Source organism: Sphingomonas cannabina, assembly GCF_021391395.1.
GTDB lineage: Bacteria > Pseudomonadota > Alphaproteobacteria > Sphingomonadales > Sphingomonadaceae > Sphingomonas > Sphingomonas cannabina.
This window is the reverse complement of record NZ_CP090059.1, coordinates 1,703,720-1,819,062: the sequence shown is the minus strand read 5'-3', so window position 1 is coordinate 1,819,062 and position 115,343 is coordinate 1,703,720. Positions and strand designations below refer to the sequence as shown.

The 115,343-nt window shown below is 67.7% G+C and carries 98 protein-coding genes and 1 pseudogene (1 of these 99 cut by a window edge); 25 read left to right on the top strand and 74 right to left on the bottom strand.

Features of this window, described 5'->3' with window-relative positions:
• Positions 1–492: 492 nt before the first annotated feature.
• The gene (locus LZK98_RS08725) at positions 493–1,224 is read right to left on the bottom strand and encodes an SPOR domain-containing protein (protein WP_233786089.1); all 732 of its coding nucleotides are present in this window, start codon (positions 1,222–1,224) and stop codon (positions 493–495) included.
• Positions 1,221–2,951: an arginine--tRNA ligase gene (gene argS, locus LZK98_RS08720; RefSeq protein WP_233786088.1), complete on the bottom strand. Its 1,731-nt coding sequence runs from the start codon at positions 2,949–2,951 to the stop codon at positions 1,221–1,223. The genes LZK98_RS08725 and argS overlap by 4 nt, the downstream gene beginning before the upstream one ends.
• A 271-nt stretch (positions 2,952–3,222) precedes the next feature.
• On the opposite strand from argS, the gene LZK98_RS08715 reads away from it, so the two are divergent.
• Entirely contained in the window at positions 3,223–3,549 is a 327-nt protein-coding gene (locus LZK98_RS08715) for a hypothetical protein (protein ID WP_233786087.1), read from the top strand.
• Between the two features lie 161 nt (positions 3,550–3,710).
• Here LZK98_RS08715 and LZK98_RS08710 read toward each other — a convergent pair whose 3' ends face one another.
• The 38 genes from LZK98_RS08710 to LZK98_RS08525 form a co-directional block, all read right to left on the bottom strand.
• Complete coding sequence (locus tag LZK98_RS08710; protein WP_233786086.1) at positions 3,711–4,865, bottom strand: DUF1501 domain-containing protein; 1,155 nt, start codon at positions 4,863–4,865, stop codon at positions 3,711–3,713.
• Between the two features lie 5 nt (positions 4,866–4,870).
• The gene (locus LZK98_RS08705; RefSeq protein ID WP_233786085.1) at positions 4,871–6,388 is read right to left on the bottom strand and encodes a DUF1800 domain-containing protein; all 1,518 of its coding nucleotides are present in this window, start codon (positions 6,386–6,388) and stop codon (positions 4,871–4,873) included.
• Positions 6,389–6,483: 95 nt separating this feature from the next.
• Positions 6,484–7,653, bottom strand: a complete 1,170-nt coding sequence (locus LZK98_RS08700; protein ID WP_233786084.1) for a deoxyguanosinetriphosphate triphosphohydrolase — start codon at positions 7,651–7,653, stop codon at positions 6,484–6,486.
• Complete coding sequence (locus LZK98_RS08695; protein WP_233786083.1) at positions 7,650–9,410, bottom strand: SPOR domain-containing protein; 1,761 nt, start codon at positions 9,408–9,410, stop codon at positions 7,650–7,652. The genes LZK98_RS08700 and LZK98_RS08695 overlap by 4 nt, the downstream gene beginning before the upstream one ends.
• A gap of 250 nt (positions 9,411–9,660) precedes the next feature.
• On the bottom strand, positions 9,661–11,142 hold the full coding sequence (ftsZ, locus tag LZK98_RS08690) for a cell division protein FtsZ (protein WP_233786082.1): 1,482 nt from the start codon (positions 11,140–11,142) through the stop codon (positions 9,661–9,663).
• A gap of 114 nt (positions 11,143–11,256) precedes the next feature.
• Complete coding sequence (gene ftsA, locus LZK98_RS08685) at positions 11,257–12,519, bottom strand: cell division protein FtsA (RefSeq protein WP_233786080.1); 1,263 nt, start codon at positions 12,517–12,519, stop codon at positions 11,257–11,259.
• 22 nt (positions 12,520–12,541) lie between these two features.
• Positions 12,542–13,429 (bottom strand): cell division protein FtsQ/DivIB, encoded by an 888-nt coding sequence (locus LZK98_RS08680; RefSeq protein ID WP_233786078.1) that lies wholly within the window; start codon positions 13,427–13,429, stop codon positions 12,542–12,544.
• Positions 13,426–14,319, bottom strand: coding sequence for a D-alanine--D-alanine ligase (locus LZK98_RS08675; protein WP_233786076.1), 894 nt, complete (start codon positions 14,317–14,319; stop codon positions 13,426–13,428). The genes LZK98_RS08680 and LZK98_RS08675 overlap by 4 nt, the downstream gene beginning before the upstream one ends.
• A 123-nt stretch (positions 14,320–14,442) precedes the next feature.
• The gene (murB, locus tag LZK98_RS08670) at positions 14,443–15,366 is read right to left on the bottom strand and encodes a UDP-N-acetylmuramate dehydrogenase (RefSeq protein WP_233786075.1); all 924 of its coding nucleotides are present in this window, start codon (positions 15,364–15,366) and stop codon (positions 14,443–14,445) included.
• Positions 15,363–15,557, bottom strand: a complete 195-nt coding sequence (locus LZK98_RS08665) for a hypothetical protein (protein WP_233786073.1) — start codon at positions 15,555–15,557, stop codon at positions 15,363–15,365. Before LZK98_RS08665 ends, murB begins: the two co-directional genes overlap by 4 nt.
• Positions 15,554–16,966, bottom strand: coding sequence for a UDP-N-acetylmuramate--L-alanine ligase (gene murC, locus LZK98_RS08660; protein WP_233786072.1), 1,413 nt, complete (start codon positions 16,964–16,966; stop codon positions 15,554–15,556). Before murC ends, LZK98_RS08665 begins: the two co-directional genes overlap by 4 nt.
• Positions 16,963–18,054: an undecaprenyldiphospho-muramoylpentapeptide beta-N-acetylglucosaminyltransferase gene (gene murG / locus LZK98_RS08655; protein WP_233786070.1), complete on the bottom strand. Its 1,092-nt coding sequence runs from the start codon at positions 18,052–18,054 to the stop codon at positions 16,963–16,965. Before murG ends, murC begins: the two co-directional genes overlap by 4 nt.
• A 10-nt stretch (positions 18,055–18,064) precedes the next feature.
• A complete protein-coding gene (locus tag LZK98_RS08650) occupies positions 18,065–19,282 on the bottom strand; it encodes an FtsW/RodA/SpoVE family cell cycle protein (RefSeq protein ID WP_233786068.1) in 1,218 nt (405 codons plus the stop codon).
• The gene (murD, locus tag LZK98_RS08645; protein ID WP_233786066.1) at positions 19,279–20,613 is read right to left on the bottom strand and encodes a UDP-N-acetylmuramoyl-L-alanine--D-glutamate ligase; all 1,335 of its coding nucleotides are present in this window, start codon (positions 20,611–20,613) and stop codon (positions 19,279–19,281) included. Before murD ends, LZK98_RS08650 begins: the two co-directional genes overlap by 4 nt.
• Positions 20,610–21,680 (bottom strand): phospho-N-acetylmuramoyl-pentapeptide-transferase, encoded by a 1,071-nt coding sequence (gene mraY / locus LZK98_RS08640; RefSeq protein ID WP_233786064.1) that lies wholly within the window; start codon positions 21,678–21,680, stop codon positions 20,610–20,612. Before mraY ends, murD begins: the two co-directional genes overlap by 4 nt.
• Entirely contained in the window at positions 21,680–23,071 is a 1,392-nt protein-coding gene (locus LZK98_RS08635) for a UDP-N-acetylmuramoyl-tripeptide--D-alanyl-D-alanine ligase (RefSeq protein WP_233786062.1), read from the bottom strand. The genes mraY and LZK98_RS08635 overlap by 1 nt, the downstream gene beginning before the upstream one ends.
• A complete protein-coding gene (locus tag LZK98_RS08630) occupies positions 23,068–24,483 on the bottom strand; it encodes a UDP-N-acetylmuramoyl-L-alanyl-D-glutamate--2,6-diaminopimelate ligase (protein ID WP_233786060.1) in 1,416 nt (471 codons plus the stop codon). Before LZK98_RS08630 ends, LZK98_RS08635 begins: the two co-directional genes overlap by 4 nt.
• A gap of 235 nt (positions 24,484–24,718) precedes the next feature.
• Positions 24,719–26,428 (bottom strand): peptidoglycan D,D-transpeptidase FtsI family protein, encoded by a 1,710-nt coding sequence (locus LZK98_RS08625; RefSeq protein ID WP_233786058.1) that lies wholly within the window; start codon positions 26,426–26,428, stop codon positions 24,719–24,721.
• On the bottom strand, positions 26,425–27,000 hold the full coding sequence (locus LZK98_RS08620) for a hypothetical protein (protein ID WP_233786057.1): 576 nt from the start codon (positions 26,998–27,000) through the stop codon (positions 26,425–26,427). The genes LZK98_RS08625 and LZK98_RS08620 overlap by 4 nt, the downstream gene beginning before the upstream one ends.
• An 8-nt stretch (positions 27,001–27,008) precedes the next feature.
• Positions 27,009–27,959, bottom strand: a complete 951-nt coding sequence (gene rsmH / locus LZK98_RS08615; protein WP_233786055.1) for a 16S rRNA (cytosine(1402)-N(4))-methyltransferase RsmH — start codon at positions 27,957–27,959, stop codon at positions 27,009–27,011.
• Positions 27,956–28,435 carry a division/cell wall cluster transcriptional repressor MraZ gene (locus LZK98_RS08610; RefSeq protein WP_233786053.1) on the bottom strand — a complete coding sequence of 160 codons (480 nt, stop codon included), beginning with the start codon at positions 28,433–28,435 and terminating at the stop codon, positions 27,956–27,958. Before LZK98_RS08610 ends, rsmH begins: the two co-directional genes overlap by 4 nt.
• Before the next feature lie 460 nt (positions 28,436–28,895).
• Complete coding sequence (locus LZK98_RS08605; RefSeq protein WP_233786051.1) at positions 28,896–31,913, bottom strand: TonB-dependent receptor plug domain-containing protein; 3,018 nt, start codon at positions 31,911–31,913, stop codon at positions 28,896–28,898.
• A gap of 536 nt (positions 31,914–32,449) precedes the next feature.
• Entirely contained in the window at positions 32,450–35,491 is a 3,042-nt protein-coding gene (locus tag LZK98_RS08600; RefSeq protein ID WP_233786050.1) for a TonB-dependent receptor, read from the bottom strand.
• A gap of 249 nt (positions 35,492–35,740) precedes the next feature.
• Positions 35,741–36,463: an inositol monophosphatase family protein gene (locus LZK98_RS08595; protein WP_233786049.1), complete on the bottom strand. Its 723-nt coding sequence runs from the start codon at positions 36,461–36,463 to the stop codon at positions 35,741–35,743.
• A 238-nt stretch (positions 36,464–36,701) separates the two neighbouring features.
• Positions 36,702–38,615: a sulfate adenylyltransferase subunit CysN gene (gene cysN, locus LZK98_RS08590; protein ID WP_233786048.1), complete on the bottom strand. Its 1,914-nt coding sequence runs from the start codon at positions 38,613–38,615 to the stop codon at positions 36,702–36,704.
• A gap of 154 nt (positions 38,616–38,769) precedes the next feature.
• The gene (gene cysD / locus LZK98_RS08585; RefSeq protein WP_233786047.1) at positions 38,770–39,669 is read right to left on the bottom strand and encodes a sulfate adenylyltransferase subunit CysD; all 900 of its coding nucleotides are present in this window, start codon (positions 39,667–39,669) and stop codon (positions 38,770–38,772) included.
• A gap of 59 nt (positions 39,670–39,728) precedes the next feature.
• The gene (locus LZK98_RS08580; protein WP_233786537.1) at positions 39,729–40,772 is read right to left on the bottom strand and encodes a potassium channel family protein; all 1,044 of its coding nucleotides are present in this window, start codon (positions 40,770–40,772) and stop codon (positions 39,729–39,731) included.
• A gap of 191 nt (positions 40,773–40,963) precedes the next feature.
• The gene (locus LZK98_RS08575; protein WP_233786046.1) at positions 40,964–44,116 is read right to left on the bottom strand and encodes a TonB-dependent receptor; all 3,153 of its coding nucleotides are present in this window, start codon (positions 44,114–44,116) and stop codon (positions 40,964–40,966) included.
• A gap of 162 nt (positions 44,117–44,278) precedes the next feature.
• Positions 44,279–45,910 carry an alkaline phosphatase D family protein gene (locus LZK98_RS08570; RefSeq protein ID WP_233786045.1) on the bottom strand — a complete coding sequence of 544 codons (1,632 nt, stop codon included), beginning with the start codon at positions 45,908–45,910 and terminating at the stop codon, positions 44,279–44,281.
• 11 nt (positions 45,911–45,921) lie between these two features.
• Positions 45,922–49,179 carry a TonB-dependent receptor domain-containing protein gene (locus tag LZK98_RS08565; RefSeq protein WP_233786044.1) on the bottom strand — a complete coding sequence of 1,086 codons (3,258 nt, stop codon included), beginning with the start codon at positions 49,177–49,179 and terminating at the stop codon, positions 45,922–45,924.
• Between the two features lie 204 nt (positions 49,180–49,383).
• Complete coding sequence (locus LZK98_RS08560) at positions 49,384–50,361, bottom strand: FecR family protein (protein ID WP_233786043.1); 978 nt, start codon at positions 50,359–50,361, stop codon at positions 49,384–49,386.
• Entirely contained in the window at positions 50,330–50,932 is a 603-nt protein-coding gene (locus LZK98_RS08555) for an RNA polymerase sigma factor (protein WP_233786041.1), read from the bottom strand. Before LZK98_RS08555 ends, LZK98_RS08560 begins: the two co-directional genes overlap by 32 nt.
• 85 nt (positions 50,933–51,017) lie before the next feature.
• Positions 51,018–52,190 carry a hypothetical protein gene (locus tag LZK98_RS08550; protein ID WP_233786040.1) on the bottom strand — a complete coding sequence of 391 codons (1,173 nt, stop codon included), beginning with the start codon at positions 52,188–52,190 and terminating at the stop codon, positions 51,018–51,020.
• Between the two features lie 61 nt (positions 52,191–52,251).
• On the bottom strand, positions 52,252–53,205 hold the full coding sequence (locus LZK98_RS08545) for an N-acetylglucosamine kinase (protein WP_233786038.1): 954 nt from the start codon (positions 53,203–53,205) through the stop codon (positions 52,252–52,254).
• Positions 53,202–54,344 carry an SIS domain-containing protein gene (locus tag LZK98_RS08540; RefSeq protein ID WP_233786037.1) on the bottom strand — a complete coding sequence of 381 codons (1,143 nt, stop codon included), beginning with the start codon at positions 54,342–54,344 and terminating at the stop codon, positions 53,202–53,204. The genes LZK98_RS08545 and LZK98_RS08540 overlap by 4 nt, the downstream gene beginning before the upstream one ends.
• The gene (locus LZK98_RS08535) at positions 54,337–55,620 is read right to left on the bottom strand and encodes a D-tagatose-bisphosphate aldolase, class II, non-catalytic subunit (RefSeq protein WP_233786035.1); all 1,284 of its coding nucleotides are present in this window, start codon (positions 55,618–55,620) and stop codon (positions 54,337–54,339) included. Before LZK98_RS08535 ends, LZK98_RS08540 begins: the two co-directional genes overlap by 8 nt.
• A 69-nt stretch (positions 55,621–55,689) precedes the next feature.
• Positions 55,690–56,610: a DMT family transporter gene (locus LZK98_RS08530; RefSeq protein ID WP_233786033.1), complete on the bottom strand. Its 921-nt coding sequence runs from the start codon at positions 56,608–56,610 to the stop codon at positions 55,690–55,692.
• Positions 56,607–58,700: a glycoside hydrolase family 36 protein gene (locus tag LZK98_RS08525; RefSeq protein ID WP_233786031.1), complete on the bottom strand. Its 2,094-nt coding sequence runs from the start codon at positions 58,698–58,700 to the stop codon at positions 56,607–56,609. The genes LZK98_RS08530 and LZK98_RS08525 overlap by 4 nt, the downstream gene beginning before the upstream one ends.
• Before the next feature lie 148 nt (positions 58,701–58,848).
• Here LZK98_RS08525 and LZK98_RS08520 point away from each other — a divergent pair, with 148 nt between their 5' ends.
• Positions 58,849–59,952: an amidohydrolase family protein gene (locus tag LZK98_RS08520; RefSeq protein WP_233786029.1), complete on the top strand. Its 1,104-nt coding sequence runs from the start codon at positions 58,849–58,851 to the stop codon at positions 59,950–59,952.
• Between the two features lie 187 nt (positions 59,953–60,139).
• On the opposite strand, the gene agaR is transcribed toward LZK98_RS08520, so the two are convergent.
• A complete protein-coding gene (agaR, locus tag LZK98_RS08515; protein WP_233786028.1) occupies positions 60,140–60,919 on the bottom strand; it encodes a transcriptional repressor AgaR in 780 nt (259 codons plus the stop codon).
• Between the two features lie 178 nt (positions 60,920–61,097).
• On the opposite strand from agaR, the gene LZK98_RS08510 reads away from it, so the two are divergent.
• Both LZK98_RS08510 and pabB read left to right on the top strand, forming a co-directional pair.
• Positions 61,098–64,001 (top strand): TonB-dependent receptor, encoded by a 2,904-nt coding sequence (locus LZK98_RS08510; RefSeq protein ID WP_233786026.1) that lies wholly within the window; start codon positions 61,098–61,100, stop codon positions 63,999–64,001.
• Positions 64,002–64,129: 128 nt separating this feature from the next.
• A complete protein-coding gene (gene pabB, locus LZK98_RS08505; protein ID WP_233786024.1) occupies positions 64,130–65,893 on the top strand; it encodes an aminodeoxychorismate synthase component I in 1,764 nt (587 codons plus the stop codon).
• A 774-nt stretch (positions 65,894–66,667) separates the two neighbouring features.
• On the opposite strand, the gene LZK98_RS08500 is transcribed toward pabB, so the two are convergent.
• The 3 genes from LZK98_RS08500 to LZK98_RS08490 all read right to left on the bottom strand — a co-directional run bounded on the left by LZK98_RS08500 (position 66,668) and on the right by LZK98_RS08490 (position 74,243).
• On the bottom strand, positions 66,668–68,686 hold the full coding sequence (locus LZK98_RS08500; protein WP_233786023.1) for a glycoside hydrolase family 97 protein: 2,019 nt from the start codon (positions 68,684–68,686) through the stop codon (positions 66,668–66,670).
• A 63-nt stretch (positions 68,687–68,749) separates the two neighbouring features.
• On the bottom strand, positions 68,750–72,214 hold the full coding sequence (locus tag LZK98_RS08495; protein ID WP_233786021.1) for a TonB-dependent receptor: 3,465 nt from the start codon (positions 72,212–72,214) through the stop codon (positions 68,750–68,752).
• A 493-nt stretch (positions 72,215–72,707) separates the two neighbouring features.
• Complete coding sequence (locus LZK98_RS08490) at positions 72,708–74,243, bottom strand: MFS transporter (RefSeq protein ID WP_319937548.1); 1,536 nt, start codon at positions 74,241–74,243, stop codon at positions 72,708–72,710.
• 58 nt (positions 74,244–74,301) lie between these two features.
• Here LZK98_RS08490 and LZK98_RS08485 point away from each other — a divergent pair, with 58 nt between their 5' ends.
• Entirely contained in the window at positions 74,302–75,315 is a 1,014-nt protein-coding gene (locus tag LZK98_RS08485; RefSeq protein ID WP_233786019.1) for a LacI family DNA-binding transcriptional regulator, read from the top strand.
• Between the two features lie 46 nt (positions 75,316–75,361).
• On the opposite strand, the gene LZK98_RS08480 is transcribed toward LZK98_RS08485, so the two are convergent.
• Positions 75,362–76,234 (bottom strand): LysR family transcriptional regulator, encoded by an 873-nt coding sequence (locus LZK98_RS08480; protein WP_233786017.1) that lies wholly within the window; start codon positions 76,232–76,234, stop codon positions 75,362–75,364.
• Positions 76,235–76,282: 48 nt separating this feature from the next.
• On the opposite strand from LZK98_RS08480, the gene LZK98_RS08475 reads away from it, so the two are divergent.
• The 3 genes and pseudogenes from LZK98_RS08475 to LZK98_RS08465 all read left to right on the top strand — a co-directional run bounded on the left by LZK98_RS08475 (position 76,283) and on the right by LZK98_RS08465 (position 79,160).
• Positions 76,283–77,041, top strand: a complete 759-nt coding sequence (locus tag LZK98_RS08475) for a hydrolase (RefSeq protein WP_233786016.1) — start codon at positions 76,283–76,285, stop codon at positions 77,039–77,041.
• Between the two features lie 217 nt (positions 77,042–77,258).
• Entirely contained in the window at positions 77,259–77,999 is a 741-nt protein-coding gene (locus tag LZK98_RS08470; RefSeq protein WP_233786014.1) for an SDR family NAD(P)-dependent oxidoreductase, read from the top strand.
• Positions 78,000–78,618: 619 nt separating this feature from the next.
• Positions 78,619–79,160: pseudogene (locus LZK98_RS08465) on the top strand (SDR family NAD(P)-dependent oxidoreductase).
• 183 nt (positions 79,161–79,343) lie between these two features.
• On the opposite strand, the gene LZK98_RS08460 reads toward LZK98_RS08465, so the two are convergent.
• Entirely contained in the window at positions 79,344–79,742 is a 399-nt protein-coding gene (locus tag LZK98_RS08460; RefSeq protein ID WP_233786012.1) for a hypothetical protein, read from the bottom strand.
• Positions 79,743–79,771: 29 nt separating this feature from the next.
• Here LZK98_RS08460 and LZK98_RS08455 point away from each other — a divergent pair.
• Together LZK98_RS08455 and LZK98_RS20525 are read left to right on the top strand one after the other, a co-directional pair.
• A protein-coding gene (locus tag LZK98_RS08455) for an IS5 family transposase (RefSeq protein ID WP_233786011.1) occupies positions 79,772–80,538 on the top strand; the annotation gives its coding sequence in 2 pieces (ribosomal slippage) (positions 79,772–80,084 and positions 80,084–80,538; 768 coding nt in all).
• Between the two features lie 316 nt (positions 80,539–80,854).
• Positions 80,855–80,989: a hypothetical protein gene (locus LZK98_RS20525; RefSeq protein ID WP_264757871.1), complete on the top strand. Its 135-nt coding sequence runs from the start codon at positions 80,855–80,857 to the stop codon at positions 80,987–80,989.
• Between the two features lie 172 nt (positions 80,990–81,161).
• On the opposite strand, the gene glmS is transcribed toward LZK98_RS20525, so the two are convergent.
• From glmS to glmU, 3 genes are read right to left on the bottom strand one after another with little or no spacing between them, the layout of a single operon-like run.
• Positions 81,162–82,985 carry a glutamine--fructose-6-phosphate transaminase (isomerizing) gene (gene glmS / locus LZK98_RS08450; RefSeq protein WP_233786010.1) on the bottom strand — a complete coding sequence of 608 codons (1,824 nt, stop codon included), beginning with the start codon at positions 82,983–82,985 and terminating at the stop codon, positions 81,162–81,164.
• A gap of 24 nt (positions 82,986–83,009) precedes the next feature.
• The gene (locus tag LZK98_RS08445) at positions 83,010–83,321 is read right to left on the bottom strand and encodes a hypothetical protein (protein WP_233786009.1); all 312 of its coding nucleotides are present in this window, start codon (positions 83,319–83,321) and stop codon (positions 83,010–83,012) included.
• Positions 83,318–84,622 (bottom strand): bifunctional UDP-N-acetylglucosamine diphosphorylase/glucosamine-1-phosphate N-acetyltransferase GlmU, encoded by a 1,305-nt coding sequence (gene glmU, locus LZK98_RS08440; RefSeq protein WP_233786535.1) that lies wholly within the window; start codon positions 84,620–84,622, stop codon positions 83,318–83,320. The genes LZK98_RS08445 and glmU overlap by 4 nt, the downstream gene beginning before the upstream one ends.
• A gap of 119 nt (positions 84,623–84,741) precedes the next feature.
• Between glmU and LZK98_RS08435 the strand changes: the two genes are divergently transcribed.
• The 11 genes from LZK98_RS08435 (at position 84,742) to LZK98_RS08385 (ending at position 95,636) form a co-directional block, all read left to right on the top strand.
• Positions 84,742–85,425, top strand: a complete 684-nt coding sequence (locus tag LZK98_RS08435; RefSeq protein WP_233786008.1) for an HAD-IA family hydrolase — start codon at positions 84,742–84,744, stop codon at positions 85,423–85,425.
• 202 nt (positions 85,426–85,627) lie between these two features.
• Positions 85,628–86,863, top strand: coding sequence for a sensor histidine kinase (locus tag LZK98_RS08430; RefSeq protein ID WP_233786007.1), 1,236 nt, complete (start codon positions 85,628–85,630; stop codon positions 86,861–86,863).
• Between the two features lie 42 nt (positions 86,864–86,905).
• On the top strand, positions 86,906–87,940 hold the full coding sequence (locus LZK98_RS08425; protein ID WP_233786005.1) for a PstS family phosphate ABC transporter substrate-binding protein: 1,035 nt from the start codon (positions 86,906–86,908) through the stop codon (positions 87,938–87,940).
• Between the two features lie 43 nt (positions 87,941–87,983).
• Positions 87,984–89,357: a phosphate ABC transporter permease subunit PstC gene (gene pstC / locus LZK98_RS08420; protein WP_233786003.1), complete on the top strand. Its 1,374-nt coding sequence runs from the start codon at positions 87,984–87,986 to the stop codon at positions 89,355–89,357.
• The gene (gene pstA / locus LZK98_RS08415; RefSeq protein ID WP_406694055.1) at positions 89,350–90,627 is read left to right on the top strand and encodes a phosphate ABC transporter permease PstA; all 1,278 of its coding nucleotides are present in this window, start codon (positions 89,350–89,352) and stop codon (positions 90,625–90,627) included. Before pstC ends, pstA begins: the two co-directional genes overlap by 8 nt.
• A gap of 26 nt (positions 90,628–90,653) precedes the next feature.
• Complete coding sequence (pstB, locus tag LZK98_RS08410) at positions 90,654–91,400, top strand: phosphate ABC transporter ATP-binding protein PstB (RefSeq protein WP_233786533.1); 747 nt, start codon at positions 90,654–90,656, stop codon at positions 91,398–91,400.
• A 14-nt stretch (positions 91,401–91,414) separates the two neighbouring features.
• Entirely contained in the window at positions 91,415–92,113 is a 699-nt protein-coding gene (gene phoU, locus LZK98_RS08405) for a phosphate signaling complex protein PhoU (RefSeq protein ID WP_233786001.1), read from the top strand.
• A gap of 25 nt (positions 92,114–92,138) precedes the next feature.
• Complete coding sequence (gene phoB / locus LZK98_RS08400; protein WP_233786000.1) at positions 92,139–92,831, top strand: phosphate regulon transcriptional regulator PhoB; 693 nt, start codon at positions 92,139–92,141, stop codon at positions 92,829–92,831.
• 260 nt (positions 92,832–93,091) lie between these two features.
• On the top strand, positions 93,092–93,409 hold the full coding sequence (locus tag LZK98_RS08395; protein WP_233785999.1) for a hypothetical protein: 318 nt from the start codon (positions 93,092–93,094) through the stop codon (positions 93,407–93,409).
• A 67-nt stretch (positions 93,410–93,476) separates the two neighbouring features.
• A complete protein-coding gene (locus LZK98_RS08390) occupies positions 93,477–94,373 on the top strand; it encodes an SDR family NAD(P)-dependent oxidoreductase (RefSeq protein ID WP_233785998.1) in 897 nt (298 codons plus the stop codon).
• Positions 94,374–94,601: 228 nt separating this feature from the next.
• The gene (locus LZK98_RS08385; protein WP_233785997.1) at positions 94,602–95,636 is read left to right on the top strand and encodes a hypothetical protein; all 1,035 of its coding nucleotides are present in this window, start codon (positions 94,602–94,604) and stop codon (positions 95,634–95,636) included.
• A 117-nt stretch (positions 95,637–95,753) separates the two neighbouring features.
• Here LZK98_RS08385 and LZK98_RS08380 read toward each other — a convergent pair whose 3' ends face one another.
• Positions 95,754–96,098: a DUF2794 domain-containing protein gene (locus LZK98_RS08380; RefSeq protein WP_233785996.1), complete on the bottom strand. Its 345-nt coding sequence runs from the start codon at positions 96,096–96,098 to the stop codon at positions 95,754–95,756.
• Entirely contained in the window at positions 96,098–96,778 is a 681-nt protein-coding gene (gene epsC, locus LZK98_RS08375; protein WP_233785995.1) for a serine O-acetyltransferase EpsC, read from the bottom strand. The genes LZK98_RS08380 and epsC overlap by 1 nt, the downstream gene beginning before the upstream one ends.
• 150 nt (positions 96,779–96,928) lie before the next feature.
• Here epsC and LZK98_RS08370 point away from each other — a divergent pair, with 150 nt between their 5' ends.
• From LZK98_RS08370 to ahpF, 3 genes are all read left to right on the top strand, one after another.
• Positions 96,929–97,687, top strand: coding sequence for a sulfite exporter TauE/SafE family protein (locus LZK98_RS08370; RefSeq protein ID WP_233785994.1), 759 nt, complete (start codon positions 96,929–96,931; stop codon positions 97,685–97,687).
• 291 nt (positions 97,688–97,978) lie between these two features.
• The gene (gene ahpC / locus LZK98_RS08365) at positions 97,979–98,542 is read left to right on the top strand and encodes an alkyl hydroperoxide reductase subunit C (RefSeq protein ID WP_233785992.1); all 564 of its coding nucleotides are present in this window, start codon (positions 97,979–97,981) and stop codon (positions 98,540–98,542) included.
• 90 nt (positions 98,543–98,632) lie between these two features.
• The gene (gene ahpF, locus LZK98_RS08360) at positions 98,633–100,210 is read left to right on the top strand and encodes an alkyl hydroperoxide reductase subunit F (RefSeq protein ID WP_233785991.1); all 1,578 of its coding nucleotides are present in this window, start codon (positions 98,633–98,635) and stop codon (positions 100,208–100,210) included.
• Positions 100,211–100,340: 130 nt separating this feature from the next.
• Here ahpF and LZK98_RS08355 read toward each other — a convergent pair whose 3' ends face one another.
• Together LZK98_RS08355 and LZK98_RS08350 are read right to left on the bottom strand one after the other, a co-directional pair.
• The gene (locus tag LZK98_RS08355; RefSeq protein ID WP_233785989.1) at positions 100,341–101,033 is read right to left on the bottom strand and encodes a S24 family peptidase; all 693 of its coding nucleotides are present in this window, start codon (positions 101,031–101,033) and stop codon (positions 100,341–100,343) included.
• Complete coding sequence (locus LZK98_RS08350) at positions 101,030–101,860, bottom strand: DNA adenine methylase (RefSeq protein ID WP_233785987.1); 831 nt, start codon at positions 101,858–101,860, stop codon at positions 101,030–101,032. Before LZK98_RS08350 ends, LZK98_RS08355 begins: the two co-directional genes overlap by 4 nt.
• A 145-nt stretch (positions 101,861–102,005) precedes the next feature.
• Here LZK98_RS08350 and LZK98_RS08345 point away from each other — a divergent pair, with 145 nt between their 5' ends.
• Entirely contained in the window at positions 102,006–102,290 is a 285-nt protein-coding gene (locus tag LZK98_RS08345; protein ID WP_233785985.1) for a hypothetical protein, read from the top strand.
• A gap of 85 nt (positions 102,291–102,375) precedes the next feature.
• Here LZK98_RS08345 and LZK98_RS08340 read toward each other — a convergent pair whose 3' ends face one another.
• From LZK98_RS08340 to LZK98_RS08240, 21 genes are all read right to left on the bottom strand, one after another.
• Positions 102,376–103,596, bottom strand: a complete 1,221-nt coding sequence (locus tag LZK98_RS08340) for a phage minor head protein (protein ID WP_233785983.1) — start codon at positions 103,594–103,596, stop codon at positions 102,376–102,378.
• Positions 103,589–103,903, bottom strand: a complete 315-nt coding sequence (locus tag LZK98_RS08335; protein WP_233785981.1) for a hypothetical protein — start codon at positions 103,901–103,903, stop codon at positions 103,589–103,591. Before LZK98_RS08335 ends, LZK98_RS08340 begins: the two co-directional genes overlap by 8 nt.
• 462 nt (positions 103,904–104,365) lie before the next feature.
• Positions 104,366–105,058: a hypothetical protein gene (locus LZK98_RS08330; RefSeq protein WP_233785980.1), complete on the bottom strand. Its 693-nt coding sequence runs from the start codon at positions 105,056–105,058 to the stop codon at positions 104,366–104,368.
• On the bottom strand, positions 105,055–107,118 hold the full coding sequence (locus LZK98_RS08325) for a phage portal protein family protein (RefSeq protein ID WP_233785979.1): 2,064 nt from the start codon (positions 107,116–107,118) through the stop codon (positions 105,055–105,057). Before LZK98_RS08325 ends, LZK98_RS08330 begins: the two co-directional genes overlap by 4 nt.
• Entirely contained in the window at positions 107,118–107,354 is a 237-nt protein-coding gene (locus LZK98_RS08320) for a hypothetical protein (RefSeq protein ID WP_233785978.1), read from the bottom strand. The genes LZK98_RS08325 and LZK98_RS08320 overlap by 1 nt, the downstream gene beginning before the upstream one ends.
• A complete protein-coding gene (locus LZK98_RS08315; RefSeq protein WP_233785977.1) occupies positions 107,354–108,907 on the bottom strand; it encodes a hypothetical protein in 1,554 nt (517 codons plus the stop codon). Before LZK98_RS08315 ends, LZK98_RS08320 begins: the two co-directional genes overlap by 1 nt.
• Entirely contained in the window at positions 108,904–109,317 is a 414-nt protein-coding gene (locus LZK98_RS08310) for a hypothetical protein (RefSeq protein WP_233785976.1), read from the bottom strand. Before LZK98_RS08310 ends, LZK98_RS08315 begins: the two co-directional genes overlap by 4 nt.
• Complete coding sequence (locus LZK98_RS08305; RefSeq protein ID WP_233785975.1) at positions 109,314–109,868, bottom strand: phage protein Gp27 family protein; 555 nt, start codon at positions 109,866–109,868, stop codon at positions 109,314–109,316. Before LZK98_RS08305 ends, LZK98_RS08310 begins: the two co-directional genes overlap by 4 nt.
• A 3-nt stretch (positions 109,869–109,871) precedes the next feature.
• A complete protein-coding gene (locus tag LZK98_RS08300) occupies positions 109,872–110,180 on the bottom strand; it encodes a hypothetical protein (protein ID WP_233785974.1) in 309 nt (102 codons plus the stop codon).
• A complete protein-coding gene (locus LZK98_RS08295) occupies positions 110,177–110,608 on the bottom strand; it encodes a DUF2730 domain-containing protein (RefSeq protein ID WP_233785972.1) in 432 nt (143 codons plus the stop codon). Before LZK98_RS08295 ends, LZK98_RS08300 begins: the two co-directional genes overlap by 4 nt.
• A 78-nt stretch (positions 110,609–110,686) precedes the next feature.
• Positions 110,687–111,250: a hypothetical protein gene (locus LZK98_RS08290; protein WP_233785970.1), complete on the bottom strand. Its 564-nt coding sequence runs from the start codon at positions 111,248–111,250 to the stop codon at positions 110,687–110,689.
• Positions 111,247–111,927 carry a regulatory protein GemA gene (locus tag LZK98_RS08285; RefSeq protein ID WP_233785968.1) on the bottom strand — a complete coding sequence of 227 codons (681 nt, stop codon included), beginning with the start codon at positions 111,925–111,927 and terminating at the stop codon, positions 111,247–111,249. The genes LZK98_RS08290 and LZK98_RS08285 overlap by 4 nt, the downstream gene beginning before the upstream one ends.
• Positions 111,920–112,096 (bottom strand): hypothetical protein, encoded by a 177-nt coding sequence (locus LZK98_RS08280; protein ID WP_233785966.1) that lies wholly within the window; start codon positions 112,094–112,096, stop codon positions 111,920–111,922. The genes LZK98_RS08285 and LZK98_RS08280 overlap by 8 nt, the downstream gene beginning before the upstream one ends.
• Complete coding sequence (locus LZK98_RS08275; RefSeq protein ID WP_233785964.1) at positions 112,093–112,512, bottom strand: helix-turn-helix domain-containing protein; 420 nt, start codon at positions 112,510–112,512, stop codon at positions 112,093–112,095. The genes LZK98_RS08280 and LZK98_RS08275 overlap by 4 nt, the downstream gene beginning before the upstream one ends.
• Entirely contained in the window at positions 112,512–112,817 is a 306-nt protein-coding gene (locus tag LZK98_RS08270) for a hypothetical protein (protein ID WP_233785962.1), read from the bottom strand. The genes LZK98_RS08275 and LZK98_RS08270 overlap by 1 nt, the downstream gene beginning before the upstream one ends.
• Positions 112,817–113,362, bottom strand: coding sequence for a hypothetical protein (locus LZK98_RS08265; RefSeq protein WP_233785961.1), 546 nt, complete (start codon positions 113,360–113,362; stop codon positions 112,817–112,819). The genes LZK98_RS08270 and LZK98_RS08265 overlap by 1 nt, the downstream gene beginning before the upstream one ends.
• Entirely contained in the window at positions 113,362–113,652 is a 291-nt protein-coding gene (locus LZK98_RS08260) for a hypothetical protein (RefSeq protein ID WP_233785959.1), read from the bottom strand. The genes LZK98_RS08265 and LZK98_RS08260 overlap by 1 nt, the downstream gene beginning before the upstream one ends.
• A gap of 12 nt (positions 113,653–113,664) precedes the next feature.
• A complete protein-coding gene (locus tag LZK98_RS08255) occupies positions 113,665–113,952 on the bottom strand; it encodes a hypothetical protein (protein WP_233785957.1) in 288 nt (95 codons plus the stop codon).
• 2 nt (positions 113,953–113,954) lie between these two features.
• The gene (locus LZK98_RS08250; RefSeq protein ID WP_233785955.1) at positions 113,955–114,347 is read right to left on the bottom strand and encodes a winged helix-turn-helix domain-containing protein; all 393 of its coding nucleotides are present in this window, start codon (positions 114,345–114,347) and stop codon (positions 113,955–113,957) included.
• Positions 114,348–114,349: 2 nt separating this feature from the next.
• Entirely contained in the window at positions 114,350–114,919 is a 570-nt protein-coding gene (locus tag LZK98_RS08245; protein WP_233785953.1) for a hypothetical protein, read from the bottom strand.
• Between the two features lie 41 nt (positions 114,920–114,960).
• Positions 114,961–115,343: the 3' portion of an AAA family ATPase gene (locus tag LZK98_RS08240; protein WP_233785951.1), read on the bottom strand. 370 nt of this gene lie beyond the right edge of the window; only the last 383 of its 753 coding nucleotides appear in the window; its start codon lies off the right edge, out of view; its stop codon occupies positions 114,961–114,963.

Here is a 115,343-nt window from a genome sequence, read left to right as displayed (position 1 = left end):
TTCCGGTGCCGGGAACTCCAACAAATGTTGACTAAGTTGACTCAGGTCACGTGTTTGCGAGCCGGTCCGTCTTGACGCTGCGCGGATGCGACGGGATCGCGGCGGCGACGCGCCAGGGACGCGACAGCAACGCGACACAGGCGCGACAGCGACGCGACAGCGACGCGACACCAACGCGACGCGGATGCGACACCGAGGCGACTGCGGCGCGACATGGGCAAAATCGACGAGGTCAAAGAGCGGACCGGCACTCGCGCGGATCGGGCCGGGCGAGCCGAGCAGGCGAAATCCTACATTGCAAGCGCGACTAGGCTATTCGTCCGAGAGCGGATCGACGCTCAGCAATTTAGCCCCTCCCCTTCAGGGGAGGGGTTGGGGTGGGGGCTATCCACGAGCCGGACCGCCTGCCGCACTTCCCCACCCCCAACCCCTCCCCTGAAGGGGAGGGGCTTAGGACTTTGCACCGCGACGTGCGTCGATGTTGGCCCACCCCTAATTCGGAACGAAGCACGCCTCCCCGGCGACCTTCAGCTTCCCGCAGAGCGCCGTCGCCGCGCCCGCGCTGCCGGCGTTGACGCGGAGGCGGTAGACGGTGCGGTCGTTGACCTCCGCCTTCTCGACCGACTTGCCGAGCGGGGCGAGGTAGGTGATGCGCTTCGAGAGCTGGGTCCAGGCAGCGTTGGCCGCGGCCTCGCTCGGGAAGGAGCCGAGCTGGACCAGCGAACCATGCCCGCCGCCGTCGTTCGGGCGCAGTGCCGGCACCGTGGGGGTCCTGGCGGTGAGCGTGCCGCCAGATGGCGGAACCGCCGCTACCACCGTGGCCGTGCCCTTCGTGCTCGGGCCCTGCGCGGTCGCGGTCCGGCCGGCGACCGGCGTCTCGGGCACCGCGCCGGTATCGATCGCGCCGTTGGCGGCGCTGCCTTCGGAGGTGGCGAACACGGTGTCGCCCTCTCCGTCCGCCTTCATGCCGCCGGGCTGATCGGGCTTGACCTTATAGTCGCCCGGCGGCGCCTTGATCAGCTCGCCGGTGCCGCCGGTGGTGCGATGGTTGCGCCACCAATTGTAGCCGTAGATCGCGACCGCGATCAGCATCAGGCCGAGGATGATCGCTGCGATCACGCGCGAGATGGAGGGGCCTTCGCGATAGTCCTCCTCGGCCGATTCCAACCAGGGAAGCCGGTCTTCCTCGCGATAGCCTTCCCCCTCGCCCTCCGCGGTGGTCATCCGCCCATCTCCTCGACGGCCTCCACTCCCATGATCGCCAGGCCGTTGCGGATAATCTGCCCGATCGCATCGGCCAAGGAAAGCCGCGCGGCGGAGAGCGCTGTATCATCCGGAAGCAGGAAGCGGCGCGACGGATCGTCGTTGCCCATATTCCACAGCGCGTGAAACTCTGCCGCCAAGTCATAGAGATAAAAGGCGATCCTGTGCGGCTCGCGCGCCGCCGCCGCTGCCTCCACCACGCGCGGGAACTGGGCGGCGAGCTTCACCAGGCCGAGCTCGGTCGTATCAAGACGGGACAGGTCGGCGGGCGGCAGCACCAGCCCCGCCTCGGCCGCACGCCGGTGGAGCGAGTGGACGCGGGCGTGGGCGTACTGGACGTAGAAGACGGGATTGTCCTTCGACGCCTCGACCACCTTGGCGAAGTCGAAGTCCATCTGGGCATCGGCCTTGCGCGTCAGCATGGTGAAGCGGACCACGTCCTTGCCGACCTCACGCACGACATCGGCAAGCGTGACGAAGTTGCCGGCCCGCTTGGACATCTTGACCGGCTCGCCGGCGCGGAGCAGGCGGACCATCTGGACGAGCTTGACGTCGAACCGGGTCTTGCCGCCGGTCAGCGCCTGCACCGCCGCGACGATGCGCTTGACCGTGCCGGCATGGTCGGCGCCCCAGATGTCGATCAGCTGGTCCGCCTCCTGCGCCTTCTGCCAGTGATAGGCCACGTCGGCGCCGAAATAGGTCCAGCTGCCGTTGGATTTCCTGATCGGCCGGTCCTGGTCGTCGCCGAAGCGGGTCGAGCGGAACAGGGGCAGCTCTACCGGCTCCCAATCCTCGGGCGTCTCGCCCTTCGGCGCCTCGAGCATCCCGTCGTAGACGAGGTCGTGCTCGCGCAGCCACGCCTCGGCCGCCTCGGGCTTCTTCTCGGCCTGGAGCTCGGCCTCGGAGGCGAAGCGATTGTGGTGGATGCCGAGCAGCGCGAGGTCGGCCTTGATCAGCGCCATCATCGCCGCGACCGCGCGCTGGCGGAAGGGGACGAGCCATTCGCTCTCGGGCTTGCCGACGTAGCGGTCGCCGAACTCGGCGGCGAGCGCCCGGCCGACCGGGACCAGATAGTCGCCCGGATAGAGCCCCTCCGGAATCTCGCCGATGTCCTCGCCGAGCGCCTCGCGGTAGCGCAGGTGCGCCGAGCGGGCGAGCACGTCGACCTGGCCGCCGGCATCGTTGACGTAATATTCGCGGATCACCTTGTGCCCGACGGCCTCGAGCAGGCTGGCGAGCGCATCGCCCACCACCGCGCCGCGGCAATGGCCCATGTGCATCGGGCCGGTCGGGTTGGCCGAGACATATTCGACGTTGACGGTGATCCCCTCGCCCACCCGCGAACGGCCATAGTCGGCGCCGTCGGCGTGGATCGCCTCCAGCTCGCCGCGCCAGGTGGCGTCGTCGAGCGTCAGGTTGATGAAGCCCGGGCCGGCGACCGAGACGCCGGAGACGCCCGGCACCTTGGCGAGCTCGGCCGACAGCGCCTCGGCCAGCGCACGCGGATTGGTGCCGGCGGGCTTGGCCAGCACCATCGCGGCGTTGGTAGCGAGGTCGCCGTGCGAGGTGTCCCGCGGCGGCTCGACGGTGACCGCGCGTCGCTCCAGCCCAGCCGGCAGCACGCCCGACACGGTGAGCGCGTCGAGGGCGGCATCGAGATGGGCGGCGAAACGGGCGTAGAGGGTCATCGCTGGATCCAATGGATAGGGAAGTGGCGCCGCTTAGCGGCTTCAGGGCCCGAGGTCACGCGGCGGTGATGGTAGCGAGGTAGTTTGAGCCTCGCTTCCCTTTTCCGATGGATGCCTCCTTGGCCCCGTCACCGATTGCATATGGTGCAACTGCAATCGCAACCAATGCTTTTGACGAAACTTTGTGCGCCGCAATATAAATTGTGCATCGCAACAGACACGCTGCGGAGAGGGTGCTGACGGCCTGCGTTTTCCAACGGGAGGTTACGTCATGACCAAGTTCTTCAAGATCGCCCTCGCCACCACCCTTGCCCTCGGCGCCACCAGCGCCTTCGCGGGCGAGCCGGCCAACAGCTTCCGCCTCGAGGGTCGCACCTACACCTACAACACCGAGACCGACGCTGCCGGCAACACCGTGCTCGTCGGCCATGCCCAGCCCGGCGGCGAGTTCCGCCTGGTCGTGAAGGGCGGCCGCGTCAGCGGCGACGTCGCCGGCCAGCCGGTCGCCTTCAGCGTTGCCGAGAGCCGCGGCGCCGCCCGCCGGGCGCAGTTCGCGGCTGCCGGCTCGACCGGTTTCGAGACCGCCGCGCGCGACTGATCCCACAGGTTGTATGCGTGGAGAAGGGCGCGGCTGTCATGGCCGCGCCCTTTTTCTTGCTCGGATATCCGTCATCCCGGCGAAAGCCGGGATCTCAGGCCGTATCGCGTCGCCGCATGAGATCCCGGCTTCCGCCGGGATGACGACGAGTTCAATGCGCCTCAAACCCGCGCCAGCCCCTCGACCGGCTTCACCGGCCCGACGGTCGGGAACAGCGCCTTCGCCATCCGGGCGGGTTCGATGCCGAAATGCTCGGCCGCGGCGCCGGCGATGAAGGCGTCGAGGCTGGTGGTAGGCTTGAGGTCGCGGCCTTCGTAGAGGTCGGCCTGGGTGAGGCCGGGCCAGTCGGCGATCACGCGCCCGCCCTTCACCGCGCCGCCGAACAGCATCGCCGCCGACGCCGTGCCGTGATCGGTGCCGCCGGTGCCGTTGACCGCCACCGTGCGGCCGAACTCGGTCGCGACCAGCACCATCGTGTCGGACCACAGCGGGCCCATCCCCGCCTTGAGCGCGCCTATCATCGCGTCGAGGCCCTTCAGCTGCGCCGCCAGGCGGCCGCGCTGGCCGGCGTGGGTGTCCCAGCCGCCGGTCTCGATCATCGCCACCCGCGCGCCGTCGGCGGGCGCGAGCAGCTTGGCGGCGAGCGTGCCGGTCGCGGCGGCGTTCTGGCCGTTGTTGGCGGCGAGGTCGCCGGTGAGCTGGCGCGTCGCGACCGCCTGTTCCCACAGCTCGTGGAGCTGCGGGTCGCTGGCGTAGAGCGTGGTCACGCGGGCGATCAGGTCGTCGGAGGCATCGGGCAGCGCCGAGGGGGCATAGGAGGCGACGTCGACCTTGCCGCGCAGGGCCATCGGCACCGTCGCGGCGATCGCCATGCCGCGCTTCTCGGGCTCGGGCAGCACGCCGAGCAGGCGGTTGAGCCAGCCGTCCTTGACCGAGTAGGCGCTGGTCCCGCCGGTCTCGAGCACGTTCTGGCCGTCGAAATGCGAGCGGTCGCGATAGGGCGAGGCGACCGCGTGGGCGAACAGCGCCTCGCCGCCCTTGTAGAGCCCGGCCACGCCGGCGAGCGCGGGATGCAGCGTGAACATGCCGTCGAGCTTGGCGCCGGTCGCGAAATCCTCGGCCAGGGGGCCGCGCGCGGGGGCGAAGGCGGGATCGCCGACCGGCGCCAGCGTGCCGAGCCCGTCGGCGGCGCCGCGCTGGATGATGAAGACGAAGCGGCGGTCGGTCGGCGCCGCGGCGAAGGCGATGCGCGGCGCCAGCGCCGACAGCGCAGCGGCGGAGCCCCAGGAGACGAAACGGCGGCGGGTGACGATCATCTGGGCTATCTCCGCATGAACTCGGGGGCGACGAGCATCAGCGCCACGGCCTGCTGGGGGCTTTCGGCGCGGGCGATCGCCTGACGGGTGGCGGGGGTGAGCGTGCCGGGGAAGAGCTGCTCGGCGCGTTCGCGGGCGTCGATCACCTGGCCGGCGCGCGCGGCGAAGCGCTGGGCCGCCTCGACGCGGCGCATGATCGCGTCCGGGCCGGCCCAGCTGCCGGCGATGTCGTCCCAGCCGGAGGGCTGGCCCGGCTTCCACACCGGCTGGCCGAGCTGCTGCTGGAGTCCGAATATCTGTTGCGCGCCGATCTGCTGCATCCCCAGCGCGCGCATCATCGAGATCGACCATTCCCACGGCGTCTTGAACTTGGCGGGCTGCGGCGCCCAGGCCTCGGGCGAGTCGATCAGCGCGCGATAGACGGTGGGCAGGTCTCCGTCCGACTTCAGAAAGGCCCCCTCGCATCGCTTGACGACGGCCGGCGGCGGATCGTCGGCGACGAAATGGCGGACGAGCTTGGTGGCGACATGCTTCGCGGTCGCCGGATGGACAGCGAGGTCGTCGAGCACCGCCGCGGCTTGCGCTTCGCCCTGCTGCGGGTAGCTCTTGCCCATGATCGTGCGCACGCCCGGCTCGTGCAGCTGCGGCACGAACACGAAGTCGCCGGGATTGCCGGCATTGCGGGCACCACCGCCGCCGCCACGGCCGAGCCCAGCCGTCGTCCAGCCGGTCATCGCCCGGGCGAATTCGGTGACGTCGGCCTGGGTGTACCCGGTGCGCACGCCCAGCGTGTGGAGCTCCATGATCTCGCGCGCGAGATTCTCGTTGAGGCCGGGCCGGCGCTTCGGATTGCGCTGGGCGGCGCGCGCGCCGAACGGGGAGTCGGGGCCGATCGACTGTGCCTGATCGAGATAGATCAGCATCGCCGGATGGCGCTCCACGGCGTAGAGCATGTCGCGGAAGCTGCCGAGGACATGCGGGCGGATCGCCTCGAACTCGAACGGGCCGGCGAGGCCGATCACCTCAAGCTTGTCGGCGGAGACGGCGAAGTGGTTCGCCCAGAAATGCACCAGCCGTTCGACCATCGGCGCGGACGTGGCGAGCGCGGCATTGGCGCGCAGGCCGGCCGAATCGATATAGACCTGCCGGTTCTGCCGCTGGGCGAGGCGGCGCGCCTCCATCACGGGGTCCAGCGGCGCACCAGTCGGCGCTGAAGGTTTCTGCCCCGTCATCGCAGGCTGCATCGGCGGCGACGCCGTCATGGCCGGCGGCGTGCCCCCGGCGGCCGGCATCATTGCTCCGGGCGGCGCCTTGCGATCGGCGCGATTCTGGCGTTGCGCATCGAAATAGGCGGCGAGCTCGGACGAGACCGCGGCGGTGGTCTGCGCCTCCGCCAGCGCGGGCGGGCGCGGGTCGTATCGGTCGAACTGCGCGAGCAGATAGGCCTTGGGATCGTCGGGCACGCCGTCGTCGGGCTGCGCACCGAGACCGAACCGATTGAGCGCGATGGCGGCGACGGTCATGATCGTCCTCTTCGGGTCATGCGAAGATGCTACCCGCGACCTGTCGCAGGAATTTACCGGCTCATCGGTTCGTCGCTCAAATCGGGCGGTTCGCGTCAGAACGCGTCGGACAGCGCCGGCTTGCGGCCGGTGATCGCCTCATAATGGCGAGCGGCGTAGCGGTCGGTCATGCCGGCGATGAAGTCGGCGATGTGGCGGCTGCGGCCGGGCTCGTCCTCCGGCAGGCGTGCGCGCCACTCCTCGGGCAGATGGAGCGGGTCCTCGCGATAGGCGGCGAACAGGCCGGCGACGATCTCGCGCGCGACGCCAGCCGCGGTGAGCTGGCTCGGGTGGTGGTAGAGATTGGCGTACATGAAGCGCTTGAGCGCGCGCTCCTCGTCGCGCATCGCCGCGGAGAAGCGGACGAGCGGCTCGCCGGCCGCGCGGACGTCGTCGACGCTGGCGACCCCTTTGCCGGTCACCGCGGCGCGGGTCTCGGTGATGAGATCGTTGACCATTGTGCCGATCTGCGAGCGGACCAGCTCGCGCACCAGCTTGTCGGGCGGCACGTCGGGGTGGCGGGCGCGTACCGCGTCCCAGCCGCGCGCGACCATCGGCACCTCAAGGAGCTGGTCGAGCGTCAGCAGGCCGGCGCGGAGGCCGTCGTCGATGTCGTGGTTGTCATAGGCGATGTCGTCGGCGATCGCCGCGACCTGTGCTTCCAGCGACGGCCAGCTATGGAGGTCGAGAGGAAAGGCGGCGTCCGCCTCGGCCAGCGCCCAGCCCGGCTCCCAGATGGGGCCGTTGTGCTTGGCGAGGCCCTCCAGCGTGTCCCAGGTGAGATTGAGGCCGCTCCAGCGCGGATAGGGCGAGTCGAGGTGGGTGACGACACGCAGGGTGTGGCCGTTGTGGTCGAAGCCGCCCTGCCCCGCCAGCGCCGTCTCCAGCGCATCCTCGCCGGCATGGCCGAACGGCGGATGGCCGATATCGTGGGCCAGGCAGAGCGCCTCGGTCAGGTCCTCGTTGAGGCCGAGCGCGCGGGCGATGGTGCGGCCGATCTGCGCGACTTCCAGGCTGTGCGTCAGGCGGACGCGGAAATGGTCGCCGTCGGGCGCCATGAACACCTGGGTCTTGTGGCGGAGGCGGCGGAAGCTGATCGAGTGGATCACCCGGTCGCGGTCGCGCTGGAAGGCGTCGCGCGGGCCGCGCTCGGGATCGCCGGGCTCAGGATGGAGCCGCCCGCGCGTCCGCGCGGGGTCCGCCGCCCAGGGCGCGAGCGCGCTCATTTCACGCCGAGCTTGTCGATCTTCTGCCCGGCCGGGCTCTGCCAGATGAAGGCGGAGGAGCCGTCCTTGGCGAGCTGGTTGACGAAGGCCATGGCCTCCCCTTGCGTCTTGAACGGGCCGGCGAGCAAGCGGTTTGTCGCGCGCAGCGGCGTGGTCCAGGCGGTCTTGCCGCGGAAGGCGGCGGGCGACTTGGCAGCGAGGCGCTTCCAGTCCTTGCCGAGATCGGCGGCGTTGGCCCCGCCCGCGACCTGGACCCAGATACGCGCGGGTTCGGTCTTGGTCGGATCGGGCTTCTTCGGGTCTGGCTTTTTCGGGTCGGGTTTCTTCGGGTCCGGCTTCTTTGGGTCTGGTTTCTTCGGTTCGGGCTTGCTTGCCGTCGCGGCAGGAGCGGGATCGGGCTGCTTCGGCTCCGCCTTCCTCACGGTGACCGGCCGTGGGGTCGGTGGAGGCGACGCCGGACGCTCGAGTTCCGAGGCCGGAATGCTGATCCTCGCGATGATCGCGGCGAGCACCGACTGGCCGGAACTTGGAGGCGGCGCTGCGGGTGCCGGAGTCGGCGCTTGTGTCGTGGTGTAGGGAGCGGACGCCACCGCAGTCGGCGCCGGTGTCGCGGCAGACGAAGCAGGTGTCACCGCAGTCGGCGGCGGTGTCGGGGTTGGCGTGGGCGTTGGAGTCGCGGCAGGTGTCGGAGTCGGCACCGGCGCAGAGCGGGGCGGCGTGGCATCCGCGGTCATCGCCCAGCCCTGCGCTGGCGTCTCTCGCCTCGGCGCATCGATGACCGTCGGCCTACGCGGCGCGGCACTGGCAAGCTGCGTCGGCGCCGCGGCCGGCGTGGGTGTCGGCGTCGGAGTTGGAGTGGGTGTGGAAGTCCGTGGCGGGACGCGTCCCTGCGATGCGCGGCTGTGCGGCTCGGGGCGCGGGCGTTCCGCCATTGCGGTCGCCGTCCTCGCGGGAGAAGCGGCCTCCCCGGGCAGCGGCGCCAGCGGTGGCGCCAGCCGGGCGTCGGCGGTGCGCGCGGGCGTCGGCGTGGGCTCGCCGAAATGGACGGCGAAGGCGCGGTCGGCCGGTGCCAGCGCGGCCAGGCGGCGGAAGAACGGCGCCATCGCCGCGCCGTTCACCATCATGCTGGTAGCGATCCGCTCAGCGCCGGGCAGGTCGCCGGTCATCGCCAGGATGAAGGCACGATCGCGCCACGCGGCACGATCGCTGCGCCTCAACAGCGGGTCGAGCAGCTGCATCGCCTCGTCGCGCTTGCCCGAGATGCCTAGCGACAGCGCGAGCCGCCGCACCGTCTCGTCGTCGCGGTTGGTCTCGAGTGCGCGACGATAGTCGCGCTGGGCGTAGCCGGACTGGCCGATCAGGTCGTAGGCAAGGCCGCGCTGGGCCAGATAGCCGGTCATCGAGGCGCCGGCACGTTCGGCCCGGTCGTAGTAGCTGAGCGCTTCACCCGGGCGCTCGAGCAGCACCAACGCTCCGGCCTTGCCGGCGAGCAGGCGCGCATTGCCGGGCGAGACGTCCTCCGCCCGGTCGAAGAAGCGCATCGCCGCCTGCGGATCGCCGAGCTTCACGCTGAGATCGCCCGCAGTGATAAGCGCGTTGAGGTCGCGCGGATTGGAGGCGAGCACGCGCATCTGCGCGGCGAGCGCGTCGGCATTGGGCGTGGGCGGAGGCACGACCTCCTGCGCCGGCAGCATCGCTGGCAATAGCGTCAGCGCTGCGGCGGAGAGACCGGCCCGGAGGACCGTCGAAAGCTTCATGACCGACGCCGGATCAAGCCGACGCCAGGTGAACGGCCGCTGACCATGCACCCCCACCTCGCCCAGCCGAGCCGGCGCGGCGACGAACCGGGCCGGCTGGAGTCCGTCCTGTCAGATTGAAACGGCGTCCGTGCTCCTGCGAAGGCAGGAGCCCTGGATTATGTGCCGTCACGCTCGCGGCCTGGGCTCCTGCTTCCGCAGGAGCACGATTCAATCTCACCCCGGACAGACTCCAGGCTTTTTCTTTTGATTACTGGTTGTTCTGGCGATGGAGGAAGCGCGGGATGTCGGGCTGAGTCCGATCGTCCGCAGCATCGTCGGCCCGGCCGCGGCCCGACATGCGCTCGAACAGCGTACCGCCCGAGCGCGGCTTGGCGGCCTCGGCGGCAGGCGCCTCGGGTTCCTCGGTGACACCGGTCAGCCAGCGGCGGCGGATCGTCGGCTCGGGCGCCGGCGGCGGCGTGTCGCGGGCGATCGACGGCTGCGGCTGCTCCTCCGGTGCGACCTGCGACTCGGCGCCGAGCACCAGCTCGTCCTCCTCGGGCTCGTCGGCAGGCGCGGCGAACTCCTGGGTGAGGTCGAGCGCGTCCGGCTCCTCGGCTTCCGCCGCTTCCGCCACCACCGGCGGTTCCAGCTCCGGCACGGGCGCGGCAGCGACCGGCTCGGACGGGGCGGCCGGCGCCACCGGCTCCGGACGGCGCGGCGTGTTGAACGAGAAGACGCGCGGCTGCTCGGCCGCCGCGGCGGCCGCCTGCTGCGCCTGGGCGTTGACATCGATGCCGGTGGCGACCACCGACACGCGGATCTTGCCCTCGAGCTCGGGATTGAACGCCGAGCCCCAGATGATGTTGGCGTCGGGATCGACCAGTTCGCGGATGTGGTTCGCGGCCTCGTCGACCTCGAGCAGGCGCATGTCCTCGCCGCCGGTGATCGACACGATCACGCCCTTGGCGCCGCGCATCGACACGCCGTCGAGCAGCGGGTTGGCGATCGCCTTCTGCGCCGCCTCGATCGCGCGGCTGTCGCCGCCGGCCTCGCCGGTGCCCATCATCGCCTTGCCCATCTCCTGCATCACCGAGCGGACGTCGGCGAAGTCGAGATTGATGAGGCCGGGCATCACCATCAAGTCGGTGATGCCGCGCACGCCCTGCTGCAGCACCTCGTCGGCGAGCTCGAAGGCTTCCTTGAAGGTGGTGTTGGCGTTGGCGATCAGGAACAGATTCTGGTTGGGGATGACGATCAGCGTATCGACATACTTCTGAAGCTCCTCGATCCCCGCCTCGGCGGAGGCGGCGCGGCGCTTGCCCTCGAACGCGAACGGCTTCGTCACGACGCCGACGGTCAGGATGCCCATGTCGCGCGCGGCCTTGGCGATCACCGGCGCCGCGCCCGTGCCCGTGCCGCCGCCCATGCCGGCGGCGAGGAAGCACATGTGGGCGCCCTCCAGCGACTTCGTCACCTGCTCGATCGTCTCTTCGGCGGCGGCGCGGCCGATCTCGGGCCGCGAGCCGGCGCCGAGGCCCTGGGTGATCTTCGCGCCGAGCTGGATGCGCTGCGGCGCGGCCGACTGTTTCAGCGCCTGCGCGTCGGTGTTGGCGACGAGGAACTCGACGCCCTGCACTTCGGCGCGGATCATGTTGGCGATGGCGTTGCCGCCCGCGCCGCCGACGCCGATCACGGTGATGCGCGGCGTCAGCTCGTCGACGTCGGGCGGAAGGAATTCGATACTCATCGCCTGGTCTCCCCCGGAGCCTCGAAGAACGCCGGGCCCCTCACATAATGCTCAATCTTCTGCACGATCCGCTTCCGCTCTCCTAGCGCAAAGTCACGCCGATGTCGTAATTCCTTAATAGTTCGCTTTGAACGCCGCCAGCAACCGTCCGAGAACGGCCATAGAGGTCGGTCGCACCACCGTCTGGCTGCGCGCAGGCTCGATCGATCGCAAATCGACCGGATCGGACGCGGCGAAGGCGGCGAGGCCCGCCAGCGTCGCGAACGCCGGCCCCGAATGCGCGTCCGGCAGTGCGGTCAGCCCGCGCGGTCGGCCGACGCGCACGGCGCTGCCGAGCGCCTGCTGCGCATAATCGGCGATGCCGCGCAGCTCGGCGCCGCCGCCGGTCAGCACCAGCTGGCGCCCGACGGGGTCGGCGAAGTCGAGCCGCTTCAGCTCCTTCTGCACCTCAGCCATCAGCCGCTCGAGCCGGGCGCGGATCACGGTGTTGAGCTGGGCGCGGGTGATGCGGTGGCCGTCGGGCTCGGCTTCCGGGTTCACGGGCGCGATGTCGACCATCTCGTGATGATCGCGCGGGCTCATGTTGGCCGAGCCGTGGAAGCATTTGAGCCGCTCCGCCTGCGCGCGGCGCGTGCCGAAGGCGGAGGCGATATCGTCGGTGATGTCGCCGCCGCCCATGCCGATCGAGGCGAGGTTGGCGAGCACGCCTTCCCGGAACACCGAGACGTTGGTGACGCCCGCGCCGATCTCGACCAGCGCGACGCCGAGTTCGCGCTCCTCCTCGGTCAGGCAGGCGAGGCCGGTGGCGACCGGCGCAGCGATGATCGAGCGCACCTCGAGATGTGCCGAGCGGACGCAGAGGTCGAGATTGCGCACCGGCGAGCCGTCGGTCGCGACGACGTGGATGTCGACGCCGAGCCGGTCGGCGTGGAGGCCGAGCGGCCGCTTGACCCCGCCCAGGCCGTCGAGCGTGTAGCGGGTCGGCTGGGCGTGGAGGATCATGCGGCCGCTGGGGTCGATCGCCTCGCGGCCGGCCTTGAGCAGGTCGTCGATGTCGCCCTGCTCGACGCGGTGGCCGCCGAGGTCGACCTCGAGCCGCAGGATGTCGGAGAGGAGGCCGCCGGCCGAGAAGCTGACCCACACCTCCTCGATGTTGGTGCCGGCGATGCGCTCGGCCTGCTCGACCGCCTCGCGCACGGCCGCCTCGGTCGCGATCATGTCGGCGATGTAGCCGCGCTTGACGCCGCGGCTCTCGCGCTGGCCGGTGCCGAGCACGACCAGCTCGCCGCCGTCGCCCTTCTGCGCGATCAGCGCCGACACCTTCGACGATCCGATGTCGAGTGCGGTGATCAGTCCTTCCGGTGCCGTCTTTGCCACTGTCCCGTCCCCCTAACTCAACTCATTCGGCCGCAGCGGTCTCGGCCGCCGTCGATCGATCCACCACCCGTCCCGGCATGCGTACCACCAGCCGGTCGGGATTGCGCATGTCGAAGCGGACATAGCCGCGTCCGAGCAGATGGTCGCGCGCCTCCAGCTCGGCGAACTTGGCGAGCGCGCGGGCCGAGTCCTGCTCGCCTTCCGGCAGCGAGAGCTGCTCGCCGCTCTTGAAGGTCAGGTCCCAGCGGCGGTCGCCGACCCAGGTCGCGGCCCTGACCTGCCCCTTGAGCGCGGGTGCGGTCTTGATCAATGCCTGATAGGCGGGTTCCTGCGCATTGGCGCCCTCGCCGATCACCAGCGGCAGCGGCGGCATCGCGTTGGGATCGACCGGCTCCAGGATCTTGCCGGCGGCGTCGATCAGCATGAGTTGGCCCTGGCTCTGCCAGATCGCTGCGGGCTGGCGCTCGACGATGTCGATGACCAGCGTGTCGGGCAGGCGGCGCGAGACGCGGGCGTCGGCGATCCAGCCATAGTCGAGCAGCCGCTCGCGCACCCGCTGCAGGTCCACCAGCGGCATCGCGCGCGATTGCTGGTCGGTGGCGACGGCGTAGACCGACATGCGGTCCATGCGCTTCAAGCCGGTGATCTCGATCTGCTCGACGCGGAAGCCGGCGCGGCCGACGCCCTCCGCCATCGCCGTGCCCGCCGCGCCGGGGATGCCGAGCCAGGTCGCCAGCGCCAGCAGCACCGCCAGCGCCGCCGCGAACATCGCCCAGCCGGTCCAGCGGCGCAGCGTCTCCTCGCTGACCGGGAGCGCGGCGACCGCCTGGTCGAGCAGGCCGACCTTCTTGGCCGGCTTGCGCTGCTGCGGCCGGCGCTTGATGTTGCCGCGGGCGGGCGCGCGGCTCATCTCAGCGCCTCGTCGACGATGATCTGGACCAGCTCGGGATAGGAGATGCCGAGGTGGCGGGCCTGCTCGGGGACCAGGCTGAGCGGGGTCATGCCGGGCTGGGTGTTGACCTCCAGCAGGAACAGGCCGGCGACGCCCTGCTCGTCGTCCCAGCGGAAGTCCGAGCGCGAGCAGCCCTTGCAGCCGAGCAGGCGATGGGCTTCGAGCGCGATGGCCTTGCAGGCCTCGGCGATGTCGTCGGGGATCGGGGCCGGGAAGATGTGCTCGGTCAGGCCGTCGGTGTACTTGGCGTCATAGTCGTAGAAGCCGCTCTTGGGCTTGAGCTCGGTGACGCCGAGCGCGCGGTCGCCGAGCACCGCCGTCGTCAGTTCGCGACCGCGGATGAAGGGTTCGGCGAGCAGCTCGTCGAACTCCTGCCACGGTCCGCGCACGTCGCGGCCGATCGGGTTGCCGTAATTGCCCTCGGCGGTGACGATCGCGACGCCGACCGAGGAGCCCTCGTTAACCGGCTTCAGGACGAAGGGGCGCGGCAGCGGGTCGCGCTCATAGAGCTCCTCGGAACGCACCATGCGGCCGCCGGGCATGGGGATGCCGTGCGGCACCAGCGCCTGTTTGGTCAGCTGCTTGTCGATCGCGACGACCGAGGTGGCAAGGCCGGAATGGGTGTATTTGAGGCCCATCAGGTCGAGCATGCCCTGGACGGTGCCGTCCTCGCCCGGCGTGCCGTGGAGCGCGTTGAACACGAGGTCGGGCTTCGCCTCGGCCAGCTTCAGGGCGACGTCGTGCCCCATGTCGATGCGCGTCACGCGATGGCCGAGGCTCTCGAGCGCGTCGGCGATACCGCTGCCCGACGACAGCGACACCTCGCGCTCGGCCGACCAGCCGCCCATCAGGACTGCTATGTGGAGAAACGTGCGAGTCACAACAGTATCTCCGTTCCCCGGCGAAGGCCGGGGCCCAGCTTCGAGCCGATGGCAACTGGGCCCCGGCCTTCGCCGGGGAACGTGAACGCATCACTCCGCATCGGCCACCCCCACGCGTTGAATCTCCCATTCGAGCGTGACGCCGGAATGCGCCTTCACCTTCTCGCGGACCTCTTCGCCTAGTGCCTCGATGTCGGCGCTGGTGGCGTCGCCGAGGTTGAGGAGGAAATTGCAATGCTTCTCGCTCACCTGCGCGTCGCCGCGGCGCAGGCCGCGGCAGCCGGCGGCATCGATCAGGCGCCAGGCCTTGTCGCCGTCCGGGTTCTTGAAGGTCGAGCCGCCGGTGCGGCTGCGCAGCGGCTGCGAGGCCTCGCGCTCGGCGGCGATGCGGTCCATTTCGGCGCCGATCTTCTGGGGGTCGCCGGGGGTGCCCTCGAACAGCGCCTCGACCACGACAGCCCCGGCGGGGATTTCGGAGTGGCGGTAGGTGTAGCCGAGCCGCTCCGCCGGCCACGTCTCGATCGCGCCGTCGCGGGTGACGACGGTCGCCTCGACCAGGATGTCGCTGGTGTCGCGGCCATAGGCGCCGGCGTTCATCCGCACCGCGCCGCCGACGGTGCCGGGGATGCCGCGGAGGAACTCCAGCCCGGCGATGCCGGCATCGCGCGCGGCGCTGGCGACGGTGATCCCCATCGCCGCGCCGCCCGCCCGCACGCGCCGAAAGCCTTCCTTGGTGCCGGGCTCGACGCTCACCTTGGCCATCGCCTTGGGCAGGCGCACCACCACGCCGGGCACGCCGCCGTCGCGCACGATCAGGTTGGAGCCGACGCCCACCGGCAGCACCGGGACGTCCGGATCGAGCGCGGCAAGGAAAGCGGCGAGCGACTGCACGTCGTCCGGCCGCACCAGCCATTCCGCCGGCCCGCCGGTGCGGAACCAGATGAAGTCGGCGAGGCTGCCGTGGTGCTCGACTGAACCGCGCAGCGGCGGGAGCGCGGTGCAGACGGCGCTCATTTCCACCCCCACAGGCTTGCCCAGGCCTTCCATGCCTTGAGATTGGCCTCGGCCGCCTTGTGCGTCACCTCCTGCGCCGCGGCGATCTGCGCACCGAGATCGAGCCCGCGCTTGGCCGCGTCGAGCTGCGCCTTCTGCGCGCGCAGGATCTCGCGCTGCATGTCGACCATGGTGGAGAAGAAATCGCTCATGCCGCCACCCGCGCCTGCTCGATCGCCGGAGCGAGGCCGGCCGCCCATTTGGTGATGTCACCCGCGCCGAGGCAGATCACCTGATCGCCGGGCGCGACCACGGCGGCAAGCGCCCCGGCCAGCGCCTCCGGACCCGCGATCGGCAGCGCGGCACGGTGGCCGCGGCGTTGGAGGCCCTCGACCAGCGCCGCTGCGTCGACGCCCTCGATCGGCGCTTCGCCCGCCGGATAGACCGGTGCGACATAGACGATATCGGCGTCGTTGAACGCGCCCTGGAACTCGTCCATCAGGTCGCGGAGGCGCGTGAAGCGGTGCGGCTGGACGACGGCGATCACTCGGCCCTGCGCGCTCTCCCGCGCCGCCGCCAGCACCGCTCGGATCTCGACCGGATGGTGGCCATAGTCGTCGATGATCACCGCGCCGTTCACCTCGCCGACCTTGGTGAAGCGACGCTTGACCCCAGCGAACTTGGCGAAGCCCTGCTGGATCGTCGCATCGGGGATGCCGAGCTCCAGCGCGACGCCGATCGCGGCCAGCGCGTTCTGGACATTGTGGCGGCCGGGCATCGGCAGGTCGATGTTCTCGATCGAGCGGGTGGTGCCGTCGCGGTGGCGGATGATCGCCTCGAAGCGGTTGCCGCCGGGATAAGGGGTGACGTTGACCCCGCGCACGTCGGCCGAGGCCGCGAAACCATAGGTGACGATGCGCCGGTCGCGCACGCGCGGGATGATCGCCTGCACCTCGGGATGGTCGAGGCACAGCAGCGCGGCGCCGTAGAAGGGCACGTTCTCGACGAACTCGACGAAGGCGTCCTTCACCTTCTCGAAGCTGCCGTAGTGGTCGAGATGCTCGGGATCGATGTTGGTGACGACCGCGATCGTGCCGTCGAGGCGCAGGAAGCTGCCGTCGCTCTCGTCGGCCTCGACCACCATCCACTCGCTGTCGCCGAGGCGGGCGTTCGAGCCATAGCTGTTGATGATGCCGCCGTTGATCACGGTCGGGTCCACCCCGCCCGCATCGAGCAGCGCCGCGACCATCGAGGTGGTCGTGGTCTTGCCGTGGGTGCCGGCGACCGCGACCGTCGACTTGAGCCGCATCAGCTCGGCGAGCATCTCGGCACGGCGCACCACCGGGATGCGGTGGCTGAGCGCCGCCTCGACCTCGGGATTGCCGCGCTTGATCGCGGTCGAGGTCACCACCACGGCGACATTCTCGACGTTCGCGGCGGCGTGGCCGATCTTCACCTCGATGCCGCGATCGCGCAGGCCCTGCACGACATAGCTGTCGGCGACGTCCGAGCCCTGCACCTTGTAGCCGAGGTTGTGCATCACCTCGGCGATGCCCGACATGCCGATACCGCCGATCCCGACGAAGTGGATGACGCCGATGTCCGTCGCGACACCCTTCATGCTAATCCCTCCACCAGATCGGCGAGATGGCGCGCCGCGTCCGGGCGGCCGCATTTCTTCGCCCGCGCGGCGGCGTTGGCGAGCGCGGCGGGATCGAGGCCGAGCTTCTGCATCTGCTTGGCGAGCTCGGCGGGAGTGAACTGCGGCTGCGAGATGGTGCGGGCTCCTCCGGCTTCGGTGATCTCGCGCGCGTTGGCGGTCTGGTGGTCGTCGGTGGCGCTAGGCAGCGGCACCAGGATCGCCGGGCGGCCGGCGGCGGTGAGCTCGGCGATCGTCGAGGCGCCCGCGCGCGCGATCACCAGATGCGCCCAGGCGAGATGCTCCGGAAGGTCGGGAAGGTAGGTCGCGAGCTCGGCGGGAATGCCGTGCTCGGCATATTTGGCGCGGACCTGGTCGATGTCCTCGATCCGCGCCTGGTGCGTCACCTGGAGGCGGCGGCGGAAATGGACGGGGAGCAGCGCGAGGCCATCGGGCACGACCTGGCTCAGCACGGTGGCGCCTTGGCTGCCGCCGGTCACCAGCACGCGGAAGATGCCGTCCTCCTCCAGCACCGGATAGGGACGCTCGCGGATGTCGAGGATCGCCTGGCGGACGGGATTGCCGACGAGATGGGTCTTGCCGCGCCAGCTCTCCTTGAGCCGCGCGACGTCGGCATAGGAGGTGGCGATCGCCGCCACCCGCCCCGCGACGAAGCGGTTGACGCGGCCGAGCACGGCGTTCTGCTCATGGATCACCGTTGGAATGCCCGCGGAGAAGGCAGCGAGCATCGCCGGGAGCGCCGGATAGCCGCCGAAGCCGATCACGGCGGCGGGCTTGAAGTTGCGGTAGAGCTCGATCGCCTGGGCACGCCCGTCCCACATCTGCTTGGCCGCCCTGGCCCAGCCGACCGGGCCGCCGGAGAGGCGTCCGGCGGGCAGGACATGGGTCTGCACGTCCTCGAACAGTCCGGGAAAGCGTACCCCGCGCGCGTCGCTCACCAGCGCGACGCGGTGGCCGCGCGCCGACAGCTCGGCGGCGAGCGCCGCGGCGGGGACCATATGGCCTCCGGTGCCGCCTGCGGCGAGGACGTAGTGGCGTTCCGATCCCATGCTCTTCCTGTCACCTCACGATATAGGGCGAGCGGGTCAGATACGGGTTGCGGCGGGTAAAGGCGAGCAGCAGTCCCATCCCCAGCGACAAGGCGATCATCGACGATCCGCCGTAGCTGATGAAGGGCAGCGTCATGCCCTTCGACGGCAAGAGGCCGGTGTTGACGCCCATGTTGATCGTCGCCTGCACTCCGAACTGCGCCGCCAGGCCCGAAGCGGCGAGCAGGCGGAAGGCGTCCTCCTCGTCGAGCAGCTTCACGAACACGCGCACGACGATGGCGAGGAACAGCACCGCGATGATCGCGCAGGCGAGCAGGCCGAACTCCTCGCCGACCACCGAATAGATATAGTCGGTGTGCGCCTCGGGCAGCTTGAACTTGACGGTGCCGCCGCCGGGGCCGGTGCCAGTGACGCCGCCCGCGGTCAGCGTCGCGTGCGCCATGTCGGTCTGATAGTGGTCTGTCCCGGCTCCCTCGCGGTCCGGGAACAGGAAGTTGTCGATCCTGAGGCGCGCGGTCGGATAGAAGAGATAGGCCGCAATGACGCCGACGAACCCGGCACCGAACAGCGCGCCGATCGCCTTGGGCGAGACGCCCGAAATCATCAGCAGGATCAGCCACACGCTGGAGAAGACGATGGTCTGTCCGAAATCGGGCTGGAGCATCAGCAGCGCCGCGACGACCGCGGTCAGCAACCCGGTGACGACCAGCATCGGCAGCTGGGGATCGCGCGCGCGCAGCGACAGCAGCCAGGCGGTGGTGACGATGAACAGCGGCTTCAGGAATTCGGACGGCTGGAACTGGGCGATGCCGACGCCGATCCAGCGCCGCGCTCCGTTCACGGTCACGCCGATCACCGGCACCGCCATCAGCAGGACCAGGAAGATGATGGTTCCCGCGATCGCCATGCGCCGCGCGACCGTGATCGGCAGCATCGACACGACCAGCAGCACCGGGATCGACACCGCGACCCAGGCGGTCTGGCGCCAGAAATAATACATGGGCGCGATCTGGTGCGCGCCCTCGGAATAGCGGACGGCCGAGGCGGGGCTGGCGGCGGCGACCGCGACCAGGCCGATCGCGATCAGCAGGAAGACGAGGAACAGGAGCACGCGGTCGAGCTCCCAGAACCATATCGCGATCGGCCCCTGGTTGCCGCGGCCGAAACGCTGCTCCATGCGGCCGCGCAGGCCCTTGGGGGTCGCGGAGGGACGAGCGGCGTCGGTCATGCCAGCGCCTCCACCGCGGCGCGAAAGGCGCGGCCGCGGTCCTCATAGTCCTTGAACTGGTCGAACGAGGCGCAGGCTGGGGAGAGCAGCACCGTCTCCCCCTCCCCGGCCCACGCGGCGGCCTGGGCCACGGCGGCGGCGAGCGTGCCGCTTTCCTCGACCGGCATGTGGGGGGCGAGCAGGCGGGCGAACATCGGCCCCGCCTCGCCGATCGTATAGGCGCGCGCGACATGGCCGAAGTAGGGCGCGCAGGCGTCGAGATCGTCGGTCTTGGCCTGGCCGCCGAGAATCCAGTGGATGCGTTCGAAGGCGGCGAGCGCGGGCGCGGTCGAAGTGGGGTTGGTCGCCTTGCTATCGTTGACGTAGGCGACGCCGTGCCGGACCGCGATCCGCTCCATGCGATGCGGCAGGCCGGGGAAGGTCTCCAGCCCCTTGTCGATCGCTGCGTTGGGGATGCCGAGCGCGTCGCAGGCGGCAATCGCGGCGAGCGCGTTCTGGGCATTGTGCGGTCCCTGGAGCGCCGGCCAGCGCGACTGGTCCATACAGACGCCGGGGGCGATCTTGGTCAGGTCCTCGGCGCGGCCGGCGCGCGAGACCTGGCGGGCGATGGCGGCGGAGGGCTCGTCGCCGATGCCGATCACCGCGGCATGGCCAGGCGACTGCATCGCGAACAACCGCGCCTTGGCGGCGGCGTAGGCTTCGAAGCCGTCGTAACGGTCGAGATGGTCGGGGGTGATGTTGAGCAGCACCGCGACATCGCAGTCGAGGCTGTGGGTGAGGTCGATCTGGTAGCTCGACAGCTCGAGGACGTAGACGCCGCCCTCGGGCAGCGGGTCCTGCCCCAGGATCGGCAGGCCGATATTGCCGCCGAGCCGCGCCGGGAGGCCGGCGGTCTCGCAGATGTGGTGGATGAGCGCAGTGGTGGTCGACTTGCCGTTGGTGCCGGTGATGCCGACGACCCTGTGCGGCGGCAGCGACGGGCGCGCTTCGGCGAACAGCTCGATGTCGCCGATCAGCGGGAGACCATAGCGCGCAGCCTTCTCGGCAACCGGATGCCGATTGAGCGGCACGCCTGGCGAGACGACAACGGCTTCGAACCCCGTCAGGTCGAGAGCGAGCTCCCAATTCTTCAAGATGAAGCCTGGCTCGGCCTCATATTGCTCACGATCAGATTTCAGTTGTCCGACGAGACCGCGCGCAGTGTCTTGGTTCGAGTCCCATCCGACCACCTTGGCTCCGCTCGCCACCAGAGCGCGAACCGTCGCAGCGCCCGAGCGCGCCAGCCCCAGCACCGCATAGCGTCTGCCGCGCCAGGACGGGCTGGTGATCATCGCAGCTTCAGCGTCGACAGGCCGGCGAGCGCCAGCACCAGCGCGATGATCCAGAAGCGGATCACCACGGTCGGCTCGCTCCAGCCCATCTGCTCGAAATGATGGTGGATCGGCGCCATGCGGAACACGCGCTTGCCGGTGCGCTTGTAGAAGAACACCTGGATGATGACGCTGAGCGCCTCGACCACGAACAGGCCGCCGATGATGCCGAGCACGATCTCGTGGTGCGCGACCACCGCGATCGTGCCGAGCGCGCCGCCGAGCGCGAGGCTGCCGGTATCGCCCATGAACACCGCTGCCGGGGGCGCGTTGAACCAGAGGAAGGCGAGCCCTGCTCCTACGATCGCCCCGCAGAAGACGGCGAGATCGCCCGCCCCTGGCACGTGCGGGATGCCGAGGTAGACTGCGTATTTCGCATTGCCGGCGAGATAGGCGATGATCATGAAGGCGACGCAGGCGATGATCACCGGCATGGTCGCGAGGCCGTCGAGCCCGTCGGTCAGGTTCACGGCATTACCGAACGCGACGATCGTGAACGCGCCGAACAGGATGTAGAAATAGCCGAGGTCGAGCGAGAAGCTCGAGAAGAAGGGCACGTAGAGATGCGTGCCGTTGCCGCGCGTGATCAGCCACGCCGCGCCGCCCGCGATGACGAACTCGCCGAGCAGGCGGAGCTTGCCCGAGACGCCGGCGGTGCTCGCCTTCCTGACCTTGTCGTAATCGTCGAGGAAACCGATCAGGCCGAAGCCCAACGTCACGAAAAGGCACGCCCAGACATAGGCGCTCGCGAGGTCCATCCACAGGAAGATGGCGAGCGTCATCGCGGTCAGGATCATGAGCCCGCCCATCGTCGGCGTGCCGCGCTTGGCGAGATGGCTCTGCGGGCCGTCGGTGCGGATCGGCTGGCCCTTGCCCTGGCGGATGCGCAGCCAGCCGATGAAGCGCGGGCCGATGATCAGGCCGAATAGCAGCGCCGTCGCCACGGCGCCGCCGGTGCGGAAGCTCAGGTAGCGCAAGAGGTTCAGGACTCCCGGGAAGCCCAGCTGCTCGGCGATCCAGTACAGCATCAGCCCCCTACCCCAACCGATTGCCTGGCCAACGCCGCGACCACCGCCGCCAGCCCGATTCCGTTCGATCCCTTGACGAGAACCGCATCGCCCGGCGCCAGCACCGCCTGAAGGCGGTCGCGCGCGGCTGCGGCGTCGGGCACATGGACGAAATCGAGATGGCCCTCAAGGGCTTGCGCGAGCGGGGCCATCTCCTCGCCCACCAGGATGGCGTAGGAAAGCCCCGCTTCGTCGATCGGTCCGACCAGGCCGGCATGATAGGCGGCGCTCTGGTCGCCGAGCTCGCGCATCCCGCCGAGCACGGCGATGCGGCGGCCGGGCTCGCGGGCGAGCACCGCCAGCGTCGCGCGCATCGAGACGGGGTTGGCGTTGTAGCTTTCGTCGATGACCAGCGCGGTGCCGTCCTGTACCTCGACCAGCAGGCGCGCGCCGCGGCCGGGGAGGCCCGGCAGCTCGCCGAGCGCGAGGCCGGCGAGGCCGAGGTCGCCGCCTGCCGCATCGACCGCCGCCAGAACCGCCAATGCGTTGGAAACCCAATGGTTTCCGGGGTGGGCGACGGTGAAGCTGAGCTCGCGGTCCTCGCCGATCGCGGCGCTGACGAAGGTGCCGCCGTTCGCCGCCGGCATCGTCTCGATCGCGTGGACGTCGGCGCCCTGGTCGAGGCCGAAGGTGACGATGCGGCCGGCATGGGGCTCGGCCGCCGCGATCAGGCGGTCGCGGTGGGGGCTGTCGTAGGGGACGATCGCGGTGCCGCCCGGTTCAAGACCCTGGAAAATCTCGCCTTTCGCGTCGGCGATGGCGCTTTCGTCGGGGAAGAAGGCGGTATGGGCGGGAGCGATGGCGGTGATGAGGGCGATGTGGGGACGGACGAGGCGGGTGAGCGCCGAGAGCTCGCCGGCGTGGTTCATGCCCATCTCGAACACGCCGAAGCGGCTTGCCGCCGGCATCCGCGCGAGGCTGAGCGGCACGCCGGTGTGGTTGTTGTAGCTCTTGACCGAGCGGTGGACAAAGCCTTGATTCGCGCGGGAAAGTGCCTCCGCGAGCGCTTCCTTGGTGCCCGTCTTGCCGACCGAGCCGGTGACGCCGATCACCGTCGCAGCGGTGCGGGCGCGGGCCGCCCGGGCGAGGGCCTCCATCGCCGCCATGGTGTCCGGCACCTGGACGGCGGGGTGGTCGGTCGGCTGGCTGACCAGCGTGCCGGTCGCGCCGGCGGCGATCGCCTTGTCGAGGTAGAGATGTCCATCGGTGGTCTCGCCCTTGAGGGCGATGAACAGGGAGCCGTTGGTCACTTCGCGAGAGTCGAATGTCACATGTCCACACGCGAAGCTACGGTTCGCGGTGCCGCCGGTTGCCCTTTCGATCTCGGCGGATGTCCACAGGGGTGCGCTCATGCCGCCACCTCGCGTGCGACAGTGACGTCGTCGAAGGGCAACACGAGGTCGCCGACGATCTGGCCCTGCTCATGACCCTTGCCGGCGATGAGGACGATGTCCTCCGGCCCGGCCTCGGCGATGGCGTGGGCGATGGCGGCGCGGCGGTCGCCGATCTCGGTCGCGTTCGGCGCGCCCTTGAGGATCGCGGCGCGGATCGCGGCGGGATCCTCGCTGCGGGGATTGTCATCGGTGACGATCAGGACGTCCGCGCGTGCGGCCGCCACCGCGCCCATCTCCTCGCGCTTGCCGGTGTCGCGGTCGCCGCCGGCGCCGAAGGCGACGATCAGGCGGCCCGCCGTATGCGGCTTGAGGGCGGCGATCGCCGCCTCGAGCGCGTCGGGAGTATGGGCATAGTCGACATAGACCGGCGCCCCAGCCTTGGTGATCACCGCGCGCTCCAGACGGCCGCGCACCGGCGCCAGGCGGGCGAGATTGGCGAGCGTCGTGGCGACATCGCCGCCGGTCGCGATCACCAGCGCCGCGGCGGTGAGCGCATTGGCGGCCTGATAGGCGCCGATCAGCGGCAGCGTGACCTTGTGCTCGCGCCCCTCCGCCGCGATCACCAGCGCCTGGCCGAGCAAGGTCGGATCGCGCGACACCAGCCGCAGCGTGTCGCCGTGCTCGCCGACCGTGACCAGCTTGAGCCCGCGCATCCGGGCGAGGTCGATCACCCGCTCGGAATGGGGATCGTCGACCCACACCACCGCCGTCCCGTCGGGATCGATCACCTCGGCGAACAGGCGGAGCTTGGCGGTGAAATAGGCGGCCATGTCGCCGTGATAGTCGAGATGGTCGCGGCTCAAGTTGGTGAAGGCGCCGGCGCGGACCGGCAGCCCCTCGGTACGGTATTGCGACAGGCCGTGGCTCGACGCCTCGAAGGCGAGATGGCTCACCCCCTCGCGCGCCAGGCCCGCCACGTTGGAGAGGAAGGTGACGATGTCCGGCGTCGTCAGCCCGGTCGTCACGCGGTCGTCGGCGGTGGTGACGCCGAGCGTGCCGATCGAGGCGGCATGGAAGCCCGCCATCCGCCAGAGCTGGCGGGTGAGCTCGACCGTCGAGGTCTTGCCGTTGGTGCCGGTGACCGCGACCGCCGTCTCCGGGAAGGGCGCGAAGAACTTCGCCGCCAGCCGGGCGAAACGCTCGCGCGGGTGCGTGTCGGCGATGTGGAGCACGCCCTCGACCCGCGCCTCCGGCCGCGCGACCACGGCGATGGCGCCGCTCGCCACCGCCTGGGGGATGAAATCCTCGCCGTTGACGCGCGTGCCCTCGAAAGCGCCGAACACGGTGCCCGGCGCGACCTTGCGGTGATCGATGGCGAAACCGGTCACGGCTGCGTCCTCGCCGTTGCCGGTGAGCTGGCCGAGTTTCATTGCTGCCCTCTCCCCTTGATAGGGGAGAGGGTTACCGCAGCTTGGTGCGCCGGCGTAGCCGGGGCGCCTAGCGGAGGTTGGGAGAGGGGTAGAGCGAGGCGGAGCCTCGCGCGCTTGCTGCGCAAGCGCCCACCCCTCTCCCAGCTCCGACTAAGGCCTTGCTGCGCAAGACCTAAGTCTGCGCAACCCTCTCCCCTCCTCCGGAGGGGCGAGGGCAGAGAAAATTTCCCCAGCCTCACTCGGCCAGCCCCGGGTCCTCGCCGGGCTTGTGCCAGATCAGCGGCTCCAGGTCCGACACGTCGACGTCGCGGTTCATGTCGGGCTGCACGCCGAGCAGCGGCCCCGCGCGCGTGATGAGACGGCTCACCACCGGCGCAGCGGTGTAGGCGGCGGTGGTCAGGCCAAAGGATTCGGCATTGCCGATGGGCGAATCGAGCATTGCGATCACCACATAGCGCGGTGCGTCCATCGGGAAAGCCGCCGCGAACGTCGAAACGTTGACATGTTTCGAATAGCCGCCCGCTCCTGGCTTCTCCGCGGTGCCGGTCTTGCCGCCGACGCGGTAGCCGGGCGCCTCGCCCTTGCGGCCGGTGCCGTCGAGCACGATCAGGCGGAGCAGCTGGCGCATCCGCGCGCTGGTCGCCTCCGAGATGACGCGGCGGCCCTCGGGAGCATGGCCCGGCTCGACCTTGAGCAGCGTCGCCGGCCGCCAGATGCCGCCGTTGACCAGCGCGGCATAGGCGCTGGCGAGGTGGAGCGGCGTCACCGCGATGCCATGGCCGTAGGCAGTGGTCATCACCGTGGTGCGCGCCCAGAAGCGCGGCCACAGCGGATGCGCCTTCTCGATCTCGATGTCCGGCGCGGTGTCGAAGCCGACCTTGCGGAACATCGCCGACAGCTTCTCCTGCCCCATCTCGTCGGCGATGCGCGCCGTCGCGATGTTGGACGAGTGGATCAGCGTCTCGGGGATGTTGAGCCAGCGCTTCTGCGCGTGATCGTCCTTGATCTTGAAGCGGCCGACCTGGAGCGGCTGGGTCGCGTCGAACTTGCGCGCCATCGAGGTGACGGTGCCGGTGTCGATCGCAGCGGCGATCGCGATCGGCTTGAACGCCGAGCCGAGCTCGTAGACGCTCTGCGTCACGTTGTTGAGCAGCGTGCCCTCCCCGCTGCGGACCTTGTTCGGGTTGAAGGTCGGCAGCGACGACATGGCGATGACCTCGCCGGTGTGGACGTCGAGGACGATGCCGGCCGCGCCCTTGGCCTGGAACGAGGTCATTGCCCGGCCGAGCTCGCTTTCGAGCGCGCCCTGCACGCGCAGGTCGAGCGACAGCGCGACCGGCTGCGACCGCAGCGCGCGGTTGGTGAGCCGCGCGTCGAGCGCCTTCTCCATGCCGCGCACGCCGCGCCGCTCGGCGTTGAGATAGCCGAGCGCCTGCGCCGCCAGCGCCGATTGCGGATAGAGCCGCTCCGGCTCGCGCGCGAAGGTGATACCGGGCTCGCCGAGCGCGTTCACCGCGGTCACCAGCTCGGGCATCGCGCGGTGGCGGATGTAGGTGAAGGGCGCCTTCAGCGTGAGCAGGCGGTAGTAATAGGACGGATCGCGCTCCGGCATCAACGCGGCGAGCTTCTGCGCCAGCTCGACCTTGTCGCCGATGATGTTGCCGGGCTGCACCCCGATCGACCAGGCGTCGATGGTGCGCGCGAGCGACGCGCCGTTGCGGTCGACGATGTCGCCGCGCAGCGGCACCAGCGCCGCGGCGGCGTCACGCGTGGTCGCGGGCTCCGCCGACAGCGCCAGCCAGCCGAGCCGGCCGACGATCAGGATCGTCGAGAAGACGAACAGCAGCATCAGGATCGTCAGGCGCAGATGCGCCACCGCGACCAGCGAATGCCGGCCGCCCTCCCGGCGGCGCTCGGCCGCAGCAGGAGCGACGAGGACGATCAACGCAACGCCGCCGTCTCGCTGCGGGCGCGCGCGACGACGTCGCCGAGGGTGGATTCGCTGATCAGCCGGTGGTCGAGCATCGCCACCGCCTGCGCGCGGCCGGCGGCGACCGCGCGCCTGACCTCGTTCGACGCGCCCTCGTTCGACGCGACCTCGACCGCGGCGGGGGCGGCGGTCCGCGCCGGAGCCGGGGCGGCGGCCGGAGCCTCGACCGCGGCGGTCTGCGGCTGCGCCGCCTGGATGCCCGAGGGCACCACCAGCGAGGCATATTGCGGCGCCTGCCCGCCGCCGAGCGGCTGCAGCGAGGCGAGCGCGGTGTCGCTCGCCAGATATTGCTCGGGGCGCGGCGCGGTGAGCGCGAGCACCTCGCCATTGTAGCGCTCGAGCTGGGCGAGGCTGGCGCGCGTCTCGAACTCGGTCTCGAGGCTGCGGATGTCGCGCTTCGCCTGCACGATCGCGCGATCGACCGATTCGACGCGGCCGCGCTCCGAGGCGACCGCCGAGGTCACCATGTAGCAGGCCGGCAGCACCGTCGCGATGCCGAGGACCCAGCCGAATCCCTTGAAGCTCATGGACGCCATTACTTGTCTCCCAGGGTACGCCACGGCGCAGCGGCGGTGCGCCGCGCCACCCGCAACGTCGCCGACCGCGCGCGCGGGTTACGCGCGATCTCGCTCTCGCTGGCGCGGACCGCCCGCGCCGGTGTCTCGAAGCTCGGATCGTTCGCCGCCTGCGCCGCCGGGCGGTGGCGCGATCCCGCGGGCTCGCCGCCGCTGCGCTCGCGCAGGAAGCGCTTGACCATGCGGTCCTCGAGGCTGTGGAAGGTCACCACCGCCAGCCGGCCGCCCGGCTTCAGCACGCGCTCGGCCGCCTCCAGCCCTTCGCTCAGCTCGTCGAGCTCGCGGTTCAGATGGATGCGGATCGCCTGGAAGGTGCGGGTCGCCGGATCCTTCTTGTCATGCGGCTTGTGGCCGAGCGCCTTGCGCACGACCTCGGCCAGCTCGCCGGTGCGCGCGAGCGGGCGCGCGGCGACGATCGCTTTCGCGACGCGGCGGGCGCGCGGCTCCTCGCCATAATGGTAGAGCACGTCGGCGATCTCGCCCTCGTCGGCGGTGTTGACGAAGTCGGCGGCGGTCATGCCCGAACGGCTCATCCGCATGTCGAGCGGGCCGTCGGCCTGGAAGGAGAAGCCGCGATCGGGCTGGTCGAGCTGCATCGACGAGACGCCGATGTCCATCGTCACGCCGTCGACGGGGACGAGGCCGCGGGCGGAGAGCTCGCTCTCCATCGCCGAGAACGGCGCCTCGATCAGGATCAGCCGGCCATCCGCCTCGGCGGCGAGGGGTCGACCGCCTTCGATCGCGGTAGGGTCGCGATCGAAGGCGGCCACCTCGGCTCCCCGCTCGAGGAACGCGACCGTGTAGCCGCCCGCTCCGAAGGTCGCGTCGACGTGGCGCTCGCCGGGGGCGATGGCGAGCGCGTCGACGACCTCGTCGAGCAGCACGGGGATATGGGCGCGCGCGGCGATCATCCGCGCGCCTTCCGGTTGGCCATCATGTGCGCGCAGCGGCCCTTGAGGCGGGGGCTCGCCTCGTCCGACGCGAGCAGCACGTCGGGCGCCCAGATGTTGAAGGTGGGACCGGCACCGACGAAGAAGGCCCAGTCGGCGATCTTCGCCTCGTCCTTGAAGAACTCCGGCAGGATGAAGCGGCCGCTGGGGTCGAAGCTCGCGCGCTCGACGTCGCCGAACACCGCCTCGCGCTGGCGCTCGATCTCGCGGATGTCGACCCCTTCGTCGGCCATGCGGCGGAAGCGGCGCTCCTCCGACTGCGACCAGGCGGTGTCGTAGGCGCGCAGGCACGGCAGCGTCGGGTGGAAGCCGACGACGATGATCTTCGCCTGCGAGTTGCGGTCGATGGTGGAGCGGAAGTCTGCGGGGATGGCGACGCGACCCTTGGGGTCGACGGCCTGCAATCCCGCACCTTCGTAAAGTCCCGCCTCGTCCACTTTGCCGTTCCACGGACAAACGGCTCCCCGCCTCCGGAATCGGTTTCCCGAACCAGGATCGGCTCATGAAGGCGGGAGTCTGCCCCTCTGTTGCTTTGGTTACCAAAATTGGCTTGGGGCCGCAATGGTTTTAGCTGCCACAGACGGGGAAAATCTGCCTGAAACGGGGAAAAGTGGCGATGTTTGTGGAATGTTCTTCATAAGAACATGGGATGTTCGATGGGTCCTGCGGCACGGCTTCTAGGTTGAATGGGCGGAGGAGATTTCGGAGAAACGGCAGATGGCCGTCATCCCGGCGAAAGCCGGGATCTCATGCGATGATCCGATCCGGCCTGAGATCCCGGCTTTCGCCGGATGACGGATGGATCGAGGTATCCCGTACCGGCACGGGACGGCCGCACGAAAATAGGGCGGCCCCTTGCGGGGCCGCCCTACCCTCTCCCCAACCTTTTGGCCGTGGTTAGAACTTGAAGGTGGCGCCGGCGCGGAACTGGCGCCCGATCAGGCCGGCATAGTGCCAGCTCGTGAAGAAGTTCGGCGCGCTCGAATAGGCCGCCGGTGCAACCGGCGCGCGCGCGTCGAGCAGGTTCTTCACGTTGAAGTACAGGCTGAAGTTGTCGGCCACCCGCGCCGACATGTTGAGGTCGGTCGAGATGAAGCTGTTGACGTAGCAGAACTTCTCGCCGGTGGTGTCGCCCGCCGCCTTGTAGAGCGCCGCCGAGCAGTCGGTCGACAGGTTGCCCTGGTCGGTCGCCACCGCCTTGATCTTGCCGACATAATAGGCGGTCAGGCTGATCGAGTAGGGTCCGACCTCGAGCGTGTTCTGCCAGTTGCCGCGCCAATCCGGCGTGCCGTTGCCCGACGACAGGTCGTAGGGCCCCATGGTGCCGGCATAATGCTGCACGCCCGCGCTGGTGTGGAGGTCGTACTTGAAGACGTGCGTCACCTCGACCCGGCTGGTGAAGGTGGCGTCGCCGCCGAGCGGGATCGTCGCGGTCGCGGCGAGATCGAGGCCCGAGGTCATCGCGTAGTTGGCGTTCACATAGGGCACGTTGATGATCAGCACACGCGGCAGGGCGTTCGGATAGAGCGGATCGACCGCGTCGACCGTGTTGACCGAATAGCCCGGCCCGATCGCCGCCACCGCCGCCTGCGCCGCGGCGAGGTTAGGCGCGCTGAAATAGGCGTTGACCGCGTCGCCGATCTGCGGGCCGGCGATGATCAGGTCCTTCTTCTTGACGTTGTAATAGTCGGCGGTGAGGCTCAGCCACTTGACCGGCTGGAAGATCACGCCGGCGGTGAAGCTGCGCGAGGTTTCCGGCTTGAGATCCGGGTTGCCGGCGACGCCGCGGCCCAGCGAATAGGGCAGGTTATAGGGGTTGCCGCCCGAGACGCAGGCATTCTGCGCTCCCGCCGAACCGCCGTGTTGGGCGCAGAAATTGCCCGGCGGGGAGGTGGTGACGAAGCCGGCATATTGGCTGCGCGGGCCGGATTCGGCGAAGGTCGGCGCGCGGAAGCCCTCCGAATAGGTGCCGCGCAGCGCCAGCTCGGGGATCGGCGTGAACTTGACGCCGACCTTGGGCGAGAAATGGTCGAACCCTTCCGAATAATGGTCGTAGCGGCCGGAAAGGTTGAGCTCGACCTGCTTCAGGACCGGCGCGTCGATCTCGAAATAGGCGGCCGAGACCGTGTGCTTGCCGAACGCCGACGCGGTGGTGAGGCCGTAGGTGTCGAGCGCGGCGTTCTGATTGTTGTTCTCGAGCTCCTCGTGACGGACCTGGCCGCCGACGGCGAGCTGGAGCGGGCCGCCGGGCAGGTCGAACAGCTTCTTGGCGACCGAGGCGTCGAGGCCGTACATCTCCGAATGCGACGGCGTGGTCTTGTCCGGAGCGAGCGTCTGGCGGAGCTCGTCGCTGTTCGCCGACGGGTTCACGAAGTTATACGAGCCGGTGTTGATCGCCTGGCGCAGCGCCGCGATGTTGAGCAGGCCGTGCTGGGTGATGTGGAGGTTGTCGCGGGCATAGACGCCCTCGACCCGCCAGTCCCAGCCGCCCTCGAAGCTGCCGGTGAGGCCACCGGTGAAGCGATAGACCTCGTTGCGGCGGTCGCTGCCGGCGGGGATGTCGCCGAACAGGTAATAGATGCGCGCCGCACCCTCTGCCGGCCGGTCGGCATAGGCGGCGGCATAGGGATTGTTCGGGTTGAGCTGGCGACCCGGCGTGGCGGGGTCCGCGCAGTTGTTGCCCGACGGGCAGATCCAGACCGGCAGCACGATGCCGGGATTGCTTGACGCCACGCTCGGCGCGGCGCCGAACGGCTGCGTCTGGCGGACCGCCGAGGGGAAGGCGCTGGTGATGCTGACGTCGCTGCGGCTGTAGCTGCCGGTGACATAGGCCTCGATATCGTCGGAGACCCGCACGCTGACGCGGCCGTTGATCGACCAGCGTTCCTGCAGCGGCTGGATCTGGCGGTACATATCCTCGAGATTGTATTTGCAGCCGGTGCCGCGCGCCGATCCCGTGGTCACGGTGAAGGTGCCGGTGGTGCAATTCTGCAGCCCGAGCGCAAGATACTGGTTGGTCGCCGGCGACCCCGCCGCGCCGCTCAACGGATTGTTGAGATCGGTCTGGCCGACGCGGGTGACATAGGCGGTCGGCGTGTTGACCGTCAGCGACTGATCGGCGGAGTTGCCGTCGTTGCCGCCAATCGGCGTCAGGTCACGGGTGTTGTAAGGGAAACCGCGGCTGTGGTTGGAGACGCGGCCGTCGCGCTGATACTCGCCGTTGATGTAGACATTGAAGCCGTTCGCATCATAGTCGCCGTAGCCCAGCGTCAGATTGGCGCGCTGATGGCCCGCATCGCCGCGCTCGGCGACGCCGGCCTCGACCAGGCCGTCGACCCCCGTGAAATGCTTCTTGAGGATGAGGTTGACCACGCCGCCGATCGCGTCCGCGCCGTAGGTCGAGGAGGCGCCGTCCTTCAGCACCTCGACCCGCTCGACCAGGCTGAATGGGATCGAGTTCAGGTCGACATAGGCGTTGTGGCCGTCGTCGTTGATCGGGAAATTGGTCGAGCGGAGGCCGTCGACCAGCACCAATGTCGACGACACACCGAGGCCGCGCAACGACACCGCCGAGCCGCCGGCCGAGAAGCCGGTCTGGAAGCCGGTGCCGATCGAGCCGGCGCTGTCGGCCGAGATCGAGCGGATCGCCTCCGCGATGCTGGTGATGCCGGCCTTGGCGAGATTGTCCGAGGTCAGCACGGTGACCGGCGACGGCGTCTCGGTATCGGTGCGGCGGAACAGCGAACCGGTGACGACGATGTCCTCACCCGCCCCCTGCCCTTCGGCCGTCTGGGAATCCTGCGTCGCTGCCTGATTCGAGGACCCGGCGTCCTGAGCAAACGCAGGCGTGGTGAAAGCGGCAGCGGAAATCAACAGAGTCGTCGCCAGCAGGCGACGGCGCAGCATATAGGTCATGATGTAATCCCCCCGATTACGCGAATGAGACGGGTCTGCGGCCCGATAGCTTATCGTCGAGGGTTTCCGACCGCCGTTCAATACAAAATGACAGATTTGAGAAAAGGAACGGCAACACTGTTGCATGTAAATCACGGTAAAAATAGCATGCGAACAATTATTACCGCTAGCTTGCGACCCTTATTTCGGGCGCGTCCCGGTGACGGCGCGGAGCCATTGCTCAAGAGAGTGTCCAACCACGCCCCGCGATCCGCCGGCAACTAGGATCCTGTCCAGAATGAAGCAGTGCCAGTGCTCCTGCGAAAGCAGGAGCTCAGGCCGCAGGCGATGTCCCGTGATCCAGGGCTCCTGCTTTCGCAGGAGCACGATTCCCGGACCAGCATTCAGCAAACAAGGTCTCTCTCCTTCGGGGGCTTAAATGGACGCGGCACGCCTGAACGTCGATCCGCGCCAGTTCCAGTTTCCGCTGGCCGCCGCAGCGAACAGAAAGGGCGGCCCCGAAGGGCCGCCCTCCTGATTCGGCAAGCGGATAAGCGTCAGAACTTGAAGCTGGCGCCCGCCCGGAACACGCGGCCGATGACGCCGGCATAATGCCAGGTCGGCAGGTAGTTGGTGCCCGAATAGGACGCCGCCGCCAGCGGTGCCCGCTCGTTGGTGACGTTGTTGACGGTGCCGAAGAAGGTGAAGTTGTCGTTCACCTTATACGCCAGGTTCAGATCGGCGTAGATGAAGCGCTTGATATGGCACTGGCCCGGATAGAGCTCGGCATTCTCGCACGACAGGTCGATGTTGCCGTCGTCGTCGGGGCTCACCTCATCGGCGGCGACCGCTTTGATCTTCGACACATAATAGGTCGTCGCGGTCACGGAGAAGTCGCCGATCTCGAGCGTGTTCTGCCAGTTGCCGCGCCACTTCGGCGTGCCGGCGCCCGACGACAGCTCATACGGCCCCAGCGTTCCGACGTACTTGCGGATCACGCCATCGCCGAAATCGACGTTGAACTTGAGGATCGCCGTTACGTCGAGGCGGCTCGTGAACTTCACCGTATCGCTGAACGGCACCGTAGCGGTGGCCGAGAAGTCGACACCCTCGGTCTTGAAGTAGCCGGCGTTGACGTACGGCGCGTTGATCACGAGCACGCGCGGCAGAGCATTCGGGAACAGCGGGTCAATCGCGTCGACGGCGCCGACCGAATAGCCCGGCAGCGACGCCACCGCGGCCTGCGCCTCGGCGAGACTATTCGACGAGAAGTAGAGGTCGCGCGCCCTGCCGAGATCCGGTCCGGCGACGATCACGTCCTTCTTCTTCACGTTATAATAGTCGACGGTGAGGCTCAACCAGCGGGTCGGCTGGGCGATCAGGCCCGCGGTGAAGCTGCGCGACGTTTCGGGCTTCAGATCGGGGTTACCCTGGAAACCGCCGCCGACGGCATAGCGCTGGTTATAAGGATTGGTGGACGTGCAAGTGCCGTTCGGACCCGGCGTAGCGCCGTGCTGTAGTTGGAAACTGCATGGCGGCGTCAGGTTGACGAAGCCGGGGAAGCTCGACCGCGGATTGCTTTCCGCGAAGGTCGGCGCGCGGAAGCCCTCCGAATAAGTGCCGCGCAACGCGATCTGGCGGATCGGCGTGAACTTGAAGCCAACCTTCGGCGAGAAGTGATCGAATCCTTCCGAATAATGGTCGTAGCGGCCCGAGGCGGTAACCTCGAGCTGCTCGAGGATCGGCGCGCTGAGCTCGAAATAGGCGGCCGACACCGTGTGCTTGCCGAACGCGGCCGCCGTGTTGCCGTAGTTCTCGAGATCCGGGTTGATGCCGGGATTGTTCAGCGTCTCGCGGCGCACCTGCCCGCCGATGGCAAGCTGCAGGGGGCCGCCCGGCAGCTGCATCAGCGATTTCGCGATCGAGGCGTCCAGCGATGCCATCGAGGTATAGGCGCGCGATACGACCTCCGGCGCGATCATCTGGCGTACGGCGTCGGTATTCTGGCTAGGATCGACGAAATTGTATGCGCCGGTGTTGATCGCCTGCCGGAGCCCCGCAATGTTGATCACGCCGAAGGAGTTCTGGCGGTAGTTGTCGCGGGCGCCGACCGCCTCGACCCGCCAATTCCAATCGTCGCCGAATTGCCCGTTCAAACCGATGGCGCCACGGATCACTTCATTGTTGCGGTGCGATTGGGCCAGGATATCGCCAAAGCGGTAGTAAATGCGCGCCGCACCATTAGCCGGATCATTGGCGAAAGCAGCCGCATAGGGATTGTTCGGATTGAGCTGGCGACCTGCCGTCGCGGGATTGGCGCAATCCACGCCCGACGGACAGATCCAGACCGGCAGCACGACGCCGGGGTTGTTCGATGCGACCGTCGGCGGCGCACCATAAGGCTGGCGCTGGCGGACCGAGGGCGGCAGGCCCATGATATCGACCTCGCTCTGGGCATAGCTTCCGAGAGCATAGGCTTCGATATTGTCGCTGAGGCGGAGGCTCAGGCGGCCGGTAAAGCTGAAGCGTTCCTGCTTCGGCTGAACCTGGGAATACTCATAAGTCGTATCATGACGGCAGCCGGTGCCGCCGCTCGCCCCCGCAACGGTGAAGGTGCCGTTCGTGCAGCTGCCGAGATTGAGCGTGGTATATTGCCCCGTCTCGGTCGTGCCGCCGGTGAACGGATCGTTCAGGTTGGTCTGGGTGGTCCGGCGCACCACTGCGCTGACCGTTCCGTTGGCTCCGGTGCCGGTCAGCGAGCTGTCGTCGGCGTTGTTGTCGCTGAGCCCGATCGAGCTCAGGTCGGTCGTATTGAACGGAAAGCCGACGTCCTGCACCGAGACGCGGCCGTCGCGCTGATATTCGCCGTTGATGTAGAAGTTCCAGCCGGCGGCGTCATAGTCGCCGATGCCGGCGGTCAGGTTGGCGCGGTAGCGCGAGGCATAGCCGTCCTCGCCGACGCCGGCCTCGGCCGTGCCGGCGACGCCGGTGAACTGCTTCTTCATGATGACGTTGACCACGCCGCCGATCGCGTCGGCGCCATAGGTCGACGAGGCGCCGTCCTTCAGCACCTCGACCCGCTCGACCGCGCTGAACGGGATCGAGTTGAGATCGGTATAAGCGTTGTGGCCGTCGTCGTTGAGCGGAAAGTTGGTCGAGCGCAGGCCGTCGATCAGCACCAGCGTCGACGACACGCCGAGGCCGCGCAGCGATACTGCCTGGCCGCCCGCGGAGAAGCCGCCCTGGAAGCCCGTCGAGATCGAGCCGGCGCTGTCGGCGGAGACCGAACGAATCGCGTCGGCGATGTTGGTGACGCCCGCCTTGGCGAGATTGTCCGAGGTGAGCACGGTGACGGGCGAAGCCGTCTCGGTATCGGTGCGGCGGAACAGCGTCCCGGTGACGATGATGTCGTTGCCGGTGCCCTGCGTGTCGGGCGTGGTCGCATCGCTCTGTTGCTGGGCGATATCGGCAGCGGCTGGCGTCTGCGGCTGGCCTAACTGCGCGGGCTGGGCATCCTGTGCGAAGGCCGGTGAAGCAAGGGCACTCGTAGAGATCAGCAACGTGGTGGCCAAGAGATGACGACGCAATATTCTGGTCATGCGAACCCCCATTTGATGCGGGCGAGCGATATCGCTGCCGGACCGATGGAGGCGCCATGGTCAATTCTTAACAGTCAGCGTTCAACACAAAGTTTCCAAAGCACGAAGTTTTGTTTCGCAACTGTTGCTTATTAACCACAATCAGTTTCAGATATGGCTTTGTCCGTATACGGTGTGCGCGGGTTTGGAGAGTGTGACGGCCACTTCCGGCGGTATATGGTCGAGGTGAAGTGCCGCTCGGTGTAGGTGTCAGCCGCGGACCAATCTCAGCACCGGTTCGGCAAGCTCCGGCCGGCAGATCAGCAAATCCGGTAAATAGGTGTCGACGCAATTGTAGACGAGCGGGCTGCCATCCAGTCGCGACACATGGAGCCCCGCCGCCAGCGCCACCGCGGCGGGGGCGCAATTGTCCCAGACATATTGGCCGCCGGAGTGGAGGTAGATGTCGGCCTCCCCCAGCACCACCGCCATCGCCTTGGCGCCGGCCGAGCCCATCGGCACCAGCTCGGCGCCGATCGCGGCGGCGATGCCGGGGCATTCGTGCGGCGCGCGCGAGCGGCTGACGACCATGCGCGGCGGCTGGTGGAGCGGCGCGGGCGGCGGCGGGGCGTCGGTCGCGATCACCAGACCGCGGGCGGGGAGCGCCACCGCGCCGGCCGCGGGCGCGCCGTCGATGCTGAGGCCGATGTGGACCGCCCAGTCGTCGCGGCCTTCCGCATATTCCGCGGTTCCGTCGAGCGGGTCGACCACCCACAGGCGCGAGGCGGCGCAGCGGGCGGGGTCGTCGGCCGCTTCCTCCGACAGCACGAAGTCGTCGGGCCGGGCGGCGGCGAGGCGGGCGGCGATCAGCGCCTGCGCCTCGCGGTCGCCGGCGTCGCCGAGCGCACGGCCGGGCGCGCGGCCCCGGCGCAGCTCGAGCAGCAGCGTGCCGGCTTCCCCGGCGATGGCGTGGGCGAGTTCGGCGTCGGTCATTGTTGGAGTCCTGTCGCAAAGCTCCTCCCCGGCACGGGGAGGGGGACCGCGCTGCGCAGCGGCGCGGTGGAGGGGGCCCTCGGCACCGGAATCCGTTGCAACTGGGCCCCCTCCACCACCGGCCTGCGGCCGGCGTTGCGGCGAGATCGTGTCCCCCGGACACGATCTTGGCTTGCCGGGGGCAAGCCAAAGCCGCAACGCCCCCTCCCCGTGCCGGGGAGGAGCTTTGCGGCGGGGCTCATATCACCGGCGTCCAGGCGCCGATCACGCGGTCGACGATCAGCTCGGCGGCTTCCTCGGGCGACATGCTGGTGGTGTCGATGCGGATGTCGGGGTGCTCGGGCGGCTCATAGGGGCTGGAGATGCCGGTGAAGTTGGCGATCTCCCCTGCCCTCGCCTTGGCGTAGAGGCCCTTGGTGTCGCGCGCCTCCGCCACCTCCAGCGGGGTGTCGATGAAGATCTCGACGAACTCGCCCTCGGGCATGAGGCCGCGCACCAGCTCGCGCTCGGCGCGGAACGGCGAGATGAAGGCGGTGAGGACGATGAGGCCGGCGTCGGTCATGAGGCGCGCGACCTCGCCCACCCGGCGGATGTTCTCGACGCGGTCGGCGTCGGAGAAGCCGAGGTCGCGGTTGAGGCCGTGGCGGATATTGTCGCCGTCGAGCAGGAAGCTGTGCTTGCCGAGCATGTGCAGCCGCTTCTCGACCAGATTGGCGATGGTCGATTTGCCCGAGCCGGAGAGGCCGGTGAACCACAGGAGGCGCGGCGTCTGGTGCTTCTGGGCGGCGTGCGCCTCGCGGGTGATCTCGATCGCCTGCCAATGGACGTTGCGGCTGCGGCGCAGCGCGCGGGTGATCATGCCGGCGGCGACGGTCTTGTTGGTGAGCTTGTCGACCAGGATGAAACCGCCAAGGTCGCGGCTTTCGGCATAGGGCGCGAAGGGGATCGGGCGGTCGAGGTGGATCTCGACGACGCCGATGTCGTTGAGGCCGAGCGTCCTGGCGGGCAGCTCGGCGAGGGTGTTGACGTCGATCGCGTGGTCGGGCTCGCGGACGCTGGCGGTGGCCGAGGTCGCGCCCGACTTCAGCCAATAGCCGCGGCCGGGCTGGAGCGGCTCGTCGTCCATCCAGACCAGCGTCGTCTGGAACTGGTCGGCGACCTCGGGCGGGCTGTCGGCGGCGGCGATGACGTCGCCGCGCGAGCAGTCGATCTCGTCGGTGAGGGTCAGCGTGACCGACTGGCCGGCGACCGCCTCGTCGAGGTCGCCGTCGAGGGTGACGATGCGCTCGATATGGGAGACGCGGCCGGAGGGGACGGTGCGGATGCGGTCGCCGGGGCGGACGGTGCCGGCGGTGATCAGGCCGGAGAAGCCGCGGAAGTCGAGGTTGGGCCGGTTGACCCATTGCACCGGCATCGCGAACGGCCGGTCGGGGTCGCGGTCGGCGTCGATCTCGACCGTCTCGAGGTGCTCGATCAGCGTCGGGCCGGTGAACCAGGGCGTATGCTCCGAGCGCGCGGCGATGTTGTCGCCGCCGAGCGCGGCCATCGGGATCGCCACCGCCTCCGCCATGCCGATCGAGCGGCCGAAGGCGGCGAAATCGGCGACGATGCGGTCGTAGGCGGCGCGGTCCCAGCCGATCAGGTCCATCTTGTTCACCGCCAGCACGATGCGGCGGATGCCGAGCAGGTTGACGAGGAAGCCGTGGCGCCGCGTCTGGGTGAGGACGCCCTTGCGCGCGTCGACCAGGATCACCGCGAGGTCCGCGGTCGAGGCGCCGGTGACCATGTTGCGGGTGTACTGCTCGTGGCCCGGCGTGTCGGCGACGATGAACTTGCGGCGCGCCGTCGCGAAGAAGCGATAGGCGACGTCGATGGTGATGCCCTGCTCGCGCTCGGCGGAGAGGCCGTCGACCAGCAGCGCGAAGTCGAGATTCTGGCCCTGCGTGCCGACGCGCCGCGAATCCGCCTCCAGCTGGGAGAGCTGGTCGTCGAACACGGTGCGCGCGTCGTAGAGCATGCGGCCGATCAGCGTCGACTTGCCGTCGTCGACCGAGCCGCAGGTGAGGAAGCGCAGGAGGGACTTGTTCGCCTGTTCGGCGAGATAGGCGTCGATGTCGGCGGCGATGAGGGCGTCGGGTCGGTAGTGGTTCACAAGCTCCTCCCCGGCACGGGGAGGGGGACCGCGCCGCGCAGCGGCGTGGTGGAGGGGGAGCGCCACGAGGACGACGCCGGGAGGAGAGCCCCCTCCGTCAGCGCTGCGCGCTGCCACCTCCCCGTCCCGGGGAGGATCTGAGTCACGCCTCCCATCAGAAATAGCCCTCCACCTTCTTCTTCTCCATGCTCGCCGCGGCGTCGTGGTCGATCGCGCGGCCCTGGCGTTCGCTGGTGGTGGTGAGCAGCATCTCCTGCACGACCTCGGACAAGGTCGCCGCATTGCTCTCCACCGCCCCGGTCAGCGGATAGCAGCCGAGCGTGCGGAAACGGATCGAGCGCTCCACCGGCACCTCGCCGGGCGCCAGGCGGAAGCGGTCGTCGTCGACCATCAGGATCAGCCCGTCGCGCTCCACCGTCGGGCGCGGCGCGGCGAAATAGAGGGGCACGATCTCGATCCCCTCGCGGGCGATGTACTGCCAGATGTCGAGCTCGGTCCAGTTGGAGAGCGGGAAGACGCGGATGCTCTCCCCCTTCGCCTTGCGGGCGTTGTAGAGGCGCCAGAGCTCGGGGCGCTGCGCCTTGGGGTCCCAGCGGTGCTGGGCGGTGCGGAAGCTGAACACGCGCTCCTTGGCGCGGCTCTTCTCCTCGTCGCGCCGGGCGCCGCCGAACGCGGCGTCGAAGCGATAATGGTCGAGCGCCTGCTTGAGCCCTTCCGTCTTCCACAGGTCGGTGTGGAGGCTGCCGTGGTCGAAGGGATTGATCCCCCGCGCCTCGGCCTCAGGGTTCTTCCACACCAGCAGCTCCATGCCAGCGGCCGCGGCGGCGCGGTCGCGCAGCTCGTACATCGCGCGGAACTTCCAGGTGGTGTCGACGTGGAGCAGCGGGAATGGGGGCGGCGCGGGGAAGAACGCCTTGCGTGCGAGGTGCAGCATCACCGCCGAATCCTTGCCGATCGAATAGAGCATCACCGGACGCTCCGCCTCGGCGGCGACTTCGCGCAGGATGTGGATCGATTCGGCTTCGAGCCGGTCGAGATGGGTCAGATGCGGCATTGCCAGCGCTATCTAGGCGGCAGCGCCGAAAAATCGCGCAAACAATTGTTGCACCGGCCCTAAGCCTGCCTCTCCCGCGGCGTGCCGGGAACGATCTCGACGATCTGGTCGCCGGCCGCGAGCGCGCGCGCCTCGGCGTCCCAGAAGCCGAACACGCTGTCCCCGCGATAGATGCGCACGCCGAGGCCGGTCTCGATGGCGGCGAGCGGGCGGCCGACCTCCGCCGGCGCCACCGCACGCTCGCGCAGCGCGACGCGCCCGTGCGCGGCGGCGAGGTCGGCGAGATAATCGGCGATATGGGGGCCGTGCGTCGATCCGGCGAGCAGCAGGCCCGCGAAGCTGGCGGGGTTGATGACGGTGTCGGCGCCGGCCTGGCGGGCGAGCGGCTCATTGTCCTCGGAGCGGATCACCACGCTGATCGGCACCTTGGGCGCGATGCGGCGGGCGGTCAGCACGATCAGGATCGAGGTGTCGTCGCGGCCGGCCGAGACGATCAGCGCACTGGCGCGGTCGAGCTTCACCGCCTCCAGCGCGGCGTTGCGGGTGGCGTCGCCGTCGATCACCGCGACGCCGCGTTCCTCCGCCTCGGCGAGCGCGGCGTCGCGCTCCTCGATCACTACGATCCGCTTCGGATCGGTGCCGCGGCGGATCAGCTCGTTCACCGCCTCCGATCCGCTGGTGCCATAGCCGGCGACGACGACGTGGCCGTGCAAGTTCCGCTGGATGATGCTCATCCGCCATCGCTCCCAAACGCGCTTGAGCAGGAAATCATAGGCCGTGCCGAGAAAGATCAGCCAGACGAACAGCCGGATCGGCGTGACCACGAAGGTGTCGAACAGCCGCGACTGCGGGGTGACAGGCACGATGTCGCCGTAGCCGACCGTCGTGACGGTGATCATTGTGAAGTAGAGCACGTCGACGAAGCTGACGTGGCCGTCGAGATTGTCGCGCAGGCCGTCGCGGTCGAACCAGTGGACCGCGAGCGCGATGCCGATCAGCCCGAACGCCAACGCGATGCGCCACAGCAGCGAGAGCCAGACGGGCGTGCCGCTCTTGCGCTTGAGGCGCAGCGATCGGTCGCGGATGGTGACGGTCCCCGGCATCGGCACGGGTGGATACTAGCGCCTGTCCGGGCGGGAGGGAATCTTGCTGTCCCTCTCCTCCCATTGGGAGGGGAAGGAGCCGTCGAAGGCGGCGGGAGGGTGAGGGTGACTGCGGCCAGCGTGGTCGCCCTCACCCTCCCACCGGCTGCGCCGGCGGGCCCCTCCCTCTCCCAAGGGGAGAGGGGAAAAGGTCAGAACTTGCCGCGGATGCCGACCAGGATGGTGCGGCCCGGATTGTATTCGTTGTACGTCGCATTGGGGAACTGGAAGTAGCTGCTCTGCGCTTCCTTGGTGATGTTGATGACGTTCAGCACCAGCGTCGGCAGGTACTTGTTGTCGAACATCTTGCCGAGATCGAGGCTGCCCGAGAAATCGAGCTGCGAATAGTCGCGCCCGAAGATCGCGGCGGCGGGGATGCCGTTCTGGTTGGGGTTCGACCCCTGCGAGCCTTCGTTGAACGTATAGGTCAGCCGCGCCGACAGCGGGCCGCCGTCATAATAGCCGGTCAGCGTGTAGGTGGTCGGCGCCACGCCCAGCGCCACCGCGGGCGCGCCGGCGCCCTCGCCCTTCTGGTCGATCAGCGTCAGGTTGCCTTGGAAGCCGAAGCCGCGGACGCCGATATATTGGGTGAGGAAATCGAGCGGCTGGGTGATCTGGAACTCCAGGCCGTTGACCTTGAGCTTGCCGTCGGCGTTGACCTGCTGCTGCAGCACGATGTCGACGTCCTCGGGCCGCTGGCCGGCCTGGGCGCGCGAGATCAGCGCGGCCTGCTGCGCCGCCGTCAGCGAGGCGAAGGTGATGCCGTAGGGCGCGAGGAAGCTGAACGGCACCGTGCGCAGGCCGTTGACGGTGAAGCCGGTGATCGACTTGCGGAACGCCGCGACCGCGATCACGCCCTCGCCGCCCGTGTAATATTCGAAGCCGAGGTCGATATTGTCGGAGATGTACGGATCGAGCTCGCTGTTGCCGAGCGTGCCGACGTCGGCGGAAGGCTGGACGAAGCTCGCGCCCGGCAGCATCGCATTGGGATCGGGCCGCGTCATCGTCCGCGAGACCGATGCGCGCGCCACCGCGTTGCGGCCGATGTTGAACACCAGGCTCGCCGACGGCAGGAAGTTCGAATAGAGCGTGCGCGAGTTGGGGAAGGTATCGATGTTCGGATAGCAGGCCCCGTTCAGCGCGAAGGCGGGAGACGTACCCGGACAGGTCACGCCGCCGACGCTGTTGCGCGGATCGGGCACGCTGACGCGGCCGCCGACGATCTGCTCGGTGCGGACGTAGCGGATGCCGGCGTTGAGGCGCAGCGTATTCTCGCCGATGTCGATGACGCCGTTGGCCTCGGCGAAGATGCCGGTGACCTTTTCCCGGATCAGGCCGCCGTTGGCGCCGCTGCTGCCGCTGCCGACCTCGGTCGCGCCGGCCAGCAGCTCGTCATAATTGGTGTCGGCGCGGAACTTGTCCCAATCGACGGTGATGAAGCCGTTGCTGCCGGGCCGAAGGTAGCTCGGCACCAGCGCGGTGGGAACGCGCGAGCCGGCATAGACGAGCGGCGGGAGGCCGCTCGAATAGCCGGTGCCATAGGCCGGATAGGTCGGATAGCCGGGAGGCGCCGCCGTTCCCGGCAGGTTGGCGCCGTCGCAGATCGGCTGGCGGTTGGGCGCAGGCAGCGTGACGCTGGGGCCGTTGCCGCAGATCAGGTTCTGCCAAGGGTTGGTGTTGTCGAACGGCGTGATCCGGCGCTTGGTGTCGTCATAGGCGCCGCCGACGCGGACGCTGAAGCGCTTCTCGTCGCCGAACAACAGGCTGCCGCGGATGCCCTTGGTCTCGGTCTCGCGCTCCTCGCCGTTCAAGTTGACGCGGCCGCCGCCGGCCCAGCCGAAGTTGTTGGGGTCGTTGAGGTCGATGTTGGTCGAGATGTCGGGGATACCGCCGTTGTTGGTGTAGGTCACCGTCGTCCCGCTGCTGGGCGGCGTGATGACGAGGACGGTCGGGCTTTCGCGGCGGAAGGTGCTCTTGGTGTAATTGGCCTGGAGGTCGCCCTTGATCCATTCGTTGATGGTGAATTCGGCGCCCGGATTGACGCCCCAATATTCCTGCTTGTCGCGATAGGGGCGATATTCGAGGAAGAACTGCGCATTGGCATAGGTGCCGCCGGTGACGGTGCAGCCGGCCGAGCAGTCGCTCTTGTCGTAGGTGGTGTTGAGCGGGATCGCCGCGCCATTGCGCACCGCCCAGTTCATCGCGGTACGGGTGAAATCGGTGTCGCGCTTGGCGTACATGCCGTCGAGGTAGAAGTGGAAGGCGTCGCTGGGGCGCCATTCGAACGAGGCGAGCGCGTTGTAGCGCGTGCGCTCGCCGATCTCCGTGCGCGGCCGGCCGAGGCGCGGGAGCAGGCCGTTGTCGATCTGCTCGATCGTCGCGCCGGGATTGTGCGCGAGCAGGAAGGCCTGATCGATCACGGTGCCGGTGGTCAGACCATTGCCGGCGTTGACCGGGACGGTGCCGGGGATCGCCCAGTTGCCGCCTCCGGTCGAATTGCGGTTGGCATTCGTGTTTTGCGCGGCGGACAGGTTGGGGTTGGTCCAGCCGATCGTCTCGAACCCGTCGACGCGGAAGCGGTTCTTGACCGCCGCGCCGCCGATCAGGATGCCGAAGTCGCCGAAGGTCGCGCTGGCGATCGCGTAGCCGCGATAGCCCCATTTGTCGGCGCTGCTGACTTTGGAGCCCTGGAAACCGTAGCTGATGTAGGGCTTGGGGTTGTCGAACGGACGCGCCGAGCGCAGGTTGACGGTGCCGGCGGCGCCGCCCTCGACCATCGAGGCGACCGGGGACTTGCTGACGGTCAATTGCGTGAACAGCTCGGTCGGGAGCAGGTCGAGGTCGACCTCGCGGTTGGTGCTCTGCGCGTCGAAGCGGACCGAGGCGACCGCGACCGGCGCGCCGTTGAGCAGCACGCGGGTGAAGTTGGTGCCGAGGCCGCGGATCGCGACGTTGCTGCCCTCGCCCGTCACCTCGCGGGTGATGGTGACGCCGGGGATGCGGTTCACCGATTCGGCGATGTTGGTGTCGGGGAACTTGCCGATGTCCTCCGCGAAGATCGTGTCGGTGAAGCCGATCGAGTTGCGCTTCGCCTCGGTCTGGCTCTGCAGCGAGGCGCGGAAACCGGTGACCACGATATCCGCCTGCTGATCGTCGGCGGTGGCGGGTTCCTGCGTCGCGGGTGGCGCGGCCTGCTGCGTCTGCGCCTGATCCTGCGCGAGGGCGGGCCAGGACGCACCGGCCAGCAGCGCCGCGGCGGTCAGCGCGGCCGAACGGATAGGCGGACGGGTGCGAAGCTTGGTCATGATCCTCTCCTGGCTTGATGTGCCGCCCTTTTTGGTAGCGGTCACATTTTCAAGCTACGCAAGAGTGGTCAGACCTGTCAACGGTGCAGTGCACACAAAGCCGATATGCGCGGTGATCGCCTGATAGCGTTATCTAGAAGAACGGCGGTAACCGGTGCCCCATCAGCCGCCGAATACCCTCCGCCCGCGATCGACCGACATGCGATGCGAGCCGGCGAGCGCGGTGCTGCGGGCTTTGATCGTCTGCAGGAACAGCCACTCGCCGGTCACGCGCTTCGGCGTGATCTCGATCATCATGTAGCCGCGGCGGCTGGTGTCGGCCCATTTGAGCTCGGGATTGGCGGCGACGAAGCCCCTGGCGACGGTTGCGGGATCGGCGCCCATGCCGCCCTCCATCCCGCCCGAGGTGACGGCGTGGCCGGCGAACTCGACGCCGGCGGGCCGGCCGTCCTCGGTCAGCGCATAGGCCCAGGCGTTGTGGCTGTCGCCCGACAGCATCACCAGGTCGGCATCCGCCTGTTGTGCCGCCTTCAGCAGGCGCGAGCGCGCGGCGGGATAGCCGTCCCAGCGGTCCATCCACATCGGCAGGCCGAGTTTGGCCGCGCGGATATTGTTCCTGAAGCCGTTGACCGTCTTCTCGCTCGCGTCAGGGCGGAGCCAGCCGACCGCGTCCGCGGGCATCACCGTGCGGCCCAGGATCGTGCCCATGCCGATCAGCTGCCAGGCGGTGGAGCGGGCATTGGCCTTCAGCTCATGCGCCAGCCAGCTTTCCTGGGTCGTGCCGAGCATCGTCGCCGACGGGTCCTGCCAGGCGCCGTCGCGGAACGCCTCGAGCGCGGCGTCGGGATTTGCCGCGCGGAAGGCCGCACCGATGTCGGCCTGCTTCGTCCGGGCCAGCAGGCGCGATTCGGTGCGGTAGAGCGTGGCGAGCCGGCCCAGCGGATAGGTTTTCCAAGGTTCGTCGGAGACCGGCATCCACTCGCGATAGACCTGCATCGCGGCGGCGCGGCGGGCGTTCCAGTCGCCCTCGCTCGCCGGCTGGTGATTGGACGCGCCGCCTTCCCAGCTGTCGTTGGCGGATTCGTGATCGTCCCAGAGGGCGACCATCGGCGCCATCTGGTGCAGGCGCTGGAGATCGGGGTCGGCGCGGTAGCAGGCGTAGCGCAGGCGATAGTCGCCGATCGCGATCATCTCGCGGTCGGGATCGACGATGCGGCCGGCGACCAGGTCCTCGGCATGATAGGGCGCCATGCCATATTCGTAGACATAGTCGCCGACGTGCAGCCAGAGGTCGAGGTCCGGGCGCGCTGCCGCATGGCCATAGGCGTTGAACCAGCCGATCGGGAGGTTCGAGCAGGAGAATACGGCGAGGCCGAAGCGCGCGGCATCGTCCGCAGGCAAGGTCTTGGTACGGCCGACGGGGGACTTGGCGCCATCGGGGGCGATGAAGCGGTACCAGTAGACGGTCCCCGGCCGCAGTCCGTCGACGGTGATCTTGGCGGTCCAGTCGCGATAGGCGCCGGTGCGCACGCTTCCGCCGGCGGCCACCTTCGTGAAATCGGGGTCGAGCGCCAGCTCTACGTCGAGCCGCACGATGCCGTCGCCGGCTGCGGGCACGTAGCGCGTCCACAGCAGCATGGAATCGGAGCCGGGCTCGCCGCTCGCCACATTGTGCGTGAACCCCGTCGCGCCGAGCAGCTCGGCCGCGAGGCCGCCCCCTGTCGGGAGCAGGAGCGCTCCCAGCCCGAGCGTGCCGCCGAGAACGAGGCTGCGGCGATCGATGGTCAGCGTCATCGCGGATTTCCTCAGAAGACGCCCTTGATCCCGAAATTCCACATCGAGCCGTAGATGCTGTATTGCTGAACGCGGCTGGGGATGTTGGAATAGATGACGTCGGGCGCGTTGAAGATGTTGCGGCCGGCCAGCATCAGCTCGAAGTTCTTCGAGATTTTGTAGCTGGCGCTGATGTTCCACAGCTCGCGGGGCGCGTGGTAGAGGATGCCGTTGTTGGCGGTGGTCGGCGTGTTGCCGAGCGCGCTGGTGCGGTACTTCGACTGCGCGTTGCCGGTGAGCTGGATGTCGAAGGCCTTGTAGCTGTAGCGGATGCCCCAGTTGGCCGACCTTTTCGGCATGTTCACGCGCACGCCGTCGGGGTCGATCATCGTGACCGATCCGCGCAGGCCGAACCCGCGCAGCATTCCCGGCAGGAAGGTGAGCTGCTGGTCGTATTCCAGCGTCAGGCCGGTGTTGGTGCTGGTGCCGGGCGCGTTCTGCGCGCTGCGGAAGGTGTAGCCCGCGTAATCGCCGGGGTCGTAGCCGACGTCCTCGGGATCGACGGTGATGCCGGTGACCTGCATGTCCTTGATGTCGAGCTTGTAGACGGACAGGCCGACGATGCCCGACGGCTCGAGGTAATATTGCAGGCTGGCGTAGTATTTCGTCGAATGCTCGGGCTTCAGCAGCGGGTTCGGCACGGTGACGATCTGCGTGTCGTCGTTGACCGAGACGACGCCGCCGAGGTTGCCGTAGTCGGGGCGCAGGATGGACTGGCTGAAGGCGAGTTGGCCGACGAGCTTGTCGGTGAAGTCGTACTTGACGCCGCCGCTGAGGAACCAGTCGTCATAGTCGCCGCGGCGCGTGGAATAGGTGCCGCCGTTATACTGGTAGAGCAGGCCCTCGACGGTGGTGGCGGAGTTCCCGTTCACCGGATAGCCGGCCGCCTTGACCTCCGATATCGGCCGGGTGTTCGCGACCTTGGCCGCGGTTTTGGTCTTTTCGTAACGCAGGCCGAGGTCGAACGAGGCGCGGCCGATGCGCGTCTGTGCCTCGAAATAAGCGGCGTAGACGTCCTCCTGGACGCGCTTGTCGTTGTCGAGCCGGCGCTTCAAATTGCCCAGCATGTCCGGCACGAAATACTCCGGATGCGCCTGGTAGATGTCGTAGACGGCATAGTTGCTGTCCGCGCGCCAGTTCTGCGCGTTCATGTTGCCGGCGTCGAAGCCGATGATCTGGAACTTGTAGTTCTCGGTCCAGGGGATGACGGCCTCGGGTGCCGTCTGTGACCCCGTCGGGCCGACATATCGGAATTGCTGATAGGAGCCCTCGTTGGTCCGCCAGTCGTTCTTGCGGGCGCCGGCGCCGGCCATGAGCGTGACCGGAAGCGCGCCGAGATCGAGCTGTTTCTTCAGGTCCAGGTTGCCGCCGTACATCTCGTTGCGGGCGTCGGATTCCGAGGTGCGGATGTTGTAGCCGATCGCGAGGTCGCGGTTGAAGTTGGTGGGATCGCCCCAGGATCGGCCGGCCGTCTGCGTCAGCGTCCAGGCATTCGAATCCTCCGACGGCCGGTCCATCGTGAAGCCGATGCCGGTCAACCAGCTGTCGGTGCGCTGAAAGAAGCCTTTGCTGTTGTCGCGGAAGTGGAAGGCCGAACTGGAGTAGCTGCCGCGCAGCGTCGCCTCGAACGTGTCGTCCTTATATTCGAGCTTCGGCGCCACCAACCACGACGGCGTGCCCGCATAGCGATGCGAATATTGGGTGTGGAGACGGGTGTTCTGTCCGTTGGGATTGACGACGATATGGGTCGGCGTCGAATCCGCCGTGGCATAGGATCGCGCAGTCGTGCCGAAGATCAGGAAAGTATATTGGTTGAAATATTCGACGTCGTACATCGAATAGGTGCTGCGCACGCCGAAGGTGAGCTTGTCCGAGATCTTGTAGTCCACCGCCAGGTTGGCGGCCTTGCGATGCGTCCGCTTCGGGCCCGGGCGCCACATCACCTGATAGGGGATCACCCGGCCGTCGGGGAGGTAGGACCAGTCGGTCTGGATACGGTCCTGCTGGACGTAATTGGCATTATAGCTGGCGTTGAACGAGATGCCGAGGCGGCCGTCCAGAAGCACGTCGGAATAGCCGATCTGGGCGGACGGGTAGATGCGCGGATGCTTGCGGTCGTCGGGGAAATAGGCCTGCGAGAAGCCGGAATCCGAGGTGCCGACGCCGCCGAGCTGGAAGCGGAACTGCCGCCCCTTGCGCTCGAACGCGTATTTGCTGCGCAGGTTGATGGTGCCGCCGGGAGCGTCGGCGTCCATCCTGGCGGTGAGCGTGTTGTTGAGCTCGATCGCGGCGATGCCAGTGATCGACATCTGCTCGAACGAGTTCTCGCGGCCGTTGTTGTTGTTCGAGGTCGCCGTCGCCATGCGCGCGCCGTCGGTAGTGAAGGTCGTATATTTGGGATCGAGGCCGCCGATGCGGGCCTTGGTCGCATCCACCTCGGTATAGTCGAGCGACAGGCCGGGCATGTTCTTCAGGAACTCGCCGACGTCGCCCATGGTGAGCGCGCCGTAATTGTCGGCGGGAACGACGTTCTTGGCGTTCAACGCGGCGCGGCGCTCCATGATCGCGCTGGCTTGGCCGTCGCGGCGGCCGGTGATGGTGATGTCCTGGGGATTTTCCTCACCCGAGGCGATGTAGGACAGCGCCTTCAGCTCGACATCCAGCGTCGTCACCTCGCCCGCGGCGATCGTGGCGGTGGCCTTTTCCTCCTGGAGGCCGGTGTATTTGACTGCGACCGTCACCTCGCCGGCCGGCACGCCGGTCAGGCGGAAGGCGCCGCCGTCCTCGGAATAGGCGACAATCGGCGTGCCTTCGACGCGGATTTCGGCGTTGCGCACATATTCCCCGGTCGCGGTGTTGAGGATGCGGCCGCGCAGACCGCCGGTGCCGATGGTCTCGCCCTGCTCTGCGTTCGACGCGCCCTGGCTGGACGAGCGCAACGTGATGATCTGGCCATCGTCGGAATCGATCCGTAGCGGCGTGCCCGCGATCAGGCGGCGCAGCGCCGTCCGCACGTCCATCCGCCCCTTGACCGCCGGCGTCGAGATGCCCTGGAGATCGCGCGCGGGTGCGACAATCTGCACCTGCGCCTGGCGCGCCAGCTCGGGAATGGCGCGGACCGCCGGCTGCGCCGGAATGTCGAAGACGCGTTCCTGCGCCTGGGCCGGCGCGGCGATCGCCAGTGCCGCGATGGCAGCACCACAGGTGAGGATGGAATGACGAGATTTCATCGACTGACTTCCCCCGCTTGCCGCGTCGGTCGCGGCGTTTGCGGTTGAGAGCCGTCGGCCGGCCGTTTCCGCTATCGGCGGCGAAAATTTTTCAGCAAATCTAGCCCCTCCCCTTCAGGGGAGGGGTTGGGGTGGGGACTCGCCTCAACCAACACGGCCTGCCGCACTCCCCCACCCCCAACCCCTCCCTTGAAGGGGAGGGGCTTAAAACGGGTGTGGTGCAGCGCGGCGCGTCAGCACGACGTCGTCGCCTCTTTGCTCGAGCCGGGCGTCGAACACGCGCGCGATGGCGCGGCTGAAGCCGACTGGATCGTTGGCGGCGAACAGGCCGGTCACCGGCTCGCGCGCCAGGCCCGGATCGCCGATCAGGATGCGCGTGTCGCTGTAGCGCGCGAAGCTGTCCGCCGCCTGCTTCAGCGTTTCCCCCTCGAAGGCGAGCTTTCCGTCGCGCCACGCCAGCTCGCGCGTGACCGCCTCGGGCGTGATCGGCTGTGGCCGTTCGGTGGAATCGACCAGGGTCAGCCGCGTATTGGCCGTGAGCGCCAGCGCGGCGAGATCGACCTGTCCGCGCTGCACCAATATGTCGACCGGGTCCGCGTCGAGTTTGCGGACCCTGAACCCCGCCTGTGTGGTATGGAGGCGGCGTCCGTCCACCTCGACGATGAAGGGCCGCCTCTCGTCACGCGCGACGGAGAAATAAGCTTCGCCCCTCAGCAGCGTGACCAGCCGCTCGCCTTCGTCGAACCGGACCCTGACGCTGCTCTCGGTATTCAGGAGCACGGTCGAGCCGTCCTTGAGCGGCACCAGGCGGATCTCCCCCCGTCCGGTGCTGATGACGGCACCGGACGCGGGCATGCCGACGCCCAGCGCCACCAGGGAGGCAAGGACCGCGACCGTTCCTCCGGTCCAGGTCAGCGCCTGCCGGCGGGATAGGCGCGCGGCGGCTGGGCGCTTCGGTTCCTCGAACGCGGACGGGTCGAAGCGGGGCCCAAGCGCCCGGGCGGACTCGCTCATGATCGACAAGGCCTGCGCGCGCAGCAGCGCGCCCCGGCTGCGCGGATCGCCGCCCAGCCAGGCCTGGAATGCCGCGTCTTCCTCGGGAGTCAGTGGCCCACGATCCAGCCGCGCCGTCCATTCGGACGCCGCTCGATCAATGTCTCGACTGGTTTCTCGCTCGGCCATCAACCCAGGCAATCTCCGATTCCGTGACCCTAGAGGTTTGGGACGGTGCCTTTCCGCCACGACCGAACCAATCAATCAAGAATCGAATGCCTCGCGAGATATGAGTCTCGACCGTATTCTCCGATATGCACATCTGCGCGGCGATCTCTCGCTGCGGCAATCCCTCGACGCGCCGGAGGATGAAAGCCTCCCGGGTCTTGTGCGGCATCGCCGCGATCGCGCGGGCGAGCTGGCGCAGCTCGTCGCGGTCGATCGCATGTTGCTCGGGCGAAGCGGCGTCGTCGGGATGGTCGAGCCGATCGAGGTCGTCGACCGCATGGATCGGCACGATGCGCGTGCGGCGGACGTGGCGCGTGATCACCGACCGTGCGACCTGGAACAGATAGGCGCGCGGGTAACGGATGGCGTCGACGCTCTCCAGCTCGGCCAGGATCGTATAGGCCTCCTGGATGATGTCGTCGGGATCGAGCCCGGGCAGCGCGCGCCGCGAGAGCCAGCCCCTGAGCGCAGGCTCATGCGGCAGGATATTGCGCAACAGCCAGTGCGCTCTTTCCCTGTCGGTGCCGTTCATCCCTGTCCCGCCGAGCGCCGCTTCGATTCGAGGCGACGCCTAGACGTCAATTGTGACACTCAGGCTTCGGCGGACGCTCCGCGGGTCATCGCCTGGCCGCGTCTTCCGCCGTCGCCGGAACGAACGGCCACGCCGCGTCCCCGGTCCAGCGCATGAGCGTGAGGTCGGCGGTCTGCGCGCCCTTGCCGCCGGAGTTCGCGGCGACGTAGAACAAGCCCTGCCCGACCGGTTGGAAGCCGACGTCAGCCTTCTGGTTCCATCCGCGGATATCGGTGGCGGCGTCCTTCAGGCCGTCGTCGGCGAGGTCGAGCAGCAGGCCCCGCTCCCACCCTTTGCCCCCGGGTCCCGGCACGCCGACGAGATCGGACAGCACGGGCCGCTCGCGGGCTTCGACGGCGAACAGGAGGTAGTTGGGGAAGGACGGCTTCTTGCCCTGGTAGACGCCGAGGAACCAGCGCTGCAGCGTCTCGTCGTAGGAGAGGTTCTGCACGCCGTAGCTCGTGTTGCCGGTCCGGACGAAATATTTGCCGTGCACGGCGGCGGGACCGTTGCGGTGCGGCGCAGCCTCGGTCAGCGGGCTGGCGTAGCGCGCCCAATCGCTCACGTCATATTGCAGCAGCACCTGGTGGTCGTTGTCGGCACGCGCGGTGTTGCCGTAGATGCCGTAGGCGACGGTCAGATAGCGCGGCCCGTCGCTGCGGCCGAACGCGGGGCCGAACGCCACACCGTCAATGCCGGAGCAGCCGTAGCGGTGATCGGGCGAGGCGGTCGCCTTATCGCCCTCGACCCTGCCATCGCCGTTGAGGTCGGCGGAATAGTCCTTCACCACCTCGGGCAGATAGACGGTGCGGAAGATGTCCGTTCCGCTCGCCTCGATGCCGACGCGGTCGAGCCGTGCGACATCGATCACGGCGACGTAGAAGGCCCTGTCGTCCTTGTATTCGAGCGAGCCGTAGACCTTCCCGTCGGCCGGGTTGAAGTCGAGGTCCCCGAGATGGCCCGTCCAGCCGACGAGCGTGCCGATCAGCTTTCCGCTGAAATCATATTTCGCGAGGAGATTGGTGAACGAATAGTAGATGAAGCCCCCCTGCACGTCGACGGCGATGCCCTGGACGTGCCCGGACGGCCAGGTGCCGCCGTTCTGCTTGAGCGGCAGGGGCGCGGGCGACGCGGCGGTGGCGGGTGCCGCGAGGGAGGCGGCAAGCAGGAGAAGAAGCCGCCGGGCGATCCCGCGAACAGTTTCGGCCTTGCTGGACACCACTCGATCGCTCCCGTCGTTCAAAGGACGCGGCCGCTAACCGAAGCGGATGACAGGCGTGTTACGTGTCTGCGCGCGCCACGAAGCCCGCCAGCCGCTGGGCATAGAGAGCGGCTCCATAGGCCGGATCGTAGCGAGGCTCGACCGCGGCAAAGCCTCCCCTGCCCGCCAGCTCCGCAAGGAACGCGTCGCGCACCAGGGGCTCGCGCAGGAGAACGCCGCCGGACCAGGAGACTGGTACCAGAGCCTCGGGCGAGAAGCCGAGCCGGTCGCGCAGGGCAAGCGCCAGCGCCGCCAGCTCCTCGGCGGCCGATACGAGAATGGCCTGCGCACCGATATCTCCCTCGGCCGCCGCGCCAGAGACCAGGCTCGCGAGGCTGGCGATCTCGCCGCGGCCCATACCCGCAGGCCCCATGATGCGCTCGCACAGGTCGAGATCGTTGCGCAGCGACAGTGCCTCGACGATCCGGTCGTACAGCACGCCCTTGGGGGCGCGGCCGTCGCTCATGCGCGAGAACAGGGCGAGGCCCCGGATCGCGATCCAATGGGCCGAGCCTTCGTCGCCGAACACCTCCCCCCACCCGCCGACGCGCGCCGCCTTGCCCTGGCGCTCGCCGTAACCGATCGAGCCGGTGCCGGCGACGATGTTGATCCCGTCCTCGCAGCCGAGCGATCCGGCCCAGCCGCAGACGACATCGTTCCCGCACGCGTAGCGGTCGTGCCCCAGCAGGCGACGGCAGGCGGCGTGCAGCTGCGGGTCGGCGACATTGTCCTCGCCATAGGCAGGCAGGCCGAAGAAGGCGAAGCCGAGCACGGCCGGCGTGATCCCGAGGTCGCCGCACACCGCGCCGATGCCCTGCTCGAGACGCCGTACCGTCTCCTCGAGGCCGACCTCGAGGTGATAGGTGGTCCCGGTGACGGCGCGCGCGATCACCGTGCCGGCGACATCGATGCAGACGAACTCGGTCTTGGTGCCGCCGCCGTCCACGCCGAGGAAGCAATCGCGGGCGGTCATGCCGGAAGCGCGTGGATCCGCACGCCCTGCACGACTCGGTTCACCGTGCCGCTCGCATTGGGGCGATCGGGCGTGAGGCCCAGCGCCAATGAGACATGGAGGCCGAACAGCTGCGCCGGCACGATGAAGGGGAAGAGCAGGTCCGCATCGGCCGCCTCCGCCATGCCGCCGACGGCGATGTCGGCCCTGTCCTCCGGTCGGGCGGAGACGGTGATCACCGCACCGCACCGGCCGTCGCCGCGCAGTTCCTCGACGATGTCGAGGTCGTAGAGGCGGGTGAGCGGGTCGTTGGACACGAATATCACCGCAAGCGTCTCGCCGTTGATGATCGTCTTGGGACCATGGCGGAAGCCGAGCGCGGTGTCGAACGCCGTCACCACCGCGCCGTCGCTCAATTCCATGAGCTTCAGCGCCGCCTCGCGCGCAAGGCCCTTGAACACGCCGCTGCCGAGATAGACGACGCGCTTGAACCCGCGCGCGGCGAGATCAGCCGTCACCGGCTCGGATCGCGCGAGCGTGTCGCCGACCGCCGCGGCGATGGCCGGGACGCGTGCGTCGAGCGCCGTGATGCCGCCGAGGATCGACAGCGCCGCCAGCGTCATCGCGCTGAAGCTCGACGTCATCGCGAAACCGCGGTCGTGGGTCGCCTCCGGCAGGACGACGACATGGGTGTTCGCGCTCGTGCGCCGGCCCAGCTCGCCGTCGGGGTTGCAGGTGATGACGAGGTGGTACGCCTCGGCGACGGTCGCGTCGACGAGATCGACGGCGGCGATGCTTTCCGGGCTGCTGCCCGAGCGGCCGAAGGAGACGAGCAGCGTCGGCGCGTCGCGGCGCAGGTGCAGCGCCTGCGCGCTGACGATGTCCGTGGTGGCGATCGCCTCGACGGGCCGGCCGAGCAGGTCGGACAGCCACGGTGCCAGGCACTCGCCGATGAAGGCCGAGGTGCCGGCGCCGGTCAGGACGATGCGCAGTTCCGGCCGGGCCAGCAGCGGTCCGACGAATGCTTCGATCTCCGCCTGGCGTGCGCGCAGCACCGCCTGGGTGGCACGCAGCGTTTCGGGCTGCTGCTCGATCTCCCGGCGGGTCCAGGGCACCGGGTCGCTGCCGGCGGCATCGGGGGCGCGCAGGGTGTCAGGCATCGGGGTGGCAAGCTCCATGATAGGCGTCGAGCGTGGCGGCGACATGCGCCATGACGAGCTCGGCAGGGTCGAGGGCGGCCCGGCCGGCGCGCACGGCGGCATAGGCGAGCGGGAGATGCTGGCTGACCAGCGGCAGTGGCGGCGGCGTTTCGCGCAGATTGGCGAACAGCCGGTCCTGGGCCGCGGCGATCTCGGGGTCGGGCCAATAGTAGCGGATGCGATCGGACAGGCTGTACTGGAGCTGGAGCGCCAGCGCCTCGCCGGTCGCGTGGTAATATTTGCGCCAGTGCTTGGGCTCGGCATGCATCCGGGCGAGCGTGACCTCGCGCACGCGGGCGCGGCGCGGCGCGGCGATGGTCTCCGCCTCGATCGCGTCGAGCGCCCACAGCGCCTCGCGCAGCGCGAAGGTGACGCCGGGCCCCACCTTCAGGATCGCGAAATGGTCGCGGACCAGCGCGGCGAGCGCCTCCGGCGTCTGGTAGTCGGTCGAGTGCGCCTCGAACACGATATGGTCGACCGGCTCGATCGCGCGGCTGAGCGCCGTCGCCCGCTCGGGACGATAGTCGACCACCTTGTCGTGGTCGAACTCGACGCCCGGCTGGACCACGGTCGCGATCACGCGTTCCAGTGCGCCGCCTAGACCGGCATCGCGGAACAAGGTGTCGTGGATGTTGACGGTTGCGATCGCCGCCTCGGGCGTGGTGACCGCCAGTTCCTCCAGGTCCTCGGCGGCGCCGCCGGGCACGGGGACTTCGGTGCCGATCACGTACACCGGCGCGTCGTCCGCATCGCCCTCGAACGCATCCTCGGCGGCACGGCACAGGCGGGCGGCGCGCTCGGCGATCGTCCGTTCGGGCAGCGGCACCGGATCGTCGGCGCAGCTCATCGAGCAGTCGAGGTGGATCTTGCGGAAGCCGGCGCGGACATAGTCGGCCACCATCACCTCGGCCTTGTCCATCGCCTCGGCAGCCGGCAGCACGGTCCAGGCGTTGGGGCCGAGATGATCGCCGCCGAGCACCAGACGCTCGCGCGGGAAGCCGGCCCTGTCCGCGATTCCGTGCACGAAGTCGCGGAAGCCGGCCGGCACCATGCCGGTATAGCCGCCGTCCTGGTTCACCTGGTTGGAGGTCGCCTCCACCAGCGCGATCGGCTGGCCGGTCGCGAGCGCGTGGCGCAGCGTCGCCTCGATCACCAGCGGGTGCGCCGAGCACACCGAAGTCACGCCGATCCGCTCGCCGGCCTTGTGCCGCAGCACCATGTCTCGAATCGCTTTCACGTCGGCTCCTTTCCGGATCGTCGTTAGCGATGAAATTCGCATAACGCAATAAATCGAAATATAACGAAACTACGCGGTCTCGGGAACCATCTCGTCGTCCTTGGCATCGGGCTCGATGGCGAGGAGCAGCGACGCGGCGAGCGCGAGCAGGATGCCAACGGTCTTGAGCGGCCCGGGCATCACGCCCAGCACCACCAGCGAGATCAGCGCGGTGGCGAGCGGCGCCCCGGCATTGGCGAGCGGCGCGACGATGATCGCCTTGCCGTAGCGGAAGGCGAACACCAGGGTTAGCGCGCCGATCGCGTTGAGCAGCTGGATCAGGGCGGCGAGGCCGGGGCCGTCGAGCCCCCAGTTGATCGGCCTGGCGAAGTCGGTCATCGCCCAGGCGGCCGGGATCAGCACCAGCCCGGTCAGCGTCATGTAGACGAAGATGCTCTCGGCCGACATGATATGGTTGGCCGCCTTCATGAAATAGGCCTGCACGCCCCAGCACAGCATCACCACCAGCGCCGGCAGCAACCACGCCGCCGACGCGCCTCCCCCGCTGCCCGGCGCGAAGTCGAAGGTCGGCAGCGCCAGCAGCGCCAGCACGATGCCGAACGCGCCCAGCTTCCCGGTCCGCTCGCGCATCAGCAGGAACGAGAGCGCGATCGTCACCACCGGCGACAGCGAGATGATCGGGAAGATGAGATAGGCCGGCCCCCGCGCGACGGCGTAGAACAGCACCATCTGCCCGCCCGCGCCGAGCAGGCCGATCGCCAGGCCATAGCCGATCGCCCGCGGCGAGCGGTCGAGCTTCCATCCCGCCTGCGCCAGCACGACGAGCGCCGGCGGGATCATGGTCAGCGCCCAGACGCAATAGACCAAGGTCTCGGGGAAACCGTGCTGCGGGGACAGGCCGGAGAAGGCGCCCCACACGCCCCACAGGACGACGGTGACGAATGCATTGACGAGCCAGGCGCGGCTGGACGGCGCGACAACCTGGCTCACGCGGCGGCGCCCTGGGCCGGGGTGGCGCGCACCAGGAGGAATCGCTCGAACGCCGCGGGAATGGTGCTGCGCGTCCGGGTCGCCGTGCCGAGCGCGCGGCCGGTGAAGGCGTCGGTCAGCGTGTAGTTTCCTTCGCCCAGCCCGCGCAGCGCGATCGGGCCGTCCCATTTGTCCGCGTAGAAGGCATAATGCAGCGCGCCGTCCTTCTCGATCGCATGCGCCTCCGGCTTGTCGAAGCCGATGTCGTAGAGGCCGCCCAGATACGTCCCCTTGGCGAGCATGTTCGCCTTGTAGAGATCGATCCACTTGCGCCAGAGCGCCTCCTTCTCCGGCGTCAGCACGAAGCCGCCGGGCGGCAGCTGGTCGGTGGGATCGGGCGTATCCCTGGGCCAGGTGAACTTGGTCGAGGGGATCGCGCCGATGCCGTAGGTCGAGGCGAAGTCGTCGCGCCCGTCGCTGAGCTCGACATGGTCGCCGGAATAGGGCGCCGAGGGCCCCATCAGCGCCTTGAACGTCTTGCCCTTCGAGCGGACCTGCCACGACGAGGTGGGGTCGGATGCCGGCGTGTTGTTCATCGCCGGGATGTTGTGGAAGGCGAAGCTGTCGCCGCAGGGGCAGAGCTCGACGATCGCCTGCGGGTTGATCGAGATCGCCTCGTCGTAGATCGCCTTCCAGAAATCCTGCAGCTTCTCGTAGGATTCCTCGGGCCGGGCGTGGTTGTGCGCGGGGTTGTAGCAGGGCGCGACGCCGTTGAGGTGCTGGCCGTCGAGCTTGAGCCCTTCATACCCCCAGTCGCCGATGATGCGGCGCACCTGGGCACGGAAGAAATCCACCGTCGGCTGATAGGCCGGGCACAGGGTGAAGGCGCTCCACCAGCTGACGTTCTGCGCCGCGCCGTTCTGATCGAGCAGCAGCATATCGGGATGGTCGCGCAGCAGGTCGGTGCCCGGATCGACCGCGAGCGGCGCCAGCCACAGCCGCGGACGCATCCCCTCCGCCTTGATGCGGTCGGCGAAGGCCTTCATGTCGGCATCGCCGCGCGGGAACTTGGTGCGGTCGATCTTCCAGTCGCCCTCGGCGGTCTGCCAGCCGTCGTCGAGCACCGCCCATTCGAAGCCGAGCTCCTTCGCCTTGGGCAGCGTGCCGTAGACCTGCTCGGTGGTGAAGTTGCGCTCATAGCCCCAGGCGCACCAGATCGGGCCGTAGCTCGATTCGGGAATCGCCGGCGCCGCCAGCCCGCGCTCGGCCATGATGCGGCGATAGGCGTCGAGCGGGCGGAAATGGTCGCCCGTGTGCACCATCAGGAAGGAGGTCGGGAGCGTCAGCGTGGCGCCGGGCGCGAGCAGCGCCGGCTCGTCGCCGGTGAGGCCGATGCGGGTGCCGTCGGGCTGCGCCGCCACCGGCAGCGAGACGAGGCGCGGCACCGTCTCGACATGGCCGACCGCCAGCCCGACGTCGCGGCGCCACACCACCGCGACGGGCGTGCCGCCGCCATAATCGGAGCCGTTCATGCCCATGAAGTTGCGCTGCTCGAAGCCTGGACCGACCTTCTGCACCCAGTCGCGCCGATCGGGATAGGAGGCGCCCGCGAAGCTCCAGGCGCCGTCGGGATGCGCGAGCAGGTCGTGCGTCGCGATCCGCCAGCCCGCGACGGCCAGCGGCGCCGTCCCGGTATTGCGGAAGCGCACCTCGTAGAGAGCGAGGCCGGGATAGCGATCGAAGAAGGTGATCGCGAGCTGCTGCTCCACCGCGCCCTCGGCGGTGCCGCGCAGGCGATGCTGCCGCCCGGCGCCGTGCGGACCGCTGACCGGAGCCTCCTGGTGGTCGAGCAGGAGGAAGCGGTCGACCGGCCGGCGATCGGCGAGGAACAATGCCTCCCCCGCCCCGCCCGGCGTCACGGCTTTGCCGGCGTGCGACACGGTCGAGCGCATCGCCGCGTCGAAATCGATGGTCAGCGTGCCGTCCGACAGCCGCACGCCCGCCGGCGCGGCCGCCCAAGCCCGGCCGGTCATCGCCGGAGCGGCGATCAGCGCCCCACTGGCCAGCAGGCGCCCGAGCATGATCCGGCGGGTGACGGGATTGGACGGCATGTCGCTGGCTCTCCTTCCAGTGGCCGGCCTCGCCACCGGGGGCGACGAGCGGCGGTTGAGAAAGAGCTTGCACCAACCGCTCGCGCGGCGCAAATCAAAAACGCAACATAATCGAGCGTTTCGTTTCGTTTTCGTTTGGGAGGTCGCGATGCGGATGATGGCCAGGATGCTGCTTTTGACCGGATCGGCGCTGCTGATCGGCGCTGCACGGGAGGCGGGCTATAGCGAGGCGGATTTCGCCAAGGTCGCCAAGTTCGACGCGCATTTCCATGCCAACGTCGACGACCGGCGCTTTCTGGAACTCGTGCGCCGCGACGGGTTCGAGCTGCTGTCGATCAACGTGGATTATCCGGATTTTCCGCCGCTCGCGGAGCAGGCGACGGTCGCCCATCGGATGCGGGCGGCCGATCCGAAGCATTTCCATTTCGCCACCACCTTCTCGATGCAGGGCTTCGGCACGCCGGGGTGGACGGAGCGCACCATCCGCGCGCTCGACGCGGCGTTCGCTGAGGGCGCCATCGCGGTGAAGGTGTGGAAGAACATCGGCATGGTCGCCAAGGATGCCGACGGCAAGCGCGTGTTCCTGGACGATCCGCGCTTCGACGGCGTGATGGCGCATCTCGAGCAGCGCGGCATCCCGCTGATCGCGCATCAGGCCGAGCCCAAGAACTGCTGGCTGCCGCTCGACCAGATGACGACGGAGAACGACCGCAGCTATTTCCGCGAGCATCCCGAATATTACATGTACCTGCATCCGGAGGAGCCGAGCTACGAGGCGCTGATGGCCGCGCGCGACCGCTTCGTGGCGCGGCACCCGAAGCTCGCCTTCGACGGCGCGCACATGGCGAGTCTGGAATGGAGCGTGGACGAGCTTGCCCGCTTCTTCGACCGTTATCCCAACACGGTGGTGGACCTGGCGGCACGCATGTCGAACCTCCAGGTCCAGTCCAACGCCGACCTCGCCAAGGTGCGCGCGTTCTTCATCAAGTACCAGGACCGCATCCTGTACGGCACGGACCTGACCGACAGCCCGCCCGATCCCGCCGCCCGCGCCCAGAACCCGCCCGCAACCGGCAACTTCGCCGAGGAGGCCGACCGGGTGTGGCGCGCCGACTGGCGCTACCTGGCGACGCCGCTCAGCCAGCGGGTGGATGCGATCAACGCGGATGCGAAGGGGCTCAACCTACCTCGGGACGTGATCGACAAGATCTACTGGAAGAACGCGCAGCGGTTCTTCCATCTGAAGGGCTGACTGCGTTTGCCTGGGTGGACAAGCCCCACCCCCACCGTCACCCCGGACTTGTTCCGGGGGCCACCGTGCCGCACGGGTAGCGCGAGAGGCTCTTTCGCCTCACGAAGACGATGAGTGGACCCCGGAACAAGTCCGGGGTGACGATAGTGCATGGAAACCGGTCGCCCCATCGCAGGCGGGCGAACCCTCAGACGATGTGCAGCCGGAACCCGAGCCGGTCGGCGGCGGCGTGCATCCCGTCGGCCTCGGTCGCGTCGGTGACGAGATCGTCGATCTCGCCGACGTTGAGGATGCGGTGGAGGCAGACGCGGCCGAACTTCGAGCGGTCGGTCACCGCGATCACCTGCCGCGCGGCCTGCACCATCTTGCGGTTCAGCATCGCCTCGGGCTCGAAATGGGTGGTGATGCCGCGTTCGAGATCGAAGCCGTCCACGCCCAGGAACAGCTTGTCTACATGGAGGTCGTCGAGCGCGCCCACCGTCTGCGCGCCATAGAAGGCACGGTTGCGACGGCGCAGCGTGCCGCCCAGCATCACCACCGTGATCCGCTCCTTGCGCGCGAGCGCGCACACGATGTCGAGATCGTTGGTCAGGACGGTGATATCCTCGTCGTCCGGCAGGTGGTGCGCGATCTGCAGCGCGGTCGTGCCCGAATCGAGCACGATCGAATCGCCCGGCTTCACCATCGACGCCGCCAGCGCCCCGATCCGCGCCTTCTCGTCGATGTGGATCGCCCGCTTGGTCTCGACGGAGGGCTCGACCGCGACGTTCACCGCATCGGCGGAGATCGCACCGCCGTAGGACCGCTCGGCGACGCCGCGCTTCTCCAGGAAATGCAGGTCCTTGCGGATCGTCTGCACCGATACCCCGAACCGCGCCGCCAGCGGCGCCACCTGCACGCTCCCCCGCTCGCGCACGAGCGCGCTGATCTGCTGACGTCTCTCGCTGGTGTCCCGGGTGACGGACATGAAAACCTCCTGTTACGCGATGCTTATCAACATGGGATGCGCCCGACAACATTGCCGTCGTTTCGTTTCTTTTCTGTTTGACAGTGTTGCTACAGGCGGGTTACGAAAACGAAATATATCGCGCCGACGGTTCACCAGAGCCGAGCAGAATGTGGCGAAACATCGAAGGGGAATGGTGATGACGAGAGGGCGTAAGTGGCGGACGGTGGTGCTCGCTGGAGCCAGCGCGACGGCGCTGCTGGCCGCCTCCGCAGCGGCTGCCCAGGCGAACCAGCCTGACGACCCGCAGTCCTCGACCGCCGCACCCGACCCCTCGACGGTCCTGTCCGATCCGGCCCAGCAGCCCGATGCCACGGATAGCACCGAGACGGCCGCGGGTCCCGACATCGTCGTCCGCGGCGTCCGCGGCAGCCTGTTGCGCTCGATCCAGGCCAAGCGCGACGCCGACACCATCGTCGATGCCATCTCCGCCGAGGAGCTCGGCAAATTCCCCAACCGCAACGTGGCCGAAGCGCTCGCCAACATCCCGGGCGTGACCGTCGGCCGCGACGGCCGCGGCGAGGGGCGCGCCATCACCGTCCGCGGGCTCGGCGAGAATTTCGCGATCACCACGCTCAACGGGCGCATCCTGCCGACCGACGGGCCCGACCGCTCCTTCTCCTTCGACGTGCTGCCGTCCGAGATCATCTCCGGCGCCGAGGTGCAGAAGGCGGTCCGCGCGTCCGAGCTGGAAGGCAGCATCGGCGGCAACGTCGACCTGCGCACCGCGCGCCCGCTCGACCGCAAGGGCTTCCATGCCTCCGCCTCGATCGAGGGGCAGTACAACGACCTGGTCGACAAGGGCGGCTACAAGGTCACCGGCGTGGTCAGCACCACCTTCGCCGACGACACCATGGGGATCGTGCTGGGCGGCAGCTACAACAAGTACAAGTTCCGCACCGACAACCTCGGCGAGTATTCGATCACCGACGGCACCGAAGCCGGCTATGGCATCGACTTCAACGGCGACGGGCGGGTCGACCCGGACGCGAACGGTCCGGCCTATATCTGGCCCGACTACTACAGCGTCGGCTATGTGAGCGGCGAGCGCGAGCGGATCGGCGCGGCGGGATCGTTCCAGTGGAAGCCGTCGAGCGATTTCGAGCTGACGATCGACGGCCTCTACAGCCACTTCGACGTGACGCAGCACAACTACCGTTCGTCCAACTATCTCAACCCGCTCGGCGACGACGGATCGCTGCGCTGGGACCCCGCCTCGATCCGCACCGACGGCAACAACGTCGTCACCGGCTTCAACGTCAACGATCTCGTCGCCGAGGTGCTGACCACCGACGAGCCGCGCAAGAGCGAGACCTATCAGATCGGCGGCCGCATCGACTGGCGGGCGGGCGAGAAGTGGAAGTTCGCGCTCGACGGCTATTACGGCAAGGCCACCGACAACAGCGGCGGGCAGAACCGCTTCGTCGTGGCGGGCATCCCGGGCGCCTCGGCATCGTTCGCCACCCGCGACAACGGCCTGCCCGATCTCGCCATCACCATCCCCGGCGGGCGGACGCTCGACCAGGCGACCAACGACGATTTCCGCGCCCACTACATCGGCATCCAGGGCCAGAACATCGCCGACCGCACCCAGGGCGTGAAGCTCGACGGCGAGTATGAGGTCGGCAACGACATCTTCAAGTCGATCACCTTCGGCGTCGCCTGGACCGACCGCAGGAAGACCGTCGACCAGATCGACAACCAATACACGACGTCCTGCAACTATTGCGGCTACCCCTTCACCTTCGGCCAGCTCGGCGCGGACGTGGTGCAGCCGGGACGCGAGAATATCCTGTCGAAGCGGCGGGGGAATTTCCCGCGCAACTTCCCCTATTTCGACATCGACACCTACCTCGCAGCGCTGCCGCGGGCGGACAACAATCCGGCGATCCTCGATCCCAACAGCTGCCTGGACGCGACCGGGACGCCGATCCCCGGCTGCTCCTTGTCGCCCTACCCTGCCGGCTATTCGACGCAGGTGATCGAGGCCGACCTGCCCGCCTCCTATCTCATCAAGGAGCGGACCTGGGCGGGCTATGTCCAGTTCAACCTGGAAGGCCAGGGCTGGCGCGCGGACCTCGGCGCACGGCTGGTGTCGACCAAGGTGTCGTCGACCGGCTACGGCGCCACCATCGCCAGCATCATCCCGCGCGTCGGCACGCAGGACAATGACGTGAACTTCAATCCCGTGGACGACATCACGGGCGGCGGCGACTATCTGCGCCTGCTGCCGGCGGCCAATTTCTCCTACGACATCGCCGACGGCTTCCGCGTACGCCTCGCCGCCTCGCAGGCGATCTCGCGGCCGACCTTCGGCGAGCTGTCCCCGGCCAAGGACGCGACGTCGGCGCAGTCGGGCACCTACATCATCTACGACGCCGGCAACCCCAACCTGAAGCCGACCGAGGCGGACCAGTTCGACGTCTCGCTCGAATATTACCCGACCAACCGCCTCGCGCTGACCGCCGCGGCTTTCTACAAGCACATCACCAACTTCGTCTCGACGATCCCGGTCGACGTGGTCGTCACGCCGACCAACCAGCCGGCCAACCAGCAGCAGAACTTCAACTTCGTCGAGTATCAGGTCGTCAACGGCGACAGCGCCAACGTCTACGGCATCGAGGTCGGTGGCCAGTATTTCCTCGACAACGGCTTCGGCATCCAGGCGAACGCGACCTACAACCATTCGCGGGCCAAGTCGGGCGACATCACCACCGATCTGCCGGGGGCGATCCCCTTCTCGGCCAACGCCAAGCTGTTCTATGAGAACCACGGCATCGGCGCGCAGGTGTCGTACAGCTACCAGTCGCGCTACGTCTATGCGCAGTCGGGCAACCTCGGCTATCTGCCGGTCAAGGAAGACCCCTACCACGAGATGTCGGCGAGCCTGTCCTACGACGTGACCAAGAACTTCTCGGTCTATGTCCAGGGATCGAACCTCCTCGGCTCGGCGATCAAGCGGTTCAACACCTATCGCAACGTGCCGAACTTCTACGAATATTCGGGACGCTCCTTCTTCTTCGGCATCCGCGGCCGGCTCTAGGCCGGACGCGGGCCGCGGCCGAGCGGATCGATCCCGACGACCACCGCCGTATGTCTGTTGTTCCGATGCGGAGCCGGTTCTAACGACCCGGGGTCGTGATCCAGTCGCTCCACTCAATCGGACCTTTCGTGCTCATCGACGATGCGCGCGACGCGGCGGCATCGAACCTGCTGTTTCGATCTCCGCGCGCGATATTCGAGGCCAGGTCGCTCGACCAGATCGCGCCGGCGCTTGCCCAGGTACGGAACGCTTTTGCGGCGGGCCATCACGTGGCTGGATATCTGGCTTATGAAGCCGGCGCTGCGCTCAATCCGAAGATACCCGCCCGAGACACGGACGAGCGTCTGCTATGGTTCGGTGCCTTCGAAGCGCCCGAACTCCTCTCGAGCGCCGAGATCGCACAGCTGCTGCCCGGCGCCCATGCGGCCTGGCTGGGTCCCTTGCGTCCGCGACCGTCGGCGGCCACGCATCAGCGGCGCATAGAGCAGGTCAAGGCGCTGATCACCGCCGGCGACATCTATCAGGCCAATCTGACCTTCATGGCCGACCTGACCTTCGCCGGCGATCCGTTCGCGCTCTATGGATGCCTTCGCGCCGCCCAGCGCGCCGCACATTCGGCGCTGATCTCGACCGGCGACGAGATGATCCTGTCGCTTTCGCCGGAGCTGTTCTTCGCGGTCGAGGGCAACACGGTGCGGTGCCGGCCGATGAAGGGCACGATGCCCCACCATGGCGCACGCGATGTACGGGAGGCGGCAGCCGAGCTGGCGAGCGATCCCAAGCAGCGCGCCGAGAATCTGATGATCGTCGATCTGATGCGCAATGACCTGGCACGGATCGCCGAGCCCGGCAGCGTCGCGGTTCCCGAACTTTTTGCCGTCGAACGCTATCCGACGGTCCTGCAGCTCGTCTCCTCGGTCGAAGCACGCAAGCGGCGGGGCGCGGATGCGGTTGCGGTACTCGAGGCTCTGTTCCCATGCGGCTCGATAACCGGAGCGCCGAAGGTGCGCGCGATGCAGGTCATCGGCGACCTCGAGGACGGCCCGCGCGGCATCTATACCGGCGCGATCGGCCACATCGCCCCTGGCGGCGATGCGCGCTTCAACGTGGCGATCCGGACGCTGCGCCATGCACCGGGAACCGGTCGCATGACGATCGGGCTCGGATCGGGGATCGTCGCCGATTCCGATCCCGCCGGCGAATGGGCGGAATGCCTGGTCAAGGCGCAGTTCCTCGATGCGGCAAGGCGCGACCTCGATCTCATCGAAACGATGGCCTATGACCCGGAGATTGGGCTTCGCCATCGCGATCATCATCTCGCGCGGCTGGCGCGCAGCGCCGCGGCGCTCGGGTTTGCCTGCGATCCCGTCACGATCGGACGCGAGCTCGATGCCGCGCTCGACGGCATAGGCGAACCGAGACGCGTCCGCCTCGTTCTGGCCGCAAGCGGGGCGGTCACGGTCGAGATCGCCGATGTGCCCGCCGCGATCCCCGGCCCGGTACCGGTCGGCCTGATGACCAGGGCCACCGACGCCAGGGATTTCCGCCTCATGCACAAGACGAGCGATCGCTCGCTCTACCGCTGGCCCGCGCCTGGTTCGGGAGCGTTCGAATATCTGCTCGTCGACGAGCACGGCTATCTGACCGAGGGAAGCTTCACGAACCTCTTCGTCGAGCGGGGCGGCGTGCTGGTGACGCCGCCGCTGTCGCGCGGGTTGTTGCCGGGCGTATTGCGATCGGTGCTGATCGAGACCGGACGCGCAGTCGAAGGAGACCTGCGTCCGGAGGATTGCCGGGCCGGTTTCCTGCTGGGAAACTCCTTGCGCGGCCTCGTCCCGGCACGATTGCTGCCGCCGCGACCGGAAGGGAACGAAGGCATGGCACCGACGTAGCGTTCCGCTGATCCTTACTGTTGCAAATCAGCCCTCGGCCGAGACCTTCGCGCTTGCGAACAGTGCCGACATCGCACCCGAGAAGATCAGCAACAAGGAAATCGGCGCGAAATATTCGCTGCTCGACCAGCATCTCTCGATCCAGGTTGCCGGTTTCGTCCTGCAGCGCACCCGCGGGATCGAGCTTTCCGGAGGAGCCTCGGCCCGCCGTCCGGGCTGCGGGCAATTGTCGGCTATTCCTATCTCGATACGCTTGGGACGGCGTCAGCCACGTCAACCTTCATCGGCAAGCGCGACGATCACGCCGCCGCACCAGGCGAACCTAACAAGCCCCCGGAGCGCAGTCCCTCTTCCGCCATCAGGGACGTCGCCAGCGCGATAACCAACCCAGCGACCGCAGCCGCCAGCACCCTGGCGCTGAGTTCGTCCAGAGCCTCGCGGGAACGCTCACGGAGGTGATGGTCGCCACGGCGGAGAAATAAGCTGGAAAAGCACTGAGCCACGCCTCACGGGCTTGCGCGAAAGGCTGCCCGAATCCCAGCACGGTCACGCACGTTTGGCCAAACGAGCGACAATGCCGATGCGCCCATGCGAGGCCACCCTCAACGGATAGCCGCGAGCATGTTACAGCTGTCCGATGCGACACCTCTAATCAGCGACGAGAGATCTTGGCCGGTGAAGATCATTATGTTCGTTCTGCTGATCCCGGTGATCCTCGTCTTCATGGTGCTGAAGATCGTATTCACGCCCTTTGAGCGACCGATAGAGCGGCGGTCAGTCGAGCGCGCGGAACCGGATCGCTGCGCCGCCTCCCGGCGCCAAGTCCAGCTCGACACTGTCCCTGCTGGTCACCACCCGCCGCGCCGTCTCGAAGGCGAGCGGATTGGTGCGGTAGTCGGCGCCGGGGCCGTCGCGATAGATCTGCGCCTCATAACGCCTGCCGGGCGCGAGGAAGGAGAGCGGCTGCGTGACCTTGCGCGCGTTCTCGTCCGTCACCGCGCCCAGGAACCAGTCCCGCCCGCCGCGCTGCTGGCGGGCGACGACGACATAGTCGCCGATCTCGCCGGCGAGCGTCGTTGAGGTCTCCCAGTCGGTCGGCACGTCGCGGATGAACTGGAAGGCAGCGAGGTTCTTCTCGTAATTCTCGGGCAGGTCCGCCGCCATCTGGATCGGGCTGTAGAGCACCACGTAGAGCGCAAGCTGGGTTGCCAGCGTCGACTGGACGCGGCGGGTGGCGTCGTCCTTGCCGTGCGCCAGGTCGAAGATGCCGGGCGTATAGTCCATCGGCCCCGCGAGCATCCGCGTGAACGGCAGGATGGCGACATGCTCGGGCGGATTCGTCGGCACGCCCCAGGCGTTGTATTCCTGCCCGCGCGCGCCCTCGCGGCTCACCCAGTTGGGCCAGGTGCGGCGCAGGCCCGTGTCCTTGACCGGCTCGTGCGTGTCGACCGCGACATGGTGACGTGCCGCGACCTCGACCGCGTGCTGGTGGTGGCGGACCATATATTGCCCCGCGAACCACTGGCGCCCGCCCTCGGCATCCACGATGTCCCCGCTGTGGCGGACATAGCCGCTCTTGACCGTCGAGACGCCGGCGCGCTCGTAGAGCGTCATCGCATCCTCGAGCTGCGCCTCGTAGTTGGGCACGGCGCCGCCGGTTTCATGGTGGCCGATCAGCTTCACGCCCTTGCTGCGGCCATAGGCGGCCAATCCCGGGAGATCGAAATCGGGATAGGATCGGGTGAAGCTGAACTTGTCGCCCTCGACCGTCCAGTCGCCGTCCCAGCCCTGGTTCCAGCCCTCCACCAGCACGCCGTCGAACCCGTATTTCGCGGCGAAATCCATGTAGCGCTTCACATTGGCGGTATTGGCCCCGTGCCGCGCGCCGCTCGCCCAGGTCGAGCGGTTGAGGTGCATCTCCCACCACACGCCGACGTATTTGCCAGGCTTGAACCAGCTCACGTCGCCGAGCCTGTTCGGCTCGTTGAGGTTGAGCTCGATGCGGCTGTCGGCAAGCGCGGCGGGGCTGTCGCCGATCAGCACGGTGCGCCAGGGCGTGGTGAAGGGGCCGGTCTTCCGCGCAAGCACGCCGTCCGGCCAAGGCATCAGCCACGCGCTCAGCGTGCCGGCGCCGTCGCCGGCGAGCAACATGCTGGGGAAGTCGACCAGCGCGGCTTCGTGGAAGGAAAGATAGAGGCCGTTGTCGCCCTTCAGCGTCAGCGGCGTCTCGGCCAGCGTGACCCGGCGCGCGTCGGTCTCGGTATAGAGATACTCGTCGCGATCCACACCCAACGCCTGATACCACCAGGCACGATAGCTGCCGACGGTGCGGAACTGCGTGCGGTCGGCGGTCACCGCCACCGCCTGCCCGGCCGGAACGGCGCTGTACCGGTAGCGGAAGCCGATGCCGTCGTCGAACAGGCGGAAGGTGACCTCGACCTCCCGGTTGAGTGGCGTGTCGCCGGTCAGCGTCACCGTCAGCTCGGTATGATTGTCGCGGATCGTGCGCTGCTCGCCCCACGGCTGCTCCCAGCGCGTATCGACGCTGCTGCGCCTCGCCTGCCCCAGCGCCGTATAGCGCGCCGCCGGCTCGCCTGCGAAGCCCAGCCCCAGCGCCGAGGGGGCGAGCACGGCGGCGCCGCCCCGGCGAACCTCGTAAAGCGCCTGGCCGCCCTCCACGAATACGCATAGCTCGATCGCCTTGCCGGGCGACTGCGCGCATTCGCGCCCGGTGGCGCGGGCGGTGGCGGGCACGGCGAGCGCCGCGAGGAACAGCAAGGCGCGGAACATCATCGGGCGGCTCTCACGAAAAACGGGCGCCGCCGGACCAAGCATCGGCGGCGCCCAGGGAGGACATCAGAACTTGAAGCGGACCCCGAACTGGAAGCGGCGGTCGACGCGGTTCCAGGCGGAGTCGCGGTAGACCGGCTTGGCACCCGGCGTCTGCGGCGAGTCGCCGAAGATCTGCTGCTGGTAGACGGTCGTGGTGTTGAGCAGGTTCGATCCATCGATCGACAGCTCGACGAAGCGGTTGACCGAGAAGCGGATCGATCCGTCGAGGAAGCCGGCCGACTTCTGGAACACCGGCAGGCCGATGCAGCAGTCCAGGTTCTGCGTCAGGTAGCGCGAGCGCCAGTTGTAGGCGATCCGGATGCCGATCGGCCCCTTCTCGTACAATCCCACCGCGTTGAACGTGTGGGTCGAGATGCCGGCCAGCCGGTGCGAGTCGAGCACATAGCCCGTCCCGCCCAGCGCCTGCTGCCCCGCCCCGAACGCGCCGACGTCGCCGCTCGATGAGGCGGTGATCAGGTTCGAGTTGTTGATTCCCGACTGATGGACATAGGTGTAGTTCAGCTGCGCCCCGAGGCCACTCAGCAATCCCGGCAGGAAATCGAAGAAGGTCTGGTAGGCGACCTCCGCTCCCAGCAGCTTGCCGCCGTCCTTGACGTTGCTCGGCCCGTTGATCTGCACGGTCTGCGTCGAAGTGCCGTTGGCGATCGTCCGCGCGAACTGGCCGTAGGCGATCGCGTTGCTCAGCTTCTTGTAGAACAGGCCGACCGTCAGCGAGCTGTTGCGGCCCATGTACCGCTCGAACGACAGGTCGAGCTGGTGCGCCATCAGCGGCTTCAGCGCCGCGTTCCCCGAATTGGCCAGGAACACGAAGTTGTAGCCGGTAACGTTCTCCGGCGTGTGCGGCGCGGTCGGCGAGCTGTAGACGACATAGGGCGAGTCCGGCGTCGCATTGATGACCGGCGCGTTGATCGCGAGCGTGTTGCGCAGCAGGCCGATGTCCGGCCGCGACATCGCCCGCGAATAGGCGAAGCGGATGAAGTTCTTGTCGTCGAGCCCGAAGCGCAGGTTGAGGCTCGGCAGCCAGTCGGTCCGGCTCGCCCGATAGGTGCCCTCCGTGCTCCCGCCATTGGCGAAGGCGCGGATCGCGTCGGTCAGGTAGCAGCTCGGATTGACGACATTGTTGCCCGATAGCGGCGTGCCGCAGGGCGCCAGATTGTCGAAGATGTTGGTCGCCGGAAAGGCGACGCTGCCGTAGCTCGTCTCCTTCGTCCGCACGACGCGCAGGCCGACATTGCCCTTCACCGCGACGTTGCCGAGCATCAGCTTGTCGTCGCCGCCGAACTTGAGCATCACGTACGCGGCCTGGGTCTGCTCGCGGACGCGCATCACCTCGCCCGGCGTGAAGCAGCCGTCGACGGTCGCCTCGACGCGGTCGCAGATCGCCGTATAGCCGCCGCCGATCGGCGAATGGGTGGTCGCGCCGCTGAGCGAGTCGATCAGGCGCGGGAAATCCCGCAGCGTCGACCGGTTGAGATAGACCAGCTCGCCATTGTCGTAGACGCTGCCGTTGTAGAAATCGCCGAGGCTGGCCGCCTCCCAGATACCCTCGCCATAGCCAGCGAAGGGCGCGTGGCCGACGTTACCGGCGCAGTTCCCGGTGTCGGTCGGATAAGTACCGCCGCTGGTGTTGTCGGCGTTGAAGCCGGGGCCGTTGCAGTTCCAGTTGGCCGCGATCGGCGTCCAGTTGAAGGTCGAGTAGCGCACCGTCTGCTTGCGGTCCGCATAGCGCACGCCGACCTTCAGCGAATCGAGCCAGCCGCTGTCGGGGAAGTCGTACTCCGCGTCGCCGCGCAGCGCGAACTCGGTCGCGTCATTGTCCTCGACGTGCCCCTGGATGAAGGGGATCCAGTAGTTGTGCGGGTTGGCGAGACCGCCCGCGGCATAGTTGACGTTCGATCCCGGCAGCAGCGTCACCTGCGGCGTGCCGTCGCGGTTCACGCTATAGTCGAAATCGGCCATCGATCCGGCCGCGACCAATATGTCGTTATTGTAGGTCGAGGCGTCGATATACTGCACGTCGGCATTGAGGTGCAGCCGCTCGCTCGGGCTCCACCGGATGTTGCCCGACAGATCGCGCGTCCCCTCGCGGTGCGCGAAGTTGCGCGCCTCGTTCTGGAAGTAGAGGCCGTCGCGCTGGGTCGCGCACGCTCCGCCGGGGCCGGGCCCGCAATAGTTGACGAACGGCATGCCCGGCACCGCCGAGCCCGCATTGATCGCCGCCTGCACGCTCTCCGTGGTGCCGCTGAAGCTGCCGTGCGGCTGGGTCAGCAGCCCGGATTCGAGCATGCCGTCGGCGCCGAAGCTGAGACCTTTGCTGCCGGCCAGCACCGATCCGGAGCGCGGATTGAACGCGCGCGTGCCGAAGTAATTGCCGTCGAGGATCGCATGGCTGGCGCGTTCCAGCCAGGCGTTGCGATAGTGCGAGTCGATGTATTGGACGGTGGCGAGCAGCGTGCCCGAGTTGTTCTCATACTGCAGCGCCCCCGCGATGCCGCGCCGCTTGCGGTCGTAGTCGACCTGCGAATAGCGGATGCCGTCGGGCGCGAAGGCCCAGCCCGATCCGCCGAACGGGTTGGCGGCGCACGGGATGCTGCCGTCGCCGCCGACCGTGCCGCGAGCCGTCCCGTCGGGGTCCACCGTGCCGAAGCCGCTCGAGCAATAGGTGTCGATCTTGTCCATGATCACGCTCTCGGTGCGCGTGACGACATGGCTCTGCGCATAGCTGGCGAGCACGCCGAAGCGGCCGATCGCCGTATCCCAGGTCTTGCTGACGAGACCCGAGAACTCGGGCGTCCAGCGGCCGGAACGGTCGCCGTAATTCTCCCGGAACGCGCCGGTGACGACCAGGCCCTTCTGGTCGAACGGCAGCCTGGTGCGCAGATCGACGGTGCCGGCGATGCCGCCCTCGATCATGTCCGCCGTCTGGTTCTTGTAGGCGTCGACGCGGCCGAGCAATTCGGGGGAAACGTCGTTGAACTGAAGGCCGCGCGCCGAGTCCGCCGAAAAGCTGTCGCGGCCGTTGATCTCGGTGCGGACCTGCGTCAGGCCGCGGATCAGCACCCCGGTCGGCTCGCCCGACGGATGGGTCGAATCGTCGGCGGACTGCAGCCGGTTCACGGTGATGCCGGGAACGCGCTGCAGCGCTTCCGCGGCCGACTTGTCGGGGAAGGCGCCGATATCGGTGGCGGTGATCGAATCGACGAAGGTGTCGGCGTTCTTCTTGACCAGCTGGGAGGTCTCGAGCGCCTGGCGGACGCCGACGACGAGGATGTCGTCCTGCTGTCCATCACCGGCGGCGGGCGCTTCCTCCTGAGCCGCACCGCCGGGCGAAGCCTTCTGCGCGGCGGGCGCGCTCACCGGCGCGGTCTGGGCATGGGCAACGGACCCGATCCCCATCGCCATCAGCGCGACCAGCGACACGCCACCCTTCAGAAACCTGCCATGCGCAGCCGAGCGATTGTCTTCCATGTCGATCTCCCCTCTCCCGCCATCCCCTTTTCCGGGATTGGCTCGCCTCATAACTCGTCGCAGCCGCGCGCCTTCGCGCACGGGCATTCGTCAGAATTGTTGCAAAGGCATCGCAAAGGCGGCGGCGCACCAGCCGATCGTCTCAACTGTGCGGATTTCATCCAACCTGATCGCGTCGGGACGCCGATAGCGTTCCATGGCCTCTCCTCCCGGGCCAGCCGCGCTGCTTCGACGCTGCCATGCCCCTTGTTGATTTGCGTAATTTTGCTCAGTTTACGCAAACTGGCAAGCAAAATCTCCCATCGAGATGTCGATGAAGATAACTATCTGATTAACACTCATTTTAACGCCTGATACGCAGGTTACCTAGCTGCATATCCGTTCGCATCGGCCAATGGGCACACTTGATTCCGACCGATCAATATGCAAGTTTTGCATAAAGGAGCTTGCCAGTGAGCTTGCCCATGAGGCTTTCATCCGCCGCGTCGGGCGGTCAGGCGTTGCGGTCGACGGAGCGCGGAATGGCCAGCGTGAACGCCGCCGCCAGCGCGAGCGAGCCGGCGGACAGGGCGAGTGCATGGATCGCCTGCCCGCCGAACAGGCGCCCGACGAGCTGGCCGAGCACGATCGCGGCGACGAGCTGCGGCAGCACCAGGAAGATGTTGTGCACGCCCATGTAGACGCCGGTCTTGCGCGGCGGCACCGCGCTGGCGAGCATGGCATAGGGCAAGGACAGGATCGACGCCCAGGCGCAGCCGATCGCCGCCGCCGGCAGCCAGAGCAGCGCGGGATCGTCGATCACCAGGAAGCCGGTCAGTCCGGCCGCACCCAGCATCAGGCACAGCATATGGCAGGCCCGCCGGCCGATCCGCGCGGCAATGCCGGGCAGCAGCAACGCCATGAGCGCGGCGACTCCGTTGTAGCCGGCGAACAGGATGCCGACCCAGTCGGCGCTCTCGCTATAGGCGGCGGAAGCGGCATCGGCCGTGCCGAAATGACGCGCGGCCACCGCCGGCACGGTGTAGATCCACATCGCGAACAGGCCGAACCAGGTGAAGAACTGCACCACCGCGAGCCGCTTCAGCACCTCGGGCATGTGCAGGATGTCCTCGACGATCTCGAGCATGCCGAGCCGGACACGGCCGCGCCGCCGCATCCGCACCGCGGCGAACTGCGACAGCCCGAAGGCGAAGGCGATCGCCGCGACGACGTAGATCTCGCGCTCCCAGCCGATCGCGGCAGCAGCCAGCGCGACCGCGGCGCCGCCCCCCATCCACGACATGCCCTGACGAACCAGCGCGGCCGCGCCCTCCGCGGTCGGCACGGTATGCGGCACCGGCTCGCAAGGGCCGGTACCCACCCACCGCTGCTCGCCCGTCGTGAAGACCGTCCAGCTCACCGCGGCGAGCACGCCGATCCCACCGATGTAGAAGGCCATGCGCACCGACGGCGGCAGCATGCCCGGCGCGCCCTCCCCGCTCATCCCCAACCAGTGCGTCAGCATCCATGGCAGCGCGGAGGCGAACACCGCGCCGGCGCCGATGAAGAACACCTGCAGCGCGAAGCCGGTGGTGCGCTGCTCCTCGGGCAGCCGGTCGGCGACCAGCGCGCGGAACGGCTCCATCGCGACGTTGACCGCGGCGGTCAGCACCCACAGCGCCAGGCTCGCCGTCCACAGGCTCGATGCATTGGGCATGGCGAACAGCGCCAGCGCGGCCAGGATCGACCCGCCGAGCAGATAGGGCCGCCGCCGCCCGAGCGGTCCCCAGGTGCGATCGCTGAGATAGCCGATGATCGGCTGCACGAGCAGCCCGGTCACCGGCCCCGCGATCCACAGGATCGCCAGCTCGCCGACCTCCGCTCCAAGCGTCTGGAAGATGCGGCTGGTGTTGACGTTCTGCAGGCCCCAGACAATCTGCACGCCGAACAGGCCGACGCACATGTTCCAGATCTGCAGGACGCTGAGGCGCGGCCGCGCGAGGCTGCGAAGCTCCGCCTCACCCGCCGCCGCTCCGACGCTCGCTTGCAAAGCCCTCCCCCCGATGCGCTAAAGCGGCGCTTGTCGGCCACTCCAGAGCTTGGGCGCAATGGGCAGCAGTAGCAACAGCAATACGACGCTGCAGGACCTCGCCAGACTGGCGGGGGTGTCGATCTCGACGGTGTCGCGCGCGCTCAACGATCATCCGCTGATCAGCATGCGCACCAAGCAGCGCATCTGGGCGCTGGCGCGCGACCATGACTATCCGTTCCGACCCTATATGCCGGCGGGGCCGATCGGAGCCGAGGGATCGATCGCGGTCGTCACCCCCTATATGCGCGGGCGGCCGCTGCCGCTGTCGCATCCGTTCTTCCTCGAGCTGCTGGCCAGCATCGGCGAGGCGGCGCGCTCCCGCGCCTGCGACTTCACCGTCAGCCATGTCGCGCCGTCAACCTACGACGACCTCGTTACCGCCGTCACCACCAGCCGGGCAAGCGGCGTGATCTTCCTGGGGCAGAGCATGCTGCACGAGGAGCTCAACCGCCTCGTCGCCACCAACGCGCGCTTCGTGGTGTGGGGCGCGCAGATGCCGGGGCAGAAATATTGTTCGGTAGGGTCGGACAACCTGCTTGGCGGGCGGCGGGCAACGCTCCATCTCGCCCGTCTGGGACGCAGGCGCATCCTGTTCGTCGGCAGCACCGACCCGGAGGCGATGCAGCGCCGCAACGGCTATCTCGAAGCGCTTCGCGAGAGCGAGCTCGAGGCCGATCCGAAGCTGATCATACCGGTCGATTTCGAGTTCGAGTCCGCCGAGACCGCGGTCAGCCGGCTACTGCGGCGGCACGTCGCCTTCGACGGCATCGTCGCGTCGAGCGACCTCATCGCGCTCGGGGCGATCCGGGCGCTGCGCCGCGCGGGGCTGTCAGTGCCGGGCGACGTTTCGGTGGTCGGCTACGACGACATGCTGCTGAGCCGCCTCAGCACGCCGACACTGACCACGATCCGACAGGACACCTATGAGGCCGGCCGGCAGCTCGTCGCTCGCATCCTCGATCCGGCGCCGGATCATCATTCGGCGCTGCTGCCGACCGACCTGATCGTGAGGGAATCATGCGGGGCATGAGAGCCGTCAGCTCCGCAACCGCCTGTCGCCGGCCCCCGCCTACCCGTCACCCCAACGCACGGCAGTGTTCGATCATCATTTCGGTCAGCACTCTCACCTTACGCGCAGGATGGTGCCCGGGTGGCCGCACGACATGAATGCCCAGCGCTGGCGGCGGAAAGCGCCTCATCACGGGGACCAGTGACCCCGATGCAAGATGCTCCGTGACCAACTCCCTGGGCACGCCGGCCACGCCAATGCCTGCCAGCGCTGCGGCGATCAGCGCGATAGCATTATCGGCCTTGAACCGCCCCTGCGGCTTCAGCGTGATGACCGCATCGCCGTCCATGGCGAGCCAGGTCTCGTTGCCTTGCATGACGACTTCGTGGGTAGCGAACGCTTCGGGCGTCTGCGGCGCGCCGTGCTGTTCGATGTATGCGGGCGACGCGACATAAACGGCCGGCGTCTGCCCAACGCGTCGTGCGAGCAGATTGGAGTTGGTAAGATGACCGACCCTAATCGCGCAATCGAACCCTTCCGTGATCAGATCGACGAAGCGGTCGGTGTAGCAGGATCGCACTTGCAACTGGGGATTGAGGCGCGCCATCTCGGCTATGACCGGGGCGAAGTGGGTCGGACCGAAGGTAAGCGGCGCGGCAATCCGGAAGCTGCCGCGCAGTTCGCCCTCGGGCAGGATCGTCTCCCGGGCGATGTCAATCTCGGCACAGACCTTTGCGGCATGATCGCGGAAGATGACGCCGGCTTCAGTCAGCGCAGCGCCGCGCGTGGTGCGCGCCAGCAACTGGATGCCGAGGTCTGCCTCCAACCTCGCGAGACGCCGACTGACGATCGACTTGGATAGGCCGAGGCGCAGGGCAGCTGCCGACACCCCGCCCGCGTCGGCGACCTCCACAAACGTTCGCAACTCCTCGATGTCCATCCAGCGTTCCCCGATGCGCGACACAGCATGGCAGCTTGTGAGGCTACCGTGGCGATTTCTGCAATGGCAAACGCGCATCGCGGCGGCACCGATCAGCCGATGTCCGCCGCAACGATCCCATGCAACTGCAGCCAAGGAACTGCCATGAAATTCCGCAACGGCCTCGACTCGCTTCTTCGCCCGGAGGACTCGGTCCTCGTCCTGATCGATCACCAGCCCTTTCAGCTGACCAACTTGAACAGCCACGATCCGCAGGCGGTGGTCAACAATACGACCGGGCTCGCCAAGGCGGCGAAGGCATTCGGGGTACCAACGATCCTGACCAGCGTGATCGCCGATCGCGGCGGGCTGATCTTCAAGCATGTGACCGACGTGTTCCCCGGGCAGGAAGTGATCGACCGCACCCTGATCAACACCTGGGAAGACAACAAGGTGGTCGATGCGGTCAAGGCGACCGGCCGCAAGCAGCTGATCATTGCGGGCCTGTGGACCGAAGTGTGTGTCGCGATGCCGGCGATCCAGGCGGCTGGCGAGGGTTGGGACGTCACGGTGGTTACCGATGCCTCCGGCGGCCTGTCGGTCGAATCGCATGAGGTCGCGATCCAGCGAATGATCCGAGCCGGCGTCAACATGATGACCTGGACCGCCGTTGCCTCCGAATGGCAGCGCGACTGGGCACGCCTCGAAACTGCCGGGGCGGTGACGCAGATCATGATTGATCACCTTGCCGGTAGCGGCATCGCATACATGTGGGAACAGCAACTGCTGAACACGCCAGTGCCCGCCGAGGAGACGGCAGGGGTCTGACCCGATCGGGTGGCGAACGGCACTGGGCGGTGCGCCATCGGCGCGTCGCAAACTGCTGTCGTCGCCCATCGCTGCACATGCCGGCAATGGCCTAACCGGCCGTGTTCCGTTCCGGCAACACAGTTGAGCAGCTCATGGGGCTACCGGTGCCTGCTTATCCCCCCAGAATAGGCACGAACATCTTCGCGGTCCTGTCGCGGCCAGGAAGGGCAAGAATATGATCGATCTGAGTGGAAAGCGCGCGCTGGTAACCGGCGGTTCGCGCGGCATTGGCGCCGCGATCACCGTGACGCTGGCCGAAAACGGCGCTGATGTCGCCTTCACCTACCAAAACTCGGCCGAGAAGGCACAAGCGGTGGCCAAGCTCGTCGAGGCGACCGGTCGCCGCGGTATCGCGATCCAGGCCGACAGCGCCGATCCCGATGCGATCATCCGCGCCGTCAGTGAGGCTGCGGCCGCGCTCGGCGGACTGGACATCCTCATCAACAGCGCCGCGATCGGCTATTACGGCTCAATCGCCGAGCTCGATCTCAACGAGTATCAGAAGCTGATGGACGTCAACGTGCGCGCGCCAATGCTGTTCGCCAAAGCCGCCATCCCGCATCTGCCGACCGGTGGGCGGATCGTTTCCATTGGTTCAGGTCTGGGCGAGCGCGTCCCGTTCCCCGGTGTGACGGCATATGCCGTTTCGAAGGCGGCGCTGACCTCGTTCACGCGCGGCCTTTCGCGCGAACTCGGGTCGAAGGGTATCACCGTCAATCTCGTCCAGCCCGGATCGACCGATACCGATGCTAACCCCGCCGATGGCGACGCTGCCGACTTCCAACGCAGCATGACCTCGCTGGGGCGTTATGCGGAGCCGCGCGAGATCGCCAATGCTGTCGTCTTCCTGGCGAGCCCGGCCGCAAGCGTGATTACCGGCGCTGTCCTCAACGCCGATGCGGGCGCACTCGCCTGAGGTCCACCGGGTCGGCGTAGCAGTGGCCGGAGCGGCAGCTTTTAGGCATCGGCTTAGCGGCCGCGAATGGAGGGCGCATTGCAGACATTGCGCTGAGGCAGTCTTATTTTACGAATGAGGCAGTTTTATCCGTGCGCAACACGAGGCGGCCACACATGCTCAGGCTGCGATGCGAATCGTCCGGTCATCCACCTCTATCTCGAGCGTGCTCGCCTTCCCTTTCGTCCGCCGAGAGCGGCGGCGTCATCACAAGCGTGATCTTTGGCAGGGTTTCTTGTGCATGGATCAAGACGTGATGCAGAAGTGATCGAACCGAGCTACTCGGCGAAAGCGCCGATGGCGCCGCGCCTCAATCAAGATGTCACAATAGAACTGGCTCATCGAATTGATCATAGTTTTACTTGGATGTGCAGAGCTTTGATGAGGGATGGCCGATCCCGAATTTTTCGAGCGGCTGCCGTTGCCGAGAAGCCTCACCAGGCAGTCGTTCGACGATATGGTCGCGCTCTACCCCACCATCGCCGAGGAACTCGTGCTCCCCGAATGAACGCATGGGCCGGCGTCAGCGCAACGCAAGCCAATGAAAAGTTAAAACGAGCAGGAGAGATGGAATGGGAGGTTGACGGGTCGAAACGCGATCATCACAGGCGCGGCGGGAGGGATCGGCCTCGCCACTGCGAAACTCTTTCTCGCAGAGGGTGCCAATCTGCTACTCGTGGATCGGGAGCCAATAGAGCATCCAGAAGGCCTCGTCAGTGCTACGGACAGTCGATGGATCACGGTCCGGGCCGACCTTTCCGTCATGTCCGAACTGGACCGGGTCACCGATGCGGCGCGTGACGCGTGGAGCAGGATCGGTGTCTACTTTGCTTGTGCGGTCATCATCACGCCACAGCCGCTCGGAAGCATCACAGAGGACGTCTACGACAGGCACATGGCGATCAATCTCAAGGCAATCGTATTTGGCATCCAAAAGGCGCTGCCGATGATGAGCGAAGGAGCTTCCATCGTGCTGATGAGCTCCTGCATGGCTGAGATGGGAGCACCCGGCTACACCTCCTACGGAACGACAAGGCTGCGGTCCGTTCGCTTGCCCGGAACTGGGCCATTGATCTCCGCAACCGCGGGATACGGGTCAACGCATTGATGCCCGGGGCATAGAGACGCCACTGTTTCGAGATGCGGGCGTCGCGCCCGACGTCAACCCGGAGGTCGCCGAAAGCCTTCTACCGCGGATTCCGATGGCCAGGATCGGTTAGCCGGACGAAGTGGCGCAGGCCGCCCTTTTCCTAGGCCGTGAACCTATAAAATCGGGGGCGTGAGTGAGCGGCCCCTATCGTTCGCCTAACTCTGGGCGCGTTCGAACTGGCTGCCGAATTTGACATTGTAGGCATGCAAATCGCCTTCGGGTGTTATGACGAGTTCGGTGATGTTGGCCCGTTGAAAGTCATCCTCGCCTGCTTGATCGTCTATCTTTAGGCTCACGATCAGCGCACCATCAACGGTATCAACCAGCTTATAATCGTAGGCAACTGCTTTACCGAAGCAAAAGACCTCGCTTCCCTGGATGATCAACTCCGAATTAGGGTCTTCTACGTCCGACCACCGGCCCTGCATTTCGACAGGAAGTGGCGCGTTGCGTTCAAGCCGTTCCATGATTGACCTTTCGACATGGCTTCGCGTGACCTTGTAATTTGCCAATGGGACGCGGCAACGGATCATTTCACAGGTGTCGGCTTTCATGGAAGCCAGATTTCTGATTCAGGGTCGGCATGAGCCGATATGATCTGACCGACTTCGAATGGCGCGTGATCGAGCCGCTGCTGCCCAATAAGCCCCGAGGCGTGCCACGCGTCGATGATCGTCGTGTGCTGAACGGCATCTTCTGGGTGTTGCGATCCGGTGCGCCGTGGCGTGATCTGCCCGAGCGCTATGGCCCACGCACCACCTGCTACAACCGCTTTGTGCGATGGCGCAGGGCGGGCGTCTGGGATCAGATAATGGACGCGATCGCCGCCGCCCACGATGGCGACATCCAGATGATCGACAGCACCTCCTTTCGCGCCCACCAGCAGGCCGCGACGGCAAAAAGGGGGATCGAGATCATTGTCTCGGTCGCTCCCGAGGCGGCCTCACTACCAAAATCCACGCGGTCGTCGACGCGCAAGGACTCCCGATCCGGCTCGGCCTGACCGCCGGACAGTCGCATGACGGCCAGATCGCCGATACGCTGCTTGACCACCTTGGCCCTCGCACCATCGTGCTGGCCGACAAGGCCTATGACGCCGATCGTATCCGCGCCTTAATCGAGGAACAAGGAGCCACACCCAACATTCCGCCGAAGAGCAACCGCCGCTGGAAGCCCTGCTTTAGCAAGCGGCTCTACCGTGAACGTAACCTCATCGAGCGGTTCTTCTCCAAACTGAAGCACTTCCGCCGCGTCGCCACCCGCTACGACAAGCTCTCCGCCAATTTCCTCGCTATGGTACAACTCGCCTCAGTTCGGCTGTGGCTGCGCGCTTATGAGTCTACTGCCTAGCATCGGCCGCGAGCAGCTACATGACCGGTAGGGGACTCGCGATGGATGGAGGTATCGGCCAGGTATAAGGCTCAGCCCTCTGGCAATCTCCTCGGCGATGCCTCGCCCCGTGACTGAATCGTGCTCACGAAAAGACCGCGCATCAATTCGGATCGGCGGCTTCCAGGCCGGCGCGGTGCATGGATAAATGACCAGCCGTCTACAGCACAAAATGAAACGAGTTCATTCCCATGCAGGATTGGAACAAATTTCATTTTGGAACGAGCTTGTTATCTTCCGATAAAGCGCGATTTTCGGTCATGCGGCGGTGCAGGACATGGCCGTGATCGGCTTGCCCGCGACAAATGACGAGGAGGTCGAGGCCGTGATGGTGCTTAAGCCCGGCACCGCGCTCGACGAGCATCAATCCTGGCGCAAGCTCGCGAGCGGATCGGCGACTTCAAGGTCCTAAGACGATCGACTTCATTGCCGCGCTGCCGCTGAACTCCACGTGATAGTGCTTCCTTCGATAACTGCTTAGCCCGCCGATAGTGGGGAAAACTTTATTGGTGGCGGGACGACTTTATTGTTCATGGGAAAACTTTATTGTCGTTGCACAATCCCGTGAGCGCTTCCGCGCGAGGTTATTCGACCGTCACCGACTTGGCGAGGTTGCGTGGCTGGTCGACGTCGGTGCCCTTCGCCACCGCGACATGGTACGCCAGCAGCTGCACCGGCACGGCATAGACCAGTGGCGCGATCAGCGGATGGACCTCGGGCATCTCGATCGTCGCGATCGTGCCCTCGCCCGCCTGAGCGATGCCGGCGGCGTCGGAGATCAGCACCACCTGCGCACCGCGGGCCTGGGCCTCCTGCATGTTGCTGACCGTCTTGTCGAACAGCGGACCCAAGGGCGCGAGGACGATCAGCGGGACCTTGTCGTCGATGAGGGCGATCGGGCCGTGCTTCATTTCGCCCGAGGCGTAACCTTCGGCGTGGATGTAGCTGATTTCCTTGAGCTTGAGCGCGCCCTCCAGCGCCATCGGATATTCAGGGCCGCGGCCGAGGTAGAGCACGTCGCGGGCGCCGGCGATGGTATGGGCCATCGCCTCGATCTCCTCATCATGCGCGAGCGCGGCGTTGATCGCGGCGGGAGCCTCGATCAGGTGCCGGACGATCTCGCGCTCCTCCTCCGGGGTCAGCCTGCCCTTGGCGCGGGCGAGATTGACCGCGAGCGCCGCCATCACCGCGAGCTGGCAGGTGAACGCCTTGGTCGAGGCAACGCCGATCTCCGGCCCGGCATGGGTGGAGAGCAGCAGGTCGACTTCGCGCGCCATCGAGCTGGTCGGCACGTTGATGATGCCGGCGGTGGTGACGCCGTTCGCCTTCATGTGGCGCAGCGCCGCCAGCGTGTCGGCGGTCTCGCCCGACTGCGACACCACCACGCCGAGCGTGTTCGGCGGCAGCACCGGATCGCGGTAACGGTATTCGGAGGCGACGTCGACCTCGACCGGCAGCCGCGCGAACCGCTCGATCCAGTATTTGCCGATCATGCCGACATAGCTGGCGGTGCCGCAGGCGATGATCGCGACGCGCTCGATCCGGCCGAGGTCGAAGTCCATGTCGGGCAGCGCCACCATCTGCTCGACGGGGCGGATGTAGCTCCTCAGCGTATCGCCGACGACCACCGGCTGTTCGTGGATCTCCTTGAGCATGAAGTGGCGGTAGTTGCCCTTGTCGATCATTGCCGGCGAGACGCCGGAGGCGACGATCTCGCGCGTGACGGGATTGTTGTCGCGGTCGAATATCTCGATGCGTTCGCGGGTCAGCACGGCCCAGTCGCCCTCGTCGAGATAGGCGATGCGTTGGGTGAGTCCGGCGAGCGCATGGGCATCGGAGCCGAGGTAGTTCTCGCCTTCGCCGTAGCCGACGGTGAGCGGTGCGCCGAGGCGGGCAGCGATCAGCAGGTCGGGCTCGCTCGCGAACAGCACCGCAAGCGCGAAGGCGCCGTGGAGCCGCGGCAGCACCGCCGCCACAGCGTCACGCGGGGACTTGCCGGCCTTGAGCTCGCGGTCGACGAGGTGCGCGACCACCTCCGTATCGGTCTGCGACTTGAACTCGCGGCCGGCGGCGATCAGCTCGTCACGGAGCGGCTTGAAATTCTCGATGATGCCGTTGTGGACGATCGTCACGTCGCCGACGATGTGCGGATGGGCGTTGTCCTCGGTCGGCGCGCCGTGCGTCGCCCAGCGGGTGTGGGCGATGCCGATCGTACCGGGCAGCGGATCGGCGGCGAGACGCGCGGCGAGATTGGCGAGCTTGCCCTCGGCGCGGCGGCGCTCGATGCCGCGGTCGGTGAGCGTCGCGATGCCCGCCGAATCATAGCCGCGGTATTCGAGGCGCTTCAGCCCCTCGAACAGGCGCTCTGCGACCTCGCTGGTGCCCAGGATACCGACAATTCCGCACATGGCGCGATGCTCTCCCCCCGCGCCTCAGCGCGCAAAATTGGTATCGACGAACGTCCGGACGAACTCGCCGGGATCAGGCTCATGGCCCTCTGTCTCGATGAAGCGCTTGCGTCCGCTGGTCCACATCTCGCGGAGCGCGCCGGGCATTCCGTCCGGGAACTTCATCTCCGATGCCACCATCTCGCGCCAGCCGCCCGACAGGCCGTAGGTGTCGCGCACCGCCGCCTCGGCATCGCGCGCGGCCGCTTCGCCGCCCGCGTCGAGGAAGCCGATCGCGTCGAGCACATAGCTGTCGAGCAGCCGCAGGAACGGCTTGCCGTCGTAGCGGTCGGTCATTTCGCGGCTTTCTTGCGGGCGAGCATCGTCTCGCGGAAGCGCTTCGCCCAGCCGGGCTTGGCGGTCTGTTCGGGGCGGACGAGGGCGAGAGCATCGGGTTCGACGTCCCTGGTGATCACCGCGCCCGCGCCCGTGATCGCGCCGGCGCCGATCGTGACCGGAGCGACCAGCGCGCTGTTCGAGCCGATGAAGGCGCCCTCGCCGATCTCCGTCCGGTATTTGAAGAAGCCGTCGTAATTGCAGGTGATGGTACCGGCGCCGATGTTCGCCCCCGCGCCCACCGTCGCGTCGCCGAGATAGGTCAGGTGGTTGGCCTTGGCGCCCTCTCCCAGCTTCGACTTCTTGATCTCGACGAAATTGCCGACCTTGGCACGCTTGCCGATCACGGCGCCGGGTCGCAGCCGCGCATAAGGGCCGACCTCAGCCCCATGTCCGACCGTGGCACCTTCGAAATGGCAGAAGGCGTGGATCGTCGCGCCATCGGCGATGCTGACGCCCGGGCCGAACACGACATTGGGCTCGATCGTCACGTCGCGACCCACCTCGGTGTCGTAGGAGAACCACACGGTCTCGGGCGCGATCAGCGTGGCGCCCTCGGCCATGGCGCGGGTGCGACGCTTAGCCTGCCAGATCGCCTCGACCTCAGCGAGCTCGGCCCGGCTGTTGACGCCGGCGACCTCCGCCGCGTCGGTCTCGATCACTGCGGAGGCGCGGCCCTCGGCGGCGGCGAGCATGACGATGTCGGGAAGATAATATTCGCCAGCGGCATTGGCATTGCTGACGCGAGCGAGGAGCGCGAACAGATCCTCGTTGCGGACCGCCAGCACGCCGGAGTTGCAAAGCGTTTCGGCACGCTCCTCAGGACTGGCATCCTTGAACTCGACCATCTTGGCGATACGCCCATCCGCGTCGGCGATCACGCGGCCGTAAGCGCCCGGATCGGCGGGACGGAAGCCGAGCACGACGCAAGCCGGCTGGTCCGGCGCGTGGAGGCGCTCGATCATCCGCCGCATCGTCGCGGCGGTGACCAGCGGCGCGTCGCCGTAGAGGATCAGCACGTCGCCCGCGAAGCCACCGAGCGCATTCTCGGCCTGCGCCACGGCATGGCCGGTGCCGAGCTGCTCGGCCTGGTGGACGATCTCCGCCCCGACGGGCGCCACCGCCGCTTCGACCTGCTCGCGGCGCGCGCCGACCACCACCATCGTGCGCTGCGGCGCGAGCTCGGCGACGCTGGCGATCAGGTGCAGCAGCATCGGCCGCCCCGCAATCGGGTGCAGCACCTTGTGGAGGTCGGACTTCATCCGCGTGCCCTGGCCGGCGGCGAGGATGATGGCGGCGATCGGTCGAGGACGGGTCACAGCGGCGCCCCTGCCACGAACGTCTTGCCAATTCCATAGCGAAGCGGCCATGCGCAGGGGCGATGCATGATTTTCCCTTTGCGATCGTCGGGTTCGATCTCGACGGCACTCTGCTCGACACTTCCGGCGATCTGACGGCGGCGGTCAATCACGCGCTGGGCGAGGCCGGGCGGCCGCTGCTGACGCGCGACGAGGTTGAGCCGATGATCGGTGGGGGCGCCAAAAATATGCTGCGCCTCGCGCTGGACGCCACCGGCGGCTGCTCCGACGAGGAGTTCCGGCGGCTCTACAAGCTGCTGCTCGGCTTCTACGAGGCTCACATCGCGGTCGAGAGTCGGCCCTTCCCCGGCATGATCGAGGCGGTCGATGTGCTGAAGGCGATGGGGGTGAAGGTCGGGATCGTCACCAACAAGTTCGAGGCGCTGGCCGAGAAGCTGATGCGCGAGCTGAACCTGCGCGACCGGTTCGACTGCCTGATCGGCGGCGACACGCTCGGCAAAGGCAATGCCAAGCCCTCCGCCGCGCCGATCCTGCACATGATCGAGTTGTGCGGGCGCGGTCCCGCCGCGTTCGTCGGGGACTCGATCTATGACATGCAGGCGGCACGTAATGCCGGCATACCGTCGATTGCGGTGAGCTTCGGCTTCCTGATGCAGCCGGTCGAGGAGCTAAAGGCGGATGCGGTGATCGATTCTTATGAGGCGTTGGTGCCGGTCCTGCAGAGGCTGAGTTCGGTGACAGTCTAGCTCCTCCCCGGCACGGGGAGGGGGACCAAGACGCGAAGCGGCTTGGTGGAGGGGGCCCTCGGCACCGGAATCCGTCGTGGAGGGCCCCCTCCACCACCGACCTGCGGTCGGCGGTCCCCCTCCCCGTACCGGGGAGGAGCTTTGAACCGCCGCCTGCTCCTTACCCTATCGCATTCCACGCTTGACGTTTAAGGCATCGTCCATGGGGTTCGGCTTGTCCGCACGCGCGCTCGTCGCCTTCGGTCTGATCGCGGTCGCCGCGCTGGTCGGCTATCTGCTCAATCACGACGTCTCGGCGATGTTGCTGGTGCTGGTCGCCGGCTTCGCGGCGGTGCTGCTGATGGCGGCGCTGCCCGAGGCGGAGCAGCGCGCGCCCCAGCCGACAGCGACGCCGTCGCCACATGCGGCAACCAGCGCGCTGATCGAGGCGATCGGCGAACCCGTGCTGGTGATCGCCGGTACCCGCGTCACCCACACCAACGCCGCCGCGCGCCAGCTGCTCGGCGAGCATATCCTGGGCGAGGACGTCCGCCTCGCGATCCGCCATCCGGCCGCGGCCGAACGGCTGGTCAACGCCGGCGGCGACGAGGGTCACCAGCCCATCCATCTCGTCGGGCTCGGCGCGCGCGACCAGCGCTGGGCGATGCAGGTCAGCGCGCTGCCCGACGGCCGCCGCGTCGTCCACCTGACCGATTCGACCGGCCGCCACGCCGCCGAGCGCATCCGCGTCGACTTCGTCGCCAACGCCAGCCACGAGCTGCGCACGCCGCTCGCCGCCCTGCTCGGTTTCATCGAGACGCTGAGCGACGAGGCGGGCGACGATCCCGCGATCCGCAAGCGCTTCCTGGGGGTGATGTTTGACGAGGCGCGGCGGATGCAGCGGCTGATCGACGACCTCATGTCGCTGAGCCGCATCGAAGCGGAGAAATACCGCGTGCCGGAGGAGAAGGTCGATCTCCAGGCGCTGGTCGAGGAGGTCCGTGCGGAGCTCGCCGCGACGCCCGATCCCCGCGGGGCCGACCTCGTGGTCGAGGCCAAGGCGGTCCCGGTGGTGATCGGCGACAGGGCGCAGCTTTCGCAGCTCCTCCACAATATCGCGGGCAACGCGATGAAATACGGCAAGGCCGGAACGCCGGTGCGGATCGCCGTCGCACCGGCCGGCAGCACGATGGTGCGGCTCACCGTCAGCGACGAGGGCGAGGGTATCGCGCCCGATCACCTGCCGCGGCTCACCGAGCGTTTCTACCGCGTCGATTCGGGGCGCAGCCGCTCGGTCGGCGGCACCGGTCTGGGGCTCGCCATCGTCAAGCATATCGTCGAGCGCCACCGCGGACAGCTCGATATCGCCAGCGAAGTCGGGCGCGGCACCACCGTTTCGATCCTGCTGCCGGCCGCGGTGTCATCAACCCGTAACGTGACTGAAACACAGGGCGCCTGAGGGCCGCGCGAGTCGCGCCCCTGGTCCTCGGGAGGCATCGACATGCGCATGTTCGGAAAGCTGGTGGCAGCGGCGCTGCCGATGTTGGCGCTCGCCGGCTGCGGCAGCCAGTCGCGCGACCAGATCAAGATCGTCGGATCGTCGACGGTCTATCCGTTCACGACCGCGGTCGCCGAGCAGTTCGTCAACAAGCATTCCAACATGAAGGCGCCCGTGGTCGAATCGACCGGCACCGGCGCCGGGGTGAAGCTGTTCTGCGCCGGAATCGGGCCGCAGCACCCCGACATCCTTAACGCCTCGCGCCAGATGAAGAAGTCCGAGTACGACACCTGCCAGCAGAACGGCGTCGGCGAGATCATGGAGATCCAGATCGGCACCGACGGCATCGCACTCGCGGAATCGAACAACGGGCCGAAATTCAAGCTCACTCGCCAGGACGTCTATCTGGCGCTCGCTGCCAATCCCAAGGGGGAGAAGAACACGGCCAGGACGTGGAAGGACGTCAATCCGGCGCTGCCCGCGATCCCGATCCAGGTCTATGGTCCGCCATCGACCAGCGGCACGCGTGACGCCTTCGTCGAGCTGGTGATGGACCCCGGCTGCGAGGCGGCCATGCCCGCGGCCAAGGCGATGAAGGCCGGTAATCCCGACCGGTTCAAGGACGTGTGCAGCAAGATCCGCGACGACGGCCCCTATGTCGACAAGGGCGAGAACGACAATCTCATCGTCCAGAACCTCGCGGCCAATCCGAACGCGGTCGGCATCTTCGGCTATAGCTATCTCGAGGAGAACAAGGACCGGCTGCACGGCGTGCCGCTGGAAGGGATCGAGCCGACCTATGAGACGATCGCGATGGGCCGCTATCCCGGCGCGCGGCCGCTCTATCTCTACGTCAAGAAGGCGCATCTCAAGGCCGTTCCCGGCCTCAAGGAATTCCTCGACGAATATGCCGAGGCGTGGAAGCCGAGCGGCCCGCTGGTCAAGCGCGGGCTGATCGCGGCGACCAACACCACGCGGCTGCGCTCGCAGGACATCCTCAACAACGGGATTGCGCTCAATCCGGCGACGCTCCACTGAGAAGGCAGCCGATCATCCTCATGCTCCGTCCGGATTTCGCCGCTTGAATCCTTATGCGCTCCTGTTCCTGGTCGCCGGACTCGGCCTGATCGGCTGGCTGACGGCGCGCGCCCGCGCAGTGCGCTTCGCCGGCGGGCCGGAGCGGCCGCATTCGCTGCCGAGCCAGCACGGCACCTATGTCGCGCTGTGGGTGGTGGTGCCGACGCTGATCTTCCTCGCCGTCTGGGCGGTGATCGAGCCTCAGATCGTCGCCGCGAGCGTGCTCGCCGATCCCGCCGCGAACGCGCTGCCGCCGTTCGGCTTCGAACGCGATTCGATCCTGGACGAGGCGCGCGCGCTCGCCAACGGCCATGCCTATGGTGCCTTCTTCCCTCTGTCGGAGCAGCTCGCGCCGCTGTTCGCCGCCGCCGAGCACCGCTACCGCTGGATCGCGACCGGCATCGCGGTGCTGCTCGCCTTCGCCGGTGGGGCCTATGCGCTGAGCCGCCTCGCCCCGGCGTTCCGCGCGCGCCAGCGGGTCGAGCGGACGATGATGCTGACCCTGCTGGTCGCCTCGCTGATCGCGATCCTGACCACGCTCGGTATCTTCGTGTCGCTGCTGTTCGAGAGCGCGCGCTTCTTCGCGGTGGTGCCGGTCACCGACTTCCTATTCGGGCTGCACTGGAGCCCGCAGGTGATCCCGGCGAACGATCCCGGATCGGTGCTGGGTGCGGTGCCTTTGTTCTGGGGTACTTTCTTCATCGGCGCGGTGATCGCGATGATCGTCGCCATCCCGTTCGGGCTGATGAGCGCGATCTACCTCACCCAATATGCCGCGCCGGCCGTGCGGCGGTGGATGAAGCCGATCCTCGAGATCCTCGCCGGCGTGCCGACCGTGGTCTACGGCTATTTCGCCGCGCTGACGGTGGGTCCGGCGATCCGCGACGTCGCGGTGATGCTGGGCATGACCTATGCCTCGTCGGAAAGCGCGCTGGCGGCGGGGCTCGTCATGGGGGTGATGATCATCCCCTTCGTCTCGTCGATGGCGGACGATTCGATCGCCGCCGTCCCCACCGCGATGCGCGACGGCAGCCTGGCGATGGGCGCGACCACCAGCGAGACGATCTCGCGCGTGCTGCTGCCGGCGGCGCTGCCGGGCGTGGTCGCCGGCGTGCTGCTCGCGGTCAGCCGCGCGATCGGCGAGACGATGATCGTGGTGATGGCCGCCTCCGGCGCCGCGACGATCACGCTCAACCCGTTCGAGAGCGCGACCACCGTCACCAAGCAGATCGTCGACCTGCTGACCGGCGAGGCCGAGTTCGACAGCCCCAAGACGCTCGCCGCCTTCGCGCTGGGGCTCACGCTGTTCGTCATCACCTTCCTGCTCAACATCGTCGCGCTGCGCGTGGTGAAGCGCTATCGGGAAGCTTATGAATAGCGCGCCCGTCCCCGCCACCCCGGCGCGCGTGCCGACCGACTGGCGCACCCAGGCGATGCAGCGTCGCCTGAAGCGCCGCTACGCCGCCGAGCGGCGGTTCCGGCTCCTCGGGCTCGGCGCGATCGTGCTGTCGGCGGCGTTCCTGGTCTATCTGCTGGCGACGATGCTCGGCAGCGGCATTCAGGGATTCCAGCGCACCGAGGTCAGGCTGCCGATCGACTTCGCCGCGCTCGAGCTGCCGGTGACGCGCGAGCAGCTCTCCGGCCGTGGCGCCGACCTGGCGCTCGCCAGCGCGGGGCTGGAGGAGCAGGTGTCGGTGGCGGCGGTGAAGGCGTTCGGCGAGGGTGCCGACGACTGGATCGCCGGCAACGCCTGGACCACGGTGCGCGACGCGGTGAAGGCCGATCCCTCGCTGCTCAAGCGCAAGGCGGTGATCGCCGTCCCCGCCTCCGCCGAGATCGACGGCGCCGCCCGTGGATCGGGCCGCCCGGAAGCCGAGGCGGCTTATGCCAAGCTCGCTGAGGCCGATGCGGTGAAGAGCGGCTTCAACTGGGGCTTCCTCACCCGCGCCGATGCGACCGATCCCGGCGCGGTCGGCATCTGGGGCGCGCTCAAGGGGTCGCTGCTCACCATGCTGGTGACGCTGCTGATCGCCTTCCCCGTCGGCGTGCTCACGGCGATCTATCTCGAGGAATATGCGGTCAAGAACCGTTGGACCGACCTGATCGAGGTATCGATCAACAACCTCGCCGCGGTGCCCTCGATCATCTTCGGCCTGCTCGGGCTCGCGGTGTTCCTCGGCACCTTCCACCTGCCGCGGTCGGCGCCGATCGTCGGCGGCATGACGCTGGCGCTGATGATCATGCCGGTGATCGTCATCGCCGGTCGCAACGCGATCAAGGCGGTGCCGCCCTCGATCCGCGACGCCGCGCTCGGCATCGGGGCGAGCCGCATCCAGGTGGTGTTCCACCATGTCCTGCCGCTGGCGCTGCCCGGCATCCTCACCGGCACGATCATCGGCATGGCGCGCGCGCTCGGCGAGACCGCACCGCTCCTCATGATCGGCATGCGTGCCTTCATTGCCCAGGCGCCCGACGGGCTGACCGATCCGGCGACGGTGCTGCCGGTGCAGATTTTCCTGTGGTCGGACGAGGTCAGCCGCGGCTTCGTCGAGAAGACCAGCGCCGCGATCCTGGTGCTGCTGCTCTTCCTGCTGGCGATGAACGGCCTCGCCATCTATCTTCGCAACAAGTTCGAGACTCGCTGGTGACGATCGACACGACCGAAACGCTCAAGATGGCGGCCCGCAACGTCAGCGTCTTCTACGGCGCCAAGCAGGCGGTGAGCGACGTGTCGATCGACATCGACATGGAGCATGTCACCGCCTTCATCGGCCCCTCCGGGTGCGGCAAGTCGACCTTCCTGCGCACCATGAACCGCATGAACGACACCATCCCGTCGGCGCGGGTCCAGGGCAACATCACGCTCGACGGCGAGGACATCTACGCCCCTGCGATGGACGTGGTGCAGCTGCGCGCCCGCGTCGGCATGGTATTCCAGAAGCCGAACCCCTTCCCCAAGTCGATCTACGAGAACGTCGCCTATGGCCCGCGCATCCACGGGCTCGCCGCGTCCAAGGCCGATCTCGACGCGATCGTCGAGCGGTCGCTGAAGCGCGCCGGCCTGTGGGACGAGGTCAAGGACAGGCTGCAGGAAAGCGGCACCGCGCTGTCCGGCGGCCAGCAGCAGCGGCTGTGCATCGCCCGCGCGATCGCCGTCGATCCCGAGGTGATCCTGATGGACGAGCCCTGCTCGGCGCTCGACCCCATCGCCACGGCGCGCATCGAGGAGCTGATCCACGAATTGCGCGGCAACTATGCGATCGTGATCGTTACGCATAACATGCAGCAGGCCGCACGCGTCTCGCAGCGCACCGCGTTCTTCCACCTGGGGCAGCTCGTCGAATATGGCGAGACCAGCGAACTGTTCACCAACCCGCAGCAGCCCCGGACGAAGGATTACATCACCGGCCGCTACGGCTGAGGAGTTCGAGTAGAATGGCAACCGGCCACGAACATACGGTCAAGGCGTTCGACCAGGACATCGGCGAACTGCGCGGCCTCATCAGCCAGATGGGCGGCCTCGCCGAGCAGGCGATCGCCGACGCGATCACCGCGCTCCAACGCAACGACACCGCGCTGGCGAGCGAAGTCCGCGCCAAGGACAAGGACCTCGACGCGCTCGAGGCCGAGGTCGAGAAGCTGGCGGTCCGCGTGATCGCGCTGAGGGCGCCGATGGCGGACGACCTGCGCGAGGTGATCGCCGCGCTCAAGATCGCCGCGGTGATCGAGCGGATCGGCGACTATGCCAAGAACATCGCCAAGCGCGTGCCGTCGATCCACGGCGAGGACCGCATCGAGCCGATCTCGATCCTGCCGGCGATGGCCGCGCTCGCCGCCGACATGGTACACGATGTGCTCAACGCCTTCTCCGCGCGCGATGCCGAGGCGGCGGTGCGCGTGCACGAGCGCGACAGCGCGCTCGACGATTTCTACAACTCGATCTTCCGGGTGCTGGTCACCTACATGGTCGAGAACCCGCGCACGATCAGCCAGGTCGCGCACCTGCTGTTCGTCGCCAAGAACCTGGAGAGGATCGGCGATCACGCCACCAACATCGCCGAAATGGTCTATTTCGCCGCCACCGGCCGCTATCTCGCCGACCGCGAGACCGGCGACGCTGGCGGCGGCGTTTGAACCCTAAAGTACCGGGGGAACCGATATGAGCCGAGCCCGAATGCTGCTGGTCGAGGATGATCCGGCGCTTGCCGAACTCGTCACCTGGCACTTCCGTCGCGAGGATTTCGACGTGCGCCAGACGCCCGACGGCGAGGAGGCGCTGCTGCTCGCCCGGGAGGCGACGCCGGACATCGTGCTGCTCGACTGGATGGTCGAGGGCCTGTCCGGGATCGAGGTGTGCCGGCGCCTCAGGCGCTCGCCCGACACCGCCAACGTGCCGATCATCATGCTGACCGCGCGCGGCGAGGAGGAGGACCGCGTGCGCGGCCTCGAGACCGGTGCCGACGACTATGTCACCAAGCCCTTCTCGCCCCGCGAGCTGGTCGCGCGCGTCAACGCGGTGCTGCGCCGCGTGCGGCCGGCGCTGGCCGGCGAGGCGCTGACCTATGCCGACATCGAGATGGACACGGTCGGCCACAAGGTCCGCCGCGGCGGCGACGTGGTGCCGCTGGGACCCACCGAGTTCCGGCTGCTCAAGCATTTCCTCGAGCATCCCGGCTGGGTGTTCTCGCGCGAGCGGCTGCTCGACGCGGTATGGGGGCACGACAGCGACATCGAGAGCCGCACGGTCGACGTCCACATCCGGCGGCTCAGAAAGGCGATCAACGTCGGCGGCCGGCCCGACATCATCCGCACCGTCCGCTCCGCCGGCTACGCGCTTGACGCGGGGGGCTGACCCCCAAAATCCTCCCCGGCACGGGGAGGGGGACCAAGACGCGTAGCGGCTTGGTGGAGGGGGCCCTCGGCACCGGAATCCGTTGTGGAGGCCCCCCTCCACCACCGACCTCCGGTCGGCGGTCCCCCTCCCCGTGCCGGGGAGGAGCTTTAACGCTTCCCCCCCACATTACATTTGCGTCAGGCGCGAAACGACTTTCGCCGCTCTGCGTTAGCCTCCTCGACGCACGCGCTTCGTGCGCCGTTCTCGAGGAGAGACTGATGAAGTCGATCATCGTGGCGGGAATGCTCGCCATCGCCGCTCCCGCCTTTGCGCAGGATCAGACGCAACCTCCACCGCCGCCGCCCGACACGGCGAGCCCCACGGCGCCCACCACCGGCACTACGCCGGACCCGGCCGGCGGCTACCAGCCGAGCACGCCGGCGCTCCAGGGCACGCCGCAGCCTGGGGTGCAGCCCACCTTCCAGCAGGCGCCTCCGCCGGACCAGGCGTTCCCGCCACCGGCTCCGCTCGCCAAATACCCGCCGTGCAAGAAGGGCGAGACCGACCATTGCATGCAGCGCCGCAGCCCAAAATAGGCCGCTTTCCCTTTACGTAAACGTGCGCTACAGCCTCCCCGGATCACGGATTCGGGGAGGTTTTTCCATGTCCATTAGCTTCGACGGCAAGGTCGCGATCGTCACCGGTGCGGGCGGCGGCCTGGGGCGCGCCTATGCGCTCGAGCTGGCGCGGCGCGGTGCGAAGGTGGTCGTCAACGACCTCGGCGGCGCGCGCGACGGCACAGGCCATTCGGACGCGGCGCTCAAGGTGGTCGAAGAGATCAAGGCCGCCGGCGGCGAGGCGATGTCGAACGGCGGCAGCGTCACCGAATATGCCCAGATGGTCGAGATGGTCGCCAAGGCCAAGGAGGCCTGGGGCGGCGTCCATATCCTGATCAACAACGCCGGCGTGCTTCGCGACAAGAGCTTCGCCAAGATGGAGCCGGAGGATTTCCGTTTCGTCGTCGATGTCCACCTCAATGGCTCGGCCAACTGCACCAAGGCGGTGTGGGAGACGATGCGCGAGCAGAACTACGGCCGGATCCTGATGACGGCGTCGTCGACCGGGCTCTACGGCAATTTCGGCCAGGCCAACTACGGCGCGGCCAAGCTCGGCCTCGCCGGGCTCACCAAGACGCTGTACCTGGAGGGCGCCAAGTACAACATCCGCGTCAACACCATCGCGCCGACCGCCGGCACGCGCATGACCGAGGACATCTTCCCCGGCGACGCGTTCAAGCTGTTCGCGCCGGAGGCGGTGGCGCCGGCGGCGCTGTTCCTGGTGAGCGAGGACGCGCCGACCAACATGATCGTCGGCGCCGGCGCCGGCGTATTCCAGGCGGCCTATGTTACGCTGACCCAGGGCAAGCGGCTGCAGGGCGAGGAACTGAGCCCGGAGGGAGTCGCGGCACATTGGGCCGAGATCATCGACCGCACCGGCGAGATGACGCCGCAGTCGGGCGCCGAACAGGCGATGTCGATCATGAAGCTGCTGCAGGGGTGATCGCTTCAATCCTCCCCCGCCAGGGGGAGGTGTCAGCCGCAGGCTGACGGAGGGGGCGGACGGCAACCCGCTATCGCTGTGCTTCCTCCCCCTCCGTCACGCTTCGCGTGCCACCTCCCCCTGGCGGGGGAGGATTGAAAGTGGCCGTCCCAAGGCTTTCACATCAACTGTATTGCTAGAACAACACACCAGTGCTATCCTCCCCGTCGCGAGGGGGAGGAGCATGGCATGTACAGCGAAACCGACCTGAACAGCGCGGTCGACGCGGGGGTGTTGACCCCCGAGGCGGCCGCGGCGTTCCGCAACCATATCGCCGCGACCCGGCTCGCGCCGGCGGTCGACGAGGAGTCGTTCCGGCTCCTCACCGGCTTCAACGACATCTTCGTCGCCATCGCGATCGCGCTGCTGCTGACCGCGGTGGCGTGGATCGGCGGGTGGATCGCCGATCCGGCCGGCGGCGCAGCGGTGGCGGTGGTGTCCTGGGCCCTCGCCGAATATTTCACGCGCCGGCGCCGGATGGCACTGCCGTCGATCCTGCTGCTGCTGACCTTCGTCGGCGGCGTCGCCGCGGCGCTGGTCGGCGTGATGACTGAGACCAATCCCGACCTGCCCGACCGGCTCGACGCGGTGATCATCGCCGGCATCGCGCTGGTGACGGCCGGCGCGGCATGGCTGCACTGGCGCCGCTTCATGGTGCCGATCACCGTCGCCGCGGGCGGCGCGGCGCTGGTCGGCGTGGTCGTCGCACTGTTCATGGCGGCGACCGGCGCGCGCGATGAGGCCGTCTATCCGATGGTGCTGGTCGGCGGCGTCGCGATGTTCGCCGTCGCGATGTGGTGGGACATGAGCGACCGCGAGCGCCGTACCCGCCGCGCCGACGTCGCCTTCTGGCTGCACCTCGCCGCCGCCCCGATGATCGCGCATTCGGTGTTCCACATGCTCGGCGTGTTCGACGGGACGATCGGGATCGGCATGGCGCTGGTGGTGCTGGCGCTCTACGTCGCGTTCGGCTTCGTCGCGCTGGCCGTGGACCGGCGCGCGCTGCTCGTCTCCAGCCTCGCCTATGTGCTCTACGCGCTCTACGCACTGTTCCAGAAGGCCGGCGCGGTCGAGCTGTCGGCGGCGTTCACCGCACTGGTGATCGGGTCGGCGCTGCTGCTGCTCTCCGCCTTCTGGCATCCGGCGCGGCGGCTGGCGGTGTCCCTACTCGGCGACCTCGCCAAGCGGCTGCCGCCGGTGCAGCAGGCGGTGGCGGCGGTATAGGGTCCATAAGCCCTCTCCCCTCCGGGGAGAGGGTTGGGAGAGGGGCAGTGCCGCAGGCGATGGTCTCGGTGAGACCTCACCCCCTCTCCCCAGCCCTCTCCCCAAGGGGAGAGGGAGTTATGCCTCGACGATCTTGAGCAGCCGCCGCTCCACCGGCGCCAGCACGGGGCTCAGCTCATGCCCCCGTTTCAGCACCATGCCGTGCTCGCCGACCAGCGCCCACATGCCCTGGCGGTTGCGCAGCGCCGGGCGCTTCTCGATGCGGTATTCGGGCCGTTCGGCGGAGCGGCGGAAGGCGGCGAACACCGCCGCCTCATGGCCGAGCTGGATCGCATAGTCGCGCCAATGCCCCGCCGCGACCATCCGGCCGTAGAGATCGAGGATGCGGGTGAGCTCGAGCCGCTCGAAGCCGATCTGCAGCGGGGTGCGGTCCGGCAGCGGGAAGGGCGTGACCGTCCCCATCAGGCGCGGTCGCGCTCCACCTCGCGCTCGGCGAGCAATTTGTCGATCCGCTTGCGCAGCCCCTCCAGCTCGGCGCGCATCGCCTCCAGCCGCTGGCCGGCCGGGTCGCAGTCGCTGCTGCAGGGCGTGCCATAGGGCACGAACTCGCGCTGATATGTGTCGGCCTCGACCAGAGTCGGCTTGGCGGGGATGCCGACCATCACCGCGCTTGGCTGGACGTCGCGCGTGACCACCGCATTGGCGCCGATCCGCGCGCGCGGACCGACCGTGATCGGCCCCAGCACCTGCGCGCCCGAGCCGACGATCACCCCATCGGCGATGGTCGGGTGGCGCTTGCCGCCGACGCCGTTGTCAGGGCTGGTACCGCCCAACGTCACGCATTGATAGATCGTCACGTCGTCGCCGATCTCGGCAGTCTCGCCGATCACGGTGAAGCCATGATCGATGAAGAAGTTGCGGCCGATCTTCGCGCCCGGATGGATGTCGATCGCGGTCAGGAAGCGGGCATAATGGTTCACCGCACGCGCCAGGAAGAACAGCTCGCGGCGATAGAGTGCATGGGCAATGCGGTGCATCCCGAGCGCGAGCACGCCCGGATAGAACAGGATTTCCCAGCGCGACCGCGGCGCGGGATCACGCGCCTTGATCGAATCAAGATAGGCCACGAGCCCAGCAAACATCGGCACGATCCCCTTAATCGGCTGCATGTAGGCCTCTCCGCCGCCGAATTCCAGCGTCGGCAACTTTCGGTTTGGCGTGGTAAAACTCTATCTGTCTTGTGGGATTTGGCCGCCGCAGCCATTCTGGACCCTGGGCAGCTGGAGACGTGCATGGGCGGTATCGATTGGTCGCAGCTGCTGCCGTTCATCGCGGTGGGCTTTGCGGCGCAGATCGTCGACGGCGCGCTCGGCATGGCTTTCGGGGTGATCAACTCGACGCTGATGGTGAGCGTGATGGGGGTCTCCCCTGCCCTCGCCTCGGCCAGCGTGCATGTGGTGGAGACCTTCACCACCGCCGCGTCCGGCATCAGCCATGTCGCGCACCGCAACGTCGACTGGCGGTTGTTCCGGCGGCTGGTGATCCCCGGCGTGATCGGCGGTGCGCTGGGCGCCTTCGTGCTGTCGAGCGTCGACGCGTCGGTCGCGCGGCCGTTCGTGATGGCCTACCTGGCTGCCATCGGCCTCTACCTGCTGCTGCGCGCCTGGCGCGGCCGGGTGGAGCCCAAGCAGCCCAAGGTGATCGAGCCGCTCGGGCTCGTCGGCGGTTTCCTCGATGCGGCGGGCGGCGGCGGTTGGGGACCGGTGGTGACGAGCAACCTGCTGATCCAGGGATCGACCCCGCGCACGACGATCGGCACCGTCAACACCGCCGAGTTTTTCCTGACCTCCACCATCTCGGCGACCTTCCTCGTCGCGCTGGGGCCGGAGGCTTTTACGCTGCACACGGTAGGGCTGCTGATCGGCGGCGTCGCCGCGGCACCTTTCGGCGGCTGGCTCGCGCGCCACGTGCCGGCACGGCCGATGATGGCGCTGGTCGGCACGCTACTGACGGTCATCAGCGCGTACAGCATCTACCAGGCGGTCAGCTGATCTTAGATCCTCCCCGGCACGGGGAGGGGGACCGCCGACCGAAGGTCGGTGGTGGAGGGGGATATCCACAAGCGAATCGCCAGCGGCCAGCCCCCTCCACCATTCGCTGACGCGAATGGTCCCCCTCCCCGTGCCGGGGAGGAACTTGTTGCCCGATCAATCCTATTCGATTGATCGCCTCAGTCGATCACATCGACCAAGGCTTCCCATTTTACCTCCGCCACAGCGCCCCTATATGCGGCAGTGCAGCGCCGATTTGTGCCGCAACGCAAAAACTGGAGAAAGAGACACATGTCGCTGATTGGTAGCACCATCAAGCCGTTCACCGCGCAGGCCTACAAGGAAGGCAAGTTCGTGACCGTCACGGACGCCGACGTGAAGGGCAAGTGGGCGGTGTTCTTCTTCTATCCGGCCGATTTCACCTTCGTCTGCCCGACCGAGCTCGAGGACCTGGCCGACATCTACCCGACGCTGCAGAAGATGGGCGTCGAAGTCTATTCGGTGTCGACCGACACGCATTTCAGCCACAAGGCGTGGCACGACACCTCGCCCGCGATCGGCAAGATCAACTATTTCATGCTGGGCGACCAGAACCACGTGCTGTCGACCAACTTCGAGGTCCTGCGCGAGGGCCAGGGCCTGGCCGACCGCGGCACTTTCGTGGTCGATCCGGAGGGCGTGATCCAGCTCGTCGAGATCACCAGCGAGGGCGTCGGCCGCAACGCGGCTGAGCTGCTGCGGAAGATCAAGGCGGCCCAGTATATTGCGGCGCACCCGGGCGAGGTCTGCCCCGCCAAGTGGGAAGAGGGCGAAGAGACCCTCGCGCCGTCGCTCGACCTCGTCGGCAAGATCTAAGCTAGCCCAGCCCCCTTGGGCGAACCGCGGCCCGGGGTGGATGACCCTCCGCCCCGGGCCGTTTTGTCTGAAGTTTCCGGAGATTACCCGATGCTCGACGCCAATCTCACGCAGCAGCTCAAGGCCTATCTGGTCAACATCCGCGAGCCGATCGAGCTGGTCGCCAGCCTCGATGACGGCGCCAAGTCGCGCGAGCTCGGCGAGCTCCTGGGCGAGATCGCAGCGCTGTCGGACAAAGTCACGGTGGTCCGCGCCGACGACGACGCGCGCCGGCCGAGCTTCCTGGTCCGACGCGTCGGCACCGACATCGGCGTACGTTTCGCCGGCATTCCGCTCGGGCATGAGTTCACCAGTCTGGTCCTCGCCCTCCTCCACGTCGGCGGGCATCCGTCCAAGGCGGCGCAGGAGGTGATCGAGCAGGTCAAGGCGCTTGAGGGCCAGCATCATTTCGAGACCTATTTCTCGCTGACCTGCCAGAACTGCCCGGACGTGGTGCAGGCGCTCAACCTGATGGCGGTGCTCAACCCCGGCATCACCCATACGGCGATCGACGGCGGGCTGTTCAAGGACGAGGTCGAGGCCCGCCAGATCATGGCGGTGCCGACCGTATTCCTCAACGGCGAGCCGTTCGGCCAGGGCCGCATGGAGCTGGAACAGATCGTCGCCAGGCTCGATAGCGGCGCGGACAAGCGCGCGGCCGAGGCGATCGCGAAGAAGGAGCCGTTCGACGTGCTGGTGGTCGGCGGCGGCCCGGCCGGCGCGGCGGCGGCGATCTATGCCGCGCGCAAGGGCATCCGCGTGGGGCTGGCGGCGGAGCGGTTCGGCGGGCAGGTGCTCGACACCATGGCGATCGAGAACTTCATCTCCGTCCCCTACACCGAGGGGCCGAAGCTCGCCGCGCATCTGGAGCAGCACGTGCGCGAGTACGACGTCGACATCATGAACCTGCAGCGCGCCGAGGCGCTGGTCCCGGCCGGCCGTGAGGGCGGCCTCCACGAGGTGAAGCTCGCCAACGGCGCCTCGCTCAAGGCGCGCACGGTGATCCTGTCGACCGGCGCGCGGTGGCGGACGATGAATGTCCCCGGCGAGGCCGAATACCGCAACAAGGGCGTCGCCTATTGCCCGCACTGCGACGGACCGCTGTTCAAGGGCAAGCGCGTCGCGGTGATCGGCGGCGGCAACTCGGGCGTCGAGGCGGCGATCGACCTCGCCGGCATTGTCGCGCACGTCACGCTGATCGAGTACGACAGCCAGCTGCGCGCCGATGCGGTGCTGCAGCGCAAGCTCGCGAGCCTCAACAACGTCAAGATCATCACCTCGGCGCTCACCACCGAGGTGCATGGCGACGGGCAGAAGGTGACCGGCCTCAGCTACAAGGATCGCAACCACGACACGATGCACCAGGTCGAGCTGGAGGGCATATTCGTGCAGATCGGGCTGGTGCCGAACACCGAGTGGCTGAAGGACGCGGTGGCGCTGACTCCGCGCGGCGAGATCGAGATCGACCATCGCGGCGAGACCTCGCAGCCCGGCGTGTTCGCGGCGGGCGATGCCACCACCGAGCCCTACAAGCAGATCGTGGTGGCGATGGGCGCGGGCTCGACTGCGGCGCTGTCGGCGTTCGATTACCTGATCCGGCTGCCGGCGGAGCTATCGGAAGCGGCGTAACCAGCCCTGTTCTAAGCCCCTCCCCTTCAGGGGAGGGGTTGGGGGTGGGGGAGTGCGGCAGGCTCTGTCGCTTGAGGCCACGCCCCACCCCCACCCCTCCCCTGAAGGGGAGGGGCTAATTTGCCGAACCCTAAAACTCCCGCGTCAGGCGCACCACGCGACCGAGCACCTCGACCTCGGCTTTGTCGCGCAGATCCTCCGGCCAGTCGGGATTGTCGCTGACGATCCGCCAGCGCCGCCCCTCGCCTGCCAGCCGCTTGACCCGCAGCGCCTCGTCCACCCGGATCACCCAGATCGCCGCGCGCGTGCCGGGGCGGCGCTGGCCGCGGTCGACGAGGATGCGGTCGCCGTCGTGCAGCGTCGGCGCCATCGAATCGCCGCTGACGGTGATCTCCGACGCATCCTCCGGCCGCACGCCCATGCGGGCCAGCTCCTCGGCGGGATAGCGCGTCGGCCGCATCGCCTCGCCGTCGACCAACTGGCCGGCGCCGGCGGCGGCGCTCACCTCGATCCGCGGCACGGTGACGATGTGACGGGACAATAAATCTATCGAGACAAATCGGGCGGGATTTGGCGGGATCAGCCGGGACGAAGTGAGACGAAAACGGCCGAAAACTGCGGGTTTCGAGCGGCGCACAGCGGCCTTGCGCAATTTGTGGCCAGCTTTCCAGTTCGATTTTCCAGTTCGGCCGTTGCAACGCTGCTGAAAGCCGCGGAAATCCGTGATCGCGCGCCGCGATTTTCCAGTTTCCAGCAATCGCGCTTGCGAGATCGCGAAAATGGCGGATTTCTGCCGCTCCGGGAAGGATGGCGCGCCGATCATGCGCCGCCGCCCGAAATGATCAACTCGGTGACCGCCGCGACCTTCGCTCCGCCGCCCGCCGTGTAGCTCGTCGTCTCATCCTCGATCGTGAAACGGCCGAACAGGTCGCGGATCAACGGCGTGTCGTTGATGCTCATGATGAAGCGTCCGCGCAGGCGGGCTAGGCGGTCGGCGAGGGCGGCAAAATCGGCCTCCGAGAACATGCCTGGGCCGTAATAGTGCTCGGTGCCGTGGTACGGCGGATCGAGGAAGAAGAGCGTCTCCGGCCGGTCCCAGCGGTCGATGAAGGCCGCCCAAGGAAGGCGGTCGATCGTCACCGGCGCGAGCCGCTCGTGCAGATCCTCCAAGATCGGGCCGAGCTTCGTCACGTCGAACCGCGCCGACGTCGTGTAGGAAATGCCGAAATTCCGGCCGACGACCTTCCCGCCGAACGCCGCGCGTTGGAGGTAGAGGAACCGCGCCGAGCGCTCCAGATCGGTGAGCGTGGTCGGGTCGGTGCGCAGCAGCCGGTCGAAGTCGGCGCGGGTGGTGAGCTGGTAGCGCAGCATCTCCATGAACGGCACGTAGTGGCGCTGGAGGATGCGGAAGAAGGTGGTGACGTCCTCGCTCCAGTCGTTGATCACCTCGACGGTCGGCCGGAGATCGCGGCGCAGGAAGACGCCGCCCATGCCGACGAACACCTCGGCATAGATCGAGTGCGGGACGGCGCTGATCCGCGCGGCCAGGCGCTGCGCGAGCTTGCGCTTGCCGCCGACATAGGGCGCGGCGGTACGCACGGGTATTACGGGCAGCAGCGCGCCCGGCGATTGGATAGGACTCGACTCCACGACAACGTTCTTTCTATGTTCTGCCCGCCCGAGCTTGGGTGGCGGGGTGATTCCGGCGTGTCGACACCGGATCATGGCGGGTCGTGACCGCCGGCTTGGGGCGCGCCAACGCCCCGACCCCCGCCCTTTCAGACGGAGAGATTTCATGGATGACGACGATGATCGGCTGTACGTCGACAAGAAGCTGCGCGTGCACATCTCGGTCGCGCTCAAGACGGCATCGCCCGGCCTATTCTCGACGCTCAAGAGCGGTCCGACGTTCGCGAAGGAGGCCGCGCATCGCGAGCTGGTGGACCGCATTGCAACGTCGCTGCTGCGCAGCTTCGAGATCGGCCAGTTGGATGCGAACTCGGGACTGTACGTCACGAACTACTGCCCTCCGTTGAACATCGAGGAGGGGCGCGCTACATCGTGGAAACGGCGCGCGTGACACGGTGAACCTGCCAGCCGTAGGACCGCGGAGACGCGGGATCGGATGCGAGGGAACGGCAGTCCTCGCCGCGCGCCGGCCACCATCACAGCACGACTTCCTCGTCGCGGTTGCGGAGCCGCTGCACGTCGCGCTCGCGCGCCCAGCGGAAGCTCTGCAGGTATAGCTCGCGGCGGTCGGCGGTGACCTTGACGTTCGCGAGCAGATAGCGGTCGTCCGCCACCTTCAGCAGGATCAGCCGGGTATCGCCGGAGCGGAATACGAGATCGGGCGCGGCCCCGATCTCGGGCAAGCGGCGATAGTCCGCGACCGTCAACTCGGGATGGCCGGCGCTGCGATCGGTGGCGCCGAGCTGCTTGGCGTAGGTGTCGCTCGACAGGATGACGACGTGCGCTTCGGCCTCGATCAATCCGCGGATGCGATCGTCGAGCACCATTACCGGGAAGCCGGCTCCGGGCTCCGTCAGCGTTTCGAGGAACGCGTCCGACGCGACCAGGTCGTCGAGCACGGATCGTGCCGCGGCGATGTCGAGCGGCGCCATTGCTTCGATCGACTGGATCGCCTTGTCGGCAACCGCCCGCATACTCGCCTTGCCGGGATTGTAGCCGAAGCCAGGCGAAATGCCGGCCGGCACCGCCTCCGGTTTCGCGACGCCGGCACGATAGAAGAGCCGGGGCGGTCCCTCCTCGGGCGGCTTGGTGACCGACCAGCCGTGGCGATCGAGATCGCGCTGGGAGAGCTGGCGGACGGTGCAGCGGCAATACCATCCGCACGGCGGGAAATGCGTGTCCCACCACGGATCGTCGACCGGGAGGATCGTGCCGTGCCAGATACGGTGCTGGGGACGCGTGCGCGCGTCCATGACGGCGGTGTAGCGGAGGAAGGGACGCTCGCCCTTCAGCTCCTGAATGCGCTTCCAGCGGCCCGCCGCGCGGCTCATGCGCAAGTTGGTATCGTAGATGGTCCGCAGCCGGCGCGGCCCGACGAAGACGGCATCGTCGGTGCCGGTCAGATCGCGGTCGCGGACCATGCCCCACCAACCGGCCTTCTGTAGCTCGGGGAGGATGTTCGCCTGCCATTGCTCGAAGGTGCCACCGTTGCGGATCACGTCGTCGAGCGAGCCGCGGATCGTGGCGAGGAGATCGAGCTTGGCGACCTTGGCGACGGTGAAGCCGCGAGCATGATCGTCGTGCCACATCTCGCTCCAGCGGACGGTGGTGCGCAGCTCGTCGCGCGCCTCGAAGGCGCGGACGGTGTCCTCTGGCGGCAGGCCGATGACAGCGCTGATCGATGGCCGGTCAGGCATCGATACCCGCCATCATCATGAGCTGTTCTTCATCGATGACCTCGGCCTGGCCGTTCGGCCGGGCGAGAACGAACCGATTTTTGTCGTCGACCTGGCTGTCGAGCAGCTTTCGGCAGGGCGAGACCTCGATGCTATGCCGAAAGAACAGGACCAAAATGGCCTCAAAGGTGCGATCGACGGTGGCGCGCGCGTCGATTGCCAACGCGCCGAGGAACTCGTCGGCGACGGAGGGACGGCGGTGCTGCAGAAGCGCGAGCAGACGCGTTGCGACGACGCGAGTGAGGCACAGCTCGTCCTCGACGGACATATCGGCAACCAGGCTCGCATAACTGCGTGGGCGCAGGCGCCCTTGTGCGGCGAATGCCCGCGTCTCGCGCCGAGGTCGTGACGATCGGCGGCTATGCATAGTTGGGTGCGGACGTGGTGAGGGCGGCGCAAGCTTTCGCCCAAGCGGACTTGCGAAAGTCAGGCTCCGCCCCATCCGGTCCGTGATCGAAGATTGATCTGCAAGCGTCGCGCCATCCTCGATCGAACGCCTCCCGCAATCCGCTTTGGGCGCGTATCGACCAGCGGGCAACCGCCTCGGCAATTGTATTGCCGGGACCGCCTTCGGTGCCGCAACTCGGGCGAGTGCACTTGACGCGGCCCCAATCCTGCTCCTGCGGCCAGACAAGGTAGCCGGGTGCGTCGCACATCGGGCATCGCGCGAGTTCGCCGTGCTTCTCGACCGCGCGCTGATGCATTGAAGGCGCCTGCTTGTCAGTGGTTGTCATGCTGCCAGCCTCATTTCATCGACGAGGGCGTCACCCCATTGCTGAGCCATCGCCGCGGCGATGCCCGGAAAGAATCGGCTACGCTCCTGCCCCCTGGCTTCACCGTGCTTGCCCCACCCGGAGTGACGGTGAACGCGCGACCAATGTCGATGTGCGTCCGTGCCCCGCGCGGGTGGGGTCAGCATCCGGGTCGGTACCAGCGGCGGGAGGTTGCGCAGATAGAGGCCCGTCGCCTTGAACTGCGGATCGCCGAACCACCATGGTTGGACGATCTGCGGCGGCGCATAGTTGACGATCCGCTCCCGCGCGTGCCGATGCATAATCGGGTTCTCGATCGCGACGTGCGGGATATTCAGGACGTTCCAGAGGTCCGAGAACAGCTCGGCGCCTTCCTCCAGCTCGCGCCACATTTCGGCCAAGGAGCGACCGGGCGGAGGCGCCGTCAACCACCGGACGCCGCTATTGCACAGGCGCGTGCAAGGCGGGTGAGCGATGATCAACAGATCCCAGCCCCAAGGCAGCACGTTGCGCACGTCGTTTCGGATGTGGCGGTTGCTGCCGCGCTCGTCGGGCAGAACGTCGCAGCTCCAGGCATCGAAGCCGCGCCGCAGGAAGGCATCGCGGACGATGCCGGATCGCTCGCAGCCGATCAGCACGCGCTTGCTGCCGAATAGGTCGAGCTGCATCATCGTTCTTCCGAGCTGTCGGTCAGGGCGTCGATGCGGGCGGCGAAACCGGCGCGGGCGAGGCTTTCGATGAGCGCCTGGTCGCCGGCCAGCTCAGCCTCGCGGGCGAGGATGGCGATGACGTCGTCTCGCGACGTCGCGGCCTGGAGCTGCTCGACCAGCGGGTCGACGATCGGTCCGATCAGCTCGCGCCAGCCCTCGTCGGCCATGATCGTGTCGACGGCCTCGTCGATCACGTCGCGCGGCGCGGCCGGCTCGGCGAAGCTCACCTCGATAAGCTTGTCGTTCCAGCCTTCGTCGAGCGGCTCGAAGATCTCTGGGCCGAAGACCAGCTCGCCGCGATAGGGCTCGATCGCGGCGAGATCGAGATCGTCGCCCGCATAGGTGAGCGTGATGTGCGGATAGTACTCCAGATAGTCCCAGGAGGCGCCCTTGTCCCGCATCTCCCGGTTGCGCCAGCACAGATTATTGGACGCGAAATGGAGCACGATCGCCCGCTCGCCAAGCCGATCGACGACACGCGGCCCACCGGCCGGGATCTCCAGCTTGGGCTCGGCGCCATATTCCTGCGCCATCTCGAACCAATTCACCGGGCGGCGGGAGTAGGCGACGGTGACGTGGAGGTCGGTCGGGGGCACCATCGACGCGAAGCCCTGCCCGCGCGCCCATTCGACGACGTCGGCGGTGTTGAGCAGACGGCGGTAGACATAGAGCGTCTTGGGATCGCTGGCCGCGAATGCCACGGCGCCGGCCACGGTCGGATCGACGCGATTGTCATCGGCCGTGCCGGGCTTTTCGACCACGGCCGGAGCGGCGGGCGGTGCGGGCGGCGTATCCGCTTGCTCCTTCCGCTCGTAGCCGTCCCCATAGACGTCGCGGAAGCTCTCCTCGGTTCGGGTCCAGCCGAGGCGGGAGATGGCCTCGTCGGTCTCGGCGGATACCTTGAGATCAATCTCCTCCTCGGCAACGCGCACGACACGCGGCGCAGCGACGTCAGTGCCGAAGTTGAAATCGGTGTACCAGCGGGCGGGACCACCGGTCTCTGCATCGCCGGTGAAACTGTCCGTCAACAGGTCGGCATCGGCGATGACGACCTCATCTTTGACGCCCTCATGCACGTTGGCCTGGTTGGAACCCAGGCCGGCCGCGCCCGCATCCGTCGTCATGGTCTGCGAGAGGATGATCTTCGCGATGGCGCCGTCCATGTAGCGACAGGCCGCGCCGAAATCGGCGCCGTTCTTCGCCAGCTCCAACAGCTCGACCTCCATGCCCTCGGGCACGACGAAGCCGCTATCGGTGGCGATGGCCTGGACCGCGGCCAAGAGCTTCATCTGATCGTCGCGGCTGGCGCCACGCGGATAGGTGCCCTTGGCGGTGGGGACCGAAAACTTGTCGAGGAAGATGTTCCAGAAGCGCACGCCATTACGCTTGAACAGCACGGGGAAATACAGCCACTCGGCGAGGCCGCGGCCATAGGTGGTGTCGTCGTCGGTACCGCCCGAGGTGGTCACCCAGAACTTGCGGTCGGGCAGGATCTCGCCGCGCATGTTGGCGCGGGTGAGCAACCGCAGCCGGCCATCCTTGTCGTAACGGAAGCGGCGAGCATGGCGGACGCGGATTTTCGACCAGGCCAACTGCCCGTCGATCGGCGCCCACATCAGCTCGGCGACCGAATAGCCGAACAGGACGGCGTAGAGCTTCTTCTCGGTGATCCGGTCCCAGCCTACGCGCTCGATCGCCTTCTTGAGACCATCTGCAGCGGCGACGGAGCGCGGATCCTGGTCGTCGCCGGGAACGACGTTCCACTCACGCGCGACGACGCCGCGGATCCGCTGTTCCATGCACGACTTGACCTGATCGTCGAGCAGGACGCGGTCGTAGAGGCCCCAATCGATCGCATTGGTGATGCGCGGATCCGGCGACTCTTCAAGCTCGGAGATCCATGGGCGGGTGATGTCGCGACCGTCGCGGGTGGTGGCGATCTCGCCGGCAAGATCAGCGGGCACGCGGGCGATGCCACCACGCTGCATCCACCCGCCCCAGGAACGGGGAGCCTGTGCCATCAGCTATTCCTCTCGATCTTGGCCGCGATGCGGTCGCGCTCGTGATCGAGCGCCTGGAGGATCCCGCGCGCATCGCTACGGGTGGTACGGTCGCTCACTGCTCGGATGAGCGTGACCTCATCCCCTTCGATGGCGGTGACGAGGACGTGGACCTTGCGTCCCTCACCCTCCAGCACCGCGACCAGCGCCTTCGCTTCCTCATCGGCGAGCTTGCTCCATGCTTCCCTGGGAGACATCACCAGCCTCCCCGCGCGCCGAAATTGTCGTGACGGACGATCGTGCCGAAGCCGGTGGTGGTGACCGCGAAATCGGAGGCGGTGACGCGGCGGCTATCGACCGTGTGAAGATCGATGGGCTGGATATCCTCGTCCGCCGCGCAGACGAGGTTCATGAGCGCTATGGCGTAGTCGCCGTGGCGCTTGCCCTTCGCTCCGTCTGCCTTGTCGTCGGTTCGATCGACGATCATCGGCACGCCCTTGACCATCTTGATTAGGCGGAGATCGTCGACGACGCCGTCGCTGCGCGGAACAAGGATGGTGCCATCATCGAAGCGCGCTTTCATGCGCGGCATCCGGGCGAGATAGATCTGCTGGGTCGCCATCACTGCTTCGATCCGGTCGAAGCCCCAATCAGACTGCATATCCTCGGCGAGCTGCTGGCCATTGCCGCGGGCGTCCATCTTGCCGGCCGTCCACATCGGCAGGTGCCGGCACAGATAGTCGAGGATCATCTTCTGCTCGCGGAACGGCACGTTGCGCAGCTCGATGCCGAGACGGTTGTGCAGGATCGCGGCGGGATCGATCTGGCCACAGGCGATCGTCGAAAGGTCACTCGACCGCGCGAAGTCCTGACCGAAGAAGGATCGCCGATTAGGATCGAAGAGCTTATCGATCAGCGGCCGGACGATGTCGTGAAGCCAGTCGGCGATATAGGTCTCGCGCCACTGACGATCGCGGCGCTCGAAGCCATCCTCCAGCGTCAGGCGGACCACCGGGTAGTCCGGCGTCATGCACGCTTCGATCGTCGCGCGCGGCAGATAGGTGCCGGATCCGCGGGCCGGGATCACGTCCAGCTCCTCGGCCGCCGATTCGCCGTAGGTGGCGCGGAGCTTACGCTCCCATTCGGCCTCGGCCTCCGGCGACCATTTCTTTCCGGTGACCAGGCAGATGCGCTTGTAGAGCCCTTGCTCAAGGGCGTCCTTCAGCGTGGTGCGGTGGACCACACCCTCCCGCTTGCCGGAGCGGATGTCCTCGATCAGCGTATTGAAGTCGTTGTCGGCGCCGGCATGGGTGGAGATGACGGCGACGCGCCCGCCCCACATGACCAAGGCGAGCGCGGCGGTGAGCACCGCCTCCAGGTCGTCGTGATAGGCGCCCTCGTCAATGATGACGTCGCCCTGCATACCGCGCAGCGAGCGTGGCCTGGACGAGAGGGCGACGATCGACTTGCCGGATGGGAAGTTGATCCGGAGGGCGAGAATGCCCTCCTCGGAGCCGTCGTCGAACAGGAACTCGTCGGGCTCGGACGCGGCTTCGTTGAACGCCTTCGCGAAATCACCGCAATAAGCGATGAATTCACGCGCCATGTCGCGGTTGTAGCCGATGTAGTAGGTGTTGGTTGGTCGCACCCGCGGGGAGGCTTTGACCACCGCGTTGGCGGCGAAACCATAGGTGAGACCTGTACGACGCGACTTCTCTTCGACGAACAGACTGTTTGCGTTGAAGAGGTTGATCGCCTCAACCTGATAGCGAAGCAGGATCGCAGGAATGTTGGCGTCGGCGGCGCTCATCGGCCGCCTCCGTACCGGCGCCCAAGGCGTGCGCGGCGCGGCTGACGGACGCCCTCGTTGGGATCGCGCCAATCCACACCGCCAGCGACGATGCGACCGAGAATGCGACAGACTTCATCGTAGCCGGCTTCACCGTCGAGCGAGGTGTAGGAGACGTGCGGGATAGGGCGGCCGTGGTTGGTTCGACGCAGCCCATGGTCAGACACGCGGATCAGCCAACGATGACCGCGCTTGTCGAAGAGGTTGAGATAGCGCGAGTTGCTGTTGGTGAACCGGCTCGCCTCGATCTTCCCGACACGGAAGCCGAGCCGCGATGCGAAATCGGCCAGGCGGAGCGCAAGTGCGGAGATCGCTCCGGGCGCTGGGTGACCCGAGCCCCGGACGATGCTGATCAGCGGCTCGGGCGTCATGCCTCGATCCCAAGGATCTTCGCGCGGATCCGGCTGAGCGTTTCCTCGCTGGCGCCGGCAGCGCGGCCGGCGGCGTCGGCATCCTCGGCCGCCTTGGCGCGCGCGGCCTTGGCAGCTTCCTCGCGGATCTTCGCCTCGCGCTCGACATCGATCTTGGCCGCGGAGGTCGCGTCCTTCACCGCTTTCGCGAGCCGCGACAGCTCCAGCGCTCCGATCTCGATCTGCTCGCCGTCCTCGTCGGCACCCATCGCGATCGGCATGATCGTGCGGGTGACGACGCTGGTCATGAGCTGGACCATCATTCGGGTCTGGAGATCGTCCTCGGTGCCGAACTCCTTCCCGAACGCCTCGGCGATCGAGCGCATGTTGCGCTGCTCGCGCGCCAGCTCGGCGAAGCCCTTGGCATAGCGGCCTACGCCGGAGCGCGACGCCTCGCCGCCCATATCGCGGATCAGGGAGACGATCGCGTCAATCGTCTCGCCGCGCTTCAACGCGTCGTGGACTGCCGACAGGATCTCGGGCGGGAGTTGCTCGACCTTCGACCGGGCCATCGATCAGCTCGCGGTGCCGACCGGCTTGCCGGTCTTGTGGCGGCCGATACCGTCCAGCGTCAGACGGCCGGCAGCGGCATCGACGCCGTCGGGCAGCATCCGGGCGACGAGATACGGGGACAGATCCTCGATCTCGATCAGGCCGTGCTCGGCAAGCCAGCGCATCTGCTCGGCGACATCGCGGCGGGCGACGCGGTGACCGAGCTGCAGGAGCTGGAGCTGCAGCGTGTCGTCCGACTGCTCGCCGCCGATCGCGTCGAGCAGATCGAGGATGGCGCGACGGACGATCGGGAGGATGACGGGCGGGATCACTTCCGCGCTCCGTTCAGCCCCTGCTCGATCAGGGTGTGCAGATATTCGTTCTGCGTTTCGAGGAGGCGGCCGAACCCGTCGATTTTGGCTTCGAGCCGGGCATAGCCAGCCTGGAGGTCCGCGATATGTGCCGCCATCTCCGCGCGGGTCGGCGCCTGGCGACGGTCGTCCTCTTCAAGCGCCAGCCGCTTGTCGAGATCGGCCATTTTCTTTGAGCCGGTATCCAGGCGCTCCTCGTGCTCGTCGATCTTGTCCGATAGCCGCTGCTCCATGCCCTTGAGCTTCGCGTCCAGCGCGGCCTGGAGATCGGTGATGTTCGCCTTGGTGGGGAACATCGACTGGAGCCACAGCACGAGAGCGGCGCATACGATCGGCGCGACCCCCGACAGGAAGGGCCAGATCGCCTGGATGTAGTCGAACACGGACACGCGAACCCCCGCGGATTGAAGCCAAGGGCTTCATGCGGGATCGGTACGCGACGATCGGCCTTCCGCTGACGGACGCCGTTACTTCGCTGGTAGAAGGAGCGCGAAAAGGTCGCGCTGCTGCGGCTCGAGCCGGTCGACCGACGCGGCGAGATCGGTGTTCTGACCTTCGTCGGTCCCGTTGACAAGATGCGAGATGTAGGTGCGGCTGGTACCGATGATCCGCGCGGCATCGGCAGCGGTCAGTTTCTCGGCGCGGACGGCCGCGATCACGACGGCGCGTCGGGCGGTGTCGACGGCGGTGCGCGCGACCGGAATTGAAATGCGGTTGCCGCCGTAGACCGACGCGATCGTCGCGACGGTTTCCTGATCGAGGATGTTGCGGAAGGGCGAACGCTCGGCGCTGTAGGGCACGCGGAGCTGCTCGCCGCCGAAGGTCGCGACAATCGTCAGCGTGGCGTAGGCGCCGATATGGTCGGCCATCTCGCGCATCTGGCTGGTCCAGCCCCGGCCGGGCTGAACGTCGCGGGGGATCGGCAGCTCCCACAGCTTCGGCAACCTGGCGCGCGGATGGCTGCGTAGGCGCGCCAGTGCCGCCGCGCCGGATGGCCTGGCCTTCGCAGGCAGGTGCTTCGCCTGGGTCATGACCTGCCAAGCTCCTTGCGCAGGCGTTTGCCGATCAGCTTGATCGCCGCATCCCATTCGTGGCGCGACCAGTTGCGATCGTCGGCCGGCAGCTCGATCAACGCCGAGCAGTAGCGGCCGAGCCCGGCACCGACGCCTACGACGCCCTGGTCGATCAGGCGCCGCCAGATCGCATGTGCGACGGCGATGCGGTCGGCCAGCTCGGCGCCGATACCGGTGCCGTGGTGCTGCCAATCGACACCCTCGCGCTCCAGCCAGCTCTTGAGCGCCTCCACCACGGACGAAGCGTTGCGGTGGTCGAGGAATCGCAGCGCCGAGATGCCGGATTGGCGGCGGACGAAGCTGTCGATTGCGGCGTCATTGGGCTCGACGACGGCGCCGAGCCAGTAGAGCGACCACCATAGCGCGCGGATCTTGCCGACGTGGGCGCGATGACCGGATGGCCCCTTCCAATCCTTGTTGAGCCGGTCGAGCACCTTGCCCAGCTCGGCGATCGTCATATCCGACATCGACGCCTTGCCGACGATGCCCTGCTGGATGTCGCGGCGGGCGTCATCGTCCAGGCCGAGGCGATTGCACGCGGCGCGCACCGCAATCATCAGCTTCTTGCGGCTCTCGGACTTGCCGTCGCTGGTTGCCACCGTGCGCCGGGCTAGCTGGGCGAACGACCTAGTCATGGCGACGCTCCAGCACGCGCGGGGCGAGCGGCAGCGCCGATCCGCAACGCCCGCATTCCGCGGAGCTGCGCCCGATGATCCAGTTGGCGGTGCCGCAGGCGGGGCAGCAGATGCCCGTCTGATAAAGCGGCCGAAAGCCACTCATGGTCAGGGTGGGGACGGCCATCATGACGATAACCTTTCGAGTAAGCCTTCGAGCAGCTCGTCGGTGGCGCGGCGGAAATTGGCGTCCGTTCCCCGCAGCTCCTTTGCGCGTTCGAGGGCGTGGATGATGGTCGTATGGTCGCGCTCGCCGAGGCGACGGCCGACCTCGGTCAGGCTGAGCTTGGTCGCCTCCTGGGACACCCAGGAGATGGCGTACCTGGCGCGTAGCGCGGCAAAGCGCCGGCCATCCGCCATGATCTCGGCCGCGCTGACGCCGAAGAGATTCGACGCGTCAGCGACGAGGCCGCGCCATACTCCCGGCGGCAGGCTCTCGACCGGCGCCAGAGGCGTTCCGAGAAGGCGCGCCATGGCCTTCTCCAGCCTGCTGAGGCGGGCCTCGATGTCCGCGTCGAACACGATCGCGTTGGTGGCGCCCGGCATCAGTCGTTCTCCTGACCTGCGGGTGCCGGCAGCGCGAGGCGGGGAGCTGAGAGGCGCCGCTGCGGTTCGGGCAGCGAATCGAACTCATCGATAACGACATGGCCGCGCTTGCCATTCATGGACGGGGCCTGGCGGCGCGACTTACCCTGCGCTTCCTGCAGCTCGCTCAGGATCCGGCCGAGGGTGTAGTGGTCCGACACCTCCAACTCGATCTTGACGGTCGTTGTCCGACCGCGGTTGGCGGTAGAGAAGCCCTTGATCCGGGCTTTGTCGGTGCTCCAGTGGAGAAAGACGCCGTTCTCCATCACGCGCCCACCTGACCGCGCTTCCACGCGTCGAAGTCCTGCCAGTTCACGAAGCCGTCGTGAGTGTGAAAACCCCAATCGCGGATCTTCGGCATGGTCGCAAAGAGCGTGACAGTGCCGGGCTCGACCTGGGTGATGGCGTGAATGTCACCGGCATCGCGAAGAACGATGTCACCGGGCCGGCGCCGCCGCGAATAGGCTAGAGTCAGCCCGTCGATGTCGTAGACGTCTTCGACATAGGAGCCAGCGAGCACGAGACTGGCGTTCGGCCAGGGATGATCGTGTGGCTCCTCAGTATCCGAACGGAGGAAGCGGTGGAGATAGAGGTTCTCCAGTTCGCTCGGGATCTCGAACACCGGGGCATCGTGGTGCCCGAACAGCGGGATCATCGCCTTCCGGGCGAGAAACCACCGGTCGAAGAAGACGCTACCGTCCCGCTCGATTGCTTGGTCGCGATAGCGGTTGTTCATGATCTGCATCGCGAACGCGCCGGCCAGGTCGAGCGCCGGGCGGCTTATCGCGTGCTGGATTTCGATGGTCGCCATTATGCGTCCTCCCCATCGGTGTCCGCCTGGACGGGCGGACGGCAGCGAATTGCGAGAAGCCAATCGATCGCCTCGTCGGGGAACGCCTCGGTCTCGCAGATCTCGGTGGCGCCGGTCCCCCAACGACCAGTCGGGCAGGCTGCGACACTCGCGATCATCGCGTCGAAGCCATCAGGGTCAGTGCGGACGACGATCGACGCGGTCCAGCCGTTCGCGAAGTTGAAGCGTACCCTCGGTTGGCGGGTGACCGGATCTAGGTCGGTCTCGAAATTCGGGCGGTGCTCGGGCATTGCAACGTCCTTTCAGTTGGGCTGATGCGAAGGATCGATCGCGTCGGCGATCACCTGAGCGCGTGTGCGCTTCGCGAGGCCGGCGATATTCGCCGTGCCTGCCTCGACCGCGTCGCAGAGGTCGGCGAGCGCCATCCTGGCGACGACCGCGGCGCGGCGATCGTCGCGCAGCTCGCGCAGCGCGCCGTCGAGGCGGCGGCGGATGCGCTCCTGCTCGACGCGGCCATAGCGGCGCTTGCCGGCGATATCGGCGGAGAGATCACCGATCAGGTTCTGCAGATCTTCAAGGGCGGTAGTCACAGTCAGTCCTCCTCGCCGCTCGCGCGGTCGTTGCGGTCGGTGTTGTTGGGGCAGTCAGGACAGGTGCGGGCACACGCGTGGTGCATGTGGTTTTGGGGCGGCGCCTTGCGGCGGCGGAGCTTCAAGCAGCTCGAAAGCGGGATCTCGCCCCACAACGGGCAGGCGACGACCTCGGCGCCAAGGCGGGCGCGGACCAGCGTCTCGGCCTCGTCGTAGCTGCCGGCATAATCGCGCCGGATGATCCGGCTGACGTAGCCGCCGGACTTGCCGAGCCGGTCGGCGACCTCCCGCTGATTGGTGCGGTCGCACGCCTCGGCGAGGATCTTCACCCACTCGGGCAGATCGGCGCCCCACGCGGCGTGCGCCTTGTCGAGGTTGGTTTGGTTAGCAAACATGGTTAACCCACCACCCCGCCCGCACGGGGCGCCGAAGAGGTGTTCGGGCGGCCGGCTAGCGGTACGCGCGCGCCGGTGTTCGGATCGACCAGGGTGCGCGTCCAACGACCGCCGCTGAGCGAGCGCGTGATGCTCGGCGGTCGCGGACCCGAACGATGAAGAAGGGTGTAGCGGGGGCTTTCCCCCGCCTGGCATGGATGCCGGCGAACGTAGCCGGCCTGGTCGAGCGCTGAGAGAAACTCCAGCACCTGGCCACGCTTCACGCCGCAGACCAGCATGAGCTGCGGCACGTCGAAAGTCTTGAGCACGCGGATGGCGCTCCAGATCTTCTCACGCGACGAACGCGGCCTGATCGCGATACGCCCGTCGTGATGCACGGTCGGCGGGGTCAGGCTCCGCTCCGTTTGTGCGGCCATAAGGTAGCGCTGCGGCCTCCCGTCGATCTTGAGGATGATGCCGGCACCGGCCCACGCCCGGAGCGGCTTGTGGATGGCGCACAGGTCGGCGCCGGTGAGGGCTGCGAAGTCCGGGGCGGACAAGGGCGCGTCGGCGCCGAGCAGCGCGTTCCACACGCGCCCCGCGACCGACGTCGGAGCCCGGCGAGCGGCGGGCATCACGCGGCCCGCCGCGGCAGAAGGTCACCGGTGCGGAAGCGGCGGTCACCCCAAAGGTCGCGCCCGATCGTCGCGCTGCCAGTGCCGAGCGCCACCTTCTGCGCCTCTTGCAGATTGACCACGATACGCCGCGTGACGCCCTTGCAGGCGGTCGCGATGTCCTCGACCAGCTCGTCCTCGACGTGAACCCGCGTGCAGTAGTGGTCGCGCAAGAGGAGGGCGTCCGCGATCGTCGCTGGCTGGGCTGGCGTGGCGACCAGGATGCGATTGTCGAACCGCTCCCATTCCTTGAGCTTGCTGGGTAGGCTCTCCTCGCCGATCATCAGCACCGGCACGCGGGCGCCGTCGTGGATGTCGCGGATGATCTCGACCGACTGCTTTT

What these genes read in the sequence shown, in the direction of transcription:
- LZK98_RS08725 (WP_233786089.1), bottom strand. Translation starts at nt 1,224, where the DNA reads ATGACCACCGCGGAGGGCGAGGGGGAAGGCTATCGCGAGGAAGACCGG.
- argS (WP_233786088.1), bottom strand. Translation starts at nt 2,951, where the DNA reads ATGACCCTCTACGCCCGTTTCGCCGCCCATCTCGATGCCGCCCTCGAC.
- LZK98_RS08715 (WP_233786087.1), top strand. Translation starts at nt 3,223, where the DNA reads ATGACCAAGTTCTTCAAGATCGCCCTCGCCACCACCCTTGCCCTCGGC.
- LZK98_RS08710 (WP_233786086.1), bottom strand. Translation starts at nt 4,865, where the DNA reads ATGATCGTCACCCGCCGCCGTTTCGTCTCCTGGGGCTCCGCCGCTGCG.
- LZK98_RS08705 (WP_233786085.1), bottom strand. Translation starts at nt 6,388, where the DNA reads ATGACCGTCGCCGCCATCGCGCTCAATCGGTTCGGTCTCGGTGCGCAG.
- LZK98_RS08700 (WP_233786084.1), bottom strand. Translation starts at nt 7,653, where the DNA reads ATGAGCGCGCTCGCGCCCTGGGCGGCGGACCCCGCGCGGACGCGCGGG.
- LZK98_RS08695 (WP_233786083.1), bottom strand. Translation starts at nt 9,410, where the DNA reads ATGAAGCTTTCGACGGTCCTCCGGGCCGGTCTCTCCGCCGCAGCGCTG.
- ftsZ (WP_233786082.1), bottom strand. Translation starts at nt 11,142, where the DNA reads ATGAGTATCGAATTCCTTCCGCCCGACGTCGACGAGCTGACGCCGCGC.
- LZK98_RS08680 (WP_233786078.1), bottom strand. Translation starts at nt 13,429, where the DNA reads ATGAGCCGCGCGCCCGCCCGCGGCAACATCAAGCGCCGGCCGCAGCAG.
- LZK98_RS08675 (WP_233786076.1), bottom strand. Translation starts at nt 14,319, where the DNA reads ATGGGCGGCTGGTCGGCCGAGCGCGAGGTGTCGCTGTCGTCGGGCAGC.
- murB (WP_233786075.1), bottom strand. Translation starts at nt 15,366, where the DNA reads ATGAGCGCCGTCTGCACCGCGCTCCCGCCGCTGCGCGGTTCAGTCGAG.
- LZK98_RS08665 (WP_233786073.1), bottom strand. Translation starts at nt 15,557, where the DNA reads ATGAGCGATTTCTTCTCCACCATGGTCGACATGCAGCGCGAGATCCTG.
- murC (WP_233786072.1), bottom strand. Translation starts at nt 16,966, where the DNA reads ATGAAGGGTGTCGCGACGGACATCGGCGTCATCCACTTCGTCGGGATC.
- murG (WP_233786070.1), bottom strand. Translation starts at nt 18,054, where the DNA reads ATGGGATCGGAACGCCACTACGTCCTCGCCGCAGGCGGCACCGGAGGC.
- LZK98_RS08650 (WP_233786068.1), bottom strand. Translation starts at nt 19,282, where the DNA reads ATGACCGACGCCGCTCGTCCCTCCGCGACCCCCAAGGGCCTGCGCGGC.
- murD (WP_233786066.1), bottom strand. Translation starts at nt 20,613, where the DNA reads ATGATCACCAGCCCGTCCTGGCGCGGCAGACGCTATGCGGTGCTGGGG.
- mraY (WP_233786064.1), bottom strand. Translation starts at nt 21,680, where the DNA reads ATGCTGTACTGGATCGCCGAGCAGCTGGGCTTCCCGGGAGTCCTGAAC.
- LZK98_RS08635 (WP_233786062.1), bottom strand. Translation starts at nt 23,071, where the DNA reads ATGAGCGCACCCCTGTGGACATCCGCCGAGATCGAAAGGGCAACCGGC.
- LZK98_RS08630 (WP_233786060.1), bottom strand. Translation starts at nt 24,483, where the DNA reads ATGAAACTCGGCCAGCTCACCGGCAACGGCGAGGACGCAGCCGTGACC.
- LZK98_RS08620 (WP_233786057.1), bottom strand. Translation starts at nt 27,000, where the DNA reads ATGAGCTTCAAGGGATTCGGCTGGGTCCTCGGCATCGCGACGGTGCTG.
- rsmH (WP_233786055.1), bottom strand. Translation starts at nt 27,959, where the DNA reads ATGATCGCCGCGCGCGCCCATATCCCCGTGCTGCTCGACGAGGTCGTC.
- LZK98_RS08605 (WP_233786051.1), bottom strand. Translation starts at nt 31,913, where the DNA reads ATGACCTATATGCTGCGCCGTCGCCTGCTGGCGACGACTCTGTTGATT.
- LZK98_RS08600 (WP_233786050.1), bottom strand. Translation starts at nt 35,491, where the DNA reads ATGACCAGAATATTGCGTCGTCATCTCTTGGCCACCACGTTGCTGATC.
- LZK98_RS08595 (WP_233786049.1), bottom strand. Translation starts at nt 36,463, where the DNA reads ATGACCGACGCCGAACTCGCCCACGCCATCGCCGGGGAAGCCGGCACG.
- cysD (WP_233786047.1), bottom strand. Translation starts at nt 39,669, where the DNA reads ATGCCGCATCTGACCCATCTCGACCGGCTCGAAGCCGAATCGATCCAC.
- LZK98_RS08580 (WP_233786537.1), bottom strand. Translation starts at nt 40,772, where the DNA reads ATGCCGGGGACCGTCACCATCCGCGACCGATCGCTGCGCCTCAAGCGC.
- LZK98_RS08575 (WP_233786046.1), bottom strand. Translation starts at nt 44,116, where the DNA reads ATGACCAAGCTTCGCACCCGTCCGCCTATCCGTTCGGCCGCGCTGACC.
- LZK98_RS08570 (WP_233786045.1), bottom strand. Translation starts at nt 45,910, where the DNA reads ATGACGCTGACCATCGATCGCCGCAGCCTCGTTCTCGGCGGCACGCTC.
- LZK98_RS08565 (WP_233786044.1), bottom strand. Translation starts at nt 49,179, where the DNA reads ATGAAATCTCGTCATTCCATCCTCACCTGTGGTGCTGCCATCGCGGCA.
- LZK98_RS08560 (WP_233786043.1), bottom strand. Translation starts at nt 50,361, where the DNA reads ATGGCCGAGCGAGAAACCAGTCGAGACATTGATCGAGCGGCGTCCGAA.
- LZK98_RS08555 (WP_233786041.1), bottom strand. Translation starts at nt 50,932, where the DNA reads ATGAACGGCACCGACAGGGAAAGAGCGCACTGGCTGTTGCGCAATATC.
- LZK98_RS08545 (WP_233786038.1), bottom strand. Translation starts at nt 53,205, where the DNA reads ATGACCGCCCGCGATTGCTTCCTCGGCGTGGACGGCGGCGGCACCAAG.
- LZK98_RS08540 (WP_233786037.1), bottom strand. Translation starts at nt 54,344, where the DNA reads ATGCCTGACACCCTGCGCGCCCCCGATGCCGCCGGCAGCGACCCGGTG.
- LZK98_RS08525 (WP_233786031.1), bottom strand. Translation starts at nt 58,700, where the DNA reads ATGCCGTCCAATCCCGTCACCCGCCGGATCATGCTCGGGCGCCTGCTG.
- LZK98_RS08520 (WP_233786029.1), top strand. Translation starts at nt 58,849, where the DNA reads ATGCGGATGATGGCCAGGATGCTGCTTTTGACCGGATCGGCGCTGCTG.
- agaR (WP_233786028.1), bottom strand. Translation starts at nt 60,919, where the DNA reads ATGTCCGTCACCCGGGACACCAGCGAGAGACGTCAGCAGATCAGCGCG.
- LZK98_RS08510 (WP_233786026.1), top strand. Translation starts at nt 61,098, where the DNA reads ATGACGAGAGGGCGTAAGTGGCGGACGGTGGTGCTCGCTGGAGCCAGC.
- LZK98_RS08500 (WP_233786023.1), bottom strand. Translation starts at nt 68,686, where the DNA reads ATGATGTTCCGCGCCTTGCTGTTCCTCGCGGCGCTCGCCGTGCCCGCC.
- LZK98_RS08495 (WP_233786021.1), bottom strand. Translation starts at nt 72,214, where the DNA reads ATGGAAGACAATCGCTCGGCTGCGCATGGCAGGTTTCTGAAGGGTGGC.
- LZK98_RS08485 (WP_233786019.1), top strand. Translation starts at nt 74,302, where the DNA reads ATGGGCAGCAGTAGCAACAGCAATACGACGCTGCAGGACCTCGCCAGA.
- LZK98_RS08480 (WP_233786017.1), bottom strand. Translation starts at nt 76,234, where the DNA reads ATGGACATCGAGGAGTTGCGAACGTTTGTGGAGGTCGCCGACGCGGGC.
- LZK98_RS08470 (WP_233786014.1), top strand. Translation starts at nt 77,259, where the DNA reads ATGATCGATCTGAGTGGAAAGCGCGCGCTGGTAACCGGCGGTTCGCGC.
- LZK98_RS08460 (WP_233786012.1), bottom strand. Translation starts at nt 79,742, where the DNA reads ATGAAAGCCGACACCTGTGAAATGATCCGTTGCCGCGTCCCATTGGCA.
- LZK98_RS20525 (WP_264757871.1), top strand. Translation starts at nt 80,855, where the DNA reads ATGGCCGTGATCGGCTTGCCCGCGACAAATGACGAGGAGGTCGAGGCC.
- glmS (WP_233786010.1), bottom strand. Translation starts at nt 82,985, where the DNA reads ATGTGCGGAATTGTCGGTATCCTGGGCACCAGCGAGGTCGCAGAGCGC.
- LZK98_RS08445 (WP_233786009.1), bottom strand. Translation starts at nt 83,321, where the DNA reads ATGACCGACCGCTACGACGGCAAGCCGTTCCTGCGGCTGCTCGACAGC.
- glmU (WP_233786535.1), bottom strand. Translation starts at nt 84,622, where the DNA reads ATGAAGTCCGACCTCCACAAGGTGCTGCACCCGATTGCGGGGCGGCCG.
- LZK98_RS08435 (WP_233786008.1), top strand. Translation starts at nt 84,742, where the DNA reads ATGCATGATTTTCCCTTTGCGATCGTCGGGTTCGATCTCGACGGCACT.
- LZK98_RS08430 (WP_233786007.1), top strand. Translation starts at nt 85,628, where the DNA reads ATGGGGTTCGGCTTGTCCGCACGCGCGCTCGTCGCCTTCGGTCTGATC.
- LZK98_RS08425 (WP_233786005.1), top strand. Translation starts at nt 86,906, where the DNA reads ATGCGCATGTTCGGAAAGCTGGTGGCAGCGGCGCTGCCGATGTTGGCG.
- pstA (WP_406694055.1), top strand. Translation starts at nt 89,350, where the DNA reads ATGAATAGCGCGCCCGTCCCCGCCACCCCGGCGCGCGTGCCGACCGAC.
- pstB (WP_233786533.1), top strand. Translation starts at nt 90,654, where the DNA reads ATGGCGGCCCGCAACGTCAGCGTCTTCTACGGCGCCAAGCAGGCGGTG.
- phoU (WP_233786001.1), top strand. Translation starts at nt 91,415, where the DNA reads ATGGCAACCGGCCACGAACATACGGTCAAGGCGTTCGACCAGGACATC.
- phoB (WP_233786000.1), top strand. Translation starts at nt 92,139, where the DNA reads ATGAGCCGAGCCCGAATGCTGCTGGTCGAGGATGATCCGGCGCTTGCC.
- LZK98_RS08395 (WP_233785999.1), top strand. Translation starts at nt 93,092, where the DNA reads ATGAAGTCGATCATCGTGGCGGGAATGCTCGCCATCGCCGCTCCCGCC.
- LZK98_RS08390 (WP_233785998.1), top strand. Translation starts at nt 93,477, where the DNA reads ATGTCCATTAGCTTCGACGGCAAGGTCGCGATCGTCACCGGTGCGGGC.
- LZK98_RS08385 (WP_233785997.1), top strand. Translation starts at nt 94,602, where the DNA reads ATGTACAGCGAAACCGACCTGAACAGCGCGGTCGACGCGGGGGTGTTG.
- LZK98_RS08380 (WP_233785996.1), bottom strand. Translation starts at nt 96,098, where the DNA reads ATGGGGACGGTCACGCCCTTCCCGCTGCCGGACCGCACCCCGCTGCAG.
- epsC (WP_233785995.1), bottom strand. Translation starts at nt 96,778, where the DNA reads ATGTTTGCTGGGCTCGTGGCCTATCTTGATTCGATCAAGGCGCGTGAT.
- LZK98_RS08370 (WP_233785994.1), top strand. Translation starts at nt 96,929, where the DNA reads ATGGGCGGTATCGATTGGTCGCAGCTGCTGCCGTTCATCGCGGTGGGC.
- ahpC (WP_233785992.1), top strand. Translation starts at nt 97,979, where the DNA reads ATGTCGCTGATTGGTAGCACCATCAAGCCGTTCACCGCGCAGGCCTAC.
- ahpF (WP_233785991.1), top strand. Translation starts at nt 98,633, where the DNA reads ATGCTCGACGCCAATCTCACGCAGCAGCTCAAGGCCTATCTGGTCAAC.
- LZK98_RS08355 (WP_233785989.1), bottom strand. Translation starts at nt 101,033, where the DNA reads ATGATCGGCGCGCCATCCTTCCCGGAGCGGCAGAAATCCGCCATTTTC.
- LZK98_RS08345 (WP_233785985.1), top strand. Translation starts at nt 102,006, where the DNA reads ATGGATGACGACGATGATCGGCTGTACGTCGACAAGAAGCTGCGCGTG.
- LZK98_RS08340 (WP_233785983.1), bottom strand. Translation starts at nt 103,596, where the DNA reads ATGCCTGACCGGCCATCGATCAGCGCTGTCATCGGCCTGCCGCCAGAG.
- LZK98_RS08335 (WP_233785981.1), bottom strand. Translation starts at nt 103,903, where the DNA reads ATGTCCGTCGAGGACGAGCTGTGCCTCACTCGCGTCGTCGCAACGCGT.
- LZK98_RS08330 (WP_233785980.1), bottom strand. Translation starts at nt 105,058, where the DNA reads ATGATGCAGCTCGACCTATTCGGCAGCAAGCGCGTGCTGATCGGCTGC.
- LZK98_RS08325 (WP_233785979.1), bottom strand. Translation starts at nt 107,118, where the DNA reads ATGGCACAGGCTCCCCGTTCCTGGGGCGGGTGGATGCAGCGTGGTGGC.
- LZK98_RS08320 (WP_233785978.1), bottom strand. Translation starts at nt 107,354, where the DNA reads ATGTCTCCCAGGGAAGCATGGAGCAAGCTCGCCGATGAGGAAGCGAAG.
- LZK98_RS08315 (WP_233785977.1), bottom strand. Translation starts at nt 108,907, where the DNA reads ATGAGCGCCGCCGACGCCAACATTCCTGCGATCCTGCTTCGCTATCAG.
- LZK98_RS08310 (WP_233785976.1), bottom strand. Translation starts at nt 109,317, where the DNA reads ATGACGCCCGAGCCGCTGATCAGCATCGTCCGGGGCTCGGGTCACCCA.
- LZK98_RS08305 (WP_233785975.1), bottom strand. Translation starts at nt 109,868, where the DNA reads ATGGCCCGGTCGAAGGTCGAGCAACTCCCGCCCGAGATCCTGTCGGCA.
- LZK98_RS08290 (WP_233785970.1), bottom strand. Translation starts at nt 111,250, where the DNA reads ATGACCCAGGCGAAGCACCTGCCTGCGAAGGCCAGGCCATCCGGCGCG.
- LZK98_RS08285 (WP_233785968.1), bottom strand. Translation starts at nt 111,927, where the DNA reads ATGACTAGGTCGTTCGCCCAGCTAGCCCGGCGCACGGTGGCAACCAGC.
- LZK98_RS08280 (WP_233785966.1), bottom strand. Translation starts at nt 112,096, where the DNA reads ATGATGGCCGTCCCCACCCTGACCATGAGTGGCTTTCGGCCGCTTTAT.
- LZK98_RS08275 (WP_233785964.1), bottom strand. Translation starts at nt 112,512, where the DNA reads ATGCCGGGCGCCACCAACGCGATCGTGTTCGACGCGGACATCGAGGCC.
- LZK98_RS08270 (WP_233785962.1), bottom strand. Translation starts at nt 112,817, where the DNA reads ATGGAGAACGGCGTCTTTCTCCACTGGAGCACCGACAAAGCCCGGATC.
- LZK98_RS08265 (WP_233785961.1), bottom strand. Translation starts at nt 113,362, where the DNA reads ATGGCGACCATCGAAATCCAGCACGCGATAAGCCGCCCGGCGCTCGAC.
- LZK98_RS08260 (WP_233785959.1), bottom strand. Translation starts at nt 113,652, where the DNA reads ATGCCCGAGCACCGCCCGAATTTCGAGACCGACCTAGATCCGGTCACC.
- LZK98_RS08250 (WP_233785955.1), bottom strand. Translation starts at nt 114,347, where the DNA reads ATGTTTGCTAACCAAACCAACCTCGACAAGGCGCACGCCGCGTGGGGC.